The following is a 111,940-nucleotide window of genomic DNA, read 5'->3' as shown; positions in this document are numbered from 1 at the left end:
GGGTGCCCATGACCACCACGTCGGCATCGCTGGCCTGGGCCTCGAGTTCGATGCGCTCGGCGATTTCCTCGCTGGCGCGCTCCTGGCAGACGCGATCGAAGGTGGCGCCTTCGACGTTGCTCGCCTCGACCTTCTCGCGGGCCTTGGCCAGGACGTCATCGGCGGCTTTCAGCGCGGCTTCGCGCAGCGGCTCGGGGTTGTAGTACACCGCGTAGTCGGGAAGGTGGCGCAGCGGGCTGTCGACGATGGTGATGACGCGCAGCTTGCCGCCGCTGAGGCCGGCCAGCTTGATGGCCTCTTCCAGGGCGCGGTCGGAGACCGGGCTGCCGTCCACGGCTACCAGAATGCGATCGTACATAAGGTGTCCCTCCAGAGTGAGTGTCCGCCCGCCGGGCGTTCTTGAAACTTCAAGGACACTGTAGACCCTCGCGGGCGGCGGACCTTTGCCGGAGGTCAATAAGTCGCAGGGCGACCGTCGCGATTCCGCTGCGACGCCCGGCTCGCGGCCCGGCGGGGGCCGGGGAACGGGGAACGGGGAACGGGGCGAACGGTCGCCGCGCGGCCATCCGCCGTTGCGGCCTTCGCTGGAAATGAAATGAAAGAAGCCATGGGGAGGCCCATGGCTTCTCGTTTCGCGCAGCCGTTGCCGGGCGTCAGCCGGCGACCAGGATGCGGATCGCCTCGAGGCGCAGGGAGGCCTTGTTGAGCAGGGCCAGGCCTTCCTCGCGCTGGGTGCGCAGGCTGTCCAGCTCGCTGTCGCGGACGCTCGGGTTGACCGCCTTGAGCGCGGTCAGGCGCGCCAGTTCCTCGTCCATGGCGGCGGCGAACTGCTGCTTGGCCCTGGCCACGCGTTCCTCGTGGCGCGGGACGATCTTGCCCTCGGCCACGTCGAACTGCTTGGCCAGCACGTCGCGCTGGGCCTGGACGAACTTGTTGGCGCTGACCCGTGGCACGCTTTCCAGCTGGTCGTTGAGGGTTTCCAGGGACACCCGGCCGGCCAGGTCGTTGCCGTTGGCGTCGAGCAGGCAGCGCAGGGCCTGCGGCGGCAGCCAGCGGCCGAGCTGGAGGGCGCGCGGTGCCACGGCCTCGCTGACGAACAGGAGTTCGAGCAGCACGGTGCCAGGCTTCAGCGCCTTGTTCTTGATCAGCGCCACCGAGGTGTTGCCCATCGAGCCGGACAGCACCAGGTCCATGCCGCCCTGAACCATCGGATGTTCCCAGGTGAGGAACTGCATGTCCTCGCGGGCCAGCGCCTGGGCACGGTCGTAGGTGATGGTCACGCCTTCGTCGTCGCCGAGGGGGAAGCCGGCGTCGAGCATCTTCTCGCTTGGCTTGAGGATCAGGGCATTTTCCGAATGGTCTTCGCTGTGGATGCCGTAGGCGTCGAACAGGCGCTCCATGTAGATCGGCAGGGCGAAATCGTCGTCCTGCTCCTCGATGGCCTCCACCAGCGCCTCGCCTTCGCCGGCGCCGCCGGAGTTCAGCTCCAGCAGGCGGTCGCGACCGCTGTGCAGCTCCGCTTCGAGGGCTTCGCGACGGGCGCGGCCTTCGGCGAGCAGCGCGTCCCAGGCCTTGTCCTCGCCGCCGTCGAGCAGCGGCAGCAGGCGCGGGCCGAACTCGTGTTGCAGGGCGTTGCCGGTGGGGCAGGTATTGAGGAAGGCGTTCAGCGCCTGGTGGTACCACTGGAACAGGCGCTGCTGGGCGCTGTTCTCCAGGTGCGGTACGTGCAACTGGATGGTGTGTCGCTGGCCGATCCGGTCGAGGCGGCCGATGCGCTGCTCGAGCAGGTCCGGGTGGGCCGGCAGGTCGAACAGCACCAGATGGTGGGCGAACTGGAAGTTGCGGCCTTCGCTGCCGATTTCCGAGCAGATCAGCACCTGGGCGCCGAACTCTTCGTCGGCGAAGTAGGCGGCGGCGCGGTCGCGCTCGAGAATGCTCATGCCTTCGTGGAACACCGTGGCGGAGATGCCCGAACGCAGGCGCAGGGCGTCCTCCAGGTCGAGGGCGGTCTCGGCGTGGGCACAGATGACCAGGACCTTGAACTGCTTGAGCATCTTCAGGGTATCGATCAGCCACTCGACGCGCGGGTCGAAGCGCCACCAGCGGTTGTTGTCGTCGCCGTCTTCCCACTGCTGCTGGAAATTCACTTCCGGATACAGGTCCGGGTGTTCGCCGGCCGGCAATTCCTCGTACTGGCTTGGCATCGGCAACGGATAGGCGTGCAGTTCGCGCTGGGGGAAGCCCTGCACGGCGGCACGGGTGTTGCGGAACAGCACGCGGCCGGTGCCGTGGCGGTCGAGCAGTTCGCGGACCAGGCGCGAGCGGGCGTCTTCATCGCCGCCTTCGACGCTGGCCAGCAGCTCGTCGCCCTCGCTGCCGAGGAAGCCGTGGATGGCCGTGCGCGCGCCGGCGGAAAGATTGCCGTGGTCGAGCAGTTCCTGCACCGCTTCGGCGACCGGGCGGTATTGCTCGCTCTCCCGGCGGAACGCTTCGAGGTCGTGGAAGCGGTTCGGATCGAGCAGGCGCAGGCGCGCGAAGTGGCTGTCCTGGCCGAGTTGCTCCGGGGTCGCGGTGAGCAACAGGACGCCGGGAATGATCTCCGCCAGTTGCTCGACCAGCGCGTATTCGGCGCTGACCTGGTCCTGGTGCCAGACCAAGTGGTGGGCTTCGTCGACCACCAGCAGGTCCCAGCCGGCGGCGAACAGGGCGTCCTGGGCGCGTTCGTCTTCCTTCAGCCACTCCAGGGCGACCAGGGCCAACTGGGTGTCCTCGAAGGGATTGCTGGCATCGCTTTCGGCGAAGCGCTCCTTGTCGAACAGGGCCACCTGCAGGTTGAAGCGCCGGCGCATCTCCACCAGCCACTGGTGCTGGAGGTTTTCCGGAACCAGGATCAGCACTCGCCCGGCGCGGCCGGAGAGCAACTGGCGATGGATGATCAGGCCGGCCTCGATGGTCTTGCCCAGGCCCACTTCGTCGGCCAGCAGGACGCGCGGCGCCATGCGGTCGGCGACTTCGCGGGCGATGTGCAACTGGTGGGCGATCGGCTGGGCGCGGGCGCCGCCGAGGCCCCAGAGCGAGGACTGGAGCAGTTGGCTGCGGCGTTCGAGAGTGTGGTAGCGCAGGGAGAACCAGGGCAGGGGATCGATCTGTCCGGCGAACAGACGGTCGCTGGCGAGGCGGAACTGGATGAAGTTGGAGAGCTGGGTTTCCGGCAGGGTGCGCTGCTCGTTCTGCGCGGTGAGGCCGTGGTAGACCAATAGGCCTTCGCTTTCCTCGACCTCGCGGACGGTCATCTTCCAGCCTTCGAAGTGCGTCACTTCATCGCCGGGGGCGAAGCGCACGCGGGTCAGCGGCGCATTGCGCAAGGCGTACTGGCGGGTATCGCCGGTCGCCGGATAGAGCACGGTGAGCAGGCGGCCATCCTGGGCCAGGATGGTCCCCAGGCCCAATTCCGCTTCACTGTCGCTGATCCAGCGTTGCCCCGGTTGATACTGCGCCATGTCCACCTCCCAAAAAAGCCGGGTATGGTACCGCAACGCGTGGCGTTGAGCGAAGCTTGGCGATGGATTGCGTGTTGCGCCAGGGCTTCGTCGGAGAGCCGTCCGTCGGTACGGGAGCGACCGCCTGGCGGCTGGTTCTCAAGTCGAGCGGCGGGTCGACCGATAACCCTTGTAGAAGAACGCCGCAAACCGGCACGCTGCGAGAACCCATGACGCGGCACTACCCAGAGAGGTTGCCTGCATGCTTCCGCCGATCCCCCAGGGCCTGATCCCGGTCACCGTCCAGCAGGACCCGCCCAAGCCTCGTCCGGCCACGCCGCCGGTCGCGCCGACCCAGGCTGGCGCGGGCAGCGATGGCGTCGCCTTGCGCCAGGAGCGCGACGAGGAAAGCTGGCTGGAAGAGGAATACCGCCGTCGCCAGCGCCGCCAGGGCGGCGAGGCGCACGCGCGGAGCGACGAGGGGGACGAGGCGCCGGCTGACGAAGCGGGGGAGAGCGCCCAGGCGGACGAGCCGCCGCGCAAGGGACAATTGATCGACATCGAAGTGTAACCCTGGTTTTCCAGGCTTCAGCAGCGGCCTTGCGGCGTAGTAACCTGCGGCCCATGGACCTGTTCGCCGACGCACCCCTGACCCTGCCGGACGCCGACCTGCGCTATCTCCCGCATTGGCTGGATGCGCCGCTGGCGAGCGCCTGGCTGTTGCGCCTGGAACAGGAAACGCCCTGGGAACAGCCGATCCTGCGCATCCATGGCGAGGAGCGCCCGACCCCGCGCCTGGTGGCCTGGTACGGCGACCCGGAAGCCGCCTACCGTTATTCCGGCCAGGTCCACCGGCCGCTGCCATGGACCGCGTTGCTCGGCGAGATCCGCGAGCGCGTGGAGCGCGAGGTCGGCCAGCGGGTCAACGGCGTGCTGCTGAACTACTACCGCGACGGCCAGGACTCCATGGGCTGGCACAGCGACGACGAGCCAGAGCTGCGCCGCGATCCGCTGGTCGCCTCGCTCAGTCTCGGCGGCAGCCGCCGCTTCGACCTGCGGCGCAAGGGCCAGACCCGCATCGCCCATTCCCTGGAACTGACCCATGGCAGCCTGCTGGTCATGCGCGGCGCAACCCAGCATCATTGGCAACATCAGGTGGCGAAGACCCGCCGCTCCTGCATGCCCCGTTTGAACCTGACCTTCCGCCTGGTGTACCCCCAGCCATGAACGACGACGACAAGGTGATCGACCTCAGCGCCGAGCGCGACAAGCGCATCCACGACGTGCACGAGAAGCGCCTGCAGGAGGTCCGCAAGGCCTTCGAACAGGTGTTGCCGCTGGGCAAGCCGCGGAAGAAGCCGAAAGGCAAGCCGAAGAAGCGCTGAAGCCGCCGCCGCCGCGTTCGCCGGCGGCGCATTCCTGCGGGCAACGTGCGGCGATCGGGCAGGTTTCTCCCGGTTATCTGCGGCGTCCGGCCGCATTCTCCCTCCTGCGAAACTTGACCTGGGTCAGTGTCATGCACCTGGCCGAAAAAGCCCGTCCGGGCGATTGATCCAGGTCAATATTGCGCCGCCGTGCCTCGCTAATCTGAGCCCATCGAGCAACACCCAACCGGCAACTGGAGGCCATCAACATGTTCATCGACGAAGTGGTTCTCGCAGGGATTCTTACGGTAGGCCTCATGGTCGCTTTCTTCGGTGGGGTCGGTTACTTCATCTGGAAGGATTCCCATAGCCGCAAAGGCTGATCCTCCCGGATACACAGAGCACGCAAGGCACTTAGGGCGACTTCGGTCGCCCGTTTTTTTGCGCCTGGAAAAACACCGGCGCAGCGATCGGGATACTACGAATGTCGCTGGACGATATTGTTAGCAGCCTAATAATATAGGCTGCACATATCGCCTCGGCGTTCGCCGGCTATCTATGCTGATGTAGACCCCGTTTCGGAAGACCCTGTGCCCATTCACTGGAAGCCGTTCCTGGCACCCTCGACGCTGGCGCTCAAGTTCGCCATCAAGACGCTCCTGGCCGGCGGCCTGGCGTTGTGGTGCGCCTTTCGCTTCGACCTGGAGCAGCCGCAATGGGCGCTGATGACCGTGCTGATCGTGTCCCAGCCGTTGTCCGGCATGGTGGTGGCGAAGGGCTTGTTCCGCCTGCTCGGCACCCTGGTCGGCACCGCGATGTCGGTGCTGATGATCGCGCTGTTCGCCCAGGCGCCCTGGTTGTTCCTGCTGGCCATCTCGCTCTGGCTGGGGCTCTGCACGGCGGCCTCGACCTCCCTGCGCAACCACGTTTCCTATGCCTTCGTACTTTCCGGCTATACGGTGGCGATCATTGGCCTGCCGGCGGTGGACCAGCCGCTGCTGGTCTTCGAGCAGGCGGTGGCGCGTTGTACCGAGATCTGCCTGGGGATCATCTGCGCCTCGGCGGTCAGTGCGATCCTCTGGCCGCAGCGGGTCGAGCAGAACCTCGACAAGCAGGCCCACGCCACCTGGCTGCTGGGCATGCAGGCCGCGCGCGGCGAGATCGACCCGCGCCAGCGGCAGCCGCAGGGGCTGCTCAACGCGCTGAGCAAGATCGTCGAGGTCGATGCGCAGCGCGACCATGCCTGGTTCGAAGGCGAGCGCGGGCGGCGCCGGGCCGGCGCCCTGGCGTTGCTCTCGCGCGACCTGCTCAGCCTGTTGCGCACCGCGCGCGGCGTGGCCCGGCAACGGGCGCGGCTGAGCGAAGAGGAAGAGCGCCAGGTGGAGCGCTGGCTGGCCGCGCTGGCCAGCGCCCTGGAAGGAACCGATCCGGCGTCGATGCAGGCGCTGCGCGAGGAGTTGGCGCAGGTCGCGGTCGAGCCGCAGTGGAGCAACGACCAGCGTTACCTGCTGACCCGCTGCTCGGTGCTGCTGCTCAAGGCGGTGAATGCCGAGAAGGGTATGCGCGCGGTGGCCAGCGGCGAGGTCGAGGGGCGGGTGGGCAGCGCCGGCACCCTGTCCTGGCACCGCGACCTGCAGATGGCGCTGTTCTACGGCGCGCGTAGCGCCCTGGCGTTGCTCGGGCTGTCGATCTACTGGATCTATACCGCGTGGCCGGCGGCGTCCGGCGCGATGCTGCTGGCGGCGGTGGTGTGCAGCCTGTTCGCCAACCGCGACAACGCGGTGGCCATCGGCCTGAGCTTCCTGCGCGGCATCGTCTACGCGATCCCGGCGGCGATGCTGGTCAGCCAGTGGCTGCTGCCGCAGTGGAATGGCTTCCCGCTGCTCTGCCTGGCGATGGGCGTGCCGCTGTTCTTCGCCACCCTGGGCATGGCCGTACCGGTCACCGCCGGCACCGCCACCTCGTTCGCGATCCACTTCATCGTCCTGGTCGCGCCGCGCAACCAGATGGACTACGACCTCGCGACCCTGCTGAATTCCGCCCAAGGCGTGCTGATCGGAGTCGGCTTCGCGGTGGTGATCTTCCGCTTGCTGACCTTGCGTCCGGGCTGGCTGACCCGACGCCTGCTGGACGCCACCTGCGTCGATCTCGGCCGCCTCACCCGGCGCCCGCTGGCGCAGGCGGAGAACTGGTTCGGCGGGCGCATGGCCGACCGCCTGTTGCGCCTGGCGCGGCACGCCAACCTGTTGCCGGAGCAGGAGCGGCGGCGTTGGGACGATGGCCTCCTGGCGCTCGACCTGGGTAACGAACTGATCCACCTGCGGGCCTGCCTGGAAGGCGCCCGTGGCGTCCTGCGCAAGGCGCGCGACCGCTTCCTCGGGGAACTGGGCGAACTGCTTGAGGCCGGTCCCGCGGGTCCGCGCAGCGACCGCCTGGAACGGATCAGCCTGCCGTTGCGCGAAGCCCTGGAGCGTGACGCTCGCCACGACGACGAAGCCAGCCGCCTGGCGCGCGCGGCCCTGGCGCAACTGCTGTTCACCTGGCAGCAGTGGTGCCATCAGGAGGAAAGCCATGAGTCTGCATGAATCGGCCTGGGGCGGCGTCTACCTCAGCCCGCTGTTCGTCTATGCCCTGCTGGCGCTGGCGGCCACCGCCGCGCTGCGGGTGCTGATCCAGAAAACGCCGTTGCGTCGCTGGGTCTGGCACGAGGCGCTGTTCGACTGCGCCCTGTTCATTTTGATGTTGAGTGGCATTACCTGGGCGGCCACGACCTGAATCCGTCGCCCCGAGAAGGAGATTCGCATGCGTGCATCGCTTCGCGTCGTCGTCACCCTGCTGGTGGTCGCTGCCGCTGTCCTCGCCGGCATCTGGCTCTGGCGCTACTACATGCTCTCGCCCTGGACCCGCGATGCCCGGGTGCGGGCCGACGTGGTGGTGGTGGCGCCGGACGTGTCCGGCTGGGTGACCGACCTGGAGGTCAAGGACAACCAGGTGGTCAAGGTCGGCGACGTGCTGATGCGCATCGACCAGGAACGCTACCAGGCCAACCTGGAGCAGGCCCGCGCCGTCGCCGAGACCCGTCACCAGCAATACCTGTTGCGCCAGAACGAGGCGGCCCGGCGCAGCCGCCTGGGCATCGGCGCGATCAGCGCCGAGGACAAGGAAAACGCCCAGATCAATGCCGCCATCGCTCGCAGCGAGTACCAGGAAGCGCTGGCCCAGGTGAAGATCGCCGAACTCAACCTCAAGCGCAGCGAACTGCGCGCCGCGCGCAACGGCCAGGTGACCAACCTGCGCCTGGCCCAGGGCAACTACGCCACGGCGGGCCAGGCGGTGATGGCGTTGGTCGACCAGCAGTCCTTCTATGTGGTCGCCTACTTCGAGGAAACCAAGCTGCCCGGCATCCGCGTCGGCATGCGCGCCCAGGTCCGTCTGATGAGCGGCGATCAGCCGATCGACGGCACGGTGGAGAGCATCAGCAGCGGTATCACCGACCGCAACTCGACGCCGGACGGCCAGTTGCTGGCCAATGTCGAGCCGACCTTCAACTGGGTGCGCCTGGCGCAGCGCATTCCGGTGCGCATCCGCCTCGACCAGGTGCCGGCGGATGTCCACCTGAGCGCCGGGATGACCGCCAGCGTCACCGTGCAGGGGGACTGAGCGGCAGCGCTTGCGTGGCGCCATCCAGCGTGCTGGCGCCAAGCGCGCAGGCCAGCGCCGCCAGCACCAGGGCGAGGCCGACCCAGGGCGTCGCGGCGACTCCCAGTGCCGCCACCACCAGGCCGCCCAGCGCCGCGCCGAGGCCCACGCCCAGGTGCATGGCCGAGGTGTTCAGGGCGACGCCGGCGGAACCGCTGGCCGGATCGCTGCGCAGCAGGAAGCTCTGCACCACCGGCGAGATCATCCAGCTGATCGCGCTCCAGACCATCAGTACCGGCAGGAACCCGATGCTGCCCAGGCTCAGCGGCACCGCCGCCAGCGCCAGGGCGAAGGCCGCCGGCACCAGACGCAGGGCGCGCCGGTGGCCGAGGCGGTCGGCCAGCCAGCCGCCGATATAGCCGCCGCTCAGCGCTGCCAGGCCGATCAGCAGGAGGATCAGGCTGATCTCGCCGGGCGAGCGAATACCGGCCATGCTCGCCAGGTACGGGGTGAAATAGGCGAACAGGGTGAAGTGCCCGCCGAGCAACAGGATCGATACCAGTTGCGCGAGCCACAGCGCGGGCTGGCGCAACTGCCGCAGGTAGCCTTCGCGGCCGGGCAGGTCGCCGGCCTGGCGTTGCGGCAGGTAGCGCCAGAGCAGCAGGCACAAGGGCAGCGAATAGACCGCGATGCCGGCGAAGATCCAGCGCCAGCCGAACCAGTCGCTGATCTGTACGCCCAGTGGCACGCCGAACACCAGCGAACCGCTGATGCCCATGAAGATCAGGCCGATCGCCCGGCCGCGCTGGGCCGGGGCGGCCAGCTCGGCGGCGAGCAGGCTGGCGAGGACGATCAGCAGCCCGCAACAGGCCGACATTCCCAGGCGAGCCAGGAGCAGGCCGAGATAGCCCGGAGCGAGGGCGGCGAGCGCGTTGCTGAGGGCGAACAGCAGCAGGGTCGCCAGCAGCAGGCGGCGGCGTTCGATGCGCCGGGTCAGCCAGCCGAGCAGCGGTGCGGCGAGGGCGAAGCCGAGGGAGAACAGGGTGGTGAGCTGGCCGGCCAGGCTGATGGAGACCCGCAGGTCTTCGGCCAGGGGCGGCAGGATGCCGATCAGGATGCTTTCCGCCAGGCCGGCGGCGAAGGTGGTCAGGGATAGCAACAGCAAGCGAAGGTCCATGGCGGCTCCGATTCCCGGTAAGGGGTTTCGGGCGGTGGAATGCCTTCGGTTATCCCTGGTGATTGAGGTAAGACAGCGGACAGGGTAGAGCAGCGCGCGGCGGCCCGGCAAGTCCGCCGGGCCGGATGGCCCGACGGCAGGGAAGGCTGCTCAGCCGATGCTGATCGGCGGCAGTTCGGCCAGCTCGACGCTGAGCTTCTCTTCCGGCGCCATGATCTCCGCTTCGCCGTCGACCACCTGCTTGCCTGCCTGGTTGAACACCCGCGTGGCCATGCGCACGCGGTTCTTCGGCAGCTTCTCGAGGACTTCCAGTTCGACCTTCAGGTCGTCGCCGAGCTTGACCGGACGGGTGAAGCGCAGGGTCTGGCCGAGATAGATGGTGCCTGGACCGGGCAGCACGGTGGCGATCGCCGCGCTGATCAGGGCGCCGCTGAGCATGCCGTGGGCGATGCGTTCCTTGAACTGGGTGGTGGCCGCGTAGGCGGCGTCCAGATGCACCGGGTTGCGGTCGCCGGAGACTGCGGCGAACAACTGCAGGTCGCGCTCGGCGATGCTGCTGGTGTACTCGGCCTTTTGCCCGACCTCTAGCTCGGCGTAGGGAATGTTCTGGACCTGGCTCATGTTCTCTCCTTTGTCGAATGATCCCGGCGGTGGCGCAGGGCCTGTTCCAGCCAGTCGATCAGGTCTTGGGTGACCGCGTCGCGGTTGCTCTCGTTGAACAGCTCGTGACGGGCCTCGGGATAGGTCTTCAGGGTCACCTGGCGCAGCCCGGCGCCGCGCAGGGCGTCGGCCAGGTCGCCCAGGCGCCTGCCCTGGCTGACCGGGTCGCGTTCGCCGCCGATGACCAGCAGCGGCAGGCCGGCATCGATCTGCCGCAGGTGGGTGGGCGGGGTGATATCGGCCAGGCCGCCGAGCAGGTCCACCCACAACTGGTTGCTGCAGCGGAAGCCGCACAGCGGGTCGGCCACGTACCTGTCGACTTCCTGCGGATCGCGACTGAGCCAGTCGAAGGCCGTGCGATTGGGCTTGAACGCCTTGTTGAACGAGCCGAACGAGAGGAAGTCGATCAGCGCGCTCTTGCCCAGCGGCCCCTGGCGCCAGCGCTCGAAGCGGGCGATCAGGCGGGCGACCCGGTAGAGCGCTTGCGGCTGGTAGTTGGAGCCGGAAAGGATCGCCCCTTGCAGGCTGCAGCTGTGGTGCAGCAGGTAGGCCATGGAGATGTAGCTGCCCATGCTGTGGCCCAGCAGGAAGATCGGCAGTTCCGGGTGCTGCTGGCGGATATGGTGGTTCAGGCTGGCCAGGTCGCCGACCACCTTGCCCCAGCCGCCCTGGTCGGCGAAGTGGCCCAGCTCGTCGGCTTCGGCGGTCCGGCCGTGGCCGCGCTGGTCGATCGCATAGAAGTGGTAGCCGGCAGCGTTCAGCGCGGCGGCGAGACGCTCGTAGCGACCGGCGTGCTCGGCCATGCCGTGGGACAGCATCACCGCGCCGACGGCCGTTGCGCTCGGCCAGTGGCGGGTGTACAGCGGGGTTTCGTCGCTGGCGGGGAGCCAGTAGGCAGCGGCGGGCATGTTCGTTCCTTGTGCCGGGCGGACGCGTTCCGGCGCATTCTAGCAGCGTGCGCGGTTTCGTCCCGGAAAAGCGCCACCCTTGGGCACGGGCCGCTCTGGAATGGCGGGCGGCGAAGAGCGACAGGCTGGAGATTCACACTATCAATAAGGGCAGGAGGAGTATTTGCGCTGTCCGATGCAACTGCTAAGTTGCCCGATACCCCGCACACGCGGGCCAGACCCGCTCAGGTAAGAGGACAAGAATAAATGCAACCTGAATTCTGGAACGACAAACGCCCGGCCGGCGTACCCGACAGTCTCGACTTCGCCGCCTACCGTTCCGTGGTCGAGGTCTTCGAGCGCTCCTGCAAGAAATTCGCCGACCGCCCGGCCTTCAGCAATCTCGGCGTGACGCTCAGCTACGCCGAACTCGATCGTCTGTCCGCCGCCTTCGCCGCCTACCTGCAGAAACAGACCGATCTCCAGCCCGGCGACCGCATCGCGGTGCAGATGCCCAATGTCCTGCAATATCCCATCGCGGTGTTCGGCGCCTTGCGCGCGGGGCTGGTGGTGGTCAACACCAATCCGCTGTACACCGCCCGCGAAATGCGCCACCAGTTCAAGGACGCCGGCGTGCGTGCGCTGGTCTACCTGAACGTGTTCGGCAAGCTGGTCGAGGAAGTGCTCCCGGATACGCGGATCGAGTACCTGATCGAGGCGCGCATGGGCGACCTGTTGCCGGCGCTGAAGGGTTGGCTGGTGAACAGCGTGGTGAAGTCGGTGAAGAAGATGGTCCCCGATTATCGCTTGCCCCAGGCGCTGCCGTTCAGGCAGGCCTTGAAGCAAGGCCAGGGCCATGCCCTGCAGCCGGTCAGGGTCGGCCTGGAGGATGTCGCCGTGTTGCAGTACACCGGCGGCACCACCGGGGTCTCGAAGGGGGCGATGCTCACCCACGGCAACCTGGTGGCGAACATGCTGCAGGTCCACGCCCAGCTTTCCCAGCTCGGCAAAGATGGCCTGCCGCTGATGAAGGAGGCGCAGGAGGTGATGATCGCGCCGCTGCCGCTCTACCACATCTATGCCTTCACCGCGAACTGCATGTGCATGATGGTCAGCGGCAACCATAACGTGCTGATCACCAACCCGCGCGACATCCCCGGTTTCATCAAGGAACTGAAGAAGTGGCGTTTCTCCGCGCTGCTCGGCCTCAACACCCTGTTCGTCGCGTTGATGGAGCACCCCGGGTTCAAGGACGTCGATTTCTCCAACCTGAAGCTCACCAACTCCGGCGGCACTGCACTGGTCAGCGCCACCGCCGAGCGCTGGAAGGGCGTCACCGGCTGCACCGTGGTGGAAGGCTATGGCCTCACCGAATGCTCGCCGGTGGTGACCACCAACCCCTACGGCGAGCAGGCGCGCCTGGGCACGGTGGGGATTCCGGTCGTGGGCACGGCGCTCAAGGTGATCGACGAGCAGGGCAACGAGCTGCCTGTCGGCGAACGTGGCGAACTCTGTGTGAAAGGTCCGCAAGTGATGAAGGGGTACTGGCAGCGTCCCGAGGCCACCGAGGAGATTCTCGATGCCGAAGGCTGGCTGAAGACCGGCGACATCGCGGTGATCGACGAGGACGGCTTCGTGCGTATCGTCGATCGCAAGAAGGACCTGATCCTGGTCTCTGGCTTCAATGTCTACCCCAACGAGATCGAAGACGTGGTGATGGCCCATCCGAAGGTGGCCAGTTGCGCGGCGGTGGGCATTCCCGACGAGAAGTCCGGCGAGGCGGTGAAGCTGTTCGTGGTGGCCCGCGACCCCAGCCTGTCGGTCGAGGAGCTCAAGGCCTACTGCAAGGAAAACCTCACCGGATACAAAATTCCGCGACAGATTGTGCTCAAGGATGCATTACCGATGACGCCTGTGGGTAAAATCCTCCGTCGTGAGCTGCGCGAAATCGCCTGATAGCCTTACAAGGCTCTGAAACGGGCATTTGCCGGGGACAGGAAAGACCGTGACCGAGACTAATGTCTCGGTCATTTTTTTGACCGAATAGGTCATGTTTGGTGCTGGTCTGCCTCTGGCAAAGCTGATAATCTCGGCGCGCCTAATAGCCCTGGGTCCAGGGTTAGCGAGCAGATCACAACAAGATGCCGCCATGAGCGGTGAAGATTAGCTGTTGCTTAGGAGTGGGCTTCCATGATCGAAAACTTCTGGAAGGACAAGTACCCAGCGGGTATTGCTGCCGAGATCAATCCCGACCAGTACCCGAACATCCTGTCGGTACTGAAGGAGTCCTGCCAACGTTTTGCCACCAAGCCCGCGTTCACCAACCTGGGCAAGACCCTGACCTACGGCGAGCTGTACAAGCTGTCCGGCGACTTCGCCGCCTACCTGCAGCAGCACACCGATCTCAAGCCCGGCGACCGCATCGCCGTCCAGTTGCCCAACGTCCTGCAATACCCGATCGTGGTCTTCGGCGCCATGCGCGCCGGCCTCATCGTGGTCAACACCAACCCGCTGTACACCGCGCGCGAACTGGAACACCAGTTCAACGACTCCGGCGCCAAGGCGGTGGTCTGCCTGGCCAACATGGCCCACCTGGTCGAGGGCGTACTGCCGAAGACCGGCGTCAAGCAGGTGATCGTCACCGAAGTCGGCGACATCCTGCCGCCGCTGAAGCGCTTCATCGTCAACTTCGTGGTCAAGCACATCAAGAAGATGGTGCCGGCCTACAGCCTGCCGCAAGCCACCAAGCTGACCGACGCGCTGGCCAGGGGCGCCGGCAAGTCGTTCCAGGAAGCCGCGCCGCAGGCCGACGACGTCGCCGTGCTGCAATACACCGGCGGCACCACCGGCGTCGCCAAGGGCGCCATGCTGACCCACCGCAACCTGGTGGCCAACATGTTGCAGTGCAAGGCGCTGATGGGCGCCAACCTCAACGAGGGCTGCGAGATCCTCATCGCGCCGCTGCCGCTGTACCACATCTACGCCTTCACCTTCCATTGCATGGCGATGATGCTCACCGGCAACCACAACATCCTGATCACCAACCCGCGCGACCTGCCGTCGATGCTCAAGGACCTCGGCCAGTGGAAGTTCACCGGCTTCGTCGGCCTGAACACCCTGTTCGTCGCCCTGTGCAACAACGAGACCTTCCGCAAGCTGGACTTCTCCGCGCTGAAACTGACCCTCTCCGGCGGCATGGCACTGCAGCTGGCCACCGCGGAGCGCTGGAAGGAAGTCACCGGCTGCGCCATCTGCGAAGGCTACGGCATGACCGAGACCGCGCCGGTGGTATCGGTCAACCCGTTCCAGAACATCCAGGTCGGCACCATCGGTATTCCGGTGCCCTCGACCCTGTGCAAGGTGATCGGCGACGACGGCCAGGAAGTGCCCCTGGGCGAGCGCGGCGAACTCTGCGTGAAAGGCCCGCAGGTGATGAAGGGCTACTGGCAGCGCCAGGAAGCCACCGACGAGATCCTCGACGCCGATGGTTGGCTGAAGACCGGCGATATCGCGATCATCCAGGAAGACGGCTACATGCGCATCGTCGACCGGAAGAAGGACATGATCCTGGTCTCCGGCTTCAATGTTTACCCGAACGAGCTGGAAGACGTGCTGGCGACCCTGCCGGGCGTCCTGCAGTGCGCCGCGATCGGCATCCCCGACGAGAAGTCCGGCGAGTCGATCAAGGTCTTCGTGGTGGTCAAGCCGGGGGCGACCCTGACCAAGGAACAGGTCATGCAGCACATGCATGACAACCTGACCGGCTACAAGCGGCCGAAGGCCGTGGAGTTCCGCGACAGCCTGCCGACCACCAACGTCGGCAAGATCCTGCGCCGCGAACTGCGCGACGAAGAGCTGAAGAAAGCGGGCCAGAAGTAAGTCCGCCGTTGCCTGAAGAAGCCCCGCCGATGCGGGGCTTCTTCGTTGCTGGCAGTCGGTTGCGGGGTGAGCGGGCCTGTGCGGACGTGCCTGCAGCACATCACCTGCCGGAGGAAACCCCCATGGCCCGCCTCGATCCTGCCCTGGCCGAAGAAATACGCCGTCTGCCGATCAGCCGGCGTCTGGAACTGATCCAGGCATTGCTGGATCGCGCCGGCCCCGAGGTGGAGCGCCAATGGCTGCGAGTGGCCGAGGATCGCCTCGCCGACTGCCGGGCGGGCACCGCCGATGCGCTGCCGCTGGCCGAGATGCTCAAGCGACTGGGGCGCTGAGAGGGCCATTGCCCACCAGCAGCGTCGGCCGTATCGCGGCAGCGAGCGTTAACCTGGATTCGTCCTCTTCCGCTCAAATCTGCGACAATTCCGAATATTTTTCGCCTCGGCAGTGGCCGGAGCTTCTTCCCGTCCTCCGCGACTGCGGCACGCTCACAGCATTCGAAAAGCCTAGATGACCGACCAGACTCCTTCCCTCGACCAACTCGTCCGGCGCCTCGACCAGGCCCAGATCAGCGACCGCCACCGCTTGCGCCGGCAGCTCCACGAACTGCGCAAGCAGCCCGACGACGCGCGCCTGGCGCAGTGGGTCGAGCGCTTCCAGGCCTCCTGCGCCAAGGTCGAGGCGCGGCGCGCCAGCGTGCCGGCGATCCGCTACGACGACAGCCTGCCGATCGCCGCCAAGCGCGACGAGATCAAGGCCGCCATCGCCGCCCACCAGGTGGTGGTGATCGCCGGCGAGACCGGCTCGGGCAAGACCACCCAGTTGCCGAAGATCTGCCTGGAGCTGGGGCGCGGCATCCACGGCCTGATCGGCCATACCCAGCCGCGTCGGCTGGCGGCGCGCAGCGTGGCGACGCGGGTCGCGGAAGAGATCGGCACGCCGCTGGGCGCGCTGGTCGGCTACCAGGTGCGCTTCGAGGACCAGAGCGACGACAGCACCCTGGTCAAGCTGATGACCGACGGCATCCTCCTGGCCGAGACCCAGCACGACCGCTACCTGGAGCGCTACGACACGCTGATCGTCGACGAAGCCCACGAGCGCAGCCTGAACATCGACTTCCTCCTCGGCTACCTGAAGACCCTGTTGCACCGGCGTCCGGACCTGAAGCTGATCATCACCTCGGCGACCATCGACCTGGAGCGTTTCTCCCGGCATTTCGACGGCGCCCCGGTGATCGAGGTTTCCGGCCGCACCTATCCGGTGGAGACCTGGTACCGGCCGCTGGCGGCGGAAACCGACGAGGAGGGCAACCGGGTCGAGGACGACCTGTCGGTGGACCAGGGCATCCTCGCCGCCCTCGACGAGATCGCCGCCCACGAACGCGAGGTCGGCAAGCGGCCCGGCGACGTGCTGGTGTTCCTCCCCGGCGAGCGGGAGATCCGCGACGCCGCGGAGATGCTGCGCAAGGCCAACCTGCGCCACACCGAAGTGCTGCCGCTGTACGCGCGACTGACCCCGGCCGAGCAGCAGAAGATCTTCCAGCCGCGCCCGGGACGCAAGATCGTGCTGTCCACCAACGTCGCGGAAACCTCGCTGACGGTGCCGGGCATCCGTTACGTGATCGACAGCGGCACCGCGCGGATCAGCCGCTACAGCTACCGCGCCAAGGTCCAGCGGCTGCCCATCGAGGCGGTGTCGCAGGCCAGCGCCAACCAGCGCAAGGGCCGTTGCGGACGGGTCGAGCCGGGCATATGCGTGCGCCTCTACAGCGAGGAGGACTTCAACGCGCGTCCGGCCTTCACCGACCCGGAAATCCTCCGCACCAACCTGGCCGCGGTGATCCTGCAGATGCTGCACCTGCGCCTCGGCGACATCGAGGCGTTCCCCTTCATCGAGCCGCCGGACGGCAAGGCGATCAAGGACGGCTTCACCCTTCTGCAGGAACTGTCGGCGGTCAACCGCGAAGGCCAGCTGACCCCGCTGGGGCGCCAACTGGCGCGCCTGCCGATCGACCCGAGGCTGGGCCGCATGCTGCTGGAGGCGGCCCAGCAGGGTAGCCTCGAGGAAGTGTTGACGGTGGCCAGCGCGCTGTCCGTGCAGGACCCGCGCGAGCGTCCGGTGGAGCGGCAGCAGGCCGCCGACCAGGCACATGCGCAATGGAAGGACCCGGATTCCGACTTCGCCGCGCTGATCAATCTCTGGCGTGGCTTCGAGGAGCAGCGCCAGGTGCTGGGTTCCAATGCCCTGCGCAGCTGGTGCCGGAAGAACTTCCTCAACTACCTGCGCCTGCGTGAGTGGCGCGACGCCCACCGCCAACTGACCTTGATCTGCCGCGAACTGAAGCTGCCGTTCGGGCGTCCGGCCAAGGCCGAGGCGCGCAAGCCGGAGGCGAAGAAAGGCGCGTCGGCCGACAACGAACGCGAGGTACCGGGGATCGATTACGCGGCGGTCCACAAAGCGATCCTGTCCGGCCTGCTCAGCCAGATCGGGCAGAAGGCCGAGGAAGGCGACTACCTCGGCGCTCGCCAGCGACGTTTCTGGATCCATCCGTCCAGCGGCATCGCTCGCAAGCGCCCGCAATGGATCATGGCCGCGGAACTGGTGGAGACCACCAAGCTGTTCGCCCGAATGGTCGCGAAGATCGAGCCGGACTGGCTGGAGCCGCTGGCCGGGCACCTGATCAAGACCAACCACTTCGAGCCGCACTGGGAGAAGCGTCGCGGCCAGGTGGTGGCGTTCGAGCAGGTCACCCTCTACGGCCTCATCGTCATCGGTCGACGTCCGGTGCACTATGGTCCGATCGACCCGCCGGTGGCGCGCGAGCTGTTCATCCGCGAAGGCCTGGTGCGCGGCGAGATCAACAGCCGCGCCAGGTGCCTGAGCGCCAACCGGCAGTTGCTGGAAAAGCTCGACGAGCTGGAAGCCAAGGCACGCCGGCGCGACATCCTGGCCGACGAGGAAACCCTGTTCGCCTATTACGACGCGCGCCTGCCGGCGGATATCTACCAGACCGCCAGTTTCGAGAAATGGTACGCCCGCGAGCGGCAGAACCAGCCGGACCTGCTGCTGATGCGCGAGGAAGACGTGCTGGCCCGCGAAGCCAGCGAAGTCACTGCGGCGCAGTACCCGGATCGCCTGCGCCTGGGCGACCTGCACCTGTCGCTGAGCTACCAGTTCGAGCCCGGCACCGCGCGCGACGGCGTCACCGTGCGGGTACCGGCGCCGCTGCTGCCGCAATTGCCGGCCGAACGCATCGACTGGCTGGTGCCCGGCCTGCTCTACGACAAGGCGGTGGCGCTGGTGCGCAACCTGCCGAAGGCGATCCGCAAGAGCTTCGTGCCGGTACCGGACTTCGTCCGCGCCGCCCTGGAGCGCATCACCTTCGGCGAAGGTTCGCTGCCGCAGGCGCTGGGACGCGAGCTTCAGCGCATGACCGGCGTGCGGGTAGCCGATGAGGCCTGGGCCGAGGCGGCGACGCAGTTGGACGATCACCTGCGGATGAACATCGAGGTGGTCGACGCCCAGGGCAAGTTCCTCGGCGAGGGCCGCGACCTGGCCGAACTCACCGCGCGTTTCGCCGAAGCCAGCCAGGCGGCCCTGGCGATACCCCAGGCCGACAAGGAACAGCAGCGTCCGGTGGAGGCCAAGGCCTTCGCCAGCGTCGCCGAGAAGGCCCAGCAGAAGGTCGCCGGATTGTCGATGACGGTATACCCGGCGCTGGTGGAGGAGCAGGGCGAGGTCAAGGAAGGGCGCTTCCCGACCCAGGCCGAGGCCGACTACCAACACCGCCGCGCCCTGCAACGACTGCTGTTGCAGCAACTGGCCGAGCCGGCCAAGTACCTGCGCGCCAAGCTGCCGGGGCAGATCGAGATGGGTCTGCTGTACCGCGAGCTGGGACGGGTCGAGGCGCTGGTCGAGGACATCCTCCTGGCCAGCCTCGACAGTTGCGTGCTGCAGGGCGAAAGCCTGCCGCGCGACGGCGCCGCCCTGGCCGCGCTGGCCGAGCGCAAGCGCGCTGCCTGGAACGAGCACGCCGAGCGCCTGGCACGCCTGGTGCTGGATATCCTCAAGCTCTGGCACGGCCTGCAGAAGCGCTTCAAGGGCAAGGTCGAGCTGGCCATGACCGTGCCGCTGAACGACGTCAAGGGCCAACTGGCCAACCTGGTGTATCCGGGGTTCGTCCGCGCCACCCCGCTGGAGTGGTTGAAGGAGTATCCGCGTTACCTCAAGGCCATCGAGCAGCGCCTGGACAAGGTCGCCGGCCAGGTCCAGCGCGACCGGGTGTGGAGCGGCGAGCTGGGCGAACTCTGGGCGCAATACCAGGCGCGCCTCGCCAAGCACGCCCAGGAAGGCAAGCGCGACGCCGAGTTGCAGGTGTATCGCTGGATGCTGGAGGAGTACCGGGTCTCGTTGTTCGCCCAGCAACTGGGGACCCGGCTGCCGGTCTCGGACAAGCGCCTGGCCAAGCAGTGGAGCCAGGTCGAGGGCTAGTTCCAGGGATGCCGCGCGAAATGAAAAAGGCGCGCCGGTCGAAACCGGCGCGCCTTTTTCGTTCTGGTCCGATCAGTCGCGCAGGTTCAGTGCGCGACGGATGGTGAAGAACAGGTCGGTCTGGTCGGTCAGGCCGGTGACATTGGCGGCCTGCGGGCCGTAGGCGGCGATGCGCAACTGGGTGCCGGTGTGCTCCTGGGAGCCTTCCTCGGAGTTGCCGTAGCTGATCGCCAGCGGCGCGCCTTCCTTGGTCGTGAGCAGTTGGGTCAGCCCCGGCGCGGCGGTTTCCGGCGGGATGATCTGGCTGGAGTGGGCGTGGTCGGCGGTGACGATCACCAGGGTCTCGCCATCGGCCTTGGCGAAGGCCAGGGCCTTCTGCACGGCTTCGTCGAGGTCGACGGTCTCGCCGATCTGGCCGCACGGATTCGCGGCGTGGTCCTGCTTGTCGATGGACGCGCCCTCGACCTGCAGGAAGAAGCCGTTCGGATTGTCCTTCAGCAGCTCGATGGCCTTGCTGGTCATTTGCGCCAGGGTCGGGATGTCGGCGGTGCGCTTCGGGTTCGCCTCGCAGCTCACCGCCGGCTGGTTCAGGTTGCCGTGGTAGGTGGCGGTCGGACCGAGCCAGCGCACCGGCATGTTGCCCGGCGCGAACAGGCCGATCAGCGGCTGCTTCTGGTTGGCGCGGCGCACGGCTTTCAGCTCGTCGAGGTTCTCGACGATCCGGTAGCCGCGGGCTTCGGCCTGGGTGCGGAGGGTCTTGCCGGCATAGCGGCCAGCCTTGGCGGTTTCCGCGAAGGTCGCGGCGCCGCCGCCGAGGACCACGTCAGGGCGGGTCTTCAGCCATTGCTCGGTGATCGAGCCGGCGCCGCCGTTCTCCAGGGCATTGCTCGGGCACTGCTTGCTGGTGGCTTCGGGGCCGTAGCACTTGCGAGCGGTGACGTGGGCGAGCAGGGCGGCCGGGGTGGCGTCCTGCAGCTCGGCGGTGGAGACGTTGCCGGTGGCCTTGCCGTTGAGCTTGGCCAGCTCCAGCAGGTTGCGGTGCGGCTGTTCGTGGATATCCACGCCGATTGCGCCGTTGTACGACTTGACCCCGGTGGTCCAGGCGGTGGCGGAGGCGGCGGAATCGGTCACGTAGTCCGGCAGGCCGCTGTCCTTGTGCAGGGAGTAGTGGGTGTACTGGCCGGTCAGCGGCAGCGCATCGATACCCTTGAAGTAGCCGCCCGCGCCGCGCGCGTAGTTGCGCGCCACGGTGATCTCGGAGTCGCCCATGCCGTCGCCGATCAGCAGGATCACGTTCTTCGCCTTCTTCTTCGACAGCGACTGCTTCAGGGCCTGGGTCAGGTCCTGCTCGACGCGCCGTGCGCCGCCGTACTCGCTGAGTTCGCCACGGGCCTGGCGGTTGAACAGCGACGGATCGTCCTGGCGCGCCTGGGCCGGCAAGGCGCTGCCGAGCACGGCCATGGAGACGGCAAGAGAGAGGGCGAGGGGATAACCTGGGGTCATGACGCATTTCCCTATGTTGAGGAGGTGGCTGTGCGAGACGGCAGGGCCATCCGGCGAGTGCTACGAAAGTAGGGAAGGGTGATGACGGGCTTGTGACAATTTCTTTCGAAGTGTGTGGAGCGCGCGACGCATCACGTCGTGACGAGCGGGGAGCGAGCCGGTATGGTGCGCAGGTCTATTCCGGTTCGTTCAAGGAAAGCCTCCATGAGTTTGCACGGCGTTTACGATTCCCAGAACATCTTCGCCAAGATCATTCGCGGCGAAGCTCCCTGCTACAAGGTCTACGAAGACGAGGACGTGCTCGCCTTCCTCGATCTGTTCCCGCAGTCCTACGGGCATACCCTGGTGATTCCCAAGCACGCCGAGGCGCGCAACCTGCTCGAGATCGATGCGCAGAACCTGGCCAAGGTCATGGCCGTGGTCCAGCGCCTGACCCGCGCCCTGGTCGAGGAGGTGCAGCCGGACGGCGTGCAGGTCGCCCAGTTCAACGGCGCCCCTGCCGGGCAGACGGTCTTCCACATCCATTTCCACGTCATCCCGCGCTTCAGCGACGAGAATCTCGGCATCCATGCGGCGAAGCAGGGCGACCCGGAAGTGCTCGCACAACTTCAGGAGCGTTTGGCGCAGCGTCTGCAAGGCTGATTGCGCATGGGCCGGCCCGGTTCGGGGGCGGTCCTTCGCTCGTCGGATTTTTCTGAAATATTTTGTTACATACTGCCGAGGGTCAGGCGCGCCGCGGTTTTCCGGCGATGTGCGCAACAATTTGCACAGTTTTTTTGACGTAGCATCCGCGCGATCACGCACTTCGGATCGAGCACGGCGAACAGGGACGCCAGCCGTGCAGGTTTTTCGAGAAACAGGGGACAGCGGATGTTCAACCCGGCCAACCAGACCCACTTCAGCCTCAGCCTCGACGGCCTCCGCCATGACCTGCAGGTCCTCGCCTTCAACGGCCACGAAGGCATCAGTCGCCCCTACCGTTTCGAACTCGAACTGGTCGGAGAGCGTGCCGGCCTCGACCTCGAAGCGTTCCTGCACCGGCCCGCCTTCCTCGCCTTCACCCCGCAGGGCCAGGGTGTCCACGGCCTGGTCTACGGCGCCGCCCAGGCCGACGCGGGCAAGCGCCTGACCCGCTATCGCCTCACCCTCGTGCCGCAACTGGCCTACCTCGCGCAGCGCAGCAACCAGCGGATCTTCCAGCACCTCACGGTGCCGCAGATCGTCGCCCTGATCCTCGAGGAGCACGGCATCCTCGCCGACGCCTACCGCTTCCAGCTCGGCACCCGGTATCCCGAGCGCGAATACTGCGTGCAGTACGACGAAAGCGACCTGCATTTCGTCCAGCGCCTCTGTGCCGAAGAGGGCATCCATTTCCATTTCCGGCACAGCGCCGAGGCGCACCTGCTGGTGTTCGGCGACGACCAGACGGTGTTCCCCCGCCTGGGCCGTCCCACCGCCTACGTGCACGACAGCGGGCTGGTCGCCGACGAACCGGTGATCAAGCGCTTCAGCCTGCGCCTGGCCAGCCGCACCACGCGCACCACTCGCCGCGACTACGACTTCGAGAAGCCGCGGCTGCTGCTGGAGGCCGGCAATCGCCCCGCTGCCGACGCCCCGGCCGAGCCGGACCTGGAGGACTACGACTACCCCGGTCGCTTCGTCGATCGCCAGCGCGGCAAGCTGCTCAGCCAGCGCGCCCTGGAGCGGCACCGCGCCGACCGGCGCCTGGGCGAAGGGGTCAGCGACCAGCCGCTGCTGGTCAGCGGGCACTTCCTGGAGATCGCCGAGCACCCGCGCGCGGAGTGGAACGACCTGTGGCTGCTCAGCGAAGTCTTCCACGAAGGCAAGCAGCCGCAGGTGCTGGAAGAGAACGTTACCTCCGACACGTCGGCCAGCACGGACGACTTCCAGCAGGGCTACCGCAACCGCTTCCTCGCCACGCCCTGGGAGGTGTTCTTCCGCCCGCCGCTGGAGCACCCGAAGCCGCGCGTACTGGGCAGCCAGACCGCGGTGGTGACCGGCCCGCCAGGCGAGGAAATCCACTGCGACCGCTACGGCCGGGTCAGGGTGCAGTTCCACTGGGACCGCGAGGGCCAGGGCGACGACAAGAGCAGTTGCTGGCTGCGCGTAGCCAGCGGTTGGGCCGGCAACGGCTATGGCGGCATCGTCATTCCGCGGGTCGGCATGGAAGTGCTGGTGGACTTCCTCGAAGGCGATCCCGACCAGCCGCTGGTCAGCGGCTGCGTCTACCACGCCGCCCACCCGGTGCCCTACGAGTTGCCGGCGAACCAGACCCGCAGCGTCTTCAAGAGCCTCAGCAGCCCTGGCGGTGGTGGCTACAACGAGCTGCGCATCGAGGATCGCAAGGGCCAGGAACAGATCTTCGTCCATGCCCAGCGCGACTGGGACGAGAACATCGAGCATGACCAGAAGATCCGCGTCGGCCACGAACGCCACGACACCGTGGAGGCGAACAGCTACAGCGAGTTCAAGGCCGAGGAGCATCACACCGTGCACGGAGAGCGCAAGGTCGAGCTGAAGGCCGATGACCACCTGACGGTCGGCGACAGCCAGCACGTGAAGCTCGGTCGTGCCTACCTGGCCAAGGCCGGGCGCGAGATCCACCTGAAGGCCGGGCAGAAGATGGTGATCGAGGCCGACAGCGAACTGACGGTGAAGGCCGGCGGCAGCTTCATCCGGCTCGACGCAAGCGGCATCGCCATCAGCGGCCCGCTGGCACGGATCAATGCAGGCGGCGCGCCGGGAAGCGGCTCGGGGATCGCGATCAAGATGCCGCGGGTGCCGGGCATGGCCGACCAGGACAGCCCCGGCGCGCCACCCGAGGCGGTCGCGGCCAACCTGCCGCCGCGGCAACCGGTTTGCGAAGAGTGCCTGCTACAGGCGAAGAAAAGAGGCCAGGCGCTCGCCGAGCGTTGAGGAACCGCGATGACGCCGAACCCCCGCCATTGGGCCAGCGAGCTGTGGCAGCGCTCCCGCGATCGCGGCTTGCAGACCCACATCGATGTGCTGGTCGATGCCACCGGGCTGGACGACTATCCCTTGCTCGCCGAGCACGCGCGGCAAAGCGATCCTCCGGCGCTGTTCAAATTGCTGGAGCAAACCCCGGAGGCCGCCCTGGCCGACGAGGGCCCGCTGCTGCTGCGCCTGGAAGACGGCCACGCGGCCTGGCTGGACGAGCTGCTCGAGCGCATCGACTGCCGCCGCCACCTGATGCTCCTGTTCAGCCCCTGGCCGTTGCCGCGCCTGGGCGAGCACCTGCGCAGCTGCACCCAGGCCGAGTGGAACCAGGGCCGTTCCAGCGGCGTGCTGCGCTTCTACGAGCCGGGCCTGTTCATGGCCGTCAGCGACATGCTCGACCCCTGGCAGAGCCGCTACCTGCATGCCCCGGTTTCCAGCTGGCACTGGCTGGACCGCGACGGCCGGCCGAGGGAGCTGGCCGGTCATTACCAGGCCCACGAGACGCCGCCGCTGCAAGCGGCCCTCCGCCTGGAAGGGCACCAAGTCGCCGCCTTGCGCGCCTGGAGCGAGGCCGAAGCCTACCGCCGCGAATACTTCGTGCTGCCCCGCGAGCATGGCCTGGGCAGCCAGGAAAGCCTGCTCCAGCATCTGGTCCAGGCGCACCTGGCCGCCGACCGCCAGGGCTTGCAGGACTTCGACCAGCGCGATGCCTTCGTCGCCCAGTGGCTGCGCGAACAGACCCCCGGCCCCGGCTTTTCCCCGGCGGGAACGAGTCGCGCATGAACGCGCGTGGCATCGGCCTTCCCGCCCTGCTTCCGGGACCCCTGCTGGCCGCAGGCTGCCAGAGCGGGCCAGACATGCTGGCGGCGCCGGTGATGGGTTCCAACCATACGTCCGCGGCGATCAATTGGTTTTCGGCGAATGGGGCGGGTGGACCGCGTTTAGACCCTTATCAGGGGGATGGTAGCCAGGTTTGTTGCGGAGTGATTCCAAAGAAGTGGAATCCAAATTTGAAAGCTGTCGTGGAATGGGAGAAAGATCCCAAACCGCACGCCGCTATAAGGCGAGATAAATATGGACGGCTGGATAAAGATGATTACTTGAGACATGCCTCAAGCTACACCCGACACAAGATGATCGTGGATATACCTAGATATAGTGAAAAAATATGCCTGTTGCAGGTGCATTTCCTCCCGTGCGACCAGGTCGCGGTCTCAACAACCTATTACAGCCAGGGGCATCCAGAGTATCCAGATAGAAAGTATTTTCAGAAGAGAGAGCCTTCATGCAAAAGCTCTTGAATGCAAAGGGGTTAAGGACACCTGTTTGGCTGATTGCTTTACTGATAGGTTTTTTGTTTTTACAAGCGTGCCAGGCAGGCCCTGATATGGTGTCTACTCCTATCGGAGGATACAACCATACTTCGGCGGCTATTAACAGATTCAGTGTAAATGGTGCTGGCGGATTAAACCTTGGTCCATTTCAGGGGGGAGCAGGGCAGGTATGTTGTGGTGTCGTTCCTAGAGTTTGGAAGCCGGGCTTGAAGGCAACCGTAGAGTGGGAGGTAGATCCTGAGCCAGGGGCTTATAAAGACTGGCCGGAAAGATATTTTCAGATGGCTGGAGAAAACGTATGAGAGGGCATGGACTCTTGTATGTTCGTCATAAGGAAACTGTCGATATACCTTCTTGTGATAGTAAGGGGATTTGTTCGCTAAAAATACACTTTCTTCCATGTGATAAGGTTGCTACTTCAGTTGCCTGTTATACGCCGTTTCATCCTGAATATCCGAATAAAGGTTACTTTGATATGAGGGGTATGTCATGCAGAAGTTGATGAACTTGATCTGTGTGGGAAATAAAAAGTCCATTGGGCTGGTGGCTTTTCTCAGCACCTTCTTTGGGCTGGTGGCATGCCAAGCTGGGCCTGAAGTGCTGTCTGCACCTATCATGGGTTACAACCATACTCCGGCGGCGATTAACGAATTTACGGTGAATGGTGCTGGCGGACCGAACTTAGGTCCTTATCAGGGAGATGGTAGTCAAGTTTGTTGTGGGGTAATTCCCAAGAGATGGAATCCAAATTTGAAAGTTATTGTGGAATGGGAGAAGGATCCCAATCCCCGTGCCGTTATAAAACGAGATAAATATGGGCGGTTGGATGAGAGTGATTATTTGAGGCATGCCTCAAGTTACACCCGTCACAAGGCGACTGTGAATGTGCCTAGGTATGATGAAAAGGTGTGCTTGCTGCAGGTGCACTTCTTGCCGTGTGACGAGGTGGCTGTTTCTACGACTTGTTATGGGCCAAATCATCCAAAATATCCTGATAAGGCCTATTTCGAGATGAGAAAGTCAACGATATGTCCGGCTAACTGAAGGCAGGTGGGAAGATGCCTAATTTTGGATTTCATATAGCACCCACCCATCCTGTGGCAGGGCGCCTGATTTATGATTCTAAAAAATTATCAGAAAATATATTAAAGCAGCAGAGCGATGAACGGGTTTTTTCAAGGGTGCAAGAGCAAAAAAGGCTTTCTGAAGGTGACGTAGTCGGTGGTGCGCCTTGCTGTAAAGCTATCCATATTACACTTGGTTTTGATGGGACTAATAATAACGATAAGGCTGATGATTCATCGGTTTCTCCATCTTGCAGTAATGTCGCTAGGCTAGTTCATGCAAGTATTGGGAGCGGCGATGATATAAACAGTAGGGGGATTTTTAAGTACTATTGCCCAGGTGTGGGTACGGTGTTTCCGGATATTAAAGAATTTACGCCTTCAAACATGGGGTTAATTGGTGCTGAGGGAGGCGAAAATCGAATAAACTGGGGGCTGGTTCAGTTAGTTGATGCTCTTTTCTATACTTTATTAAAAAGTAGGCTTAAACTAAATGAGGTTCAGGGCCTAGTAGAAGAAATGTCCACTAACTGGACCGTCAGTACGCTCACTGGTGGTTTATTGGAAAACGGCGAGAAAAAACGCCGAGCTGCCTTGGAGCCAAAACTCAAGGAACTGGAAGAAAAGCTTCGACAGCGTCAGAACTCTGGACAGAAACCGCATATCCTGGCCATGCGCTTGTATGTCTACGGATTCTCCCGTGGGGCGGCAGAAGCACGAGCCTTTGCCAACTGGCTGCAGGAGCTAACCCGGGTCAGCGATGCCGATGGTCGGGTGGAATATCGCTTTGCCGGTCTGCCGATCTCGATCGAGTTCCTCGGCCTTTTCGATACCGTGGCGGCAGTTGGGCTGGCGGATAGTGCGCCGTTCGCTGCCGGGCATATGGATTGGGCCGATGACACCATGCGCCTGCCCGATGAGGCCCTCTCCCAGTGCCTGCCGACCATCCTGCCGGAAGACTGTTCTTTTCTGAAACGTTGCGTGCATCTGGTTTCCTGTCATGAGCAGCGTGCCAGTTTTCCACTCGATTCGATCCGCCGTCGTGACATGGATGCCAACGGACGTCGGACGGGGCCCTCCTGCTACCGGAAGTGGACGGTGGAATATGCTTATCCTGGTGTTCACTCGGATGTTGGTGGCGGTTATGGCGTCGGCAACCAGGGGAAAGCTGTGGGAGGTTCGGAATTTCTGCTATCCCAGATAGCGTTGCAGCATATGTATGCGGAGGCTTTCGAGGCAGGTGCTCCTTTGCAAGTTCCAGCACCTGCCGTCCATCCAGACTTTCATGAAGATTGGCGGGTAATGGTGCCCAAGATTGAAGCGGAGTTCAGCGTCTCCGAAGAACTCGCCACCCGTTTCAACGCCTGGCAGGCCCAGGCCAAGGCCGGCCCCCTGGAAGAGGTGATCCGTCGCGAGACCGCGTTGATCACCGCCTGGCGCATCGACCGCTATGCCGGCGGGCTGCGCAACAAGGCGTTCTTCGCCAATGTCCCGCCGGACATGCCGGAAGCCCAGCAGAAGGCCTGGGAGGCCCTGCACAAGCGGCGTAGCCGGGAGTACGCGGCCGCCCAGCAGGGCGAGCCGCTCCCGCCGATGAGCGCCGCCGAACAGGCGGAGTGGGATCGCAACGTGGCGCTGATCGGCGGCGAGGACCAACTGCGCGACCTGCGGGTGGAGAAGCAGTTCGACCCGCCGCTGGACCAGCGCCAACTGCTCGGCGCCGCCGCCGAATTCGCCCATGACTACAAGGGCGACTGGGGCGTGCTCGACGACGGCATGACGGTGGGGGGAGTGATCGACCTGCTGCTCGGCGGCACCGTATTCCTGATCAACGAGGAAGACGAAGCCGAGGAATACAGCCAGATCCACCGCGACGGCAGCGCGCGCTACCACCAGTTGTTCAGCGCTCCCGACCGGGTGGCGCCGGGCCAGGAAAAACTGGTGGCGCTGTTCGACGAACAGGTGCACGACTCCCGCGCCTGGTTCATGAACACTTCGGCGATAGGCCCGCGAGAACCTTTCACCGACTACTTCCGCTATCGCCTGGTGCATTTCGACAACGAGTCGAACAAGCGGCTCTCGGTACTGGCCACCGCCGGGCGGGTGGTAGGCGTCGGGGTGATGCTGGCCAGCGTCGGCCTCAGCGTCAAGCGTCGCGATCCGCGGATGCTGCTCGGGCTGTTCCTGCCATCGCTGGCGCGTCCGCTGCTGAGCGGCAAGGTCGGCTTGCCGGAGATCAGCGCCTTCGACCCGCTGACCGGGATCGCCTTGCCGATGGTCGGCGGGGCGGCGCTGGACAACCTGCGGGCCTTCACCCGCGAGCCTGGCGACAAGGTCGAGCAGATCGGCCAGTTGCCGCCACCGCCGCCGCTGGCGGTCGCGGCGGTGCAATCGCCCGCATTGCAGCAGGTGCTGCTGGCTCAGCAGACCGTGGAGGCGCTCAAGGCGCGCGACCTGGGCAGCCTGGCCGGGCTGGTGGCCAAGGCCGAACTCACCCAGGCGCCCGCGGCGGCGACGCCGGCCTGGCTCGCCGAGGCGAAGCAGGCCTTGCAGGACATGGGTACGGAGCAGGCGCAACCGCCGAGCCCCGGCTCGGCGCCGGGCTGGCTGCAGCGCGGCAAGGACCTGATGGAATCGCTTTGAACCTCGACCGGCGAACGCGGCCGACCTGTCGCCCCGGATCATTCGGCGCGGATGTCGAACCCGCTGCTGGCCTCGCTGACGATGCGGAAGCGCGCGTTGCCGTCCGCGGCGATCCGGGTTCTCAGCTCGCGGTTCAGCAGGCCCTTGCCGCAGAGAGTGTCGTCCTGGGTATCGATGCCGATACCGACCACATGCTCGCCCGCCGGCACCTGGAAGCTGGCTTCCTCGCCGACGCCGATGCGCGCGGCGACCTGGCGGTCGATAAGGAACGCCACGTAGCAGCCGCCGCCCAGGTAGCCATAGTCGCGGTGGACTTCCAGCCGGCCGCCACCGCTCACCGGTTGCTGGTAGCCGAGCAGGCGTTCGGCGGGGATCGCCCGGGTCTTCTCGGCGGGAACCGAGGAACAGCCAGCCAGGAGGAAAAGGATCGCTACGGCGTACATCGGGCGCATGAAGGCTCTCCGTCGAAAGGTTCCCTCAGGCTAGCCCAGTTTCGCTGGAGCGCGGAGCGACGGGGCGGAGTGGGCTAGAATGCCTGGCCTGTTCTCCGGGAGCGACTACCGATGCGCCAGGCCCTGCTGATCGTCGACGTGCAACCCTGTTTCGCCCCGCCGGACTGGCTGCTGGAAGGCATCGGCCAACTGCTCGGGCGGATGCCCTCGGTGGCCAGCGTCGAGCGCCATGACGAATCCCGTACGCCGTTCCAGCGCCAGCTCGGCTGGCGACCGCCGCTCGACGATGCCTGCCTGGTGGCGGCCGACCGGGTCTTCGTCAAGCATGGCTACCTGCCGACGGCGGAACTCGTCGACCATCTGCGTGCGCTGCGAGCGGAACGGGTGCTGGTCTGCGGCATCCAGGCCGACACCTGCGTGCTCGCCGCCGGCTTCGCCCTGTTCGACGCCGGCCTGCAACCGACCCTGGTCGGCGACCTGGTACTCGGCTCCTCGCTGGATCGCTCGGGGGAGCTGGGTGTGCGCCTGTGGAAGCATCATTTCGGCCAGGTCGTCAGCCTGGCCGAGGTGCTGGCGGATTGAGGCTCAGTGGGGCCGGCTGAGCAGCGCGACCGTGGCCTCGGCATTCATCATCCGCGCCGCCGCCAGCGGCGTCAGCCCGGCGGCGTCCTGGGCGTCACGACGGGCGCCGTGGGCCAGCAGGCTGGCGGCGACCTCGGCCTGGTTGAACATGGCCGCCATCATCAGTGCGGTCTTGCCGTCGGCCGAGGCGCCCTCGACGTCGGCGCCGCCGGCGAGGAGCAGTTCGACCATCGCCAGGTCGCCCTTGAACGCAGCGCCGGCCAGCGGTGTCTGCCCGGCCAGGTTGCGCAGGTCCGGGTCGGCCTTGTAGGCCAGCAGCAGGCGTACCGTGTCGGCGTGGCCATGGTAGCTGGCCAGCATCAGCAGGCTATCGCCCTTGTGGTTGCGCAGGTTCGGCGGCAGGCCCTGTTGCAGCAGTTGCTCGAGGCGCTGGCTGTTGCCCTGGCGGGCCAGGTCGAACAGCTGGTGGACGAACTCCTGGGTTTCCATATCCAGTTCTGGGCGAGGGCTATCGGTCATGGGGCTGCTTCCTTGTGAATACCGGGTTTGCCGAATGATAGGCGGCCTTGCCGAGGTGGGCTGTTGAGCATTGCCTATGGGGCGGGTTGGCAAATTCAATCGATGGTTGGGGTGGGAAGGTGCCAGCCTGCTGTGACCGGAAGCCGGCCTGGTTGCGTCGTCTTTACAGTTCGATACGGATATCGGTGGCGAAAACGGGGAAAATAAACCGATCGTGCGCCTATCGGCTGTGCCCGGCGCGCACTCTGGAATATCCTTGTCGCCTTCGATACCACTGAGCGGTGCGCGCGCTTGCCGAAGCGAGGCGGTGGCACACTGCGCAATGGCCGACCTTGCCCGGGCCCTGTACGAAAGCGCGCCGCCAACGTCTTTTCGTAGAGCGCCCGGCATCGCCGCGAGCGAACCCGTTTCCGGTGCCGGCCCCAGGCGGGCACCGCTATGCCTAATCGGCCCCGTTCGACGGCGGCCCAGCGAGAGAAGAGGAACAACTGTGCATAAAGCCGTCATCAGCGGAACCGGTCTTTATACTCCGCCCTACAGCATCTCCAACGACGAGCTGGTGGAGAGCTTCAATACCTTCGTGCGCCAGTACAACGACCAGCACGCCGAGGCCATCGCCAAGGGCGAACTGGAGGCGCTGGCCGAGTCCAGCTCGGCGTTCATCGAGAAGGCGTCCGGCATCAAGAGCCGCTTCGTGATGAACAAGGAAGGCATCCTCGACCCGCAGCGCATGGTTCCGTACCTTCCCGAGCGCAGCAACGACGAGTGGTCGATCCTCTGCGAGATGGCCGTGGCCGCCGCCAGGGAGGCGCTGCAGCGTGCCGGCCGCAGCGCCGCCGACATCGACGGGGTGATCGTCGCCTGCTCCAACCTGCAGCGCGCCTACCCGGCGATCGCGGTGGAGGTGCAGGCCGCGCTGGGCATCCAGGGCTACGGCTACGACATGAACGTGGCCTGCTCCTCGGCCACCTTCGGTATCCAGGCCGCCACCACTGCGATCCAGACCGGCCAGGCGCGGGCGATCCTGATGGTCAACCCGGAGATCTGCACCGGCCACCTGAACTTCCGCGACCGCGACAGCCACTTCATCTTCGGCGACGCCTGCACCGCGGTGATCGTCGAGCGCGCCGACCTGGCCGTGTCGAAGCACCAGTTCGACATCGTCAGCACCAGGCTGCTGACCCAGTTCTCCAACAACATCCGCAACAACTTCGGCTTCCTCAACCGCGCCGACGAGAGCGGTATCGGCAAGCGCGACAAGCTGTTCGTCCAGGAAGGCCGCAAGGTGTTCAAGGATGTCTGCCCGATGGTCGCCGAGCTGATCGGCGAGCACCTGGCGGCCAATGAAATCCAGGTCGCCGAGGTCAAGCGCTTCTGGCTGCACCAGGCCAACCTGAACATGAACCTGCTGATCACCCGCAAGCTGCTCGGCCGCGACGCCGAGGCGCACGAGGCGCCGGTGATCCTCGACAGCTACGCGAATACCAGTTCCGCCGGCTCGGTGATCGCCCTGCACAAGCACCAGGATGACCTGCCCAGCGGCGCCATCGGGGTGCTCAGCTCGTTCGGCGCCGGTTACTCGATCGGTAGCGTGATCCTGCGTAAACACTGATCGTGGCGGCGCCTACCGACGCCGAGCTGCTGCCGCGCCTGCTGGCCGGCGAGCAGCGAGCCTTCCGCGAGCTGGTTGGCGCCTACCAGGGCGCCATGCGGGCCGTGGCCTGGGCGATCATCGGCAGATCGCATACCGAGGAAGTGGTGCAGGACGCCTGGCTTGCGGCGGTTCGCGGGCTGGACGGGTTCCAGGGGCGTTCGAGCCTGAAGACCTGGCTGCTGACCATTACCGCCAATACCGCCAAGAGCCGCTTGCGCCAGGTTCGCCGGGAAGTTTTCCTCGACGACCTGCCGGGGCCCCATGGTACGGTGGATGACCAGCGCTTTGCCGCCGACGGTCACTGGAGCCAGCCGCCGCACGCCTGGCACGAGGATTCGCCGGAAGCCCTGCTCACCGAGGGCGAACTGCGCGATTGCCTGGACAAGACCCTCAACGGTCTGTCCGAACTGCAGCGCAGCGTGCTGACCCTGCGCGAACGCCAGGGCTTGGAGCTGGAGGAAATCCGTGATCTCCTGGATATCACGCTTTCCAATGTCCGGGTGCTGCTGCATCGCGCCCGCCTGAAGGTCTTCGCCACCCTGGAGCATTTCGAGGAGACCGGCCAATGCTGAGTTGCAAGGAACTGGTCGCCCGGTCCAGCGACTTTCTCGATGGGCAACTGGACTTCCGCGGACAACTGGCGGTGCGCAGCCACCTGCTCATGTGCCGGCATTGCCGGCGCTTCATCCGCCAGATGCGCCTGACCCAGGCGACCGTGCGCCATCTGCCGGAAGGGCAGGGGCCGGAACTCGACCGCCTGGCCGCGCATCTCTCCGAGTTGCGCAAGGACGCCGCGCGGCGCTGAGCCGGGGTACCCTCGACACCAAGCCGCCGCCCGCGATTCGTGGGCGGCGGCTTTTTCGTTTCCGCTATCCGGCGTGGGCGAACCGAACCCGGCCTGGCGTGGGCGGCTCTCTCTTCCGCGTGACGAGGTCGAGGAGTGTGGCTGGGCTTGGCGGATATCGCTGCGCGATATGCGCCCTACGGAGGGGCGGCAATCCGTTTCGCTGGGCGGGCATCCGAAGTCGAGGAGAACGCCTGGGACCTGGCGGATATCGCCGCCCGATATTTCTCCAGCAGGGGCAAACCCTGACGCCAGGCGAAGGGACGGGAAATTTTTTTCGACTCCGCTGTAACGCCGCCGGGGGTGCTCCGTCCATTGGAGCGAGGACGCCATACCGGCGCCCGCTACCAACTTCAGGAGTTACCCATGAAAAAGATTTCCCTCGCTTCCTCCGTCGTCGGCGCTGCTCTGCTCGGCGTAGCCAGTGTCGGCGCGCATGCCGCGCAGAATCCCTTCGCCGTGCAGGAGCTGAGCAGCGGCTACAGCGTGGCTGCCGCCGAGAAGGCCAAGGAAGGTTCCTGCGGCGAGGCCAAGTGCGGTGCCGACAAGGGCAAGCGCGAAGCCTCCAAGGCCGGCCATGAAGGCAGCTGCGGTGCGGATCGCAAGGCCAAGGAAGGTTCCTGCGGTGGCGAGAAGAAGGCCGGCGAAGGCAACTGCGGCGCCGACAAGAAGAAGTCGTAAGGCCTGAGGAGACGGACCATGCAACGGGAATTCGTCAGCGGCGCCGGGCTAGGCCTGCGTCGCGCGCTGCTGGAGCCGCTCGGCGCCGGCGATGAGGTCCGGGTCGACTTCCTCGAGGTCGCCCCGGAGAACTGGATCGGCATCGGCGGCCGTCTCGGCCGCCAGTTCCGCGAGCTGACCGAGCGCCTGCCGTTCCTCTGCCATGGTCTGTCTCTCAACCTCGGCGGCTACGCCCCGCTGGACATGTCGTTGCTGCGCGCGATCAAGGGTTTCATCGAGCAGCATGGCATCCGTGCCTACAGCGAGCACCTGTCGGCCTGCGCCGACGACGGCCAGCTCTACGACCTGATGCCGCTGCCGTTCAGCGACGAGTCGGTGCGCCGGGTCGCCGAACGGGTCAGGGTGGTACAGGACGTCCTCGAGCGGCCGTTGATCGTCGAGAACGTCTCGGCGTATGCGCGCTTGCCGGGCGAGCTGGAAGAGGTCGATTTCGTCCGCGCGGTACTGGAGGAAGCCGATTGCCAATTGCTGCTGGACGTCAACAACGTCTACGTCAACGCCTGCAACTTCGGTTTCGACGCCCACGCCTACATCGCCGCGATGCCCGGCCGGAGGATCGCCTACCTGCACATGGCCGGGCACGACGAACAGGGCGCCAGCCTGAAGATCGATACCCATGGCGCGCCGGTCTGCGATCCGGTCTGGGAACTGCTGGCACATGCCTATGCCTGCCATGGCGAACGCCCGACGCTGCTGGAGCGCGATTTCAACCTCCCGCCACTGAGCGAGCTGTATGCCGAAACCGATCGCATCCGCGAGCTGCAGCGGCGCAGCGGTGAAGCGCAACTGCGCAGCCTGGGGTACGGCACATGAACCACACGACCTTGCAACGGCGTTTCGCCGCACGTATCCGCGATCCGCAGCAGGCCTTGCCGCCCGGCATCGCGACGGAGCGCATGGCGATCTACGAGGAACTGTTCTTCAACAACCTGGACGGTTTCATCAGCAGCGGTTTCCCGGTCCTGCGCCGGTTGTTCGACGAGCCGCGCTGGCATCGCCTGGTGCGTGCCTTCATGCGCGAGCATCGCTGCCGCACACCGTACTTCAGCCAATTGGGCGAGGAGTTCATCGGCTGGCTGCAGGACGGCTACCGCGCGGAGGAGGGCGATCCGCCCTTCCTGCTGGAGCTGGCTCACTACGAGTGGGTCGAGCTGGCCCTGTCGCTGGCCGAGGCGCCTGTCGAGACGCTGCCGCAGGCCTGGTCGTGGTCGCCACTGGCCTGGCCGCTGGCCTATCGCTGGCCGGTCCATCGCCTGGGGCCGAGCCATCGGCCGGTGGAGCCGCCGGCCGAGCCGACCTGCCTGCTGGTCTGGCGCGATCCGGCGGAGCGGGTGCGCTTCCTGCACCTGTCGCCATTCGCCTATCGCCTCGCGCAGCGCCTGAGCGAGGAGGGGGAGGCGTCGGTGACGCTGCTGCCGTTGTTGCGCGAGTTGGCCGGAAGCTGCGGCCTGAGCGCCGACGCGGAGTATTTCGAAAATGCCTTCGCCTTGCTGGAGGACTGGCACGCCCAGGGCATCCTCATGGGCGAGGGCGCTCTGGAGTGATGATGAAGACTGTCTTCTTGCGTTTACAGCATGCCCTCGACGTCACCCGTCGAGCGGATTTCCTCGCCCCACTGGCGCTGCGCCTGTACCTGGCGCCGGTGTTCTGGATGGCCGGCAGCCAGAAGCTGGCGGACATGCCGGCCACCATCGAGTGGTTCGGCAATCCCGACTGGGGACTCGGCCTGCCGTTTCCCGAACTGCTAGCCTGGCTCGCCGCGCTGAGCGAGGCCGGTGGCGCCGTGCTGCTGTTGTGCGGCCTGGCCGTGCGCTGGATCAGCCTGCCGCTGATGGTGACCATGCTGGTAGCGATCTTCGCCGTGCACTGGCCGAACGGCTGGCAGGCGATCGCCGATCCGTCCGCGCCGTTCGCCAACGCCCAGGTGCTGGAGGCTGGCGAGAAGCTGGCGCGAGCCCGGGAAATCCTGCGCGAATACGGCAACTACGACTGGCTGACGTCGAGCGGAAGCTTCGCCATCGTCAACAACGGCATCGAGTTCGCCGCGACCTACCTGGTGATGTTGCTCGCGCTGTTCTTCGGCGGCGCTGGCAAGTGGCTTTCTGCTGACTTCTGGATTGCGCGAAAATTGCGCTGAGATTTCTACCCATATCGAATAACCCGAAAGGCCCGTAGTAGAGGGCTTTTCGCGTTATTCGCATTGGAGATAAAAAGTTCCTCTGTAATGAAACATTTATCTCCATGCAATTTGGCTGCAATCTGCCATCGCCAAGATTCCCCCCAACACAAAGGGGCCGCCTTACGGCCAGCGCGGAACAAGGGGCGCGCTGTAGCCAGGCACTCGCGTGTTGCCAATGCACACACCATTAAGGGGAAATCTTCGATGATCCGTAAGCACTCGCTCGGCTTCGTTGCCAGCGCTCTGGCTCTGGCCGTATCTGCCCAGGCGTTCGCCGGCACCGTGACCACCGACGGCGCCGATATCGTGATCAAGACCAAGGGCGGCCTCGAAGTCGCCACCACCGACAAGGAATTCAGCTTCAAGCTGGGCGGTCGCCTGCAGGCCGACTACAGCCGTTTCGACGGTTTCTATACCAAGAATGGCAACACCGCCGACGCCGCCTACTTCCGCCGCGCCTTCATCGAACTCGGCGGCACCGCGTACAAGGACTGGAAATACCAGATCAACTTCGACCTGTCGCACAACACCGGCAGCTCCGACAACGGCTATTTCGACGAAGCTTCGGTCACCTACACCGGCTTCAATCCGGTCAACCTGAAGTTCGGTCGCTTCGACCCCGACTTCGGCCTGGAAAAGGCCACCAGCTCCAAGTGGGTGACCGCTCCCGAGCGTAACGCCGCCTACGAACTGGCCGACTGGATCAACACCCACCAGGACGGCATGGGCGCCCAGGTCAACTCGACCCTCGCCGACATGGCCTACCTGTCCGCCGGCGTATCCGCCAAGGACGCCGACGACAGCGACGGCGACAGCGTCAAGCAGTTCAACTTCCGCGGCGTGTTCGCGCCGATGCACGAAGCCGGCAATGTTCTGCATGTCGGCGTGAACTATGCCTACCGCGACCTCGACGACACCGCCTTCGACTCGCGCATCCGTCCGCGCCTGGGCATGCGCGGCATCGCCACCAGCGGCGGCAACGACGCCGGTGACAACGGCAACCGCGCGACCTTCGGCGGCGTCTCCAACTCGCCGGCCGGTTCCTACAAGGACGACAGCGTCTGGGGCCTGGAAGGCGCCTGGGCGATGGGCCCGTTCTCGGCCCAGGCCGAATACCTGGCACGCAAGCTGAAGGCCGATGACAACGCCTACAAGGACATCAAGGCCAAGGGTTACTACGCGCAACTGGCCTACACCCTGACCGGCGAGTCCCGCCAGTACAAGCTGGAGGGCGCCAAGTTCGACTCCGTCAAGCCGGAAAACAAGGAAATCGGCGCCTGGGAAGTGTTCTACCGCTACGACAACATCAAGGTGGAAGACGACAACGTGGTCGCCGATACCGCCACTCGCGAAGTCGGCGACACCAAGGCCAAGGCCCACAACCTGGGCGTGAACTGGTACGTCAACGATGCGGTGAAGATCAGCGCGGCCTACGTCAAGGCGAAGACCGACAAGATCACCAACAACAATGGCGACGATGACGGCGACGGCTTCGTGACCCGCTTGCAGTACGTGTTCTAAGAAGCGACAACGATCTGCTCCTGTTTTCGGCCTCGCTCCGGCGAGGTCTTTTTAATCGCTTCCTTACCCGGTTGTGGCGATGTTGGCAGCCTGCAACCGGGTCTTTCTTTCGTTACAGGTCCACCCGCAGGTACTGGCAGGAATATCCGAAAGCCAGACGGTTATCGGCAGAAACTCTTGAGTTTCATTGCAGTCATGCAATCTTCGCAAGGTTGCCGCAATATATGAAACAAGCTGTTACATCTGTCGCCCGGACCTGATGCCTCTAGGCCTGCGCCCTTATCCGACGGCCTCATCCAGGCGCTATCCGGCTGCCTGTCACAAAAGCTTTCGCGCTTTGCAGTCTCGCTGTCACAACCCATCCAGATGATCCCCCTCCAGCAGCGCCGGCCGGCGACAGAACCGGCCGTTTCCGCGCTGCTCAAGACCATTCGAAATCCGAACAGGGGACTTACCTGATGATTCGCAGACACTCGTGCAAAGGGGTGGGGAGCAGTGTTGCCTGGAGTTTGCTGGGCCTGGCGATTTCCGCGCAGAGCCTGGCCGGGACCGTGACCACCGACGGTGCCGACATCGTGATCAAGACCAAGGGCGGCCTCGAAGTCGCCACCACCGACAAGGAATTCAGCTTCAAGCTCGGCGGCCGCCTGCAGGCCGACTACGGCCGCTTCGACGGCTACTACACGAACAACGGCAATACCGCCGATGCCGCCTACTTCCGCCGCGCCTACCTGGAATTCGGCGGCACCGCCTACCGGGACTGGAAGTACCAGATCAACTACGACCTGTCGCGCAACGTCGGCAACGACAGCGCCGGCTACTTCGACGAAGCCTCGGTCACCTATACCGGCTTCAATCCGGTCAACCTGAAGTTCGGCCGCTTCTACACCGACTTCGGCCTGGAAAAGGCCACCAGCTCCAAATGGGTCACCGCGCTGGAGCGCAACCTCACCTACGACATCGCCGACTGGGTCAACGACAACGTCGGTACCGGTATCCAGGCCAGCTCGGTGGTGGGCGGCATGGCTTTCCTCTCGGGCAGCGTGTTCAGCGAGAACAACAACGATACCGACGGCGACAGCGTCAAGCGCTACAACCTGCGCGGCGTGTTCGCGCCGCTGCACGAGCCGGGCAACGTGGTGCACCTGGGCCTGCAATACGCCTATCGCGACCTGGAGGACAGCGCGGTGGATACCCGGATCCGCCCGCGCATGGGCATGCGCGGCGTCTCCACCAATGGCGGCAACGATGCCGGCAGCAATGGCAACCGTGGCCTGTTCGGCGGCAGTTCGGCAGTCGAGGGGCTGTGGAAGGACGACTCGGTCTGGGGCCTGGAAGGCGCCTGGGCGCTGGGTGCCTTCTCGGCCCAGGCCGAGTACCTGCGGCGCACGGTCAAGGCCGAGCGCGACCGCGAGGATCTCAAGGCCTCCGGCTATTACGCGCAACTGGCCTACACCCTCACCGGCGAGCCGCGCCTCTACAAGCTGGACGGCGCCAAGTTCGACACCATCAAGCCGGAGAACAAGGAAATCGGCGCCTGGGAGCTGTTCTACCGCTACGACTCGATCAAGGTCGAGGATGACAACATCGTCGTCGACAGCGCCACCCGCGAGGTCGGCGACGCCAAGGGCAAGACCCATACCCTGGGCGTCAACTGGTACGCCAACGAGGCGGTGAAGGTTTCCGCCAACTACGTCAAGGCGAAGACCGACAAGATCAGCAATGCCAACGGCGACGATAGCGGCGATGGCCTGGTGATGCGCCTGCAGTACGTGTTCTGAGGCGGTCGGGCCCCGTCCGGCGGGCGGGGCTCGTTTCCGCAGGATGTTACCCGCGTCATGAAATTGCCTGGTGGATGTCCGGGCGGGCCGCCCAGCTTGACCCAGGGCACAGATCGCATGGCGGCATCTGGCTATGCTGGTCCCTCGGAAACGCTCTGGGAGGGACTGATGATCGGCTGGGGACGTGCCTGTATTGGCGTCGGGGGGCTGCTGTTGCTGGGCCAGTTGCTGGGGGGCGCCCTGCTGCTCGCGGACGACGGCGAAGCGACGCTGGCGGTCGAACACTTCTGGCAATTCGTCTTCCTGATCCCGGCGATCCTGGTGGCACTGGGAATGTTCGTCCTGCAGCATCACGTGGGTTCCTTCGCCCAGTTGTACCGCCGGCGTCTCGATGGCGCCTCCTACCTGCTGGTTTCCTGCGGCATCGCCCTGGTCCTGGGCAAGCTCTGCGTCCTGCTGCTCGCCTGAGCCCCTCGCGCGGCCCGGCATGTCCGGGTTTGCCCGAGGCATTCAGCTTCCTGATTTAGCCGGAGGCCGCTGAAACCCTTGGTTACACTGGCCTTCATCACACGAACAGGAAGGCAGGACCCCTATGCAAAACCGCATGATGATCACTGGTGCCGGCTCCGGGCTGGGGCGCGAAATCGCCCTGCGCTGGGCGCGTGACGGCTGGCGCCTGGCGCTGGCCGACGTCAACGAAGCCGGCCTGGCGGAAAGCCTGAAACTGGTGCGCGAGGCGGGTGGCGATGGCTTCACCCAGCGTTGCGACGTACGCGACTACAGTCAACTGACCGCGCTGGCGCAGAGCTGCGAGGAGAAGTTCGGCGGCATCGACGTCATCGTCAACAACGCCGGGGTCGCCTCCGGCGGTTTCTTCGGCGAGCTGTCCCTGGAGGACTGGGACTGGCAGATCGCGATCAACCTGATGGGCGTGGTCAAGGGCTGCAAGGCCTTCCTGCCGCTGCTGGAGCGAAGCAAGGGCAAGATCGTCAACATCGCCTCGATGGCGGCGTTGATGCAGGGCCCGGCGATGAGCAACTACAACGTGGCCAAGGCCGGGGTGGTGGCGCTTTCGGAAAGCCTGCTGGTAGAGCTGGCGCTGGTCGAGGTCGGCGTCCATGTGGTCTGCCCTTCGTTCTTCCAGACCAACCTGCTGGACTCTTTCCGCGGCCCGAGCCCCGAGATGAAGCACCAGGTCGGCAAGTTGCTGGAGAGTTCGCCGATCAGCGCCGCCGAGATCGCCGACTACATCCACGCCGAAGTGGCCAAGGGCAGTTTCCTGATCCTGCCCCACGAGCAGGCGCGGATGGCCTGGAGGATCAAGCAGCAGAACCCCCAGGCGATCTATGACGAGATGACCGCGATGGCCGGCAAGATGCAGGCCAAGCGTCAGCGCCAGGCCTGAGTGGAAATGGCTGCAGGCCAGCAGGGGCGCGGCTTTGCACCATTGCGGTGCGGCGCAGATAGTGCTTGCCCAAGGCGGTGCGATCGAGTAGCTTGAGTCACCGGCCTGCCTGCCGAAGTACGTTGGACCCCACAAGAAGCCTCGCTCATTTGCGAGGCTTTTTGCTTTTCCGGCCTCGCGCCCTGTGCTAGAAGGCTGCCTCTGCGAGTCCGTTCTGTTCTGGAGTACCCCTGTGGAGTCTGAATCCATCGTCTATGGCTGCATCCGCGACTGGCCGGGCGATTCGATGGAACGGCGCATGCGCCGTGCCGCCAACCGCCGCGTGCTGGACAGCCTGCCGGGCGGCGAGGCCTGGCCGTTCCTTGGCCGCGAGATGTTCAGCCGCTGCGAGCAGTCCGGGGCCGGGCTCTACCAGACCCAGATCATCCACTTCGGTGCCAGCTACCAGGCCATCGAATACGAGTGGAGCCTGTGGGTCGAGCAGTTCGAGGCGTTGCTCAGGCGCCTCTACTGGGCCAGCGCGGTGGTCCACCTGGAGACCGAAGTGAACGGCAGCCATACCTTTCGCTGGGAGTCCGAGCGTGGCTTCCATACCCCCCAGGAGAGCGACCTGCAGGTCCGCTGCGCCTGGGAGCGGGAGGGCGGGCGGCGGTGATCAACTACCTCTGGTTCGTCCTCGCGGCATTCTGCGAGATCGCCGGCTGCTACGCCTTCTATCTCTGGCTGCGGCTGGGCAAGAGCGCCCTCTGGGTGCTGCCCGGCCTGCTCAGCCTGACCCTGTTCGCCTTGCTGCTGACCCGCGTGGAGGCCAGCTACGCCGGCCGCGCCTATGCCGCCTATGGCGGCATCTACGTCGCCGCGTCGCTGTTCTGGCTGGCTTTCGTCGAGCGCTCGCGGCCGCTATGGAGCGACTGGCTGGGCGTGGCCTTGTGCGTGGTCGGTGCCAGCGTCGTGCTGTTCGGCCCGCGCCTGTCGCAGTGACTCAGGCGGGGTCCGGCGCCCGTCACGGGCGCCGGACCCCGCCGTCCCGGGCCGCCGCACCCCGAACCGGCGGATCACTGCGAAGTATTGCGCTGCACGTCGCCTTTTTCCTGATCCAGTTCCTTGAGCATCTGCGCGTAGGCATCGCAATCGCTCGGCCGGTTCTGTTCCGAGCGGGCTTCCTGGCGCTGGCGCAACTGCTCGTTGAGTTCCCTGGCCCGTTGCGGGTTCTTCTGGGTGATCGAGGCGACCTTGGTGGCGACTTCCTTGCCCATCTTTTCCGCCTCCGCTTCGGAACAGGCGAAGACCGGCGTGGCGACCAGCAGGGCGCAGGCGCTGGCGAGGGCGAAAAGCGGTTTCATGGCGTACTCCTGTGGGGTGGTCCTGAGCGGTGGAGCCCGGTCGAGCCGACAAAGTTCAGCCGCAACGCCGGACGGCGACCGATTCGAACCCTCGCGGCAGGTTGCGGGTCGCACGCATAGAGAGGGTGCGAAGGACCCTCGTCGCTTATGCCGCAGGAGGTATGCCATGACTCACGATTGGGATCTGGTCGAACGGTTGCTGCTGGAGGTCCGGCAGTCCGCCCATGAGAACTTCGCCCCGCGCGCCCATGCCGAACGCCTGGCCGAGGAACGCTCCCAGGCCGGGCAGCGGGTCGGCGACATGGATGCGTTGAAGCAGAAGGCCGCCGACTACGAGGCGATCCTGCTGGAGGGCGGCTTCATCGAGCCGCGTCCGGAAGAGCAGGGCGGCAATGGCGAGAACTTCGTCCTCACGCCGCGCGGCGAGCGCCTGCTCGGCCTGATCGGCGGCGAGACGCCGAAGGCCGCCGAGGCTCGCCGGCTGCTCGAGGAGAACGGCAGCGAAGCGCTGCACGCCGAGCGCTTCGACCGTTTCGTCGCCGGGCTCTGAAACTGCGCCCGACGGGCGATCGGCGGGGCTTGTGAGTCGCCCGCGGCGCCACCATAGTGCGGAGCATGATGCCTATTTCATCCTCTTCCGCCCGCCGCGCCGAGCCGGCTCCGCGGCCCCTGGCGGAGTTCCATCCCGCCGTCCGCCAGTGGTTCGAACGCCACTTCGCCGCGCCCACGCCGGCCCAGGTCGAGGCCTGGCCGGCGATCCGCGAGGGGCTTTCGACCCTGGTCGCCGCGCCCACCGGTTCGGGCAAGACCCTGACCGCCTTCCTCGCCGCCATCGATGCCCTGGTGGTGGAGGGGCTGGCCGCCGGCGGCGAGCTGGCGGATGCCACCCAGGTGGTCTATGTCTCGCCGCTGAAAGCGCTGTCCAACGACATCCGCATCAACCTGGAGCAACCGCTGGCCGGCATCCGCGAGGAACTGGCGCGTCTCGGCCTGCCCGACGTCGATATCCGTAGCGCGGTGCGCACCGGCGATACGCCGCAGGTCGAACGCGGAGCGATGCGCAAGCGCCCGCCGCACATCCTGGTCACCACGCCCGAATCGCTGTACATCCTGCTCGGCTCGGAGTCGGGCCGGCAGATGCTCGCCGGGGTGCGCAGCGTGATCGTCGACGAGATCCATGCCCTGGCCGGCAGCAAGCGCGGCAGCCACCTGGCGCTGTCGCTGGAGCGCCTGCAGGCGCTGAGTCCGCGACCGCTGCTGCGGATCGGGCTGTCCGCCACGCAGAAGCCGATCGAGAAGGTCGCGCGCTTCCTCGTCGGCGCCAGCGGCAATCCGCGCGATCCGGCCTGCCGGATCGTCGACATCGGCTATACGCGCCCCCGCGACCTGGGCATCGAGGTACCGCCGGTGGCGCTGGAAGCGGTGATGTCCAACGACACCTGGGAGCTGGTCTACGACCGCCTGGCGCACCTGGCCGGCGAGCACCGCACCACCCTGGTGTTCGTCAACACCCGGCGCATGGCCGAGCGGGTCACCCGCTTCCTCGCCGAACGCCTCGGCAGCCGCCAGGTGGCGGCCCACCACGGCAGCCTGGCCAAGGAGCTGCGCCTGGATGCCGAGCAGCGCCTCAAGGCCGGGCAATTGAAGGTACTGGTGGCGACCGCCTCGCTGGAGCTGGGCATCGATATCGGCGACGTCGAGCTGGTCTGCCAGTTGTCGTCGCCGCGCTCCATCGCCGCCTTCCTGCAACGGGCCGGGCGTTCCGGGCACAGCGTCGGCGGCACCCCCAAGGGCCGGTTGTTCCCGACCTCCCGCGACGACCTGGTGGAATGCGCGGCGCTGCTCGACAGCGTGCGCCGTGGCGAGCTGGACAGCCTGGTGCTGCCGCGCCAGCCGCTGGACGTGCTGGCGCAGCAGATCGTCGCCGAAGTGGCCTGCCAGGAGTGGCGCGAGGACGACCTCTATCGCCTGGTGATCCGCGCCGAGCCCTACGCCGGGCTGGAGCGCGAGCGCTTCGACGAAGTCCTGCGGATGCTTGCCGAGGGCTACCACTCACGCCTCGGCGTGCGCGGCGCCTATCTCCATCGCGATGCGCTCAACGGCCTGCTCCGTGGCCGCCGTGGCGCGCGGCTGACCGCGCTGACCTCGGGCGGGACCATTCCCGATACCGGCGACTACAGCGTGCTGCTGGAGCCGCAGGGCCTGCTGGTGGGGACGGTCAACGAGGATTTCGCGGTGGAGAGCCTGGCCGGCGACGTGTTCCAACTGGGCAACACCTCGTACCGGATCATCCGCATCGAGCCGGGACGGGTGCGGGTCGAGGACGCCCAGGGCCAGCCGCCGAACATTCCGTTCTGGCTGGGCGAGGCGCCGGGGCGCAGCGACGAGCTGTCGGCCAGCGTGGCGCGCCTGCGCGACACCCTCGACGAGCTGCTCGGCGAAGGCCAGGCATTGCCGGAAGGGCAGCGGCTGGAGCCAGCCATCGCCTGGCTCGGCGCCACCCTCGGGCTGGACGATGGCGCCGCGCGGCAGATCGTCGAGTACCTGGCCCGCGCACGCCAGGCCCTGGGTGGCCTGCCCGGGAGCCGGCGGCTGGTGATGGAACGCTTCTTCGACGAATCCGGCGGCATGCAACTGATCATCCACAGTCCTCACGGCAGCCGCCTCAACCGCGCCTGGGGCCTGGCGCTGCGCAAGCGTTTCTGCCGCAGCTTCAACTTCGAGCTGCAGGCAGCGGCCACCGAGGACGCGATCATCCTCTCGCTGTCCACCAGCCACAGCTTTCCCCTCGACGAGGTCTGGCGCTACCTGCATTCGGCGAGCGCCGAGCACCTGTTGGTACAGGCCGTGCTCGACGCGCCGCTGTTCGGCGTGCGCTGGCGCTGGAACCTGACCACCTCGCTCGGTTTGCCGCGCTACACCGGCGGTCGCAAGGTGCCGCCGCAACTGCTGCGGATGAAGAGCGAGGATCTGCTGGCCAGCGTGTTCCCCGATCAGGTGGCGTGCCTGGAGAATATCGTCGGCGAGCGCGAGGTGCCCGATCACCCGCTGGTGGCGCAGACCCTCGACGACTGCCTGCACGAGGCGATGGATTGCGACGGCTGGCTGGCCCTGCTGCGCGACATGGAGAGCGGCGCGGTGGACTTGCTGGCGCGCGACCTGCCGGCGCCTTCGGCGTTGGCGGCGGAGATACTCACCGCGCGTCCCTACGCCTATCTCGACGATGCGCCGCTGGAGGAGCGGCGTACCCAGGCGGTACAGAATCGCCGCTGGAGCGATCCCGAGTCCGCCGACGATCTCGGCGCCCTGGACCTTGAGGCGATCGAGGCGGTGCGTGGCGAGGCCTGGCCGGAAGCGCGCAACGCCGACGAGATGCATGAGGCGCTGAACAGCCTGGGCTACCTCACCTCGGGCGAGGCCGAGGCCAATCCGGGCTGGGGGGAATGGCTTGCGCAACTGTCGGAGCAACGCCGCGCCGGACGCCTGGACTGCGCAGGCAGCATTCTCTGGCTGGCGGCGGAGCGCCTACCGGCGATGCGCCTGGTGCATCCCGCGGCGAAGGTGCCCGACGCTTTCCAGGCGCCTCGCGGCTATCCGCCGCCGGACTCGGCGGAAGCGGCGACCGTGGAGCTGACCCGCGCCCGCCTGGGTGGCTTCGGGCCGCGCACGGCCGGGCAGTTGGCGACCGACCTGGGCATCGGCCTGGCCGACCAGCAGTACGCGTTGGCCGCCCTGGAGCGCGAAGGCTATGTGCTGCGTGGCCGCTTCAGTCCTGGCGCGACGGAAGAGGAGTGGTGCGAACGCCATCTGCTGGCGCGCATCCATCGCTATACGGTGAAGCGCCTGCGCCGGGAAATCGAGCCGGTGCAGCGCGCCGATTTCATGCGTTTCCTGTTCGACTGGCAGCGCCTGGCGCCGGGCACCCGTGGCCGGGGAGCGGAGTCCCTGGCTACGGTGGTCGAGCAACTGGAAGGCTTCCAGGCCGCGGCGGCCGCCTGGGAAAGCGAACTGCTGGCAGCGCGGGTGGCCGACTACGCCAGCCATTGGCTGGACCAGCTGTGCCGTTCCGGACGCATCGTCTGGGCGCGCCTGGCCGGACGCAGCAAGGCCGCCGGCGGTCCGCTGCGCAGCGCGCCGATCGTGCTCCTGCCGCGCCGCGAGCTGGGGCTCTGGAGCGTCCTGCAGCGCGACGCGCCGGAGCCGGAACTGTCGCCGCGCGCGGCCAGGGTACTGGAGGTGCTGCGCGAGCAGGGTGCATCGTTCTTCGACGAACTGAGCCAGGACGCCCACCTGCTGCGCAGCGAGCTGGAGAACGCCCTCGGCGAGCTGGTCTCGGTCGGCCGGGTCAACGCCGACAGCTTCGCCGGGCTGCGCACCCTGCTGATGCCGGCGGACAAGCGCAGCCGCCAGGAGCGCCGCTCGCGCGGCCTGCCGGGCGGCATGCAGGACGCCGGGCGCTGGGCGCCGCTGCGCCGGGCGAAGGCGGAAGAGGCGGGGCAGCGTTTGCCGGCGGAGGTTCTCGAACATGTCGCCCGGACCTTGCTGCGGCGCTATGGGGTGGTCGCCTGGCGCCTGCTGGAGCGCGAAGCCGACTGGCTGCCGCCGTGGCGCGAGCTGCTGCGCGTCTACCATCGCCTGGAAGCGCGCGGCGAGATTCGCGGCGGGCGCTTCATCGCCGGCCTGGCCGGCGAGCAGTTCGCCTTGGCGGAAGCGGTCGGCCTGTTGCGCGAGGTGCGCAAGCGGCCGCCGGATGGGGCGATGCTGGTGGTGTCGGCAGTCGATCCGTTGAACCTGGTCGGCGGCCTGCTACCCGGCGGACGGGTGCCGGCGGTGACCGGCAACCGCCTGCTCTATCGAGACGGAGCGCCGCTGGCGGCGCTGGTAGCCGGCAAGGTGCGGATGCTCGCGGAAGTCGACGGCGAGACCGCGCAGCAGATCCGTGCGCTGCTGATCCGCCGTCACTGAGGCCCGCTCAGCGCAGGCTCAGATGGCGGCTGAGCAGGGCCCGCAACGCGGCCGGCTTGACCGGCTTGGACAGGTAGTCGAGGCCGGCGGCGTGGATCTCCGCCACCAGTTCCGGCCGCGCGTCGGCGCTGATCACCACGCCCGGCACCGGCTCGCCCAGGCGCGTGCGCAGCCAGGCCATCAATTGCGTACCGGTCTCGCCGTCGTCCAGGTGATAGTCGATCAACGCCAGTTGCGGGCGCATCTCGCTGTCCAGCAGCGTGGCGCATTCCTCGCGGCTGCGCGCGGTCCAGACCTGGCAGCCCCAGCGGCTGAGCAGGCTGTTCATGCCGGCGAGGATGCTGTCTTCGTTGTCCACGCAGAGCACCTGGGCGCCGTTCAGCGCTTGCGCCGGTTCGGCCTTGTGGCCGTTGGCCAGGGCCGGCGGCGCCTGCCGCGCCAGCGGTACGCGGACGCTGAAGACGCTGCCCTTGCCCGGCCAGGAACGTACCTCCAGCGGATGGCCGAGGACCTTGCAGAGCCGGTCGGCGATCGCCAGGCCGAGACCGAGGCCTTTCTCCGCGCGGGTCTGGTGGCTGTCCAGGCGCTTGAACTCTTCGAAGATGACTTTCTGCTTGTCCGGGGGGATGCCCGGCCCCTGATCCCAGACTTCCAGGCGCAGGTAGCCGTCCTCGCGGCGCACGCCGAGCAGCACGTGGCCCTTGGCGTAGCGGAAAGCGTTGGTCAGGAAGTTCTGTAGGATGCGCCGCAGCAGCTTGATGTCGCTGTCCACCCGCAGCTGGCTGCCGCGCAGGCGGAAATGCAGGCCCTGTTCCTGGGCCAGCGCCTTGAACTCGACGCCGAGGGCATCGTAGAGGTTGTTCAGCGGGAACGGGTTGCGTTCGGCGCTGACCCGGCCGCTTTCCAGGCGCGAGATGTCCAGCAGGTCGGTGATCAGGTCCTCGGCGGAACGCAGCGACGAGTCGAGGTGCTGCACCAGGTCGCGGACCTCACCGGGCAGCGCGTCCTGGTGGGCGAGGGCGGCGGAGAACAGCCGCGCGGCGTTCAGCGGCTGCATCAGGTCGTGGCTGACGGCGGCGAGGAAGCGGGTCTTCGACTGGTTGGCGGCCTCGGCGTTGCTCTTCGCCTCGCTGAGTTCCTGGTTCAACTGCGAGAGTTCCTGGGTACGCTCCTGGACCCGCTGTTCCAGCGACTCGTTGGCGCCCTTGAGGCCCTGTTCGGCCTCGCGGTAGGCGGTGATATCGGTGAAGCTCATGACGAAGCCGCCGCCGGGCATCGGGTTGCCGATCAGCTCGATGACCCGGCCGTTGGGGAACAGCCGCTCGGAGGTGTGCGGAGTGCCCTGGCGCATCCAGTACAGGCGCTTGGCCACGTGCATGTCCGGATCGCCGGGCCCGCACAGGCCGCGATCGGCGTTGTAGCGGATGATGTCGGCGATCGGTCGGCCGACGTAGATCAGTCCGTCCGGGTACTCGAACAGTTCCAGGTAGCGGTGGTTCCAGGCCACCAGGCGCAGCGACTGGTCGACCACGCTGATGCCCTGGGTGATGTTCTCGATCGCGCCCTGCAGCAGGGCGCGGTTGAATTGCAGCACCTCGGAGGCTTCGTCGGCGATCCGCACCACGTCCTCCACCTGCATCTCGCGCCCTTCGATGGCGGCCTTCACCACCGCCCGCGCCGAGGACGCGCCGAGGACCCCGGCGAGCAGGCGCTCGGTGTGCGCGATCCACTCGTTGTTGGCGGTCTGGTTCGGGGTGAAGCCCTTGCCCTGGCGGTAGGCGAAGCGGATGAAGCTTTGCCGCGCGCGTTCCTCTCCGACGAAACGCGCGGCGAGCATCAGCAGGTCTTCCACCTGCACCGCGAGCATGAAGCGCGAGTTCTGCCGCTGGGAGATCTCCTGGCCGATGAAGCGGCTGGCCTGCCAGTGCTCGGACACGCGGGTGCGCGAGAGCACCGAGACCAGGCCGAACAGGGCGAAGTTGCCGACCAGCGAGATCAGCACGCCCTGGGTCAGCGGCTCGATCGGCAGGCCGAAGGGATTGCTTGCCAGCCAGGTCAGGCCGGGGATGCGCTCCAGCGGCCAGCCAAGGCCCTTGGCCACCACAGGCAGGACCAGCGTATAGGCCCACAGCAGCGAGCCGGCGGCGAGGCCGGCGAAGACCCCGCGGCGGTTGGCCTGTTTCCAGTACAGCGCGCCGATCATCGCCGGGCCGAGCTGGGCGATGGCGGCGAAGGCGATCTGGCCGATGGTCGCCAGGCTGGCGCTGGAGCCGAGCAGGCGGTAGGCCACGTAGGCGAGCAGCAGGATCACCGCGATGCTCACCCGGCGCACGGTCAGCAGCCAGTGACGGAAGGCCTCGAAGGGCCGTTCGGTGTCCTTTTCCCGGCGTCGCAGCAGCCACGGCAGGAGCATGTCGTTGGAGACCATGGTCGACAGCGCGACGCTGGCGACGATGACCATTCCGGTGGCGGCCGAGGCGCCGCCGATGAATGCCAGCAGGGCCAGCGCCGGGTGTGCCTCGGCCAGCGGCAGGCTGATGACGAAGGAGTCCGGCATTACCCCGGCGGGCAGGTGCAACTGGCCGGCGAGGGCGATCGGCACCACGAACAACGCGGCCAGCACCAGGTAGATGGGGAACACCCAGCGCGCCAGGTTGAGGTCGCGCGGCTCGATGTTCTCCACCACGGTGACGTGGAATTGCCGCGGCAGGCACATGATCGCGGTCATCGCCACGCCGGTCTGCAGCAGCATCGCCGGCCAGTGCACGGTCTCTTCCCAGTAGTCGGCCAACTGCGGCGCGGCGCGGGCCTGGGAGAAGAGATCGGCGAAGCCGTCGTAGAGGCCGAAGGTGACGAAGATGCCCACGGCGAGGAAGGCGGTGAGCTTGACCAGCGACTCGAAGGCGATGGCCAGGACCATGCCGCGGTGGTGTTCGGTGACATCCAGGCTGCGGGTACCGAAGACGATGGTGAACAGCGCCAGCACCAGCGACACGATCAGCGCCGTGTCCTGGGCGCGGGTACCGGTGGAGTCGGCGCCGGAGCCGATCAGCAGATTCACCCCGAGGACGATGCCTTTCAGTTGCAGGGCGATGTAGGGCAGCACGCCGACCATGCAGATCAGCGCCACCACCACCGCCAGCGCCTGCGACTTGCCGTAGCGGGCGGCGATGAAGTCGGCGATGGAGGTGATGTTCTCCTGCTTGCTGATCATGATCATCTTCTGCAGCACCCAGGGCGCGAACAGCATCAGCAGCACCGGTCCGAGGTAGATCGGCAGGAACGACCAGAGCTGGTCGGTGGCTTGGCCGACCGCGCCGAAGAAGGTCCAGCTGGTGCAGTACACTGCCAGGGAGAGGCTGTAGACCCAGGCGCGCAGGCGGGGTGAGAGCGGGGTGCGGCGACGGTCGCCATAGAAGGCGATGGCGAACAGGATGGCCATGTAGACCAGGGCGACCACGGCGATCAGCCCGATGGACAGCGACATGCGAACTCCGATGATGTCCCCGCGTGAAGCTGGCGTGAGGCGGGGGTCTTGCTTTCGCGCCAGTTTCGCACTTGTCGGCCCGCGCGTCAGGCCGCCTGCGACCAAGGTCGCACGCATGCTTGAGCCGGACGCGCGGAGTTGGTAGCGTGCCGGGCTGCGTGAGCGCGGACGGCCCCGGCGGCCGGCTGTCCGTTCATCGTAGCCGGTTTCGGCTGCGGCACTAAACGCGGCCGCTACGCTCTGATGGGAGCGGAGTTTTGCGTCGATGTCGAGGAGGGCGCCCATGTTCAAGCCGCTACCGATCACCCTGCAGCGCGGAGCCTTGCGTCTCGAGCCGCTGGTGGAAGCGGACATTCCCGAGCTGGTGAGCCTCGCCGAAGCCAACCGCGAGGCGCTGCAGTACATGGACGGACCGACGCGGCCGGACTGGTACCGCCAGAGCCTCGCCGAGCAGCGCGAGGGCAGGGCGTTGCCGCTCGCCGTCCGCCTCGGCGTGCAACTGGTCGGGACCACGCGCTTCGCCGAATTCCTTCCCGCCTTGCCGGCCTGCGAGATCGGCTGGACCTGGCTCGACCAGGCCCAGCACGGCAGCGGCCTGAACCGCATGATCAAGTACCTGATGCTCAAGCATGCCTTCGACAACCTGCGCATGGTCCGCGTGCAGCTCAGCACGGCGGCGAGCAACCTGCGCGCCCAGGGCGCCATCGACAAGCTCGGCGCGCAGCGCGAGGGCGTGCTGCGCAACCACCGGCGGCTGGCCGGCGGGCGGCTAGACGACACCTTCGTCTACAGCATCACCGACCACGAATGGCCGCAGGTCAAGGCGGCGCTGGAAGCCAGCTTCACCGGCTGAAGCCGGTTCCGTCGCTCCTGCGGTATGCTGGGCGGCCCGTCCGGACGGGCGAACGAGGAGACGGCAGTGCCGGACGAGACGAGCGGAGAACACACGCATTTCTGGCGCGCCGCCGAACTGGGCGGCGTCGAACTTCTGCACGCGCGCTATGTGGAGCAGCGCTTCGCGCCGCACGTGCACAGCAGCTTCGCCCTGGTCATCATCGAGCAGGGCGCGCAGCGCTTCCGCCATCGTGGCGGCGAGCACCTGGCCCCGCTGGGCAGCATGGTGCTGATCAACCCCGACGAAGTGCACACCGGCTCCAAGGCCCATGATGCCGGTTGGCTCTATCGCGGCTACTACCCGGAAATGGAGCAGATCGACGGGATTCTCGACGAGCTGGAAATCCATCATGGCGGCGTGCCGCGTTTCGCCGACAGCGTGATCCACGACCAGCCCCTGGCACGCGCCTTCGTCCACTTGCACCGCCTGCTGGCCGAGCATGCCGGCAGCCTGGAAACCCAGACCCGCTGGCGCGAGACGATGCTCGCCCTGTTCCGTCGCCACGCCCGCCTGCCAGAAGCGCCGAAGGCCGGGCAGGAGCCGTTGGCGGTGGCCCGCGCCCGCGAACTGCTGGCGGCGCGGTTGCTCGATCCGCCTTCGCTGGAGGAACTGGCGGCGGCGGTCAATCTGTCCCCGTTCCATTTTGCCCGGGTCTTCCGTCGCGCCACCGGCATGCCGCCCCACGCCTGGCTCAGGCAGCGCCGCCTGGAGCAGGCCAGGGCACTGCTCAAGAGCGGCCGGGCGCCGCTGGAGGTGGCCCTGGAGCTGGGCTTCGCCGACCAGAGCCACCTCGGTCGCCAGTTCAAGCAGGCCTACGGGGTGGCACCGGGTGAATACCGCTCGGCCTGCGCGCGCTCGTCCTTGACGACATACGAATAAGTCAAGCTCACATTTGCAAATCATTTGTATTTACGTTCTTTACGATTTGCCGTAATTTTGCGCCCCACTTTTTCCTGCGTCCCTGGGGGAGCCTCGATGTCGTCCGTGAGTTCGTTGTCGCGCCTGGCCGTCGCCATCGCGCTGGGTGTGTCCATGCAGGCGGCGCAGGCCGAAGAGGAAGCCAAGGAGCTGGGCACGGTCACCGTGGTCGGCGACTGGCTGGGCGAAGCCGACCAGGCGGTGGTGCAGAACCATCCCGGCGCGCGCAGCGTGGTGCGTCGTCGGGAAATGCTCGAGAGCGGTGCGCAGAACGTCCGCGACGTGCTGCGCAAGGTGCCCGGCGTGCAAGTGCAGGACAACAACGGTACCGGCGGCAGCGACATCTCCCTGAACGTCGGGGTGCGTGGCCTGACTTCACGCCTGTCGCCGCGCTCGACGGTGATGATCGACGGCGTGCCGGCGGCGGTGGCGCCCTACGGCCAGCCGCAGCTGTCGATGATGCCGTTGTCCATCGGCAACCTGGAGAGCATCGACGTCGTGCGCGGCGCCGGCTCGGTGCGCTACGGCCCGCAGAACGTCGGCGGGGTGATCAACTTCGTGACCCGGGCGATTCCGGAGAAGTTCTCCGGCGAAATCGGCACCACCATCGAGCATGCCGGCCACGGCGGCTGGAAGAAGCTCAACCAGGCGTTCCTCGGCGGGACCGCCGACAACGGCCTGGGCGTGGCGCTGCTGTATTCCGGGGTGAAGGGCGCCGACTACCGCGACGGCAACAACGACAACGATATCGACGACGTGCTGCTCAAGACCCATTGGCAGCTCACCGACAGCGACCAGTTGGCGGCCAACTTCCACTACTACGACGCCTACGCCGATATGCCGGGCGGCCTGACCCAGGCGCAGTACGACGACGATCCCTTCCAGTCGGTGCGCGACTGGGACAACTTCCGTGGTCGGCGCAAGGACTTCTCGCTGAAGTACACCCGCCAGGTCGACGACCTCACCCAGTTCGAGGTGCTCACCTACTACAGCGACAGTTTCCGCGGCAGCAGCATCGCCGCGCGCAACCTCAGGACCATCACCTCGTACCCGCGCGACTACCATGTGTTCGCGGTGGAGCCGCGGGTCTCGCGGATCTTCTTCGCCGGCCCGACCACCCAGGAGATCGGCATCGGCTACCGCTACCTGAAGGAAGCGATGAACGAGCGTGCCAGCCAACTGGCACTGGTCGACAATGTGCCGACCGTGCGTCCCGGCTCGGACGGCCATACCTACCAGGACCGTACCGGCGGTACCGAGGCCAGCGCCTTCTACATCGACGACAAGATCGATGTCGGCAACTGGACCATCACCCCCGGCATCCGCTTCGAGAAGATCGACAGCGACTGGCGCGACCGCCCGGTGCTCGGCCTGAACGGCAAGCCGGTGCAGGAGAAGAAGCGCAGCAAGGACTACAACGAACCGCTGCCGGCGCTGAGCCTGATGTATCACTTGAGCGACGAGTGGAAGCTGTTCGCCAACTACTCCGAATCGTTCGGCAGCCTGCAGTATTTCCAGCTCGGCCAGGGCGGCAGCGGCAACGATACCGCCGCCGGCCTGGAGCCGGAGAAGGCCAAGACCTACGAACTGGGCACGCGCTACGACAACGGCAGCTGGGGCGGCGAGATCACGCTGTTCTACATCGACTTCGACGACGAGCTGCAGTACGTCAGCAACGACGTCGGCTGGACCAACCTCGGCGCCACCAAGCACCAGGGCATCGAGACTTCCGGCCACTATGACTTCGCCGCTCTCGATCCGCGCCTGGACGGCCTGTCGGTCTACGGCAGCCTCACCTATACCCGCGCCACCTACGAAGGCGACATTCCCTCCTTCAAGGGGCGCGACCTGCCGCTCTACTCGCGCCAGGTGGCCACCGCCGGGGTGCGCTACGAGGTCGACCGCTGGACCTACAACCTCGACGCCTTCGCCCAGTCCATGCAGCGCGCGCCAGGGCTGAGCACCGACAGCCAGGGCAACTTCACCCACAACTACATCACCGAGCCCAGCGCCGACGGCCAGTACGGCGACATTCCCGGCTACGTGACCTGGAATGCCCGCGTCGGCTACGACTTCGGCCCGCAGGCGTCGAACCTGAAGCTCGGCCTCGGGGTGAAGAACCTGTTCGACAAGCAGTATTTCACCCGCTCCAGCGACAACAATTCGGGAATCTACGTGGGTCAGCCGCGAACGCTGTTCATGCAGGCCAGCGTCGGTTTCTGAATATTCGGATGCGACTTGGCGCATCGTCCGACGACAGGCGTCCTGCGGCAACGCGGACGCCTGTTCTATGATGGGCGCGGAATTTCCATCGGAACGCTGTGGCCTGATCCGCGGTCCATGCAGTCCAATCGATGACGGGCTTCCTTTCGGCAGCCACGCAAGGTAACAAGGACGATGACCCAACATTCGCAATTCGCCCTGCTGGGCAAGCGGCGTTTCCTGCCGTTCTTCATCACCCAGCTGCTCGGCGCCTTCAACGACAACATCTTCAAGCAGTCGCTGATCCTCGCCATCCTCTATCACCTCAGCGTCAGCGGCGACCGCAGTCTGCTGGTCAACCTCTGCGCGCTGCTGTTCATCCTGCCGTTCTTCCTGTTCTCGGCACTGGGCGGACAGTTCGGCGAGAAGTACAACAAGGACGCGCTGATGCGCGCGCTGAAGCTGGCCGAGGTGGGCATCATGCTGGTCGGCGCTGCCGGCTTCGTCTTCGGCAGCCTGCCGCTGATGTTCGTCGCGCTGTTCGCCATGGGCACCCACTCGGCGCTATTTGGCCCGGTGAAGTATTCGATCCTGCCCCAGCACCTGCACGAGGACGAACTGGTCGGCGGCAACGCGCTGGTGGAGATGGGCACCTTCCTGGCGATCCTGGCCGGCACCATCGGCGCCGGCGTGCTGATGTCCCATGCGCATTACGCGGCGGCGGTGGCCACCGCGGTGGTGCTGGTGGCCGCCTGCGGCTACCTGGCCAGCCGCGGCATTCCGCGAGCGGCGGCGGCGCTGCCGGGGTTGAAGCTCGACTGGAACATCTTCGCCCAGTCCTGGAGCATCCTCCGCCTGGGGCTCGGCCAGCGCCCGGCGGTCTCGCGCTCGCTGGTGGGCAACTCCTGGTTCTGGTTCCTCGGCGCGGTCTACCTGACGCAGATCCCGACCTTCGCCAAGGAATGGCTGCACGGCGACGAAAGCGTGGTGACCCTGATCCTCACCGTGTTCTCGGTGGGCATCGCGCTGGGCTCGATGCTGTGCGAGAAGCTTTCCGGTCGCAAGGTGGAGATCGGCCTGGTGCCGTTCGGCTCGATCGGCCTGACCGTCTTCGGCATCCTCCTCTGGTGGCACGCCGGCGGCATTCCCCCAGGCGAGGCGCCCTACGACTGGCTGGCGGTGCTGCGCCACCATGAGACCTGGGCGGTGCTGGCCGACATCCTGTTCATCGGCATTTTCGGCGGCTTCTACATCGTACCGCTGTACGCCCTGATCCAGGCGCGCACCGACGAGGACAAGCGGGCCCGGGTGATCGCCGCCAACAACATCCTCAACGCCTTGTTCATGGTCGCCGCGGCGCTGGTCTCGATCCTCTTCCTCAGCGTCGCCAAGCTGTCGATCCCGCAGCTGTTTCTCGCTCTGTCGCTGATGAACGTCGCGGTGAACGTGTACATCTTCAAGATCGTCCCGGAATTCACCATGCGCTTCCTGGTCTGGCTGCTCAGCCACACCATGTACCGGGTCCGGCATGTGAATCTGGAGGCGATCCCGGACGAGGGAGCGGCGGTGCTGGTGTGCAACCACGTCTCGTACGTGGACGCGCTGCTGATCGCCGGCTCGATCCGGCGGCCGGTGCGCTTCGTCATGTACTACAGGATCTTCTCGCTGCCGGTGCTCAACTTCGTCTTCCGCACCGCCGGCGCGGTGCCCATAGCGGCGCGCCACGAGGACGAAGGGATCTACGAACGCGCCTTCCAGCGCATCGCCGACTACCTGAGGGACGGGGAGCTGGTGTGCATCTTCCCTGAAGGCAAGCTGACCGCCGACGGCGAGATGAACGAGTTCCGCGCCGGGATCGAGCGGATCATCGAGGAAACCCCGGTTCCGGTGATCCCCATGGCGCTGCAGGGTCTGTGGGGCAGCTTCTTCAGCCGCGACCCGAACAAGGGCTTCTTCCGCCGCCTGTGGTCGCGGGTAAGCCTGGTGGCCGGCGAATCGGTGGCGCCGGAGGCGGTGGAGCGCCTCGACCTGCAGGCGCGGGTGACGAGCTTGCGCGGCGAAGCTCGCTGATCGATCCGCAGAAACGAAAAAGCCCCGGCGATGCCGGGGCTTTTTTTGGCGAACTACAAGTTAGATAACTTGTACTTCGTCGGCTTGCAGGCCTTTCTGGCCGTTGACGACCACGAAGGAAACCTTCTGGCCTTCCTGCAGGCTCTTGAAGCCGGTGCCCTGGATGGAACGGAAGTGAACGAACAGGTCGTTACCGCTTTCCGGGGTGATGAAGCCGAAGCCTTTGGCGTCGTTGAACCATTTTACGGTGCCGTTCTGACGATTCGACATGGTGTAACTCCTGAAACAAAGTTGATTGCGGCGACGGAAATATCCGAGCCGGTAGGTACTGAGTTGCAAAGAGTACGAGGAGCCGAGGCGATGAGCGGACCGAGATCTACCACACCAGGTCACGATTCACTGTGACCCAAGCAAGCACAGTGGTCGCAGAGTACGCGATAAAACTGCGGAAAGCGATACCCCTCGGAGCATATTCGATGGATGTCTAATGGCTCAGCTTGAGGCCGACCAGTCCGCAGACGATCAGCGCGACGCTGGCCAGGCGCAGCAATGCCATGGATTCGCCGAACAGGACGATCCCGGCGATTACCGTGCCGACCGCGCCGACCCCGGTCCAGACGGCATAGGCGGTGCCCAGCGGCAGGTGCTTCATGGCCAGGCCGAGCAGGCCCAGGCTGACCAGCATGGCGAGCGCCGTGAGGACCGTGGGAAGCGGCTTGCTGAAGCCTTCGGTGTATTTCAGACCAACGGCCCAGCCCACTTCGAACAGGCCGGCGAAAAACAGGATGATCCAGGACATGGCGATCTCCAGGGCAACGGGTGGCGGGGCCGTCCCCATTCGATCACCGGCCGGAGGCGGGTGGTGAGGTCGTCCTCACTGCGTGCGGTATTTTGCATGGTTCATCGGTCGGGACAAGGCTTCCCGACCGGGATCCAGCTCAACGCGGCGTATCTTCCATGCGCCGGAACAGGGCGGCCAGCAGCGAACCGGAGAGATTGTGCCAGACGCTGAACAGCGCGCTGGGCACCGCTGCCAGGGGCGAGAAGTGGGCGTTGGCCAGCGCCGCGCCGAGCCCCGAGTTCTGCATGCCGACTTCGATGGCCAGGGCCTTGCGCTGCGCCAGCGGCATGCCGGTCAGCTTGCCGGTGAGATAGCCGAGCGACAGGCCGAAGCCGTTGTGCAGCATCACCACGGCCATGATCAGCAGGCCGGACTCGGCGATCCGCGCCTGGCTGGCGGCCACCACCGCGGCGATGATCACCACGATGCTGAATACCGAGACCAGCGGCAGCACCTCCGCCACCTGCCGGGTGCGCTCGCCGAGCAGGCGCTGTGCCAGCAGGCCGAGGGCGATGGGCACCAGCACCACCTGGAGGATCGACAGGAACATCGCCGCGAACGACACCGGCAGCCAAGCCGAAGCCAGCAGCCAGACCAGCGCCGGCGTGACCAGCGGGGCGAGCAGGGTGGTCACCGAGGTGATCGCCACCGACAGGGCGACATCGCCACGGGACAGCCAGGTCATCACGTTGGAAGCGGTGCCGCCGGGGCAGCAGCCGACCAGGATCACGCCCACCGCGATCTCCGCCGGCAACTGCAACAGGCGGCAGAGCAGCCAGGCCAGGCCGGGCATGATGACGAACTGGGCCAGCACGCCGATCAGCACCCGTATGGGGTGCCGGGCGACCTCGCGGAAGTCTTCGCCCTTGAGCGTCAGGCCCATGCCGAACATCACCAGGCCGAGCAGCGGCGCGATGGCGACGGTGAGCGGGAGGAACCAGGCCGGCCGGAAGAAGGCGAGGATGGCGAACAGCAGGACCCAGAACGGGAAGCTGGCGCTGACGAAACGGCTCAGGGCGGTCAGGGCACGCATGGGCTTTCCTTGTTATTGGACGGCCGCCAGTCTGCCATGCCGGGCGCGACTCTCCCAGCGGCGGGCGCCGCCGGGAGAGCGGGGCGTCAGACGCCCTGGGGGATTTCTTCGCCGCCGAGGGCCTCGAAGAGCGCCGGAAGGAATTCGGCGAAGGTCAGCATCATCAGGGTGAAGCTGGCATCGAGCTGGCCGAGGGCGTCTTCGCCGCCGTCCTTTTCCGCCTGCTCCTGCAGCAGGTCTTCGAAGCGCAGGCGCTTGACCGCCAGCTTGTCGTCGAGGACGAAGGACAGCTTGTCCGACCAGGCCAGGGACAACTGGGTGACCAGCTTGCCGGCGGTGAGATGCAGCTGGATTTCCTCGCTGGTCAGGTCCTGGCGCTTGCAACGGACCACGCCGCCGTCCTCGTGGGTGTCGCGCAGCTCGCATTCGTCGAGCACGTGGAAGTCGCCGGCGGCTTCCTGGGTCTTGACCCAGTCGGTGAGGGTCGCGGTCGGCGCGACCTTCACGCTCAGCGGGCGTACCGGCAGGGAGCCGAGCGCTTCGCGCAGCGTCGAGAGCAGGTCTTCGGCCTTCTTCGCGCTGGCCGAGTCGACCAGGATCAGGCCGAGGCTCGGCGCGATCGCGGCGAAGGTGCTGGAGCGGCGGATGAAGGCGCGCGGCAGCAGGGTCTGGACGATCTCGTCCTTCAGCTGGTCGCGTTCCTTCTTGTAGACCTTGCGCATCTGCTGGGCTTCGATCTCGTCGACCTTTTCCTTCAGTGCGTCACGCACGACGCTGCCCGGCAGGATGCGCTCTTCCTTGCGTGCCGAGATCAGGAAGAAGTCTTGGCTGACGTGTACCAGCGGTGCGTCCGGGCCTTTGCCGAACGGCGCGGTGAAGCCGTAGGTGGTCAGCTCCTGGCTGGCGCAGGGGCGGGCGGGTTTTTCGCCGAGGGCTTTCTCGAGGGAATCGGCATCCAGTTGCAGATCCTGGGTGAGGCGGTAGACGAGCAGATTGCGGAACCACATGGGGTCGTTCTCTCCGGGCACAAAGGACCCATTATTCCGCCGCTGGCGGCTCAGGCCAACCCCGGTCCGTCGCTAACTCCTTGGAACGGCAGAAAATTTTTTTCATCGAGGGGCTTGCCAGGGATCGAATCGCTCCGTAGAATGCGCCCCACTTCGAGAGTGAAGGGTGATTAGCTCAGCTGGGAGAGCATCTGCCTTACAAGCAGAGGGTCGGCGGTTCGATCCCGTCATCACCCACCAATCTCGCAAGTTACGCGCAGCGGTAGTTCAGTCGGTTAGAATACCGGCCTGTCACGCCGGGGGTCGCGGGTTCGAGTCCCGTCCGCTGCGCCATTTCCTTCCTTCGCTGTATCTCTTGCGCTTCCTTCCCGCTTCATAATTCGACGTTTTTCGACGCTTCCTTTCCGCTGTTCTTCTGTCCTCGTTCCACGCGTTCGTTCTGCTATCTCCTTCATTTTTCGGAAAGTTCGGCCTTGAACTTATCCGCGCGCACCTGTTCCTATTGCCCATAGCCACTGGTCGCGACAGCCTGCTAAGCTCGCGGCTTCATCGAATATGCCCGAGCGGCGAACAGATTAAAGGACTCAGCATGAAACAACATCGGTTGGCAGCAGCGATCGCACTGGTCGGTCTGGTTCTCTCCGGCTGCGATTCGCAGACCAACGTTGAGTTGAAGACCCCGGCGCAGAAAGCTTCCTATGGTATCGGCCTGAACATGGGCAAGAGCCTGTCCCAGGAAGGCATGGACGACCTGGATTCGAAAGCCGTCGCCAAGGGCATCGAAGACGCCCTCGGCAAGAAGAAGCAGCAGCTCACCGATGAAGAGCTGACCGAAGCCTTCGCCTTCCTGCAGAAACGTGCCGAGGAGCGCATGGCGGCCATCGGCGACGAAAACGCCAAGGCCGGCAAGAAGTTCCTCGAGGAAAACGGCAAGCGCGACGGCGTGACCACCACCGCTTCCGGCCTCCAGTACGAAATCGTGAAGAAGGCCGATGGCCCGCAACCGAAGGCCACCGACGTGGTGACCGTCCACTACGAAGGCCGCCTGACCGATGGCACCGTCTTCGACAGCTCCATCGAGCGCGGCAGCCCGATCGACCTGCCGGTCAGCGGCGTGATCCCGGGTTGGGTCGAAGCCCTGCAACTGATGCACGTCGGCGAGAAGATCAAGCTGTACATCCCCAGCGAGCTGGCCTACGGCGCGCAGAGCCCGAGCCCGGCGATCCCGGCCAACTCGGTACTGGTCTTCGACATGGAACTGCTCGGCATCAAGGATCCGTCCAAGCCGGACGCGGAGCCCGAGGCCGGTGCCGCAGCGCAGCCCGAAGCCAAGGCGGACGCGAAGAAGTAATTTTTCCGCCGCGATGCATGAAACGCCCCGTCCATGACGGGGCGTTTTCATTTGCGGATTCGGCTGAACCCAGGCGCTGCCGCGAGGGTCTGAAAAACAGGTCGAGGGCACGGCCGGTGTTACCCTTATGCACACATTTGTCGCACGTCGACCCGACCTACGGTATTGACCTCGGGTTGTCCGTTGCGCTAGGTCAAACCCTTGATTTTCAATGCTTTTAGAACACTGTCTAAAAAGTGTCCGATCTGTCGGAAAGCCTGTAGCGACGGGCTTCTCGCCGACGGAAGGGGGGGCTGTTCACAAGGTTATCCACAGTATGCGTGGATAACCCGGAGAGCCTCGGCGGCAAGCGCTTGAGCGAGGTGGAAGGATGGATGCACCACGAGGATTCAGTCGTTACCTGGGGATCGCGGAACGTTTCCTGGCCCGTGGCCGGGTGCCCGCCTTGTTGATTGCGGTAGCACGCAAGCGCTCGCGCCTGAAGCTGGTGAAGAGCGACCTGCGCCTGCTGCAGGAACTGCTGGTGGCCTGGGTTCGCGGCGAATACCGCGGACTCAGCCGCCAGGCGTTGCTCTCGGTGATCGCGGCGCTGGCCTATTTCCTTTCGCCGGTGGATATCGTCCCCGACTTCATCTTCGGTGTCGGCCTGCTCGACGATCTCGCCGTCCTGGCCTGGGTAGTGCGTCGCTGGCAGTCCGAGCTGGATGCCTTCAAGGTCTGGCGCGACGCCCAGGGCGTCGAGACGCAGCAGGCGCTGCGAGAGCTGCCGGCTCCCAGGGCGGAGCGCGTTCAGGGTTCCTGAGGGGTTCGCAGGCTGTTTTCCAGCAGGCGCTCGATGCTGCCGTCCCTGACCATCTCGTCGAGCACCCGGTCCATACTTTCGACGGGGACCGGCAGTTGTCCGCCATAGATGCAGTGCATCCGATAGCTCTGCAGTACCAGCGGACTGACGCTCAGGCCCAGCTCGGGATGCTGGCGCGTCAGGTAGAGCAGCGGGCGGCGCATGTCCACCGCGGCGTCCAGGCGCGAACGCTTGAGCATCTGCACGCGACTGGCCAGGTCGCGGGTATCTTCGCGGCGAATTTCCCCGGCAGCGAAGGCCTGCATGAGATCGTCCGCGTAGACATAGCCTAGACTTGTACCCAGGGTCTTGCCGCGCAGCTCGGCGAAGTCGCGGATCGCCGGACGGTCGTCGCGCTGCAGCAGGACGTCCTGCTCTTCGAAGAGGGCGGGAGACCAATGGTAGCGTTCGGGTTTGCTATCCCATCCGGGGTTGGAGTTGCAGATCACGTGAATATGTCCGCTGGCCATGAAGCCGTCGATCCTTCGGTTCGGCGTTTCCACGAAACGCAGCGACAATCCCAGCCGCTGCGCGACCCGCTCCCCCAACTGGCGGGTGAAGCCGCCTTGCAGCTGGTGATCGACGATGTCCACGTAGGGCATGCCGTCGGCGGGGCTGAAGCCCCAGCGCAGCTCGCCGGCGAAGGCCTGTCCGACTCCCAGCAGGATGCACAAACCAAGACTTCTCCGGCGCACCCGTGGGCTCCTCCACCAGGCAGACTGTGTGACCAGGGCAGCAGTATAGCCAGTCCGCAGCGGCGCGGTGCCTGATAAGATGGCGGCTTGCAAGGAGACCGACATGAATGTCCAAGTGATCACGCGAGACGGCGAGGCGGAATACGCGGTGTTGCCCTGGGCCGAATACCAGGCGTTGCTGGCCGCCGCCGGTCGCCCGGCCGCCAGTGTCGCGGTGGAGACGACCGCGCCGGCGGTGCCATCCGCGAGCCTGCTGGAGCGCCGCGAGGCGCGCGGCCTGAGCCTGGAACAGGTGGCCCGGGAGGTCGGTATCAGTCCTTCCTACATGGCGATGATCGAACGCGGCGAACGCGAGGCCAGCGAGGCCATCCTGTTCGCCCTGGAGCGTGTGCTGGGCAAAGCGACGGGGGCCTGACCTTGAGTGTGCTGATCAGCCGTAAACACTGGGATAGCCTGCTGCTGGAAATCGAGGATGCGCGTCGCCAGCGTCATCTGCTCACCTACCGGGCGCTGATCGAGCGCCTGCAATTGCCGACTCCGGCGATGACCACCCTCACCGCGGCTCTCGAACACCTGGCATCGCTGGATGCGCGCTCGGGGCGTCCGTTGCGCAGTTCGCTGGTCATCAGCCAGGGCGCAAGCCGTTTGCCGCGCACCGGTTTCTTCGAGTGCGTGGAGCGCCTCGGGCGTTTTTCCGGTCCGCCAGACGGCCCGGCCGCGGCTGGCTGGCATGCGGCGGAAGTGGTCCGTGTCTTCGAATTCGAGTATCCCGATGAACTCTGAATGGATCTGGCGCCTGCGCGCCCGCCTCGGTTACGGCGTGGCCCGGCAGTTGCTGGGCTGGCCCTGGCTGGTCAAGCAGCCGCGAGCCTGGCAGTGGATGCAGGGGCAGTTCTCGCGCATGGCCAACCTCGGACACCGCGACGCCCAGGCGTTCTACGGTCACCTGCTGCTGTTCCGTGGACAGGGCTTCGGCGCGCGCGAGGAGGGCCTGCGCCTGCTGCGCCTGGCTGCCAGCGCGGGCGATGGGAAAGCGGCCTACCAGCTCGGCGTGCAGGCGCTCAAGGGCGACAGCCGGCAAGCGCCCGACGCGCTGGCAGCCAGCCGCCACTGGGCACTAGCGGCAGAGGCGGGCCACCCGCTGGCGGCGCGCAAGCTGGCGGAACTCTACCGCGATGGAGGCCCGGGCCTGGCGCCGGACAGCGAGCGCGCCGAGCACTATGCGCAACGGGCGTCCGCGCTCGGTCTCTAGCTGAACGAACGGTTCAGGCGGCCTCGATCAGGTGCAGGCTGTAGCCTGGCACCGCCTTGGCCTGGCGCTTGGCCTCGGAGGCCAGCGTCGCCAGGTGCGCGGCATCCATTCCCTGGCAGGCTTCGGCCGGTAGATGCACCACGCCGACGGACAATGACAGCAGCGGGTACTCCTCGCGCTGGCCATGGCGGTTGTGCGCAACGAAACAGCCGGCTTCCAGGTGCTCGCGGCTGTAGAAGCGCCGGCATTGGCTCTGGAAGGTTTCCAGCAACCGGTCGATCCGTGTGCGCCAGTCCTCGGGGCCGAGCACCAGCATGAAGTCGTCACCGCCGATATGGCCGACGAAGTCGCTGCCCGGGTCGATCCGTTCGCTCAGGCACTGTGCCAGGCACAGCAGGACCTCGTCGCCGCGGGCGTAGCCGTAGAGATCGTTGAAGGGTTTGAAGCTGTCGATGTCGATGTAGCAGATCACCGCCTCGCGCCTTTGTTGCAGCAGGCGTTCGAGGCATTGCTGGATCGGCACGTTGCCGGGAAGCAAGGTGAGCGGATTGGCGTGCCGCGCCTGCTGGAGCTTTTCCTCGGTGATCAGCCTGAGCACGTCGATCACCCGGCCCATGCCCGCATAGTGCCCGCCGCGGGTGACGATGAAATCTTCCTCGATACGCTGGCGTGCGCGGCTGGTCAGCAGGCGGCTGACCTGCTGCAGGGTCTGGCCGAGTTCCACGGCGAGAAAATCGTCGCTCATCAGGCGGCTGATCGGCTTGCGCAGGAACAGGTCGCAGGCGAAGGGCCGGAGCAAGGCGTCGGTGAGCGCGTGGCGATGGACGATGCCGATGGGACGCCCCTCTTCGTCGAGGATCGCCAGGGAGTTCAGGTTGGCCTGGCGGCGGAAGATTTCCACCACTTCCTGGGTCGAGGTGCGAACGTCGACCGCGCGCTGTTCCAGCAGCAGCGCACGCAGGTCGCCGTGCTCGTCGCTGGAAGACTGGCTGGGGGCGCCAGCGCTGGGCAGCATCTGTTGTACGTCGCTCGCCGGGTGTTCCTGCGGGCGGCCGAACAGATAGCCTTGCACCAGGTCGACCCCCATCTCGCTAAGCACCGCCAGTTCCTCGGGCAGTTCGATGCCTTCGGCGATGACCTGGGCGCGAGAGGCTCGGGCCATCTTCAGGATGGAGCCGACGAACTCGCGTTTCACGGTGTCCAGGTGGATGCCGTCGACGAAATGGCGGTCGATCTTCACGTAGTCCGGACGCAGTTCCGACCACAGGCGCAGGCTGGAGTAGCCAGCGCCGAGGTCGTCGAGGGCGATGGAGAAGCCCATGGCGCGATAGTGGTGCAGCGCGGTGTCGAGCAGGTCGAAGTCGTCGATGGGGGTCTGTTCGGTCAGTTCGATCACCACCCGGTTTGGCGAGATCCCCAGCTGTTGCAGCAATTGCAGGGTGCGGCCGGGCGGATGGCCGGCTTCGAGGAGGGACTCCGGGGAGACGTTGAGGAACAGCATGGCGTCGCCCTGGATGTCACGGAAGCGGCTGAAGGCGCGTTGTCGGCAGAGCAGTTCCAGTTCGCTCAGCCGTCCGCATTGGCGGGCCACGGCGAACAACGCCAGGGGCGAGTGCAGCGGGCTGTTGGACGGACCGCGGGTTAGCGCTTCGTAGCCGACCAGACGCCGTTCGGAAAGCGAGAGGATGGGTTGGAACAGGCAGTGCAGGTCGCCGTGGGCCAGGATGCTGTCCAGGGCGCTCAACTGCTCGGTGACGGTCATGGAACGCTCTCGTCGCAATGAAAAAGGGCCGGTTGTGCAACCGGCCCCGTATTTCACGACAGTCCCATGACTGTTTTATGACGCTCCCGCTGAACTCAGTGCTTGGCCACCGCCGAGTTGAGGTTCAGGTAGTCCAGCAGGATGTGCCCGGACTCGGTGAGGTAGGCGTCGTCCTGCGGCTTGGTCTTGTCGTCCTCTTCCGGCAGGGCGTTCTCGTCCTCGCGCTTGAGTTCCTTCAGCGGCTCCTGGCCCTTGGACTTGCGCAGGGCGTTCTCCATGGCCAACTGGCGGTTCTCGATGCTGGTCTGCTGGGCGCGGCGCTTGGCCTCGTTCAGGCTGACGGTCTTCTCCTTCATCAGCTCCTGTGCCAGCGCCAGGCGCTCGCGGGCGTAGACGAAGTCGGCGTTGTTCTCGGTGCGCGCGTCGTGCTGGGCCTTGAGTTGCGCGAGGAACGGCTTGAACGGGTTGGCCTCGTCCTTCACCACCGGGCGGATGGTGTCCCAGGGCATCGAGTCGGGCAGGGCGCTTTCGCCGATTTCCTTGTCGTCGACGATGGACGGGTAGCTGATGTCCGGGATCACGCCCTGGTGCTGGGTGCTCTGCCCGGAGACACGGTAGAACTTCGCCAGGGTCAGCTTCAGTTCGCCGTGGTTGAGCGGCTGGATGGTCTGCACGGTGCCCTTGCCGAAGGTCTGTCCACCGAGGATCAGCGCGCGGTGGTAGTCCTGCATGGCGCCGGCGAAGATCTCCGAGGCGGAGGCCGAGAGACGGTTGACCAGCACCGCCAGCGGGCCGGTATAGAAGGCCTTGCCTTCGTCGTCGTTGAGCACGTCGACGCGGCCGTCGCTGTTGCGCACCAGCACGGTCGGGCCCTGGTCGATGAACAGGCCGGTCAGCTCGGTGGCTTCCTGCAGGGAGCCGCCGCCGTTGTTGCGCAGGTCGAGGACGATGCCGTCGACCTTGTCCTTCTGCAACTCGGCGACCAGCTTCTTCACGTCGCGGGTGGTGCTCTTGTAGTTCGGGTCGCCGGCGCGGTAGGCCTTGAAGTCCAGGTAGAAGGCCGGCAGGTCGATCACGCCGAGCTTGTAGCTGCGGCCTTCGTGGTCGACCTTGATGATGGATTTCTTCGCCGCCTGGTCCTCCAGCTTCACCGCCTCGCGGGTGATGGCGACGATCTTGCTGGTCTGGTCGTTCGGCGCGTTACTCGCCGGAATCACTTCCAGGCGTACCTGGGAGCCTTTCGGCCCACGGATCAGCTTGACCACTTCATCCAGGCGCCAGCCGACCACGTCGACCATTTCGCCCTTGCCCTGGGCGACGCCGATGATCTTGTCGGAGGTGGCGATCTGCTTGCTCTTCGCCGCCGGGCCGGCCGGCACCAGGCGTACGACCTTGACGTAGTCGTTGTCGCTCTGCAGCACCGCGCCGATGCCTTCCAGCGAGAGGCTCATGTTGATGTCGAAGTTTTCCGCGTTGTCCGGCGACAGGTACTGGGTGTGCGGATCGTAGGACTGGGCGAAGGCGTTGATGTAGGCCTGGAAGATGTCTTCGCTGCGGGTCTGCTTCAGGCGCGACAGCTGGTTCTTGTAGCGCTTGGTGAGCTGTTCCTGGATCGCCTTGTCGTCCTTGCCGGTGATCTTCAGGCGCAGGACCTCGTCCTTCACCTTCTTGCGCCAGAGGTCGTCGAGCTCTGCGGTGTCCTTCGCCCAGGGGGCCTTCTCGCGGTCGATCAGCAGGCTCTCGTCGACGCTGAAGTCGATCTTGTCGACGCCCTTGTCGAGCATCGCCAGGGCGTAGTCGAGACGGCCTTTCAGGCGGTCGAGGTGACGCTTGTAGATGACGAAGCCGGGATCGAGATCGCCGCTCTTGAGGAAGTCGTCGAACCTGTTGCGCCAGCGATCGAACTCGGCGATGTCGCCGGCGGTGAAGTACATCCGCGCCGGATCGAGCATCTTCAGGTAGCTGTCGTAGATCTTGGCCGAGCGTTCATCGTTCAGCGGCGGCTTGTTGTAGTGGTGCCGCTTGAGCAGCTCCACCACGTTGAGGCTGGCGATGACCTGCTCGCGGTCCGGCTGCAGGCTGTCCCAGGAATTCTGGGCGCTGCCGACGGAGACGGCGGTCGAGGCGAACAGCGGCAGCGAACTGGCGCCGAGGAGGAGCAACAGGGCGGTACGGGGCAGAAAACGCTTCATGCTGATTCGACTGATCGCGGAGTAATGACGCATATTAGGCCTTATTAGCCGGCGCCGGGTTCCCTTGGCGCAATGCAAAAAGCCCGACTCTGGGTGATCGGGCCGTGACAACCTCACTATGGAGGCAGCGTGAACGCATTGCAAGGTATCGAAGGTCGTGTCGAGTGGTCGGAAATCGCCGCCCCGTCCTGCGGTCAGGGCGAAATCCGCATCCGCGTGGCGGCCGCCGGACTCAACCGCGCCGACCTGTTGCAGAAGGCCGGGCTCTACCCGCCGCCACCCGGCGCCAGCCCGGCGCTGGGGCTCGAGTGTGCGGGTGTGGTCAGCGAGGTGGGCGCGGGCAGCACCTGGCAGGTCGGCGATCGGGTCTGCGCGCTGCTCGCCGGCGGCGGCATGGCCGAGGAAGTGGTGGTGGACGCGCGCCACGTACTGCCGGTCCCGGCAGGGCTGAGCCTGGCGGAGGCGGCGGGGATTCCGGAGGTCTACGCCACGGCCTGGCTGAACCTGTTCCAACTGGCGGCGTTGCAGCCCGGCGAGAAAGTGCTGCTGCACGCCGGCGCCAGCGGCGTCGGTTCGGCCGGCATCCAACTGTGCAAGGCGTTCGGCAACCCCTGCTGGGTCAGCGTCGGTTCTGCCGAACGCCTGGCCTACTGCGAATCCCTGGGCGCCGCCGGTGGCGCGCTGCGCAAGCAGAGCCTGGAATCGCTGCGCGATTTTGCCCCGTTCGACGTGATCCTCGACCCGGTCGGTGCCCGCTATGCCGGGTTGAACCTGGAGCTGCTGCGGAGCGACGGGCGCTGGGTGATCATCGGCCTGATGGGCGGCCGCGAGGCGCAACTGGACCTGGCACAACTGCTAGGCAAGCGTATCCAGTTGACCGGCTCGACCCTGCGTACCCGCGATACCGAGTTCAAGGCGCAGTTGATCGCCGAGCTGGGGTTGAAGGTCTGGCCATTGTTCTCCGCCGGGAAACTCCGTGCGCAGCTGGAGCGAACCTTCCCGATCGGCGACGCCGAGGCGGCGTTCGAGGCGCTGGCGAGCAACCAGGTGCAGGGCAAGGTCGTGCTGGTGGTGGACCCATCGCTGGCCTGAGGAGCCGCTTCGGCACCGTCGAGGCGATGGAAAGCGCGATCCGCTCGCGCTTTCGCGGCGAGCCTGTCAGCGCCAGGCGTTGACCGGCCAGCCCATTTCCTTGGCGTAGGCGAGCAGGGTCGGGTCCGGATTGACCGTGTTCGGATGGCCGACCAGCTTCAGCAGCGGCAGGTCGTTGCGCGAGTCCGAATAGAACCAGGCGTCGGCCAGTTGGCGATCGTCTCCTTCCAGCAGGTCGAGCAGACGCAATACCTTGCCTTCGCGATAGGTGAGGGTGCCGAGGGTGCGGCCGGTGTAGTGTCCGTCGAGCACTTCGAGATCGATGGCGAGGACTTCGTCGACGCCGATCCGCGCCGCGATCGGCTTGACCAGGTGCACCCCGGATGCGGAGACGATCAGCACCCGGTCGTTGGCGCTGCGGTGGCGCGCCAGGCAGGCGCAGGCGTCGCTGTAGATCAGCGGCTCGATGACCTCCTCGACGTAGGCCTCCACTTCCCGCTCGACTTCCTCGACGCTGCGACCGATCAGCGGTTGCAGGGTGTAGTCCATGTACAGGTCCATGGACAGCTTGCCTTCGGCGTACTGCTCCATCAGTTCGGCGTCGCGGCGGACGAAGGATTCGTCGACCCAGCCGAGACTCGCCATGCGCTGGCTCCACAGGCTGGAGCAGTCGCCGTGGATCATGGTCTCGTCCAGGTCGAAGATCACCAGGCTCATCAAGCTACCTCTCGAATACTGTTGCGATCGATGACCAGCGTCAGCTGACTGCCGGCCGGATACAGGCGGTCTGCGCTGCGGTTGAGGACGTCGACGGTGAGTTCCACCCCGGCGGCCTCGACGCGGTAACGGATCACGTTGCCGAGCAGACTGTGCGAGCGTACCAGCGCCGGCACGCCTTCGCTCGGTTCGTTGCCCAGGCGCAGGGATTCCGGGCGGATCGCCACCTGGTGCGCGCAGGGCTGGCCGAGCAGGCGGCTGGCCTGTTCGGCGTCGAGCAGGTTGTAGTTGCCGATGAAGCCGGCGGCGAAGGCGTTTTCCGGCGCGGTGTAGAGGGTCTCCGCGTCGCCGCTCTGGACGATGCGTCCGGCGTTCATCAGGACGATGCGGTCGGACAGGGTCAGCGCTTCTTCCTGATCATGGGTGACGAACACCGTGGTCAGCCCCAGCTCCTGCTGGATGCGGCGGATCTGTTCGCGCAGGTGCTTGCGGATGCGCGCGTCGAGGGCCGACAGCGGCTCGTCGAGCAGCAGCAGGCGCGGGCGCGTCACCAGCGAGCGGGCCAGCGCCACCCGCTGGCACTGGCCGCCGGAGAGCTGGTGCGGGTAGCGTGCGGCGTACTCGCCCAGTTCCACCAGTTCGATGGCTTCGGCGACCCGCTGCTTCAGTTCCGCCGCCGGCACCTTCTGCATGCGCAGGCCGAAGGCGACGTTCTGTTGCACGGTCATGTTGGGGAACAGCGCGTAGCTCTGGAACACCATGGCGATCCCGCGCTTCTGCGGCGGCAAAGGCACCACATCCTCGCCGTCGATGAGGATGCGCCCGCTGTCGACCTCGGTCAGCCCGGCGATGCAGCGCAGCAGGGTGGACTTGCCGCAGCCGCTGGGGCCGAGCAGGGTGACGAACTCGCCGCGGGCGGCGGCGAAGTCGATATCGCGGAAGATGCTGGTGGCACCGTAGCTCTTGTCGAGCTGTTCGACGCTGACGAACGACATGATCAGGCCTTGTCCTTGTTCAGTCGGTTGGCCGCCCAGGTCAGGACCAGGACGAACACGAAGTAGGAGACCACCACTGCGCTGGTGTAGTGGCCGCTGCTGTTGCGCATGTTGTTGAGGAACACCTGCAGGGTCTCGTAGCGGGTACCGACCAGCAGGTTGGCGAAGACGAATTCGCCGATGAGGAAGGAGAACGACAGCAGCAGGGCCACCATCACGCCCTTGCGCAGGTTCGGCAGCACGACCAGCAGCGCCGCCTTCCAGGTGCTGGCGCCGAGCAGGTGGGCGGCGTCCATCAGGTCGCGCAGGTTGATCGCCTGCAGGTTGTTGGTGATCGCCCGGTACATGAACGGCAGGGCGATGGTGAAGTAGCAGCCGACCAGCACCCAGGGCGTGCCGATCATTTCCAGCGGCCCGCTGGCATAGAGTTGCAGCAGGCCCACCGAGGAGACGATCGGCGGCACCGCGAAGGGCAGCAGGATGAGCACGTTCATCACGCCGTCCAGGCGCGGGAAGTGGTAGTGGATGACGAACATCAGCGGCAGGATCAGCAACACGCTGAACGCCAGGGCGCCGAAGCAGACCAGCAGCGAGCGGGCGAAGGCCAGCAGGAAGCGCTGGTCGCTCCACAGCGTCAGGTACCACTTCAGGGTCAGGCCGTCCGGCAGCAGGGTCGCCGACCACTGGGTGGCCAGCGAGTAGAGCAGGGTCGCCGCCAGCGGCAGGACCAGGATCAGGAACAGCGCGCAGACCACCAGGCGATGGTAGAGCGCGGCAGGACGTCGATCAGCGCGCGACATGGTAGCTCCTGCGCAGCAGCCATTGGTGGACCAGGGTGATCAGGGTCATCAGGCCGACCAGCACCATGGCCAGGGCGCTGGCCATGTTCGGGTCGGGGAACACGTCGCCGGCGACCAGCGCGCCGATGCGGATCGGGATCACGTTGAAGTTGCCGGTGGTCAGCGAGTACACCGTGGCGTAGGCGCCGAGGGCGTTGGCCAGGAGGATGACGAAGGTGCCCAGCAGCGCCGGGGTCAGCACCGGGATGCCGATGTGTCGCCAGTACTGCCAGCCGTTGGCGCCGAGCAGCGCGGCGGACTCGCGCCAGTCCTCGCGCAGGGCGTCGAAGGCCGGGTAGAGCAGCATCACCCCGAGGGGGATCTGGAAATAGGTGTAGAGGATTATCAGGCCGGTCTTCGAGTAGAGATTGAAGTCGTCGATCCAGCCGGCCTGCTTGAGCAACAGGGTCAGCGCGCCGTTGAAGCCGAGCAGGATGATGAAGGCGAACGCCAGCGGTACCCCGGCGAAGTTGCTGGTCATGTTGGAGAAGGCCATGACGAAGTCGCGCAGGCGGCTGTCGACGTGGCGCAGCGAATGGCTGCCGAGCACCGCGATGAGCAGACCGAGCAGGCTCGACCAGCCGGCGATCTCCAGGCTATGGCGGATCGCCTGGCGGTAGAAGGGCGAGCCGAACAGCTCGAGGTAGTTGGCCAGGCTCCAGGCATCGCTGGCCTTCAGGCTGTTCAGCGCGACCCAGGCCAGCGGCGCTATCTGGAAAATCACGAAGAACGCCGCGAAGGGCAGCAGGAACAGCAGCGCCAGCCATTTGCCGGAGAGTCGTTTCATGGGGCGAGCAGCTCCCGGCAGACGGGTTTGTCGTGGGCGGCGCCGAGGATTTCGCAGAGCGTGCCGCAGAGGTCGGTCTGCAGCGGTTGCGCCAGGTCGTCGCGGCTGAAGGCGTCGCCGAAGACGAACAGCGGCACCTCGCGCTCCTCCTCGAGGATGCCGCCGTGGCTGCGGTCCTCGTTCATTCCGTGATCGGCGGTGATCGCCACCTGGTAGCCGGCCGCCAGCCACTGGTGCAGGTATTCCGACAGCAGCGCGTCGGCGCGCCGCGCGGCGTTGCGGTAGGCGGGGCTGGCGAGGCCGTGCCTGTGCCCGGCGTCGTCGATGTTCATCGAGTGGACCAGCATGAAGTTCGGTGCGTGCCGGCGGCGCAGGCTTTCCGCATCGGCGAACAGGTGCGAGTCCGGATAGTGGTCGTTCCAGTAGAAGTGTCCGCGCTGGATCGGCAGTGCGCTGTCGTCGGTGTGGCGGTCGCGGGCCGGGTCGAACGGCGTGCGGTTGTACAGTTCGCTGACCCAGTGGTAGGCCGCTGCCGCGGTACTCAGGCCGGCCGCGCGGGCGTAGTGGAACAGGCTCTGTTCCTGGCTCAGGCGGACCACGTCGTTGTGCAGGATGCCGCTATCGATCGGCGGCACTCCGGTGAGGATGCATTCGTAGAGCGGTCGGGACAGCGAAGGCAACTCGCATTCCAGGCGGTACGACTGGCCGCGGCCGGCGCCGCAGAGGGCCTGGAGATGCCCCATGCAGTCGCGGGCGACGCTGTGGTTGAGGCCGTCCAACAGGACGAGGATGACGTCGTGGCGCATTCGGGGTATCCGTCGATGCGGGGCGGCCGCCGGCTAGGGCGGCCGCGCTCCGCGTCACTGCATGTTGATGATCACCGCTTCCTGCCACTGCCGCGGCAGGCGCTTGGAGGTTTCCTCCCAGGCCTTGGCGTCCTTGATCGGCTGGGCCTTGGCGTACTGCTCGTTGGGCAGCAGTTGGGCCTTCACGTCGTCCGGCAGGGTCAGGCTCTCGGCGCGGATCGGGCGCGCGTTGCCCTTGGCCAGGTTGATCTGTCCGGCGTCGCTGAAGATGTACTCGCGGGCGAGCTTGGCGGCGTTCGGGTGCTTGGCGTACTTGTTGATGATGGTGGTGTAGCCGGAGATCACCGAGCCGTCCGAGGGGATCAGCACCTCGAAGCGCTCCGGGTCGATCTGCTGGCGGTAGCTGAGGCCGTTGAAGTCCCAGACGATGCCGACTTCGACCTCACCCTTTTCCAGGGTGGCGATCACCGGGTTGGTCAGCGACAGGCGGCCCTGCTTGGCGATCTTGCCGAAGAACTCCAGGCCCGGCTTGATGTTCTTCTCGTCGCCGCCGTTGGCGATGGCCGCGGCGAGCACCCCATTGACCGCCTGGGCGGCAGCGCTGACGTCGCCGATGGTGACCTTGTACTTGCCTTGCAGCAGGTCGGCCCAGCTGTGCGGTACGTCCTTCACCAGTTGTTTGTTGACGATGAAGGCGATGGTCCCGGTGTAGGCGAGCGCCCAGTGGCCGTCCTGGTCCTTGGCCCAGGCCGGGATCTGTTCCCAGGTGCTCGGCTTGTACGGCTGGCTGACGCCCTGCTGCACGGCGATGGGGCCGAAGGCGGCGCCGACGTCGCCGATGTCGGCGCTGGCGTTGTCCTTCTCGGCCTTGAACTTGGCCAGCTCCTGGGCCGAACTCATGTCGGTATCCATGTGCTTGAGCCCATACTTGCTCTCAAGGTCCTTCCAGGTGTCCTTCCAGTTCGCCCAGCTGTCGGGCATGCCGACGCTGTTGACCTGGCCTTCCTTGCGCGCGGCCTGTTCCAGCGCCTGCAGGTCCGCTTCAGCGGCCAACGCCAGGCCGCTGCCGAGGGCGATGGCGGTTCCCAGCAATGAAGCAAGCATGCGTTTCATTCGGTGCTCCTTCGTTCGAGAGGTTCGGTCGGGCAGCCTCGGGAGTTCTCGACGCTCCTTCGGGCGGGACTGCCGCGGGTGTGGTCTAGATCAGCAAGACCCAGGCCAATCTAGAGCCGCTGGATGACGGTTTCATGTCAGCTAGCCGCGCCTGGCATCGCCGCGGCTTGCATCCGCAGAAGCGTAGACCATGCTTAAGCCCTCGATTCCATGGGCGTCGGGCGCTTCCGGGAAGACCGCTGTCTTGTGCCTGTCACGTCCACGTCATCTGGGTTTCCTAGCATCGGACGAGCCGGAGGCGCAGGGCGGGCCGGTGGAAGTGCCCCTGATTGGGGCTGGACTAGACCAATAAGGAAGCAGTCGATGCGTGACGAAGCGCTACCCACCGTAACGGCGATCTGCCGGGCGCTCAGCGAGCAGATCGGCCATGGTCTGCTGCCGGCGGGTGGCAAGCTGCCGGCCGAGCGCAAGCTCAGCGAGCTGTTCGCGACGACCCGGATCACCCTGCGCGAGGCGCTGATCCAGCTGGAGTCGCAGGGCCTGATCTACCGCGAGGAGCGCCGCGGCTGGTTCGTCTCCCCCGAGCGGCTGGCCTACAACCCGCTGGTCCGCAGCCACTTCCATGCGATGGTCAGCGAACAGGGCCGGGTGCCGGCGACCGAGGTTCTGTCGGCCCGGCAGATGCCGGCGAGCGCGGCGGTCTGCGAGCTGCTGGAGCTGCCGGCGCTGTCCAGCGTCTACCAGATCCGCCGGGCGCGGCGGGTGGACGGGCGGCTGGTGCTGTATGTCGAGCACTACCTGAACGCGCAGTACTTCCCCGGAATCCTCGGCCACGACCTGACCCGCTCGCTGACCGAACTCTATGCCAGCGAGTACGGCATCCACTATGGGCGGGTGCGTTTCGACATGGTGCCCACTGCACTGCATGCCGAGGCTGCGGCGCCGCTGAAGGTGGCGGTGGGCAGCCCGGCTCTGCGCATCAGCCGGATCAACCGCGACCAGCGTGGTCGGCTGATCGACTGCGACCTGGAGTTCTGGCGCCACGACGCCATCCATATCAGCGTCGAGGTACCGCAGTAACGCCACGCGTCGACGACCTGCGGCACCTTCTGCGAGGATGGGCTCCCGGGAAAAGGAGCCCTCGCGTGTTCATACTGCCGATTTCGTCCGACCTGCACCTGGAGCTGCTCGACCAGCCGCGCGCCGAGGAACTGTTCCGCCTGGTGCGTGCCAACAGCGAGCACCTGGCGCCCTGGATGCCGTGGGTGCCACTGACGCAGAGCGCGGACGATACCCGCCGTTTCATTGGCGAAGGCCAGCGGTTGTGGGCGGAGCGCAGGAGTTGCCGCTGCGGGATCGTCGAATCCGGATGCCTGGTCGGCGTCATCGACCTGCACGATTTCACCGAGGACAGCCGCAGCGCCAGCATCGGCTACTGGCTGGCGGCGTCCGCGCAAGGGCGCGGGCTGCTCGCCAGGGCGCTGGGGAAGACGATCGAGCTGGGTTTCCTTGGCTACGACCTGCAGCGCCTGGTGATCCGCTGTTCCACCGAGAACCTGCGCAGCCAGCGCGCCGCCGAGCGCCAGGGCTTCCGGCGCGACGGAGTGATCCGGGCCAACGAGATCATCGCCGGGCGTGCCCACGACCATGCGATCTACACGCTGTTGCGCAGCGAATGGCACGCTGCGCACGCCTGAGTGGCCCCGGGCGAATGCCCGGGGCGTGAGCGCGGCTGGCGCTCAGGGCAGCTCGCTGCTGGCGTAGAAGGCGCCGAGCACCTTGACCAGGTGCGCCAGGTCATGGCTGCCGGCCAGCTCGCGAATCGAGTGCATGGCGAAGGTCGGCAGGCCTATGTCGACGGTGCGCACGCCGACCTGGCTGGCGGTGATCGGGCCGATGGTCGAGCCGCATCCCATGTCGCTGCGGGTCACGAAGCTCTGCACCGGCACTTCGCTGTCCTGACAGAGGTGGCGGAAGAAGCCGGCGGTTTCGCTGTTGGTGGCATAGCGCTGGTTGCTGTTGATCTTGATCACCGGACCGCCGTTCAGCGCCGGGCCATGGTTGGCGTCGTGCTTGTCGGCGTAGTTCGGGTGTACGCCATGGGCGTTGTCGGCCGAGACCAGCAGCGAGCGCTGGATCGCCCGGCTGAAGGCGTCGCCTTCCGGCAGCAGGCGGCGCAGTACCTGTTCGAGGAACGGACCGTCGGCGCCGCAATGCGAACAGGAACCGACTTCCTCGTGGTCGGTGCAGACCAGGATGCAGTTCTCGTCGCCTTCGGCGTTGAGCAGAGCTTCCAGGCCGGCGTGGCAGGACAGCAGGTTGTCCAGGCGCGCCCCGGCGATGAACTCGTCGTTGAGGCCTACCACCGCGGCGGACTGGGTGTCGTAGAACGACAGCTCGTAGTCCAGTACCACGTCGGCGGTGATGCCGTGCTCGCGCAGCAGCTGTTCGTCGAGCAGCAGGCGGAAGTCGGCGGCCTCGCCCGGCGCCAGTTGGGCGATGATCGGCGGCAGTTCGTTCTGCGCGTTGATCGGCCAACCCTCGTTGGCGGCGCGGTTGAGATGGATGGCCAGGTTGGGGATTACCGCGATGGCCTTGCGGAAGTCGACCAGGCGGCTTTCCAGCTTGCCATTGGCGCGGAAGGTGACGCGCCCGGCCAGTGACAGGTCGCGGTCGAACCAAGGGGCGAAGAGGGCGCCGCCATAGACTTCGACGCCGAGCTGGAGGAAGCCGTTGCGAGCGATCTCCGGGTTCGGCTTGACCCGCAGGCAGGGGCTGTCGGTGTGCGCGCCGACCAGGCGGAAGCCGCTTTCCAGGGGCGAGCGACGGCCCAGGCGGATGGCGATCAGCGACGAGTCGTTACGGGTCACGTAGTAGCGGCCGCCGGCTTCGGTGTGCCAGGCGTCGCGCTCGTCGAGGCGGCGGTAGCCGGCGGCTTCCAGGCGGCGGGCGAGGCTGGCGGTAGCATGGAAAGGCGTGGGCGAGGCCTTGAGGAAATCGATCAGGCCCTGGTTGAGTTCTGCGCGCATAGTGGCTCCGGACGGCAATCCATGCAGTCTATCGTATTGTCCGACGGGGTTCAGGTCGTTGGCGGCGGGGCCGGCCAGAAAAAGCGGAAGCTGGTCGTTGTATGGCAAGACGGGGTACCGGAAATCGGCGGGCGGCGTCCCGGCGGGGAAGGCTCAGAACGGCGCCGGCGACTCGAAGCGCAGGCGTTCGCCGCTCTGCGGATGGGTCAGGCACAGCAGGCTGGCGTGCAGGCACAGGCGTTCGTGGGCGGCGAGGGCTTCGGGGTTGGCGTAGAGGCGGTCGCCGAGCAGCGGATGGCCGATGGAGAGCATGTGCACGCGCAACTGGTGCGAACGGCCGGTGATCGGCGTCAGCTCGACCCTGCTCCAGCGCTCATGACGCTCGACCACACGCCAGAAGGTCAGGGCGTGGCGGCCGTGCTCGAAGTCCACCACGTGACGCGGCTTGGTCGGCGGGTCGTAGCGCAGCGGCAGTTCGATGCGCCCGCTGTCCAGTTCCGGCAGGCCCCAGCAAAGGGCGGTATAGGCTTTCTCGGTCTCGCGGTCGTGGAACTGGCGGGACAGCTCGCGGTGGCTGTCGGCGTCGCGGGCGAGCACCATCAGGCCGGAGGTTTCCCAGTCCAGGCGGTGGACGATGCGGGCCTCGGGATAGCCGTTTTCCTGCAGGCGGGTGACCAGGCAGTCCTTGTTGTCATCGGCGCGGCCGGGCACCGACAGCAGCAGGGTGGGCTTGTCGACCACCAGCAGGGCGTCATCCTGGTGAACGATTCGAATCTGGGACAGCGGCATAGCGAACGGGCTCATCGCCGGGAGGCGGCAGGGAGCCTGGCGGGCAGGCTCGGTGAAACGACTGCGGCGGCCAATGGCCGCCGCAGTATGGACCCTGGGCGAATCAACGATCCGGCAGGGTGATGTTGAGTTCCAGGATCGAGCAGTTGCCCTGGTTCTCCAGTTCCACCTGGATCTGCTCCTGGTCGATCGGTACGTACTTGCGGATCACTTCCAGCAGGTCTTTCTGCAACTGGGGCAGATAATCCGGCTGTGCGCGCTGGCCACGTTCGTGGGCAACGATGATCTGCAGTCGTTCTTTCGCGATGGAAGCGCTGTTCTGCGATTTCCGACTGCGAAAGAAGTCTAAAAGGCTCATTCACGTCCTCCGAACAGTCTTTGCAGGAATCCTTTCTTCTGCACATCGAGGAATCGATGCGGTATTTCCTTGCCGAGCAGGCGGTCGACCGCATCGCTGTACGCCTGGCCGGCGTCGCTCTGCTCGTCGAGGATCACCGGCACGCCCTGGTTCGACGCCTTGAGCACGGCCTGGGATTCCGGGATCACCCCGAGCAGGCGGATGGCGAGGATCTCCTCGACGTCGTCGACGCCGAGCATCTCGCCCTTGGTGACGCGCTCCGGGTTGTAGCGGGTCAGCAGCAGGTGTTCCTTGATCGGCTCCTCGCCTTTCTCGGCGCGCTGCGACTTGCTTGCCAGCAGGCCGAGCATGCGGTCGGAGTCGCGTACCGAGGAAACCTCGGGGTTGGTCACGACGATCGCTTCGTCGGCGAAGTACATGGCCAGGTGGGCGCCTTTCTCGATGCCCGCCGGGGAGTCGCAGATGATGTATTCGAAGTCCTTGCGCAGCTCGGCCATGACTTTCTCGACGCCTTCCTTGGTCAGGGCGTCCTTGTCGCGGGTCTGGCTGGCGGCCAGGACATGCAGGTTCTCGAGGCGCTTGTCCTTGATCAGGGCCTGGGTGAGGGTAGCCTCGCCGTTGACGACGTTGACGAAGTCGTACACCACGCGGCGTTCGCAGCCCATGATCAGGTCGAGGTTACGCAGGCCGACGTCGAAGTCGACGATGACGGTCTTGAAACCGCGCAAGGCCAGGCCGGTGCCGATAGCTGCGCTGGTGGTGGTTTTACCGACGCCACCCTTACCGGAAGTGACTACGAGAATTTTGGCCAAGGTGATTCACCCCAATGAAAAACGTAAGAATTCTGGTCCCTGAAAGTGGCGGCAGTATCCGTTAAAGGCGGGTGATGTTCAACACGTCACCCGACAGGCTGACGTGCACTGCCTTGCCCCACTGCGGGCTGCGTCGCAGGTCCTCCGCGACCTTGTAGTTACCGGCGATGGAGACCAGTTCGGCGGCCAGCTGCTGGCAGAAGATTCGCGCCGTGGCGTCGCCTTTCACGCCGGCCAGTGCGCGTCCGCGCATCGGGCCGTACACATGGATGTTTCCGTCGGCGAGAAGTTCCGCGCCGGGACTGACCGCGGCCAGCACGATCAGGTCGCCGCCGGCGGCGTAGATCTGCATGCCGCCGCGCACCGGAGTCTTCACCACCTTGGTCGGGCGGCTGACGGGCTCGGCGGGCTTCTCTTCCGCCTTGGCCGGCTCGGGCCTGGCTTCACCGGCGCTCGGGCTGGGCTCTTCGGCAGGCTTGCGCGGGGCGCTGTCCTTGATGTCCAGCGGTCGTTCGCGGGCGCCCGAGGGCGGCAGCACCGGCAGGTCCAGGGCCTGGGCGGCGGCGATGTCCTCCTCGCGCCCGGCGCGGATCGCCAGGGTGCGCAGGCCGTGGCGGCGACAGACCTCGAGGAGCGCCGGCAGGTCGAGGCGGCCTTCGCCTTCGGGCAGCTTGTCGAGGGCCATGACCAGGGGGGTGTCGCGGAAGAAGTTGGGCGCTTGCGCCACCTTGTCGGCGAGTTGCCGTTCGAGCCTCGCCAGGTCGTTGTGCGCCAGTTCGAGGATGGTCACCGCGAGCATGCTGCCCTTGAGCTGGAATACGGGGTCTTGATCGAGGAGGTCGGCTTGGCTCATGGGGCTTGTCGGTCGTTGAATTGCAGGGACTTATAACGAGAACGCCGGATGCCCGCAAGCGTGGCAGATAGCCGGGGCGGCATCGATCGGCAACGCGGCGTCCCGCCGGGACGGCGGGCAGGGTAGAATGGCGGGCTTTGATCGTCGTCGGAACCGTCCATGGATCGCCCCCGTTTCTCCAGCGCTTTCCTCCATCCCCGCTACTGGCCGCTCTGGTTCGGCCTGGGGCTGCTCTGGCTGGTGGTGCAGTTGCCTTATCCCGTCCTGCTGATGCTCGGCCGTGGCCTGGGGGCGCTGATGTACCGCTTGGTCGGCTCGCGCCGCGAGATTGCCGCGCGCAACCTCGAACTGTGCTTTCCGGAAAAGTCGCCCGCCGAACGCGAGCGTCTGCTGAAGGAGAACTTCGCCTCCAGCGGCATCGCCTTCTTCGAGATGGCCATGAGCTGGTGGTGGCCGAAGGCGCGCCTGGCCCGTCTTGCCCATATAGAAGGCCTGGAGCATCTGCGCGAGGCCCAGGCCAAGGGCGAGGGGGTGATCCTCATGGCCCTGCATTTCACCACCCTGGAGATCGGCGCGGCGCTGCTCGGCCAGGTGCACACCATCGACGGCATGTACCGTGAGCACGACAACCCGGTGTTCGACTACATCCAGCGCCGTGGCCGCGAGCGGCACAACCTCGATGCCACCGCCATCGAGCGCGAGGACGTGCGCTCGATGCTCAAGGTGCTGCGTGGCGGCCGCGCCATCTGGTACGCACCGGACCAGGACTACGGCGCCAAGCAGAGCCTGTTCGTGCCGCTGTTCGGCATCCCGGCGGCCACCGTCACCGCCACTACCAAGTTCGCCCGCCTGGGCCGGGCGCGGGTGTTGCCGTTCACCCAGAGCCGCCTGGCCGATGGCAGCGGTTATCGCCTGACCATCCACCCGCCGCTGGAGGACTTCCCCGGCGAGAGCGAGGAAGCCGATTGCCTGCGGATCAACCAGTGGGTCGAGCGTTGCGTGCGCCAGCAGCCCGAGCAGTACCTATGGGCGCACCGGCGTTTCAAGACCCGCCCGCCAGGCGAAGCCAAGCTCTATCCGAAACGGCGCAAGCGCTGAGGACGGGCATTCCGGACGCGCGCGGGGTCTGGCTATACTCGCCGCAGTTCATGACGGAAGCCCCGCTGTGTCCGATCCCCTTGCCCCACGTCCGCCGCTCACCGGCCTGATCCTTTCCGGGGGCGGCGCCCGCGCGGCCTACCAGGTCGGCGTCCTGGCCGCCATCGCCGACCTGCTGCCGGACAGCGCCGGCAATCCTTTCCCGGTCATCGTCGGTACCTCCGCCGGCGCCATCAACGCCGTTGGCCTGGCTTGCGGCGCCCTGCAATTCCGCCAGGCGATCCAGCGCCTGACCGCGGTCTGGCAGGGATTCCGCACCGAATATGTCTATCGCAGCGACTGGCCGGGCGTGACCCGCCAGGCCTCGCGCTTCCTCGGCCATAGCCTGCTCGGCCTGGGGCGGCGGGTGCCGGTGGCGTTGCTGGACAACCGGCCGTTGCATGAACTGCTGGCACGTGAGCTGGATTTTTCCGGGATTCACGCGGCGGTGCGCCAGCGCCAGTTGCGCGCGGTGGCGGTGACCGCGTTCGGCTACGAGTCGGGGCAGGCGGTGACCTTCTACCAGGGGCGCGCGACCATCGATCCCTGGGTACGCCATCGGCGCCTGGGCATTCCCACCCGCCTGGAGCTTCGGCACCTGCTGGCCAGCGCGGCGATCCCGCTGCTGTTCCCGCCGGTGCGGATCAACCGCGAATACTTCGGCGACGGCGCGGTGCGTTCCCAGGCGCCCATCAGCCCGGCGTTGCACCTGGGCGCCACGCGGGTGCTGGTGATCGGCGTCAGCGGCAACCCGGCCACCGGTGGCGACAGTGCCATGACCGGCCTGCCGCCGTCCGACCGACCGCCGAGCCTGGCGCAGATCGGCGCCCACCTGTTGAACAGCACCTTCATCGACAGCCTGGAAGGCGACATCGAGCAGTTGCAGCGGATGAACCAGATCGGCCAGTTGGTGGCGCCGGAGGTACGCCGCCAGGCGGGTGGGCTGGAGCCGGTGGAGGTATTGCTGGTGTCGCCTAGCCGGCCGCTGGACGAGATCGCCGCGCGGCACTACCGGGAGCTGTCGCGGGTACTGCGGCTTTTCCTGCGCGGTCCCGGAGCGACCCGCGCCAGCGGGGCGGGGGTATTGAGCTACCTGTTGTTCGAGCGCGGCTATTGCAGCGAACTGATCGAACTGGGCTACCACGATGCGATGGGCAAGCGGGCGGAACTGGAGCGCTTCCTGCGGATCGAGCGGTAAACCTTGTTCAAACCTTATTCAGGACGGGGCAGGCGGAAGGAAAAAGCCGCCCCGAAGGGCGGCTCGCGCACGGCTCAGACGGCCAGGACACCGTCGCGATAGTCGCGTAGCGCCTGCTCGATTTCCTCGCGGCTGTTCATCACGAACGGGCCGTACTGGACGATCGGCTCGCGCAACGGCTTGCCGGCGAGAACCAGTACCCGGGCGCCGGCTTCGCTGCGCAGGCTCAGTTCCCCTTCTTCGGACAGCCGAGCCAGGCGATTGGTGGCGATTTCCACCGGGCGTTCGCCTTCCACCGTCAGGCTGCCTTCGTAGACGTACAGCAGCACGCGATGGCCGTCCGGCAGGCGCGGGGCGATGCGGCCGCCGGCAGGCAGTTGCAGGTCGTAGTAGTGCGGCTCGGTGTCCGGCCTTTCCACGGCGCCGATCTGCTGCGCCTGGCCGTCGTCGAAGCGACCGGCGATCACCGTGACCTTCACGCCTCCGGCGGTTTCCAGGCGCGGCACGTCTTCCGGCTCGATATCGCGATAGCCGGCTGGGGCCAGCTTGTTCTTCGCCGGCAGGTTGACCCACAGCTGGAAGCCACGCATCGCGCCTTCCACCTGTTCCGGCATCTCGCTGTGGATGATGCCGTGGGCGGCGGTCATCCACTGTACGCCGCCGGGCTTGAGCAGGCCGCGATTGCCGAGGTGGTCTTCGTGGCGCATGCGTCCTTCGAGCATGTAGGTCACGGTCTCGAAGCCGCGGTGCGGGTGCGAAGGGAAGCCGGCGACATAGTCGTCCGGGTTCTGGGTATCGAACTGGTCGAGCATCAGGAACGGATCGAAGCGTTCCGGGGACGGGCCGCCGATCACGCGGGTCAGGCGGACGCCGGCGCCATCGGAGGCGGGGTGGCCGGTATGCAGTTCGAGGACATCACGGTAGCGGGTCATGGGAACCTCCTGGTTCGTGTATGGCTCGATGATAGTCCTCTCTGGTCGATATATGGTTGCGAGTTTTATGTGATTCCTATCGATTTATTGAATTGTTTTGAGGAAAAGAAACCGCCGCACAGGGCGACGGTTCTTCGTCTCACTCGGCGATCTGCAGCTTGCGCGCCTCGGTATAGATGTAGCGCAGTTTCTCGTACTCGAACGGCGAGTTCATCTGGCCGTAGCGGAAGCTGGTGTTGTAGCGCCTGTCCACCACGCGCAGGGCGGTGATCTCCGGGTGGTCGCCGCTGGCCTGGGGAACGTTGAGGTAGTTCACCTGGTATTCGCCGACGTAGTCCACCACCAGTCCGCCGGTGTCGCGCAGGTTGGACGGGCCGAGGATCGGCAGCATCAGGTAGGGGCCGCCGCCCACGCCGTAGAAGCCGAGGGTCTGGCCGAAATCCTCGCTGCGCTTGTGCAGGCCCATCTTGGTCGCCGGGTCCCACAGGCCGAGCACGCCGAAGGTGGTGTTGAACAGCAGCCGCGCGGTGGTTTCCATCGCCGCCTTGCCCTTCAACTGGGCGAGGTTGTTCAGCAGGTTGGGCACGTCGCCGAGGTTGTCGAAGAAATTGCTCACGCCGCTGCGGACGAAGTGCGGGGTGACGTACTCGTAGCCTCGTACCACGGGCAGGAACACCCACTCGTCGAAGCGATAGTTGAAGTGGTAGACCCGGCGGTTCCAGGATTCCCAGGGATCGTACATGTTCAGTGCGTCGAGGGTGGCGCGCTCGAATTCGCGTTGATCCAGGCCGGGATTGAACTTGAGTTGGTCCAGCGGACGGCTGAAACCGTCGCCGTCGAGCTGGCGTGGCGGCAGTTCGACCGGCGCGGCGGCCTCGTCGGCCTGGGCGCTGGCGGCTGCGCTCAGCAGAAGGGCGAACATCCAGTGTGCGGTTCGGCTCATCGATCAGTTTCCTGCCTGCTGGGTGAGGGCCGCGCTGGCGACCTGGGTCTGTCCGGCGGCGGGCGTGGCGAAGAAGTCCAGCATGTCCTGCGCGTTGACCTTGTAGTTGAGGTTGCCGCAGTGACCGCCATAGGGATAGACGGTCAGGCGTTCGCCGAAGGTCCGGCGAAGGAAACCGAGGTCGCCCGGGCCGAGGATGACGTCGTCGGCGTTGTGCATCACGGCGATCTTCGGGCTGTCGTGCAGATAGTCCTGCAGCTTGTAGAGGCTGACCTGGTTGACCAACTGGGTCAGGCTGCCGCCGTCGTAACGGGCTCGCCACATCGGGATCAGTTGCTCGGTCATGTAGCACTCGAAGTCGCACTGCAGCGCGCGCTTGAAGAAGGGCTCCAGGCTGGTGCCTTCGTTGATCGGGTAGTTCGGCGGGGTGATCAGGCCGCGACGGTTGACCAGGTCCGAGGTGAAGGCGATGTCGGCGGCGGAGAAACGGAACGAGGTGCCGATCAGCATGGCCATTTCCTCGTTGCTCAGGCGCTGCTTCGACTGCTGGAAGTCGTAGAGCATGGCGTCGTTGATGTCGACGTAGCCTTTCTGCCGGAAGTAGCGGGTCAGCTTGCTCAGCACCACCTCGTAGAAGGTGCGCGAGTCGGTGATGCCCTTGACCTGGGTTTCCACCAGTTTGTCGAGGTTGCTCACCGAGGTGTAGAGGTTCACCGGTGGATTGAGCAGCAGCACCTTCTTGAAGTTGAAGCTCTGGCGGCTTTCGTCGAGGTGGCTGACGAACGCGGCGTTCAGCGCCCCCAGGCTATAGCCGGTGAGGTAATAGTCGGTCACCGGCAGGTCGCGCTGCTGCGCGCGCACCGCCTGCATCACCCGGTACAGGTCATCGGCGTCGTCGCTGGAAAAGCCCGGTGTGGCGAAGCGCGAGGCGCTGGCCATGAAGTCCCAACTGGTCGGCGAGGACAACTGCACCACGTGGTAGCCGGCCTGGTAGAAGAGCTTCTTCAGGTATTCCGGGTAGCTGCTGGCATAGTGCGCGCCAGTCCCGGCGATGATGAAGATCAGCGGCGCCGCATGATCCTGGCGGGCCAGGCGGTAGCGCAGCTTCTTCACCGGCCAGAAGTTGTCCGGCAGGGCGAACTCGCGCTCCGGGCGCAATTTCAGGCTGTAGTCCTTCTGGTCGATGTCCTCGCTGTGCGGAAGCTCGGGACGCAGTTCCGGCGGCGTGGTGGCGATGGTCGCCTCGAACGGGTTGGTCAGTGGATAGCCGTAGCTCGCGGCGTCCACGTCCCGGGCCTGCGCCAGATTGGCACAACCGAGGGCGAGGCCGCCGAGCAGGGCAGCGAAACGGAGGAAGTGGGGCATCGGGGGAATCCCTTCGAGGGAAAAGTACTGAGTGAATATACTGCCGCTATGACAACTGCAAGCCTCAGTAGTGCAGTGGGTTATTGCAGCCAGCGTTCCAATCGGTCTTTCCCGCCTCTTGCCGTGCCTCGCGAATATCCCTTCAGGCGTGGCGGTGCAGCCAGCCGTGGGCGCTAGCCGGGCGCGGCGCGCCGTCTTTCTCGAAGCGTTTCCAGATCTTCTCGTGGAAGTAGAAACCGACCGAGTTGCACAGCGGCTCGACCGCCGCCACCAGCCCGCCGACCGCTATGCTGCCGGTCAGCGCATAGGCCACGCTGAAGGCGATGATGAAGTGCATGACGGTGAAAGTCAGGGTCTTGAGCATGGTGGCTCTCCTTTAACGAGAATCGTTCCTCTTTGTAGGGAGCCTATCCAGGCGGCCGGCCAAGCGGAAATCGGCCTGTCCAATCGAGGGCATAGAGCGCTTCGATCGCACCGTCGCGGAGCACATCCGTTGCGGGCCGCAGCGCAGTTCGGGACATGTCGTTATCGGGTGCGATGGGTGTCGTTCTCAGAGCAGTCCGCCGTCCGGGCGCGCCGATGATGGACGGCGGCACCGCAGAGTGCCGCGACCGCCGGGGAGCGTCCCCGGCGGCATAGAACAAGGGGTACGTCTGATGCGAATGATGCGACGACTGTTGTGCTGGAGTGCGGGCCTGGCAATGTCGGCGGCGGTGGGGATGGCGGCCGCGGCGGACAAGCCGGTGATCACCATCGGTTACGTGGACGGCTGGTCGGACAGCGTGGCGACCACCCATGTGGCCGCCGAGGTGATCCGCGAGAAGCTCGGCTACGAGGTGAAGCTGATGCCGGTGGCGGCGGGGATCATGTGGCAGGGCGTGGCGCGCGGCAAGCTCGATGCCATGCTCTCGGCCTGGCTGCCGGGCACCCACGGCGCCTACTACGAGAAGATGAAGGACAAGGTGGTCAACCTTGCCATCAACTACCCGGACGCACGCATCGGCCTGATCGTCCCCGAATACGTGAGCGCCAACAGCATCGCCGACCTCCAGGCGCAGAAGGACGCTTTCGGCGGCCGCGTGGTGGGCATCGATGCCGGCGCCGGGGTGATGATCAAGACCGACGAGGCGATCAAGCAATATGGCCTCGACTACAAGCTGGTGGCCAGTTCCGGCAGCGGCATGATCGCCGAGCTGACCCGTGCCGAGAACGAGAAGAAGCCGGTGGTGGTGACCGGCTGGATTCCGCACTGGATGTTCGCCAAGTGGAAGCTGAAGTTCCTCGACGATCCGAAGAAGGTCTATGGCGATACCGAGCATGTCGACACCGTCGCCAACCCGGCGCTGGAGGCCAAGGCCAAGCCGGTCTGGGAATTCCTGAAGAAGTTCGGCTGGAAGGATGGCAACGAGGTTGGCCAGGTGATGCTGGCGATCCAGGAGGGCGCCAAACCCGAGGATGCGGCGAAGCAGTGGGTGGCGGCCAACCCGGGACGGGTCAAGGACTGGGTGCAGTAGCACGGCTGGTTCGATTGGGGAACGCCGTGCCCGGGCAACCGGGCACGGCGTTTTTCCTTGCCGAAGGCTGGCTCCGGAATCTGCCGGAAGGCCCGGGAATGCCGGTCTAGAGCGGCTGGCGAAACGCTACGACTAAAGTCGTCTGGAGCGCTTGCACCAGCGTCCTACAGTGGATATCGACGACATTCCGCGTCACCCCGCTGTGAGGATAAAAACAATGAACGACAGCATCTACCAGCGGATTGATACCAATCCGCGCTTCAAGGAGTTGGTGGCCAAGCGAGAGCGTTTCGCCTGGATACTTTCTTCGATCATGCTTGGCCTCTACGTGATATTCATCCTGCTGATCGCTTTCCAGCCGCAGCTGCTGGGCGCGCGTATCAGTCCCGATTCGTCCGTGACCTGGGGCATCCCGATGGGGGTCGGACTGATCCTTGCCGCGTTCATCCTGACCGGCCTGTACGTGCGTCGCGCCAACGGCGAGTTCGACAGCCTGAACCAGGAAATCCTCAAGGAGGCGCAGCAATGATCGCTCGTCTCCTTGCCGCGCTCGGCCTTGCGGCCTTCGCTCCAGCCCTCTGGGCCGACGCGCTGACCGGCGACGTGCAGCGCCAGCCGCTGAACGTCTCGGCCATCGTCATGTTCGTCGCCTTCGTCGGCGCGACCCTCTGCATCACCTACTGGGCATCCAAGCGCAACCGCTCGGCGGCCGACTACTATGCCGCAGGCGGCCGCATCACCGGCTTCCAGAATGGCCTGGCGATCGCCGGCGACTACATGTCGGCGGCATCCTTCCTGGGTATTTCGGCGCTGGTCTTCACTTCCGGCTACGACGGCCTGATCTACTCGATCGGCTTCCTGGTCGGCTGGCCGATCATCCTCTTCCTCATCGCCGAGCGCCTGCGCAACCTGGGCAAATACACCTTCGCCGACGTCGCCTCCTACCGTCTCAAGCAGAAGCAGATCCGCACCCTCTCGGCCTGCGGCTCGCTGGTGGTGGTGGCGTTCTACCTGATCGCGCAGATGGTCGGCGCCGGCAAGCTGATCGAGCTGCTGTTCGGCCTCAACTATCATGTCGCGGTGGTCCTGGTGGGCATCCTGATGGTGCTCTACGTGCTGTTCGGCGGCATGCTGGCGACCACCTGGGTGCAGATCATCAAGGCCGTGCTGCTGCTCTCCGGCGCCTCGTTCATGGCGATCATGGTGCTCAAGCACGTCAACTTCGACGTCAGCACGCTGTTCTCCGAAGCCATCAAGGTGCATCCGAAGGGCGAGGCGATCATGAGTCCGGGCGGCCTGGTCAAGGATCCGATCTCGGCATTCTCCCTGGGCTTCGCGCTGATGTTCGGCACCGCCGGGCTGCCGCACATCCTGATGCGCTTCTTCACCGTCAGCGACGCCAAGGAAGCGCGCAAGAGCGTGTTCTACGCCACCGGTTTCATCGGCTACTTCTACATCCTGACCTTCATCATCGGTTTCGGCGCGATCCTGCTGGTCAGCACCAACCCGGACTTCAAGGACGCCACCGGCGCCCTGATCGGCGGCAACAACATGGCGGCGGTGCACCTGGCCGACGCGGTGGGCGGCAGCCTGTTCCTCGGCTTCATCTCGGCGGTGGCCTTCGCCACCATCCTCGCGGTGGTCGCCGGGCTGACCCTGGCCGGGGCCTCGGCCGTCTCCCATGACCTGTACGCCAGCGTGTTCAAGGGCGGCAAGGCCAACGAGAAGGACGAGCTGCGGGTCTCGAAGATGACCACCGTGGCCCTGGGCGTGGTCGCCATCGTGCTCGGCATCCTCTTCGAGAAGCAGAACATCGCCTTCATGGTCGGCCTGGCCTTCTCCATCGCCGCCAGCTGCAACTTCCCGGTGCTGCTGCTCTCCATGTACTGGAAGAAGCTGACCACCCGCGGCGCCATGATCGGTGGCTGGATGGGCCTGATCACCGCGGTGGGCCTGATGGTCCTCGGCCCGACCATCTGGGTGCAGATCCTCGGCCACGAGAAAGCCATCTACCCGTACGAGTACCCGGCGCTGTTCTCGATGATCGTCGCCTTCGTCGGTATCTGGTTCTTCTCCATCACCGACAAGTCGGCGGCGGCCGACGAGGAGCGGGCGCGCTTCTTCCCGCAGTTCATCCGTTCCCAGACCGGCCTGGGCGCCTCTGGCGCGGTGGCCCACTAAGCGCTACGTGAAGGCGTAGCCCGAGGCGGCGGCCGGGTTTCCGGTCCGCCGCCTTTCGTTTCAGCGTCCCGGCCACAGCGAGATGAGCCATGCCTGACAGTTTCAACTTCGCCTCGCCACCCTTCGACCAGTTGCGCCCCCATCAACGCGAGACCTTCAAGCAGGCTCTCAGCGTCGGCTACTATGCGCCGGGGGAAACCTTGCTGGAGGCCGGCTCGGCGGTCCCCGGGCTGTTCGTCCTGCTCAAGGGCGTGGTCGAGGAGCGCGGCGACGACGGGCGGGTATTCGCCCAATACGCCGCGGACGACCTGTTCGACGTCCGCGGGCTGTTCTCCGGCAGCAGCAAGCACCGCTACCTGGCGATCGAGGAAAGCATCGTCTACGAACTGCCGGCCAGTTGCTTCCACCAGTTGTGCGGGGAGAACCCGGGTTTCGCCCGGTTCTTCCAGGCCGACCTGGCGGCCAAGCGCCAGTTGGCCCAGCGCGACGGGCAGAACCTTGCCGAGTTCATCCTTACCCGCATCGCCCGCGAGCACTTGCTGCCGGCGCTGGAGGTGGAGGCCTCGCTGTCCCTCGGCGACGCCGCGCGCCTGCAATTGAGCCACGGCGCCGATGCCCTGCTGGTGCGGCTGGAGAGGGACGGGTCCGAACTCGGCATCGTCACCCGCACCGACCTCATGAGCGCGCACTTCCGCGACGGGCGCAGCGAGCTGGAGGCGATCGGGCCGTTGGCCCATGGTCCGCTGGCCAGCGTCGAACTGGGCGATTTCCTGTTCGACGCGATGATCCTCATGACGCGCCAGCGTATCGAGCGGGTCGCGGTCACCGAGGACGGCCAGGTGATCGGCCTGTTGCACCTGACCCAGGTGCTCAGCCTGTTCTCCACCCATTCCCACGTCCTGGCGCTGCGCATCGCCCGCGCCGACGACCTCGGCGACCTGCGCCGCTGCGCGGAAACCCTGGACACCCTGATCGCTACCCTGGCCGGCAACGGTATCCGCCTGCGCTTCATCATGCAGCTGGTCAGCGCGCTCAACGAGCAATTGCTCGAACGGCTTTTCGAACTGTTGCTGCCGCCAACCCTGCGCGGGCGCTGCTGCTTGCTGGTGATGGGCAGCGAAGGACGCGGCGAGCAGTTGCTGAAGACCGACCAGGACAATGCCCTGGTCCTGGCCGACGATCTGCCGCAGGAACAGGCCCTGGCGATGATGCAGCGCTTCAGCGCGGCCTTGCTGGAGTTCGGTTATCCGCCCTGTCCCGGAGGGGTGATGGCCAGTCGGCCGGAATGGTGCAAGCCGCTGGCGGCCTGGCAGGCGGAGCTGCGCGGGACGCTGCTGGAGGGCAAGCCGGAGCAGCTGTTGCGCCTGTCGATCCTGGCCGATGCCTGGCCGGTGGCCGGTAACCTGCAACTGTTCGAGCCGTTGCGTCGGCAACTGCGCGGTTTCGCCGACGGCGGTGAGCGCTGGCTGGCGGATATCGCGGCAGCGGCCCTGCAATTCGATACGCCGCTGACCTTCCTCGGCCAACTGAAGACCCAGGACGCCCGCCTCGATCTCAAGCGCGGCGGGATCTTCCCCATCGTCCACGGCATCCGCACCCTGGCCCTGCGCGAAGGCCTGGAAACCCGCGGGACCCTGGCACGGATCGAGGCGCTGAAGCGACACAAGGTCCTCGAAGCGCGCCTGGCGGACGACCTGAGCGAGTCTTTCGAGCTGTTCCTGCAACTGCGCCTGACCCGCCAGTTGGCCGGCCAACGCGACGGTCGCCAGCAGGGCCTGGACGTCAGCGGCATGAGCCGCCACGATCGCGACATGCTGCGCTACGGCCTGCATGTGGTGAAGAAGTTCAAGCAGAGCGTGGCCCGTCAATTCCACCTGGAGACCCGATGAACACCATGGTCAAGTTGCCCGACAGCCGCTGGCCGGGCTGGCGCCGCCGGCTGTATTGGTGGATGCACGAGGCGGTCGAGGCGGAGGAAGTGATCTCCCTCGATCTCGAGACCACCAGCCTCGACCCGCGTCGTGCCGACGTCCTCAGCATCGGCGCGGTGCTGGTGCGGCGCGGCAAACTGGTCATGGGCGAGCGCCTGGAACTCTACGTCGAGCCGCCGCCGAGCTTGGACGCGGAGTCGATCCGCATCCACAAGCTGCGCCGCGCCGACCTGGAGGGACAGTTGCAGCTGGAGCAGGCCCTGCGCCAGTTGCTGGCGTTCATCGGCGACCGGCCGCTGCTCGGCTACTACCTGTCGTTCGATGTCGCCGTGCTGAACCGGCACCTGCGCCAGCTCTTCGACCGACAGTTGCACAACCCTTCCATCGAGATTTCGTCGCTGTACCACCGGAAGGTCAGCCGGCATTTTCCCGACGCACACATCGACCTGCGCTTCGACACCCTGGCGCGGGCCCTGGATGTGCCGGTCAGCGGTCGCCATACCGCCCTCGGCGACGCCCAGGCGGTGGCGCTGATGTTCATGCGCCTGCTCAAGGGGCCGGCGCCCAAGGTCATCCACTGAGGCTGGAGGGCGCGGATTTATTGAATCTTCGTTGCTCGGCGGGGGTCGAGAACTACAAGGGCGGAATCTGCCGCCCTTTGCCCCATGAGCCGAACAGGAGCGACGCCCATGAGTCTCGGTACGATTCTTCTGATCATCCTGATCCTGCTGCTGATCGGCGGCCTGCCGGTCTTTCCTCATTCGCGCAACTGGGGCTACGGGCCCTCGGGGATCGTCGGCGCATTGCTGGTGGTGCTGTTGGTCCTGTTGCTGCTGGGCATGATCTAGGGCCCGATCGGGAATGCCGTCGTGGTTGTCCGCCGTCGCGACGGGTATCGGCGGATAACGCCTCCGGCGTTATTTGCCATACGCGGAGGGTTCCCAGCTTTCGCTCCGCCGTTGCGGCGGGATATCGGCGGATAACGCCGTTGGCGTCATGCGCTCTACGTAGGATGGTTCGAAGCCTTCGCTTGGTGAAGGGCGGTTTCATCGCGGGGTCCGCCGGGCGCTTTTTTTCCATCGACCGGCTTCACTTGCCTTGCGTCTCGCGCCAGACTGGCGCGCATGCCGATCCAGACGCTCGCCACCCTTGCCGATATCGACGCCGCCGAGTGGGACGCCTTGTTGCCTCCCGCCCAGCCATTCCTGCGTCATGCTTTCCTGTCCGCGCTGGAAGACAGCCGCAGCGTGACGCCCGCCACCGGCTGGCGCCCGGCCCATCGCGTGCTGCGCGATCCGCAAGGGCGGCTGTGCGCGGCGCTGCCGGCCTATGTGAAGGCGCACTCGTACGGCGAGTACGTGTTCGACTGGAGCTGGGCCGACGCCTGCCAGCGGGCCGGTATCCGCTACTACCCGAAGCTGCTGGTGGGGGTGCCCTTCACCCCGGTCGCCGGTGCGCGCCTGCTGGGCGAGGACGAAGGGTTGCAGGGGCTGCTCGCGTCCCTTGGCGAGGAGGCCGAGGCGAGCGGTCTATCGAGCATCCATGTGAATTTCACCGACGCCCGGGCGGACACCTTGCTTGCCGCGCGTGACGGTTGGCTCGAACGCCTGGGTTGCCAGTACCACTGGCACAACCGCGGCTATCGGGACTTCCAGGACTTCCTCGAGGCCCTCAGTTCGCGCAAGCGCAAGCAACTGCGCAAGGAGCGCGAGCAGGTCGGCGGACAGGGCATCGAGTTCGAATGGCGGGAAGGCGGCCAGTTGTCCGAGCTGGAGTGGGATTTCGTCTATCTCTGCTACGCCAACACCTACCTGGTGCGCGACCGCGATCCCTACCTGAGCCGCGAGTTCTTCGGCCTGCTGGCCGAGCGCATGCCGGAGGCGATCCGCGTGGTCTTCGCCCACCAGCGCGGCAAGCCGGTGGCGATGGCGTTCAGCCTGGTCGCTGGAGATACCCTGTACGGGCGCTACTGGGGATGCCTGGCCGAGTTCGACCGGCTGCACTTCGAGACCTGCTTCTACCAGGGCCTGGAATTCGCCATCGGCGCCGGCCTGGCGCGCTTCGACGCCGGCGCCCAGGGCGAACACAAGCTGATCCGCGGTTTCGAGCCGGTGCTGACGCGCTCCTGGCACTACCTGGCGCATCCCGGTCTGCGCGATGCCGTGGCGCAGTTCCTCGAACAGGAGCGGGCGGGAGTGCGCGCCTACGCCGAGGAGGCCCACGGCCTGTTGCCCTACCGCCAGGCCTGAAGGGAGCCGGAACGATAGGGCGTGGCGTCAGCTCAGCCGTTGCTGGTGCTGCCGCCCCATTCGAGGAAGCGGATCTTGTGCAGCTCGCCGCTATGGTCCTCGTAGACCACGGTCACCGGCACTACGCCGGTCCTGGTCGAATTGTCGGTACGGTGCAGGACATTCTTCACGTCCAGTTGCATGCCGTAGTGGTATTCCTCGACCGGCAGGCCGCGGCCCGGGTCCTTGTCCACGTCCTGGGCGAAGGCCATGGGGGCGAGGCTGGTGATGACGGCGGACACGACAGAGGCAAGTTTCATTCTGTGATTCTCCGTAGCGATGGGGCGAAACCCCCGGTACCGAGCACTGGCATCCTTGGTCGTCCGTGGCCGACGCCAGGTGGACGGGGACGATGCGGCAGGCGTCGGGATCGAGCCGGGGCACGGGTTCGATAAGAACACCGTTTCGCTGGCGGAAAAAATCGAAGCGCGTGCTAGTCGAGATCGACGGCGGTGATGATTGCCGCGCAAAGGCCCGTTGCAGAGCCTTTGACAAGGTCACCCAAGCCGGGCGGCGCGAGCCGCCGCCCGGTGCCGAGGCTTCAGTCGACGCCGACGAAGCCGCCGGTCTGGTGTTGCCAGAGGCGCGCATAGAGGCCGCCATGGGCGAGCAACTCGGCATGCGTGCCGCTTTCGGCGATGTGGCCCTTGTCCAGCACCACCAGACGGTCCATGCGCGCAATGGTCGACAGGCGGTGGGCGATGGCGATCACCGTCTTGCCCTGCATCAGGGTCTCCAGGCTTTCCTGGATCGCCGATTCGACTTCCGAGTCCAGCGCCGAGGTTGCTTCGTCGAGGATCAGGATCGGCGCGTCCTTGAGCAGCACCCGGGCGATGGCGATACGCTGGCGCTGGCCGCCGGAGAGCTTCACCCCGCGTTCGCCGACGTGGGCGTCGAAGCCGCGGCGGCCCTCGGCGTCGCTGAGCAGCGGGATGAACTCGTCGGCGCGGGCCTTGCGCACCGCTTCCATGAGTTCCGCGTCGCTGGCGCCGGGGCGGCCGTAGAGCAGGTTGTCGCGGATCGAGCGGTGCAGCAGCGAGGTGTCCTGGGTGACCATGCCGATCTGCGCGCGCAGGCTTTCCTGGGTCACCCCGGCGATGTCCTGGCCATCGACCAGGATGCGTCCGCTCTCCAGGTCGTACAGGCGCAGCAGCAGGTTGACCAGGGTCGACTTGCCGGCGCCGGAAGGTCCGACCAGGCCGATCTTCTCGCCGGGCCGGACCTTCAGGTCGAGACCCTGGATCACGCCGCTGCCCTTGCCGTAGTGGAAGGCGATGTGCTCGAACTCCACCTCGCCGCGCTCTACCCGCAGCGGCTGGGCGTCCTCGCGGTCGACCACCTTGCGCGGCAGGGCGATGGTCTGCATGCCATCCTGGACCTGGCCGATGTTCTCGAAGATGCCGCCGACCACCCACATGATCCAGCCGGACATGTTGTTGATGCGGATCACCAGCCCGGTGGCCAGGGCGATGGCGCCCACCGAGATCAGCTCCTGGCTCCACAGCCACAGGGCCAGGCCGGTGGTGCCGGTGATCAGCACGCCGTTCATCACCGTGATGGTCACGTCCATGGAGGTCACTACGCGCCCGGCGCGTTGCGACTTGAGGGTCTGGTCGCCGATCGCTTCGCGGGCGTAGTCCTCTTCCTGGCGGGTGTGGGCGAACAGCTTCAGCGTGGTGATGTTGGTGTAGCCGTCGACGATCCGCCCCATCAGCTTCGAGCGCGAATCCGAGGCCTCCACCGAGCGGCGCTTGACCTGGGGAACGAAGTAGGCGAGGGCGCCGACGTAGGCGAACACCCACAGCACCAGAGGGATCATCAGGCGCCAGTCGGCCTCGGCGAACAGCACCAGGGCGCTGACGGTATAGATCAGCACGTGCCAGAGGGCGTCCACCACCTGCACCGCCGAATCGCGCAACGAGTTGCCGGTCTGCATGATGCGCTGGGCGATGCGCCCGGCGAAATCGTTCTGGAAGAAGCCGAGGCTCTGCTTGAGCACGTAGCGGTGGTTCTGCCAGCGGATCAGGTTGGTCATGCTCGGGTTGATGCTCTGGTGCACCAGCATGTCGTGCAGGGCGTTGAACAGCGGGCGCAGGACCAGCGCCACCACCGCCATCCAGATCAGTTCGTTGGCGTGCACGCGGAAGAATTCCGCGCTGGGCGTGCTCTGGGCGAGATCGACGATGCGGCCGAGGTAGCTGAACAGCGCCACCTCGATCAGCGCGACGATCAGGCCGACCGCCAGCAGGGCCAGGAACACCGGCCAGACCTGGCGCAGGAAGTAGACATAGAAACGCAGCACTTCGCTGGGCGGCATGCGTTCGGAAGCGCTGCGGAACGGGTCGATCAGACGTTCGAAACGACGATAAAGCATGATGGCTCTCTTCTGGAGCGGGCCCGTCCTGGGCCCGCCGGATCAAGCCCCTGCGGCTGGACTCAGAGGCGTTTGGCGGACAGGATCACCACGTCGTCGCTCGGCACGTCGGCGAAGCCGTTGCGGCGGGTGGTGGGAACCTTGGCGATCTGGTCGACCACGCCCATGCCACGCACCACCTTGCCGAACACGGCATAGCCGAAGTCGCGGGCACCATGGTTGAGGAAGTCGTTGTCGGTCAGGTTGATGAAGAACTGGCTGGTGGCCGAATCGACCACGCCGGTGCGGGCCATGGCGAGGGTGCCGCGCTCGTTGAGCAGGCCGTTGTCGGCCTCGTTCTTGATCGGTGCGCGGGTCTTCTTCTCCTGCATGCCGGCGCTGAAGCCGCCGGTCTGCACCATGAAGCCCGGGATCACGCGGTGGAACAGGGTGCCGTCGTAGTAGCCGCTGTCGACGTACTCGAGGAAGTTCTTCACGCTGATCGGCGCCTTGGTCGGATCGAGTTCTACCTCGATCTCGCCGAGGCTGGTGGCGATCAGGACGTGCGGCTTGGCGGCAGGCGTGGCGGCCAGCAGGGAACCGGCGAAGAGCAGGGTGCAGGTGGCGATCAGGAGACGTTTGAGCATGGTTGTTCCTTGGTTTTATCGATATCGGCGAGGAAGCCGAGCAGGGTGGTGTTGAAAATCTCGGGTTGGTCCATCGGCGTGGCGTGGCGGGAGTCCTCCACCACCACCAGGCGGGCGTCGGCGATCCGCTCGCAATAGGCCTGCTTCAGCGATACCGGCGTGTAGTCGCGATCCGCGCTGATCACCAGGGTCGGACAGGCGATCTCGGCCAATCGTTCCTGCACGCCCCAGCCGATGATCGCGTCGAGGCTGGCCAGGTAGGCGCGCTTGTCGTTCTCCGCCCAGCGTGCCTCGATCTTTTCTCGCAGCCCGGCCTGTTCCGCCTTGGGAAACAACAGCCGGCCGAGGGCGCGGCCGATGGTCCGCAGGCTGAGCAGGCGCGAGAGGAGCCTGCGCTTGGCCACTTCCAGGTGTTCGCGGGGCTTGCGCGGGATGACTTCCGGAGTGCTGTTGACGATGGTCAGGCTGCGCAGCAGGTCGGGGCGGTCGCAGGCCAACTGGAAGCCGATCATCCCGCCCATGCTGATGCCGACCAGGTGCACCGGGCCGCAGCCGAGCCGGTCGAGCAGCGCCGCGCAGTCATCGGCGAAGCCGGCCATGCTGTAGCCGCCGCGCGGCTTGCCGGAGCGGCCGTGGCCACGCAGGTCCGGGACCAGCAGGCGGTAGCGGCCCAGCAGGGCCGGCAGCTGGTATTCCCAGTCGCGGGCGCTCGAACCCAGACCGTGCAACAGCAGGACCGGCGCGCGCTCGGCGGGTCCGGGATGGTCGTCGTAGACGAGGGTGCAGTCGCGGTGCTGGAAGTCAGGCATCTGCGTTCACTCGGCGGCCGGTTCGGGCGCCGCGAAGGGCGCGTTGAGCGGTACGTTGGCGAACGACTTGAGCATTTCCATGAGGATCTGGCTGGCCGGGCCGAGCGGCTTCTCCTTGTTGGTGTAGAGGTAGAAGCGGCTCTGCCGCACGCCGCCCTGGCTCAGCGGCAGCGGCTTGAGTTGGCCGCTCTGCAGTTCGCGCTCGATGATGTGTCGCGGCAGCCAGGCGAAGCCCAGGCCGTTGCCGACGAAGGTCGCCGCGGTAGCCAGGCTGCCCACCGTCCAGCGCTGTTCGGCGCCGAGCCAGCCGTGGTCGCGCGGCTGTAGCCGGCCGCTGTCGCGGATCACCACCTGCATCTGGGTTTCCAGGTCCTGGTGGGTCAGCTCGCGTTGCAGGCGGTGCAGCGGATGGTCGGGGTGGGCCACGGCGACGAACTCGACCACGCTGAGGTCGGCGCCGAGGTGGCCGGGAATGATCAGGCCGCTGATCGCCAGGTCGGCGGCGCCCTGGATCAGCGCTTCCTCGACGCCGGAGAGCACTTCCTCGCGCAGCAGCACGCGACAGCCGCGGCTCTGCGGCATGAAGGCGGACAGCGAGCGGACGATCCGCGCGGTGGGGTAGGCGGCGTCCACCACCAGACGCACCTCGGGCTCCCAGCCCTGTTCCATGTGGTGGGCCAGTTCCTCCAGTTGCCCGGCCTGCTTGACCAGTTGCCGCGAGCGGCGCAGCAGCACTTCGCCGGCCTCGGTCAGCACCGCCTTGCGTCCGTCGATGCGCAGCAGCGGCACGCCGAGCTGTTCCTGCATGCGCGCCACGGTATAGCTGATCGACGATTGCGAGCGGTGCAGGGCTTCCGCGGCCTGGGCGAAGCCGCCGTGGTCGACCACCGCCTGCAGGGTCCGCCATTGGTCCAGGGTTACGCGTGGCGCTTTCATTTCCGCCTCCTCGAATGCAGGGATGCCTCGCCGGCGTTTCCGCGGCCGGCAGGCGATGACGAGTGCGCCGGAGGGGCGACTTCGCTTATCGTGTCGTCGGCATCCTGTACGGGATGGCTGTCCATTCTCTTGACGTACGGGATGCCGTGGTTTTCAGGGTGTTGCCATTTTTCCATCTGTCGCTACCGGGAGTCCGGCCATGAAAAGGCTTTGCTGTTTCGCACTATCGCTGCTGCCCCTGTCCGCTTTCGCCTATCCGATCGAGGTCGACCCGCAACTCAACGGCACCGAGGTCTCCTACAGCACCCAGGACATCGGTCGCGACATGGGCGCCATCCTCCTCACCAACCTGGGTGGCCAGGCGGCAGAGTGCACGGCGGTGTTCCGCAACGGCCCGGAGACCCCGAAAGTGCGCAAGGGCGTGATCCAGCCCGGGCAGAACAGCAACTTCACCGCGCAGTTCGGCCGCGACATCATCAAGTTGCGAATCAAGCTGACCTGCAAGATCGCGAAATAGAGCGTTCTCTCACCGAAAGACTAGGTGTTGCCTGTTTATAAATCAATATGGTCGATATTTAACAGCGGTTTTTTCAACTTTTTAATCGATTAATCATTCTCTACCCTCACCTCCATCGTTGTATCGCAGTGGGTGGAGGTCGAGTCATGTCCCGTGTCCTGGTTATCGAGAGCAGTGCCCGCCAACGGGGCTCGGTTTCCCGCCTGCTGACGGCGGAATTCATCTCCCACTGGAAAGCCGCGCATCCCGCTGATCGCTTCCAGGTCCGCGACCTGGCGCGCGAGCCGCTGCCGCACCTCGATGAATTATTGCTGGGAGCCTGGACCACTCCCTGCGATGGCCATAGCGCTGCGGAAAGGCGCGCCCTCGAGCGTTCCAATCGCCTGACCGAGGAGTTGCGGATAGCGGACGTGCTGGTGCTGGCGGCGCCGATGTACAACTTCGCCATTCCCAGCAGCCTGAAGAGCTGGTTCGACCATGTGCTGCGCGCCGGCCTGACCTTCCGTTACGCCGAGCAGGGGCCGGAAGGCCTGCTACAGGGCAAGCGCGCCTTCGTTCTCACCGCCCGCGGCGGAATCTACGCCGGCGGCGGTCTCGACCACCAGGAACCCTATCTGCGCCAGGTGCTGGGCTTCGTCGGCATCCACGACGTCACCTTCATCCACGCGGAGGGCATGAACATGGGCCCGGAGTTCCGTGAGAAAGGCCTGGCGCGAGCCCGCGAGCGGATGCTGCAGGCGCTGGAAACGAACACTTCCCTTTGCGTCCCTCTGCCAACGCTCCGGTGATTGGACGCAGCACCCGGTCGAACCCCTTCCCCCCGCGTGTTCGACCGGGTTTTTTTATTTCGCGATGGTTCCAGGCCCCGGATTCCGGAGCGCAGACAGTCTGGCAGGGGCTTTCGCGCTGGCGTTGTCGCATCGACACGGGTGAACGGCGCCAGGGGGCCGCGGGGACTGTTGCAAGGAGGACGGTGGACCCTGCCCGCAGAATGCTGTTGGCGGGCCGTGCATTGCGCCACCCGCCTCGCCGGCCCGGATGTTCAGTCGGTGCGCGCGCCCAGCAGATGTTCGATCCGTTCGATCACGCTTGCCGCTGTGGTGGCGCCTGAACTCAGTTGCTTCAGATCACCAGCCAGGTCAAGCAGAAGGGTGGGGAATGCGCGTACGCCCCACTCTCCACACTGGGCGAATTGCCGATAGACGGCTTGCCGTGCAGCGGCAGTGGCGAAATGCGCGCGGAAGTCTTCGAACGATAGCGAAGCGTCTTCGCAAATGGATCTATAAAAGTCCACGTTCTTGGGGTCCTCGCCTTCGACATAGAACTTGCGCTGCACGGCAGAGAAAAATGCCAGGGTCGCGGAGGCGACAGGCCGCTTCTGGTCGAGCATTTGCTCGGCGACCACAACGGCTCGGCAGGCAGGCTCCGTGTCATAGTCGAAATGCTTTGCCGACAGCAGGGAAAAACCGAATGGTTGACCGGTGACCTTGGCGATATGGGTCCATTCCCGGCGTAGAAACTCCCGGAACTCCGGCCCCCATGCGTCGCCCCCGCCCGCGCGCAGGCCGCCCATGGTGAGGGTGAAGCCGATACCCTTCTGTTCGCAGTACCGTGCGAGTTCTTCGAGCGTGGAGGAAATACCCCAGCACCAGGAGCACATGGGGTCGCCGATGTACCTGAGCGTGACTTCGCCGCCAGGGGCCTGCTTCGCCCCCTGGGGGAGGATGGGAGCAGCGTCGGGAATCCGGCAACTGCCGGTGGCCGGATCGCAGTTCATGAGTGTCATGGTTGGAGTCCACAGGTTGAGGCTGTATGGAGGTCTGCCGCGGCTATCGCGCCGCCAGCGCAGTGCCGGCCAGCCAATCGGTCGTCACGGGGCCCAGAACAGTTCGGCATAAGCCTTCTCGTCGAGCAGCGCATCCAGTTGCCCCGGGTTGCTGAGTTTGACCCTGAAGAACCAGCCGGCGCCCAACGGGTCGGTGTTGGCAAGCGTCGGGGTGTCGCGCAAGGCCGTGTTGACGGCGATGATTTCGCCGGAGACGGGGGTGTACAGGTTCGTCACCGCTTTGTCCGACTCGATCTCGGCCGCGGCGGCTCCCTGCGCCAACGTCTCGCCGACGTTGGGCAGGATCACCGAAATCAGGTTGCCCAGGCCGGCCAGCGCCCGTGGGGTGACACCGACGACAACGCTGTCGATAGCGTGGCCATCGAGGGTGTCGGCGAGGCGAACCCAGTAATGGTCTTTGGAAAATTGCATGGACACGGTCGTCTCCCGTTCAACCTGGAAAAACAGAGGTTATGCTGGTGCCCCCAGGCGTTTCTGGTCGGCGCCACCGACTTTCGAGGCCCAAGGCGTCGCAGCCTGGCCCTAGGCCGTCAGGGCGGCGACCTTGTCTTGTGCGTATTCCCGCAGTGTCCGCGGTCTCTTGCCGGTGAGCTTCATGACATCGTCGGTCACTACGCTCATCCAGCCTTGGCGCACCGGGTGGAAGATCGAGGCCATGTGCGCCGCATTGGCGGCGGGCACACCGTTGTTCTCCAGCATGTCGATGAACGCCTTGTCCGATGTCGCGGCGTATCGCACGGGCTTGCCGGTCACTTCGGACAGGATCGCCGCGGCATCGGCATAACTGAGCGCTTCGGGACCGGTGAGGTTGAATGCTTTGCCGTCGAAAGCGGTTGAGGTGAGCGCGGCGATGGCGCTGGCCGCAATATCGCGCACATCGATGAAACTGGTCCTGCTATCACCGGCTGGCAAGGCGATCTGCCCCTGGTCGAGGCCGGCTTTCCAGAAGTGATGGAAATTGTCGGAGAACCAGTTCGGCCGCAAGATCACATGGGGCGTGCCGGATTTCTCCAGCAGGATTTCCATTTGGCGCATGGGGTTGGCGTCATTCGCATCCACGCCAAAGGCGCTCTGGAAGACTATTTTCACCTTGCGGCTTGCGGCGGCTTCGACGAACGGCAGGAGCAGATCGCGTAAGTTCAGGTAGCCGGCGGGCAGGAGCATGTAAGTGCGATCCACACCCTCCAGGGCGGTGGCGATGGTTTCCGGTTTGCCGAAATCGAAGGGCGTACTCTCGACTCCATCCATTTTCCGATTTGCGCGGGAAGCGGCCTTGACGGCCTCTCCCTTGGCCAGCAGGCCTTCGACTAACGGCTTGCCGACTGTTCCCGTCGCACCTAGAACAAGAATTTTCTTCGACATATCGATCTCCAGGATGTCCGCCTCGAGCAGCGGGACGCGTTCAGGAAAGTCCAGGGGGGCTGACGTCGGCTGCGAAACCCAGCCACGGGTCTCGTCTGCGCTAGCGCTGGCGTCAGTCCGCGTAGAACCGGTACCTAGCGAGAGCTCAGCACTGGTCGGGGTGTTCCTCCAGTCCTTCGGCCTGTAGCGCGGCCCTGACTGCCGGACGGGCTGCAATCCTGGCCATGAAATCCATCAATGCTGGGAATGGGGCCAGCGAAATGCCGAATTGGGGGCACCAGCGCGTAAGGGCGAAGAGATGTGCGTCCGCGACGGTGAACTCGTCACCCAGGATGTATGGGCGGCCGTCCGCGAGGAGGTTGTTCAGGTAGGCCACTTTGGCTAGCACTGGGCGCTGCGCGGCCGTGGGGTCGTCCGAAGGGGACAGGTAGAACAGCGGGGTGAAGGACTTGTGGTAATCCGAAGAGAGGTAATTCAGTATCTCGTGCAAACGGCTGCGTTCCAGCGTTCCGTTGGCTGGCACCAACGTTGGGGCGTAGCGATCCGCGAGGTATTGGCTGATGGCGGCGCCTTCGGTCAGCAAGCCGCCTTCGAACTCGAGGGCGGGCGCCGTGCCCTTCGGGTTTATCTGGAAGTAATCGCCGCCCGAGGCGGTCTTGTGCTGCCACAGGTCGACCTTGGCCAGTTCGTGAGGCACGTTGGCCTCGCGAAGCACGATGTGGATGGCCAGCGAGCAAGAGCCGGGGGAGTAGTACAGTTTCATGATCGATATCCTTCGAGGTAGTTGCAGGTTCAAGCGACGCGCGCAGGGTGCGCCGGTGATTCATCGGCGCCTGGCTCAGGCATGCAGCTGTTGTCCGATCCTGGCGACGCGAGCGGCGTAGAGCTTCACGGTCTCGAGATCGCCGCTGGGAATGGCCTGGGCATCCGCGTCGGACGGCGACTGCACCAGCGCGCCGACCGAGGCGCCGAGGTTGTTGATATCCGCGCGGCTCGAGGCCGAGGTGTTGGCGGGAGCCAGGCCCAGGCTGACCCAGATGCCGCCGTGCTGGGACGCCAGCGTGTGCATGAGGATCAGGGAAACCTGCTTGTCGCCGTTCAGGCTTGCGCTGTTGGTGAAGCCGCCGAAGACCTTGTCCTGCCACTGCCGAACAAACCACTTCCTGGAAGTGGCGTCCGCGAACTTCTTGAATTGCCAAGGCACCGAGCCCATGTACGTGGGCGCGCCGAAGAGGATGGATTGCGCCTGGTCGAGCAGGTCCCAGGCTGCCTCGGGAATGTTGCCCTCGCTATCGATCTCGATCAGCGAAGCCTGTGCGCCTTCCGCCGCCGCTTGTGCTACGCGCTTGGTATGGCCATATCCGGAGAAATAAACAACGACTGCTTTTGACATGATGGTTCCCTGGTGGGTGGACGGAAGGAACCATAATTGGGATTGAGAATAAGAAAAATATTATCCAAAGTTACTCTTGGTTCAATAATCGCGAACAATCTATGGACAAACTCACCGCCATGGCCACCTTCGTGAAGGTGGTGGACGCCGGCAGCTTCACACGCGCGGCCGATGCCCTGGGCCTGCCGAAAGCTCGCGTTTCGCAGCGCGTCAGCGATCTTGAAAAGCATCTAGGCGTGCGCTTGCTCAATCGTACGACCCGTGCCCTGAGCCTTACGCACGATGGCAGCGCGTACTTCGACAAATGCCAGGTCCTGCTGCAGCAGATAGACGAACTGGAGGCCACGCTCAGGGGCGGGACGGCGACGCCCATCGGCCGGCTCAGAGTGGACTCCCTGATCACCATCGCCCGATGGGTGATCGCTCCAAGGCTGCACGACTTCCAGGCGCGCTACCCGAGGATCCAGCTGCGGCTGAGTAGTTCGGACCGGATCAGCAATCTGCTGGAGGACGGCATCGATTGCACGATCCGGGGAGGTGCGCTCAAGGACTCCAGCATGATCGCCAGGCATCTTTGCGACATCCAGATGGGCTTGTATGCCTCGCCCGAGTACCTGGCCTCCATAGGCGGCGTAGACAGTCCGGACGATCTATCGCAGTTCAGGCGGTTGAGCTGGTTCAGCGGCAGGGAGCGCAACCCGTTCATGTGGGAGCTGGAGTCCGGCCCGGAGCGTTTCGTGGTGCAGTCCGGCGATGGAATGCAGTTCGACGAACCCGACGTGGCTATTTCGGCCTGCGTGGCGGGCAGCGGCATCTGCCCTGGCGCCCCATTCGCGGTGGCTGGATTCGTACGCGCAGGGAAACTTGTTCCGGTACTGCCGCAATGGCACTTTTCTGCGGCGCCGGTGCATGTCATCTACCCGGGCTCCAGGCACCTGTCGGTTCGTGTGCGCTGCTTTGTGAACTGGGTCATGGAGCTGTTCGCGGAGAACCCCGAGATACAGCTCACGCCCATCGCGCTGGCGCTCGAGTCCGGCCTCGCGCAACGAACCTGAGGCCCGCCGCCGCCATTCCGGGGCAGCTCGTACCTTCCGCTATCCGGTGTGCGTGACCCGGATGCAAGGCTCGGCGGGTTCAGCCCCGGTTAGCGGACAAGCCGTTGTCCGGGACCGGCCGGTTCCTGGCGCCGAGTCGCGCCGACAGCACGATGGCGAGGACGATCAGGGCGCCGCCGAGGAACATCCGCGGCCCCGGTGTCTCATGGAACAACAGCCAGGCGAAGGCGATCCCGTAGACCGGCTCCAGGGCGAATACCAGCGCCGCGGTGCGGGCCTTGACCACCGCCAGGCTGGCCACGAACAGGCTGTGCGCCAGGCCGGTGCAGAACACGCCCAGCAGGGCCAGCCAGAGCCAGTCGAGAGCGGGTAGCGCCGGTAGTTCGCCGACCGCGAACGGCAGCAGGCACAGGGCGACTACCAGGTTCTGCCAGAGCGCCGCCTGCACCGGGCCGACCTGCCCGCTGTTGCTGCGGTTGGCCAGCGACAGCAGGGCGAACAGCAGGCCGGAAAGGATCGCCCAGAGCAGGCCGAGGGTGGCGCCGCTGGCGAGGTCGAAGTTCGGCGTGACCAGCACCAGGCCAAGGCTGACCAGGACTACCAGCAGTCCTTCCGCGAGATGAATGCGCTCGCGGAAGAGCAGCCCTTCGAGGATTACCGTGAAGGCCGGGAAGCTGGCGAAGCCGAGGGTGGCGATGGCCACGCCGGCGGTCTTCACGGCGATGAAGAAACTCACCCAGTGCCCGGCCAGGAGCAGGCCGCAGAGCGCCAGGCGCAGCCATTGCGCGGATCCCAGGGCGCGCCAGGCCTGGCCCGCGAGGCGGGCGAAGAGGCCGAGGGCGAGCACCGCGAACAGCGCGCGACCGAACACGATCACCCCGGGGGAGGCGCTGGCCAGCTTGCCGAATACCCCGGTCAGGCCGAAGAGGAGGGCGCCGCCGTGCAGGGCGGCGAGGGCGGAACGTCGATTCATGGGGATCCTTCAGGCCAGGCGCGCACCGTTGGGCAGGGGCTTGTCGAAGCCGGCCAGGACCACCTTGTCCTCGCTATCGTAGACCCCGGTGACCAGGACCTCCGAGCGCACTCCGGCGATCTGCTTCGGAGCGAAGTTGCAGACGCAGAGAACCTGACGGCCGACCAGTTCCTCGGCCTGGTAGTGCGCGGTCAGTTGCGCACTGGAGGTGCGCAGGCCGAGCGGACCGAGGTCGACCTCGAGGATGTAGGCGGGTTTGCGTGCCTTGGGGTTGGGCGCGGCGCCGAGGATGGTGCCGACGCGCAGTTCGACGCGTTCGAAATCCTGCCATTCGATGATGTCCATGCTGACTCCTGGTCTGTCGATGGGCAGAGAGTAAGGAGTCGCGACGGATTTGTCTGTCGTGCGGCTAGCCGGTTTTGTCGCGGGACTCGCGACGCAATTGCCGCGGGGTGACGCCGAACTCGCGGACCAGCGCCGCGGTGAAGGCGCTCTGCGAGGCGTAGCCGACCCGGGCGGCGATCTCGCCCACCGCCAGGCTGCTCTCCAGCAGCAGTTCGTGGGCCTGGTGCAGGCGCCGGCTGCGCGCGTAGTCCATGGGCGTCTGCCCGGTCTCGGCGAGGAACAGGCTGTGGAAGCGCGCCACCGAAAGACCGGCCAGCCGTGCCAGGTCGGCGACCTGCAACGGATGGGCGGCATGGCGGTCGAGGTAGGCGTCCAGGCTGGCCAGCGGCAGGCGGGGCTGCTGGCGCGGCGGCTGGCGCTCGCTGGCCAGGCTGGCGAGGAGCAGGCCGGCGCCCTGGTGGGCGATCACCGGGTCGTTGATCGGGCCGCTGGCCAGCCAGTTCACCAGTTGGCCCTGGGCGGGCGTCAGCGACAGCGCCTGCGGTCGCTCGAACAGCCGCCGACCGGCTTCGGCGTGTTCGCCCAGGCCCAGCAGCAGGCTGCCGTCGCAGGGCAGGTCGAGGACCAGGCAGCGGCTGCCGGCGGGACTCGAGCAGGCATGCCGGGCTTGCGCCGGCACCACCGCGAAGGTCTGCCGCAACACGCGGCTGCCGCGCCCCTCGACCTCGAACTCGAGGCAGCCGCTGAGGCCCAGGACCAATTGGGCATGGTCATGGCTGTGGACGATCTGGTCGTGGCTGTAGTGGCGCAGGGAAAGGATCGAACCCATGGCGAAGCTCCCGGAGGCAGGCGCCCAGTCTACCCGCTGGCGCCGGCGACAGACAGTCGCGCCCTGTCACGCAACGGTCGCCGGCCTGTCACAGTCGTTTCACCGGCGCCGTCCAAGATCGGAAAAACACCGTCGGAGACCCGCCGATGAGCACCGCGCAACGCTTCACCTCGAACCGCAAGCAGCGGGTTCGGACCCTGTGGATCTCGGATGTCCACCTGGGGACGCGGGATTGCCAGGCCGAACACCTGGCGGCGTTCCTCAAGCGCTACCACGCCGATCGCATCTACCTGGTGGGCGACATCATCGACGGCTGGAAGCTGCGCGGCGGCATCTACTGGCCGCAGGCGCACACCAACGTGATCCGCCGCCTGCTCACCCTGAGCAAGCGCGGCACCGAGGTGATCTACGTCACCGGCAACCATGACGAATTCCTGCGCCGCTATTCGAGCCTGATCCTCGGCAACATCCGCCTGGTCGACGAGGCGGTGCACAGTACCGCCGACGGCCGCAAGCTGCTGGTGATACACGGCGACCAGTTCGACGTGATCACCCGCTACCACCGCTGGCTGGCGTTCCTCGGCGACTCCGCCTACGAGTTCACCCTGCTCCTCAACCGTTGGCTGAACCACTGGCGGCGGCGCTGGGGCTACGGCTACTGGTCGCTGTCGGCGTACCTCAAGCACAAGGTCAAGACCGCGGTGAACTTCATCAGCGACTTCGAGGAAGCCATCGCCCACGAGTGCCACAAGCGCGGGCTCGACGGGGTGGTCTGCGGGCACATCCACCATGCCGAGATCCGCCGCATCGAGGGCGTCGACTACCTCAACTGCGGCGACTGGGTAGAATCCTGCACGGCGCTGATCGAACATTGGGACGGCAGCATCCAGCTCTACCGCCTGGCCGAGGAGCAGGCGCGGCTGGCGGCGCAGGCCGCGGCGGTCGAGCCGGCGGCATGAGGCTATTGATCGTCAGCGACGCCTGGTTACCGCAAGTCAACGGAGTCGTCACCAGCCTGCTGGCCCTGCAGCGCGAGCTGGAACTGCTGGGCCACCAGGTACGGGTGCTGTCGCCCGCCGACTTCCGCTGCCTGCCCTGTCCCAGCTATCCGGAAATCCCCCTGGCCTGGAATCTCTGGCGCCTCGGCGGGCTGATCGAGGCCTTCGCCCCGGATGCCGTGCACCTGGCCACCGAGGGGCCGCTCGGCTGGGCCGCGCGGCGCTGGCTGGGCAAGCGCGGCCTGGACTTCACCTCGGCGATCCATACGCGCTTTCCCGAATACCTGCGTGACCGCTGTCCGTGGCTGCCGCTGTCCTGGGGCTATGCCTTCCTGCGCGCCTTCCATCGGCCGAGCCGGGCGGTGCTGGTGAGCACCCCGCGCCTGCGCGACGAGTTCTGCGCCTGGCGCTTCCAGCACCTGCAGCTGTGGCGCAAGGGCGTCGATACCGAACTGTTCCATCCCGCCGAGACACCCGCGGCGGAAGAGCGGCCGCCGGTGTTCCTGTATGTCGGGCGGCTGGCGACGGAAAAGAACCTGGAGGCGTTCCTCGATCTCGAACTGCCGGGCGAAAAATGGCTGGTGGGCGACGGCCCGCAGCGGGCGGCGCTGGAGCAGCGCTATCCACAGGCGCGTTTTCTCGGCTACCGCCATGGCCGCGCGCTGGCCGACGCCTACCGGGCGGCCTCGGTGCTGGTGTTTCCCTCGCTGACCGATACCTATGGCCTGGTGATGCTCGAAGCACTGGCCTGCGGCGTGCCGGTGGCGGCCTTCGCCGTGCCGGGGCCGCTGGATGTATTGCAGCAGGGCGTGACCGGGGTCATGCACGAGGATCTTGGCGAAGCCTGCCGCCAGGCGCTGGCGCTGGATCGCCAGGCCTGCGGGCGCTGGGCGCGGGAGCAGTCCTGGCGGGTTTCGGCGGAGGAGTTCCTGGCGCTGCAGGCGAGCGGTCCGCGGACTGCGCCGGAATGGCGCGACGAACTGCCGGCGGCGCTCGACGAACTCAGAGGATGACCTTGTCGCGTAGGCGCTCGGCGGCCTGTTGCAGGGCCTGGATGACCCGTTCCTTGTCGTAGTTCTGGATGTTGTTGGTGTCCAGGTACATGGAGAAGCCGGGCAATTCGTGTTCGACGTAGCTGGGCGCGGCGCCGAGGTCGCGGCGCGAGTCCACCACCTGGTAGATCTGCACCGGGCGGCTGAAGCCCTTGACCGCGATCTGGCCCTTGTCGCGGCACATGATCACGTCCTTGATCAGCGAGTAGGTCTCGTGGGAAATGAGGATTTCGCCGGCTTCCGAGGCGCTTTCCAGGCGGCTGGCGAGGTTCACCTCGCGGCCGATGATGGTGTAGTCCATGCGCGTGTCGGCGCCGAAGTTACCCACCGTGCAATAGCCGGTGTTGATGCCCATGCGGATTTCCAGCGGCTTGGTGATGCCCTGGGCCCGCCACTGCTGGCGCAGCACCTTCATGTGCTTGCGCATGGCGATGCCCATCGATACCGCAGCCACCGCGTCCTTCTTCGCGCCCTGGGTGCTGGGGTCGCCGAAGAACACCATGACGCAGTCGCCGACGAACTTGTCGATGGTACCGCCGTACTTGAGGGCGATCTTCGACATTTCGTTGAGGTAGTTGTTGAGCAGGTCGGTCAGGGCCTCGGCTTCCAGTTCCTCGGATAGCTCGGTGAAGCCGCGGATGTCGGAGAAGAACACGGTGAGCTTCTTGCGCTGGGTTTCCAGGCGCACGCTCTTCTTGCCGCTGAAGATCATTTCCCAGACCTGCGGCGACAGGTACTTGGCCAGGTTGCGCGCGAGCCGCGCGGCCTTTTCCTGCTCGCGGGCGATCTCCTGGCGCACCTGGGCCAGTCGCAGGCCCTGCTGGTGGCCGAAGAAGGCGGTGATGCAGATGTACAGTCCGCAGAACAGGATGCTGACCGCGGCCACCTCGACCGGGGTATTGCCCAGCAGCGGCGGGGCGACGAGCACGGCGACCAGCAGGGCGCTGCTGGCCGATACCAGCAGGGCCATGCCGAGCAGGCGCAGGCCGCCGATGACCAGCGCGGTGAAGCTCAGAACCAGCAGGAACATCAGGCTGGGCACCACGGAGAAGCCGAGCAGCGCCATGCCCAGGCCGCAGTGCACGGCGTCCACCGCGAGCAGGACGCGGGTCACCTTGCGCGGGTCGTGCTGGCGGAAGCGCTGGCCGAGGTGGTACGCCAGGTGCGGGTAGAGCAGCGCATAGGGCACCATCCAGAGGATGCCGTAGCTGAAATACTGGGTGTAGGTTCCCGCCGCGATGCTGGCGCCACAGGCGATATAGGCCAGCACGCGCGAATAGTATTCACGCATGGACGCGACGGACCGGCTCGTCGGCGAGCGGTCGGGGAGGGTAGGCTTCATGCGCTGGAGAGGATCCCTGTGTATTTTCGTCCTGGCTCGGCTTCGTGAGCTTTCCGCCTGAGGAATGGCGGTTGGCCAGGTTGCTGGCGGAATCTTAACCAAGCGTTTGCGCGGCGGCCAGTGACAGCTGAGCGATAGTTCAGGAAAGCGCACCGATCCGGGACCGACGGTCGTCCCGGCGGAGCGACCGGCCCGGGCGGCCGGCCGCGCGGGACGGGTCAGAAGCGGATGCGACCGGTGAAAGCGTCCTTGAGCATCACCCAGTCGCCCATGAACGACCACAGCGGGTACTTGAAGGTGGCCGGGCGGTTCTTCTCGAAGACGAAGTGGCCGACCCAGGCGAAGCCGTAGCCCACCAGCGGCAGCGCCAGCAGCCATAGCCACTGCTGGCTGGCCACGGCGAGGAACAGCACCGCCAGCACCAGCAGGCTGCCGACGTAGTGTAGGCGGCGGCACACCGCATTGCTGTGTTCCTGCAGGTAGTAGGGGTAGAACTCGGCGAAACTGTGGAAACGCTCGTCGTCAGGGCTGCTCATGGAATGCCTCCTCTCGTTGTGTCCGCGCAGTGTAGTGCGAGCCGCTCGATGTCGCGGATGACATACAGGGCCAGTTTAGTATCCTTGGGCCGCCAGGCCGGTCGACGGTCGGCGTGCCTCCCGCCAGAACAAGAAGAGACCGATGCCGGAACGTACAACCTTGTCCAGCTGGGTCCAGGGCATCGTCCTCGCCCTGGAGCTGGAAGGCCTCGACGGACGCCAGCTGTTCGCCGAGCTGGGCCTCGACTACCAGGCCCTGCAGGACCCCGACGCGCGCTTCCCGCAGGATGCGATGAGCCGTCTGTGGCTGCGTGCGGTGGCGCTCAGCGGCAACCCGGCGATCGCCCTGAACATCGCCCGGGTCCGGCGCCCGGCTTTCCACGTCGTCGGCTATGCGCTGATGTCGAGCCGCAACCTGGCGGAAGGCTTCGCGCGCCTGGAACGCTACCAGCGGATCATCGCGGAAGCCTCCGACCTGACTTTCCGCCGCACGCCGCAGGGCTATCGACTCGGCGTCACGGTGCATGGCGATCGCCTGCCGGCGCCGCCGCAGAGTGCCGAATGCTCGCTGGCCTACCTGGTGGACATGGTCCGCTGGATCACCGGCCGGCCGCTGGACCCGCTGGCGGTGGAACTGCCCGGCGCGCCCCGCGAGCCGCTGGCACCCTATGCCGAGCTGTTCCGCGCGCCGCTGCGCTTTCACGCCGAGGAGTTCGCGCTGGTGTTTTCCCGCGTCGACCTCGAGACGCCGCTACCCTCGGCCAACGAGGCGCTGGCCCAGTTGCACGATCGCTTCGCCGGCGAATACCTGGCGCGTTTCAGCACCAGCCGCATCACCCATCTGGCCCGGCAGACCCTGTGCCGGCTGTTGCCGCAGGGAGAACCCAAGCGCGAACGAGTGGCCCAGGCGCTGCACCTGTCGCAGCGCACCTTGCAACGACGCCTCCAGGAGGAGGGCACCAGCTACCAGCAACTGCTCGACGACACACGTCGGGATATGGCCGATCAGTATCTCCAGCAGCCCGGCCTGACCTTGCTGGAGGTCGCCTACCTGCTGGGTTTCGCCGATCCGAGCAATTTCTTCCGGGCATTCCGCCGCTGGTTCGGCTGCACGCCCAACGAATACCGGGCGCGCCGCCAGGAGCGCCCGGGCTAGTCGCCAGGCCAGGCGGTACGCTTCAGGGCTGCCCGGCGGGTTGCGCCGAGGCCTGGCGCAGGGTCCAGTCGAGGACCTGGGCCGACAGCGTGTCGCCGGCCTTGCCGAAGGCGCTGACCACCGCCGCGACCTTCTTGCCGTCCACCGGCTGGCTGACCTCGAAACGCCGGCTGGCGACCACGCGCTTGTCGTCGGTACGCACCAGGCGCGCGTCGTAGCGGATCAGCGCGCTGGCCTGGCCGTTCGGGTACTCGGTCTGGAAGGCGCGAAGGTCGCCGCCCAGTTCGAAATCGGCCTGCAGGTTGCTGTCGTCGCTGCTCAGGCCGCGGACCCGGCCGTCGGCCTGGAACGCCTGCATCAGACGGTCACGCAGCAGCGACGGTGCCGGATCGCTCCAGCGCGCGCCCTGGTACACGCTGATTTCGTCGCCGTGCGGGCGCACTGCGATGCGCGGGCTCTCCAGCACCAGGCTGGTACGCGGCCG

Annotated in this window: 108 protein-coding genes, 2 tRNA genes and 1 pseudogene (2 of these 111 running past the window's edge); 63 read left to right on the top strand and 48 right to left on the bottom strand. The window is 66.0% G+C overall.

Translation table 11 applies throughout. From position 1 onward, the window contains the following. Together FOC67_RS17725 and rapA are read right to left on the bottom strand one after the other, a co-directional pair. Nucleotides 1-358, bottom strand: partial view of a universal stress protein gene (locus FOC67_RS17725; protein WP_003091672.1) — the 5' portion only. 98 nt of this gene lie to the left of the window's left edge; the window shows 358 of its 456 coding nt (coding positions 1-358); its start codon is at nt 356-358; its stop codon lies off the left edge, out of view. Nucleotides 359-653: 295 nt separating this feature from the next. Next, a complete protein-coding gene (gene rapA, locus FOC67_RS17720) occupies nt 654-3,506 on the bottom strand; it encodes an RNA polymerase-associated protein RapA (protein ID WP_372242494.1) in 2,853 nt (950 codons plus the stop codon). Between the two features lie 235 nt (nt 3,507-3,741). Here rapA and FOC67_RS17715 point away from each other — a divergent pair, with 235 nt between their 5' ends. The 7 genes from FOC67_RS17715 (at nt 3,742) to FOC67_RS17690 (ending at nt 8,503) form a co-directional block, all read left to right on the top strand. Continuing rightward, a complete protein-coding gene (locus FOC67_RS17715; protein ID WP_003122428.1) occupies nt 3,742-4,050 on the top strand; it encodes a hypothetical protein in 309 nt (102 codons plus the stop codon). A gap of 53 nt (nt 4,051-4,103) precedes the next feature. Continuing rightward, entirely contained in the window at nt 4,104-4,706 is a 603-nt protein-coding gene (locus tag FOC67_RS17710) for an alpha-ketoglutarate-dependent dioxygenase AlkB (protein WP_009313707.1), read from the top strand. Continuing rightward, nucleotides 4,703-4,864 (top strand): hypothetical protein, encoded by a 162-nt coding sequence (locus FOC67_RS17705; protein ID WP_003091659.1) that lies wholly within the window; start codon nt 4,703-4,705, stop codon nt 4,862-4,864. The genes FOC67_RS17710 and FOC67_RS17705 overlap by 4 nt, the downstream gene beginning before the upstream one ends. Before the next feature lie 248 nt (nt 4,865-5,112). Beyond that, nucleotides 5,113-5,226: a cytochrome c oxidase subunit CcoM gene (gene ccoM, locus FOC67_RS29850; protein WP_003091657.1), complete on the top strand. Its 114-nt coding sequence runs from the start codon at nt 5,113-5,115 to the stop codon at nt 5,224-5,226. 207 nt (nt 5,227-5,433) lie between these two features. Beyond that, the gene (locus FOC67_RS17700) at nt 5,434-7,428 is read left to right on the top strand and encodes an FUSC family protein (RefSeq protein WP_003112019.1); all 1,995 of its coding nucleotides are present in this window, start codon (nt 5,434-5,436) and stop codon (nt 7,426-7,428) included. After that, nucleotides 7,415-7,618, top strand: coding sequence for a DUF1656 domain-containing protein (locus tag FOC67_RS17695; protein WP_003091655.1), 204 nt, complete (start codon nt 7,415-7,417; stop codon nt 7,616-7,618). Before FOC67_RS17700 ends, FOC67_RS17695 begins: the two co-directional genes overlap by 14 nt. Before the next feature lie 27 nt (nt 7,619-7,645). Then, complete coding sequence (locus FOC67_RS17690; RefSeq protein ID WP_003091654.1) at nt 7,646-8,503, top strand: HlyD family secretion protein; 858 nt, start codon at nt 7,646-7,648, stop codon at nt 8,501-8,503. On the opposite strand, the gene FOC67_RS17685 is transcribed toward FOC67_RS17690, so the two are convergent. The 3 genes from FOC67_RS17685 to FOC67_RS17675 all read right to left on the bottom strand — a co-directional run bounded on the left by FOC67_RS17685 (nt 8,484) and on the right by FOC67_RS17675 (nt 11,227). Further along, nucleotides 8,484-9,659 (bottom strand): MFS transporter, encoded by a 1,176-nt coding sequence (locus tag FOC67_RS17685; protein ID WP_003130346.1) that lies wholly within the window; start codon nt 9,657-9,659, stop codon nt 8,484-8,486. The two genes, FOC67_RS17690 and FOC67_RS17685, sit on opposite strands and share 20 nt — an antisense overlap. A gap of 150 nt (nt 9,660-9,809) precedes the next feature. Then, on the bottom strand, nt 9,810-10,280 hold the full coding sequence (locus tag FOC67_RS17680) for a MaoC family dehydratase (protein ID WP_003091647.1): 471 nt from the start codon (nt 10,278-10,280) through the stop codon (nt 9,810-9,812). Beyond that, nucleotides 10,277-11,227: an alpha/beta hydrolase gene (locus tag FOC67_RS17675; protein ID WP_003138291.1), complete on the bottom strand. Its 951-nt coding sequence runs from the start codon at nt 11,225-11,227 to the stop codon at nt 10,277-10,279. The genes FOC67_RS17680 and FOC67_RS17675 overlap by 4 nt, the downstream gene beginning before the upstream one ends. Nucleotides 11,228-11,473: 246 nt before the next feature. On the opposite strand from FOC67_RS17675, the gene fadD2 reads away from it, so the two are divergent. The 4 genes from fadD2 to hrpA all read left to right on the top strand — a co-directional run bounded on the left by fadD2 (nt 11,474) and on the right by hrpA (nt 19,573). After that, entirely contained in the window at nt 11,474-13,162 is a 1,689-nt protein-coding gene (fadD2, locus tag FOC67_RS17670) for a long-chain-fatty-acid--CoA ligase FadD2 (protein WP_003130348.1), read from the top strand. Between the two features lie 234 nt (nt 13,163-13,396). Then, a complete protein-coding gene (fadD1, locus tag FOC67_RS17665; RefSeq protein WP_003091643.1) occupies nt 13,397-15,085 on the top strand; it encodes a long-chain-fatty-acid--CoA ligase FadD1 in 1,689 nt (562 codons plus the stop codon). Between the two features lie 122 nt (nt 15,086-15,207). Further along, on the top strand, nt 15,208-15,417 hold the full coding sequence (locus tag FOC67_RS17660) for an addiction module protein (protein ID WP_009313711.1): 210 nt from the start codon (nt 15,208-15,210) through the stop codon (nt 15,415-15,417). A 175-nt stretch (nt 15,418-15,592) separates the two neighbouring features. Then, a complete protein-coding gene (gene hrpA, locus FOC67_RS17655) occupies nt 15,593-19,573 on the top strand; it encodes an ATP-dependent RNA helicase HrpA (protein ID WP_009313712.1) in 3,981 nt (1,326 codons plus the stop codon). A gap of 72 nt (nt 19,574-19,645) precedes the next feature. Here the strand turns inward: hrpA and phoA are convergent, their stop codons facing one another. Further along, nucleotides 19,646-21,076 carry an alkaline phosphatase gene (gene phoA / locus FOC67_RS17650; RefSeq protein ID WP_009313713.1) on the bottom strand — a complete coding sequence of 477 codons (1,431 nt, stop codon included), beginning with the start codon at nt 21,074-21,076 and terminating at the stop codon, nt 19,646-19,648. Nucleotides 21,077-21,280: 204 nt separating this feature from the next. On the opposite strand from phoA, the gene FOC67_RS17645 reads away from it, so the two are divergent. The 7 genes from FOC67_RS17645 to FOC67_RS17615 all read left to right on the top strand — a co-directional run bounded on the left by FOC67_RS17645 (nt 21,281) and on the right by FOC67_RS17615 (nt 29,096). After that, complete coding sequence (locus FOC67_RS17645) at nt 21,281-21,718, top strand: HIT family protein (protein ID WP_009313714.1); 438 nt, start codon at nt 21,281-21,283, stop codon at nt 21,716-21,718. Between the two features lie 228 nt (nt 21,719-21,946). Beyond that, entirely contained in the window at nt 21,947-24,013 is a 2,067-nt protein-coding gene (tssI, locus tag FOC67_RS17640) for a type VI secretion system tip protein TssI/VgrG (protein ID WP_009313715.1), read from the top strand. 9 nt (nt 24,014-24,022) lie between these two features. Continuing rightward, entirely contained in the window at nt 24,023-24,838 is an 816-nt protein-coding gene (locus FOC67_RS17635) for a DUF4123 domain-containing protein (protein ID WP_009313716.1), read from the top strand. Then, complete coding sequence (locus FOC67_RS17630; protein ID WP_174707745.1) at nt 24,835-25,356, top strand: DUF3304 domain-containing protein; 522 nt, start codon at nt 24,835-24,837, stop codon at nt 25,354-25,356. The genes FOC67_RS17635 and FOC67_RS17630 overlap by 4 nt, the downstream gene beginning before the upstream one ends. Next, nucleotides 25,341-25,691, top strand: coding sequence for a DUF3304 domain-containing protein (locus FOC67_RS29775; RefSeq protein WP_079380431.1), 351 nt, complete (start codon nt 25,341-25,343; stop codon nt 25,689-25,691). Before FOC67_RS17630 ends, FOC67_RS29775 begins: the two co-directional genes overlap by 16 nt. 187 nt (nt 25,692-25,878) lie before the next feature. Next, entirely contained in the window at nt 25,879-26,433 is a 555-nt protein-coding gene (locus FOC67_RS17620) for a DUF3304 domain-containing protein (RefSeq protein WP_003138323.1), read from the top strand. 14 nt (nt 26,434-26,447) lie between these two features. Continuing rightward, nucleotides 26,448-29,096, top strand: coding sequence for a DUF2235 domain-containing protein (locus FOC67_RS17615; RefSeq protein ID WP_174707744.1), 2,649 nt, complete (start codon nt 26,448-26,450; stop codon nt 29,094-29,096). 38 nt (nt 29,097-29,134) lie between these two features. On the opposite strand, the gene FOC67_RS17610 is transcribed toward FOC67_RS17615, so the two are convergent. Further along, nucleotides 29,135-29,548, bottom strand: coding sequence for a hypothetical protein (locus FOC67_RS17610; protein WP_003091632.1), 414 nt, complete (start codon nt 29,546-29,548; stop codon nt 29,135-29,137). A 79-nt stretch (nt 29,549-29,627) separates the two neighbouring features. On the opposite strand from FOC67_RS17610, the pseudogene FOC67_RS17605 reads away from it, so the two are divergent. Beyond that, nucleotides 29,628-30,130, top strand: a pseudogene (locus FOC67_RS17605) (cysteine hydrolase family protein). Between the two features lie 3 nt (nt 30,131-30,133). Here the strand turns inward: FOC67_RS17605 and FOC67_RS17600 are convergent. Beyond that, nucleotides 30,134-30,649: an ankyrin repeat domain-containing protein gene (locus FOC67_RS17600; RefSeq protein ID WP_003091630.1), complete on the bottom strand. Its 516-nt coding sequence runs from the start codon at nt 30,647-30,649 to the stop codon at nt 30,134-30,136. A 490-nt stretch (nt 30,650-31,139) separates the two neighbouring features. On the opposite strand from FOC67_RS17600, the gene FOC67_RS17595 reads away from it, so the two are divergent. The 13 genes from FOC67_RS17595 to FOC67_RS17535 all read left to right on the top strand — a co-directional run bounded on the left by FOC67_RS17595 (nt 31,140) and on the right by FOC67_RS17535 (nt 41,755). After that, nucleotides 31,140-32,261 carry a beta-ketoacyl-ACP synthase III gene (locus FOC67_RS17595; RefSeq protein WP_003104436.1) on the top strand — a complete coding sequence of 374 codons (1,122 nt, stop codon included), beginning with the start codon at nt 31,140-31,142 and terminating at the stop codon, nt 32,259-32,261. A gap of 2 nt (nt 32,262-32,263) precedes the next feature. After that, nucleotides 32,264-32,875, top strand: a complete 612-nt coding sequence (locus tag FOC67_RS17590) for an RNA polymerase sigma factor (RefSeq protein WP_003091628.1) — start codon at nt 32,264-32,266, stop codon at nt 32,873-32,875. Next, entirely contained in the window at nt 32,869-33,108 is a 240-nt protein-coding gene (locus tag FOC67_RS17585) for an anti-sigma factor (protein WP_003091627.1), read from the top strand. The genes FOC67_RS17590 and FOC67_RS17585 overlap by 7 nt, the downstream gene beginning before the upstream one ends. A 405-nt stretch (nt 33,109-33,513) precedes the next feature. Continuing rightward, on the top strand, nt 33,514-33,828 hold the full coding sequence (locus FOC67_RS17580; protein WP_003091625.1) for a hypothetical protein: 315 nt from the start codon (nt 33,514-33,516) through the stop codon (nt 33,826-33,828). A gap of 18 nt (nt 33,829-33,846) precedes the next feature. Further along, nucleotides 33,847-34,701 (top strand): DUF692 domain-containing protein, encoded by an 855-nt coding sequence (locus FOC67_RS17575; protein WP_009313719.1) that lies wholly within the window; start codon nt 33,847-33,849, stop codon nt 34,699-34,701. After that, nucleotides 34,698-35,432 carry a DUF2063 domain-containing protein gene (locus FOC67_RS17570; RefSeq protein ID WP_003138335.1) on the top strand — a complete coding sequence of 245 codons (735 nt, stop codon included), beginning with the start codon at nt 34,698-34,700 and terminating at the stop codon, nt 35,430-35,432. The genes FOC67_RS17575 and FOC67_RS17570 overlap by 4 nt, the downstream gene beginning before the upstream one ends. A gap of 2 nt (nt 35,433-35,434) precedes the next feature. Further along, entirely contained in the window at nt 35,435-36,025 is a 591-nt protein-coding gene (locus FOC67_RS17565; protein ID WP_003117603.1) for a DoxX family protein, read from the top strand. 246 nt (nt 36,026-36,271) lie between these two features. After that, complete coding sequence (oprO, locus tag FOC67_RS17560) at nt 36,272-37,588, top strand: outer membrane porin OprO (RefSeq protein WP_003104423.1); 1,317 nt, start codon at nt 36,272-36,274, stop codon at nt 37,586-37,588. A 458-nt stretch (nt 37,589-38,046) separates the two neighbouring features. Next, nucleotides 38,047-39,369 carry an outer membrane porin OprP gene (gene oprP, locus FOC67_RS17555; protein ID WP_003119678.1) on the top strand — a complete coding sequence of 441 codons (1,323 nt, stop codon included), beginning with the start codon at nt 38,047-38,049 and terminating at the stop codon, nt 39,367-39,369. A gap of 168 nt (nt 39,370-39,537) precedes the next feature. Further along, entirely contained in the window at nt 39,538-39,837 is a 300-nt protein-coding gene (locus FOC67_RS17550; RefSeq protein ID WP_003091621.1) for a hypothetical protein, read from the top strand. Between the two features lie 124 nt (nt 39,838-39,961). Next, the gene (locus FOC67_RS17545) at nt 39,962-40,774 is read left to right on the top strand and encodes an SDR family oxidoreductase (RefSeq protein WP_003143475.1); all 813 of its coding nucleotides are present in this window, start codon (nt 39,962-39,964) and stop codon (nt 40,772-40,774) included. Nucleotides 40,775-41,006: 232 nt separating this feature from the next. Continuing rightward, complete coding sequence (locus tag FOC67_RS17540) at nt 41,007-41,429, top strand: hypothetical protein (RefSeq protein ID WP_003091617.1); 423 nt, start codon at nt 41,007-41,009, stop codon at nt 41,427-41,429. Further along, the gene (locus FOC67_RS17535; protein WP_003091616.1) at nt 41,426-41,755 is read left to right on the top strand and encodes a YnfA family protein; all 330 of its coding nucleotides are present in this window, start codon (nt 41,426-41,428) and stop codon (nt 41,753-41,755) included. Before FOC67_RS17540 ends, FOC67_RS17535 begins: the two co-directional genes overlap by 4 nt. 74 nt (nt 41,756-41,829) lie before the next feature. On the opposite strand, the gene FOC67_RS17530 is transcribed toward FOC67_RS17535, so the two are convergent. Beyond that, a complete protein-coding gene (locus tag FOC67_RS17530) occupies nt 41,830-42,117 on the bottom strand; it encodes a hypothetical protein (protein ID WP_003091615.1) in 288 nt (95 codons plus the stop codon). A 166-nt stretch (nt 42,118-42,283) separates the two neighbouring features. Here FOC67_RS17530 and FOC67_RS17525 point away from each other — a divergent pair, with 166 nt between their 5' ends. Continuing rightward, entirely contained in the window at nt 42,284-42,667 is a 384-nt protein-coding gene (locus FOC67_RS17525; RefSeq protein ID WP_003091614.1) for a hypothetical protein, read from the top strand. A gap of 68 nt (nt 42,668-42,735) precedes the next feature. Continuing rightward, a complete protein-coding gene (locus tag FOC67_RS17520) occupies nt 42,736-47,082 on the top strand; it encodes a DEAD/DEAH box helicase (protein WP_009313720.1) in 4,347 nt (1,448 codons plus the stop codon). Between the two features lie 7 nt (nt 47,083-47,089). On the opposite strand, the gene FOC67_RS17515 is transcribed toward FOC67_RS17520, so the two are convergent. Beyond that, nucleotides 47,090-50,569 (bottom strand): PAS domain-containing hybrid sensor histidine kinase/response regulator, encoded by a 3,480-nt coding sequence (locus FOC67_RS17515; protein WP_003117605.1) that lies wholly within the window; start codon nt 50,567-50,569, stop codon nt 47,090-47,092. Between the two features lie 265 nt (nt 50,570-50,834). Here FOC67_RS17515 and FOC67_RS17510 point away from each other — a divergent pair, with 265 nt between their 5' ends. The 4 genes from FOC67_RS17510 (at nt 50,835) to FOC67_RS17495 (ending at nt 56,654) form a co-directional block, all read left to right on the top strand. Beyond that, entirely contained in the window at nt 50,835-51,422 is a 588-nt protein-coding gene (locus tag FOC67_RS17510) for a GNAT family N-acetyltransferase (protein WP_003119682.1), read from the top strand. 66 nt (nt 51,423-51,488) lie between these two features. Continuing rightward, nucleotides 51,489-52,343: an AraC family transcriptional regulator gene (locus tag FOC67_RS17505; protein WP_003091607.1), complete on the top strand. Its 855-nt coding sequence runs from the start codon at nt 51,489-51,491 to the stop codon at nt 52,341-52,343. 96 nt (nt 52,344-52,439) lie between these two features. Beyond that, complete coding sequence (locus FOC67_RS17500) at nt 52,440-54,605, top strand: TonB-dependent receptor family protein (protein ID WP_003091606.1); 2,166 nt, start codon at nt 52,440-52,442, stop codon at nt 54,603-54,605. Nucleotides 54,606-54,779: 174 nt separating this feature from the next. After that, nucleotides 54,780-56,654, top strand: coding sequence for an MFS transporter (locus tag FOC67_RS17495; protein ID WP_003117607.1), 1,875 nt, complete (start codon nt 54,780-54,782; stop codon nt 56,652-56,654). Between the two features lie 60 nt (nt 56,655-56,714). Here the strand turns inward: FOC67_RS17495 and FOC67_RS17490 are convergent, their stop codons facing one another. From FOC67_RS17490 to rdgC, 4 genes are all read right to left on the bottom strand, one after another. Beyond that, the gene (locus FOC67_RS17490) at nt 56,715-56,924 is read right to left on the bottom strand and encodes a cold-shock protein (protein ID WP_003091604.1); all 210 of its coding nucleotides are present in this window, start codon (nt 56,922-56,924) and stop codon (nt 56,715-56,717) included. A 214-nt stretch (nt 56,925-57,138) separates the two neighbouring features. Further along, on the bottom strand, nt 57,139-57,453 hold the full coding sequence (sugE, locus tag FOC67_RS17485; protein WP_003091603.1) for a quaternary ammonium compound efflux SMR transporter SugE: 315 nt from the start codon (nt 57,451-57,453) through the stop codon (nt 57,139-57,141). 139 nt (nt 57,454-57,592) lie between these two features. Beyond that, nucleotides 57,593-58,528, bottom strand: a complete 936-nt coding sequence (locus FOC67_RS17480; protein ID WP_003452887.1) for a bile acid:sodium symporter family protein — start codon at nt 58,526-58,528, stop codon at nt 57,593-57,595. Nucleotides 58,529-58,614: 86 nt separating this feature from the next. Beyond that, nucleotides 58,615-59,535 (bottom strand): recombination-associated protein RdgC, encoded by a 921-nt coding sequence (gene rdgC, locus FOC67_RS17475; protein WP_003091601.1) that lies wholly within the window; start codon nt 59,533-59,535, stop codon nt 58,615-58,617. Nucleotides 59,536-59,699: 164 nt separating this feature from the next. Between rdgC and FOC67_RS17470 the strand changes: the two genes are divergently transcribed. The 4 genes from FOC67_RS17470 to FOC67_RS17455 all read left to right on the top strand — a co-directional run bounded on the left by FOC67_RS17470 (nt 59,700) and on the right by FOC67_RS17455 (nt 61,688). Then, a tRNA-Val gene (locus tag FOC67_RS17470) sits at nt 59,700-59,775 on the top strand. Between the two features lie 16 nt (nt 59,776-59,791). Continuing rightward, nucleotides 59,792-59,868, top strand: a tRNA-Asp gene (locus tag FOC67_RS17465). Between the two features lie 256 nt (nt 59,869-60,124). Continuing rightward, nucleotides 60,125-60,886: an FKBP-type peptidyl-prolyl cis-trans isomerase gene (locus FOC67_RS17460; RefSeq protein ID WP_003091600.1), complete on the top strand. Its 762-nt coding sequence runs from the start codon at nt 60,125-60,127 to the stop codon at nt 60,884-60,886. 370 nt (nt 60,887-61,256) lie between these two features. Further along, complete coding sequence (locus FOC67_RS17455; RefSeq protein WP_003109163.1) at nt 61,257-61,688, top strand: YkvA family protein; 432 nt, start codon at nt 61,257-61,259, stop codon at nt 61,686-61,688. Here FOC67_RS17455 and FOC67_RS17450 read toward each other — a convergent pair. Further along, a complete protein-coding gene (locus FOC67_RS17450; protein ID WP_003091598.1) occupies nt 61,676-62,422 on the bottom strand; it encodes an ABC transporter substrate-binding protein in 747 nt (248 codons plus the stop codon). The two genes, FOC67_RS17455 and FOC67_RS17450, sit on opposite strands and share 13 nt — an antisense overlap. A gap of 103 nt (nt 62,423-62,525) precedes the next feature. Here FOC67_RS17450 and FOC67_RS17445 point away from each other — a divergent pair, with 103 nt between their 5' ends. From FOC67_RS17445 to FOC67_RS17435, 3 genes are read left to right on the top strand one after another with little or no spacing between them, the layout of a single operon-like run. Then, nucleotides 62,526-62,837 (top strand): helix-turn-helix transcriptional regulator, encoded by a 312-nt coding sequence (locus tag FOC67_RS17445; RefSeq protein WP_003091597.1) that lies wholly within the window; start codon nt 62,526-62,528, stop codon nt 62,835-62,837. A gap of 2 nt (nt 62,838-62,839) precedes the next feature. Next, a complete protein-coding gene (locus tag FOC67_RS17440) occupies nt 62,840-63,205 on the top strand; it encodes a hypothetical protein (protein ID WP_003114793.1) in 366 nt (121 codons plus the stop codon). Further along, nucleotides 63,195-63,674 carry a sel1 repeat family protein gene (locus FOC67_RS17435; RefSeq protein WP_003109166.1) on the top strand — a complete coding sequence of 160 codons (480 nt, stop codon included), beginning with the start codon at nt 63,195-63,197 and terminating at the stop codon, nt 63,672-63,674. The genes FOC67_RS17440 and FOC67_RS17435 overlap by 11 nt, the downstream gene beginning before the upstream one ends. Nucleotides 63,675-63,687: 13 nt before the next feature. Here the strand turns inward: FOC67_RS17435 and FOC67_RS17430 are convergent, their stop codons facing one another. Both FOC67_RS17430 and FOC67_RS17425 read right to left on the bottom strand, forming a co-directional pair. Beyond that, complete coding sequence (locus tag FOC67_RS17430) at nt 63,688-65,436, bottom strand: bifunctional diguanylate cyclase/phosphodiesterase (RefSeq protein ID WP_003109167.1); 1,749 nt, start codon at nt 65,434-65,436, stop codon at nt 63,688-63,690. A 95-nt stretch (nt 65,437-65,531) separates the two neighbouring features. Beyond that, nucleotides 65,532-67,628: a carboxy terminal-processing peptidase gene (locus tag FOC67_RS17425; RefSeq protein WP_003091593.1), complete on the bottom strand. Its 2,097-nt coding sequence runs from the start codon at nt 67,626-67,628 to the stop codon at nt 65,532-65,534. Between the two features lie 129 nt (nt 67,629-67,757). Here FOC67_RS17425 and FOC67_RS17420 point away from each other — a divergent pair, with 129 nt between their 5' ends. Beyond that, nucleotides 67,758-68,720: an NAD(P)H-quinone oxidoreductase gene (locus FOC67_RS17420; protein WP_003091592.1), complete on the top strand. Its 963-nt coding sequence runs from the start codon at nt 67,758-67,760 to the stop codon at nt 68,718-68,720. Between the two features lie 66 nt (nt 68,721-68,786). On the opposite strand, the gene FOC67_RS17415 is transcribed toward FOC67_RS17420, so the two are convergent. Genes FOC67_RS17415 through FOC67_RS17390 form a run of 6 tightly spaced genes read right to left on the bottom strand, consistent with a single transcriptional unit; the run spans nt 68,787 to nt 73,977 of the window. Then, nucleotides 68,787-69,404: an HAD family phosphatase gene (locus FOC67_RS17415; protein ID WP_134568645.1), complete on the bottom strand. Its 618-nt coding sequence runs from the start codon at nt 69,402-69,404 to the stop codon at nt 68,787-68,789. 32 nt (nt 69,405-69,436) lie between these two features. Then, nucleotides 69,437-70,432, bottom strand: a complete 996-nt coding sequence (locus tag FOC67_RS17410) for an ABC transporter ATP-binding protein (RefSeq protein ID WP_003091590.1) — start codon at nt 70,430-70,432, stop codon at nt 69,437-69,439. A gap of 2 nt (nt 70,433-70,434) precedes the next feature. Further along, on the bottom strand, nt 70,435-71,232 hold the full coding sequence (locus FOC67_RS17405) for an ABC transporter permease (protein ID WP_003091589.1): 798 nt from the start codon (nt 71,230-71,232) through the stop codon (nt 70,435-70,437). Continuing rightward, on the bottom strand, nt 71,219-72,058 hold the full coding sequence (locus FOC67_RS17400) for an ABC transporter permease subunit (RefSeq protein ID WP_003091588.1): 840 nt from the start codon (nt 72,056-72,058) through the stop codon (nt 71,219-71,221). Before FOC67_RS17400 ends, FOC67_RS17405 begins: the two co-directional genes overlap by 14 nt. Beyond that, entirely contained in the window at nt 72,055-72,864 is an 810-nt protein-coding gene (locus tag FOC67_RS17395; RefSeq protein ID WP_003138363.1) for an alkaline phosphatase family protein, read from the bottom strand. The genes FOC67_RS17400 and FOC67_RS17395 overlap by 4 nt, the downstream gene beginning before the upstream one ends. A gap of 54 nt (nt 72,865-72,918) precedes the next feature. After that, nucleotides 72,919-73,977, bottom strand: coding sequence for an ABC transporter substrate-binding protein (locus tag FOC67_RS17390; protein WP_003091586.1), 1,059 nt, complete (start codon nt 73,975-73,977; stop codon nt 72,919-72,921). Nucleotides 73,978-74,340: 363 nt separating this feature from the next. On the opposite strand from FOC67_RS17390, the gene FOC67_RS17385 reads away from it, so the two are divergent. Further along, nucleotides 74,341-75,057 carry a UTRA domain-containing protein gene (locus FOC67_RS17385; RefSeq protein ID WP_003091585.1) on the top strand — a complete coding sequence of 239 codons (717 nt, stop codon included), beginning with the start codon at nt 74,341-74,343 and terminating at the stop codon, nt 75,055-75,057. A gap of 65 nt (nt 75,058-75,122) precedes the next feature. After that, nucleotides 75,123-75,674, top strand: a complete 552-nt coding sequence (locus tag FOC67_RS17380) for a GNAT family N-acetyltransferase (protein ID WP_009313721.1) — start codon at nt 75,123-75,125, stop codon at nt 75,672-75,674. Between the two features lie 42 nt (nt 75,675-75,716). On the opposite strand, the gene FOC67_RS17375 is transcribed toward FOC67_RS17380, so the two are convergent. From FOC67_RS17375 to minC, 5 genes are all read right to left on the bottom strand, one after another. Then, a complete protein-coding gene (locus FOC67_RS17375) occupies nt 75,717-77,006 on the bottom strand; it encodes a M18 family aminopeptidase (protein WP_003091583.1) in 1,290 nt (429 codons plus the stop codon). A 153-nt stretch (nt 77,007-77,159) separates the two neighbouring features. Continuing rightward, entirely contained in the window at nt 77,160-77,795 is a 636-nt protein-coding gene (locus FOC67_RS17370; RefSeq protein ID WP_003091582.1) for an RluA family pseudouridine synthase, read from the bottom strand. Between the two features lie 103 nt (nt 77,796-77,898). Further along, on the bottom strand, nt 77,899-78,153 hold the full coding sequence (minE, locus tag FOC67_RS17365; RefSeq protein ID WP_003091581.1) for a cell division topological specificity factor MinE: 255 nt from the start codon (nt 78,151-78,153) through the stop codon (nt 77,899-77,901). Next, nucleotides 78,150-78,965 (bottom strand): septum site-determining protein MinD, encoded by an 816-nt coding sequence (gene minD / locus FOC67_RS17360; protein ID WP_003091579.1) that lies wholly within the window; start codon nt 78,963-78,965, stop codon nt 78,150-78,152. The genes minE and minD overlap by 4 nt, the downstream gene beginning before the upstream one ends. Nucleotides 78,966-79,026: 61 nt before the next feature. Then, a complete protein-coding gene (gene minC / locus FOC67_RS17355; protein WP_003114802.1) occupies nt 79,027-79,818 on the bottom strand; it encodes a septum site-determining protein MinC in 792 nt (263 codons plus the stop codon). A gap of 159 nt (nt 79,819-79,977) precedes the next feature. Here minC and FOC67_RS17350 point away from each other — a divergent pair, with 159 nt between their 5' ends. After that, a complete protein-coding gene (locus FOC67_RS17350) occupies nt 79,978-80,916 on the top strand; it encodes a lipid A biosynthesis lauroyl acyltransferase (RefSeq protein WP_003091577.1) in 939 nt (312 codons plus the stop codon). 67 nt (nt 80,917-80,983) lie between these two features. Next, the gene (locus tag FOC67_RS17345; RefSeq protein WP_009313722.1) at nt 80,984-82,153 is read left to right on the top strand and encodes a patatin-like phospholipase family protein; all 1,170 of its coding nucleotides are present in this window, start codon (nt 80,984-80,986) and stop codon (nt 82,151-82,153) included. A gap of 74 nt (nt 82,154-82,227) precedes the next feature. On the opposite strand, the gene FOC67_RS17340 is transcribed toward FOC67_RS17345, so the two are convergent. The 4 genes from FOC67_RS17340 to FOC67_RS17325 all read right to left on the bottom strand — a co-directional run bounded on the left by FOC67_RS17340 (nt 82,228) and on the right by FOC67_RS17325 (nt 85,757). Beyond that, complete coding sequence (locus tag FOC67_RS17340; protein WP_003116397.1) at nt 82,228-83,085, bottom strand: pirin family protein; 858 nt, start codon at nt 83,083-83,085, stop codon at nt 82,228-82,230. A 139-nt stretch (nt 83,086-83,224) separates the two neighbouring features. After that, nucleotides 83,225-84,028 carry a VacJ family lipoprotein gene (locus FOC67_RS17335; RefSeq protein WP_003130440.1) on the bottom strand — a complete coding sequence of 268 codons (804 nt, stop codon included), beginning with the start codon at nt 84,026-84,028 and terminating at the stop codon, nt 83,225-83,227. Between the two features lie 3 nt (nt 84,029-84,031). Continuing rightward, nucleotides 84,032-85,393 carry an alpha/beta fold hydrolase gene (locus tag FOC67_RS17330; protein ID WP_003091553.1) on the bottom strand — a complete coding sequence of 454 codons (1,362 nt, stop codon included), beginning with the start codon at nt 85,391-85,393 and terminating at the stop codon, nt 84,032-84,034. Nucleotides 85,394-85,535: 142 nt separating this feature from the next. Next, the gene (locus tag FOC67_RS17325; protein ID WP_003091551.1) at nt 85,536-85,757 is read right to left on the bottom strand and encodes a DUF2061 domain-containing protein; all 222 of its coding nucleotides are present in this window, start codon (nt 85,755-85,757) and stop codon (nt 85,536-85,538) included. A 292-nt stretch (nt 85,758-86,049) separates the two neighbouring features. Between FOC67_RS17325 and FOC67_RS17320 the strand changes: the two genes are divergently transcribed. The 7 genes from FOC67_RS17320 (at nt 86,050) to FOC67_RS17290 (ending at nt 93,268) form a co-directional block, all read left to right on the top strand. Next, nucleotides 86,050-86,907: a glycine betaine ABC transporter substrate-binding protein gene (locus FOC67_RS17320; RefSeq protein ID WP_003114808.1), complete on the top strand. Its 858-nt coding sequence runs from the start codon at nt 86,050-86,052 to the stop codon at nt 86,905-86,907. A gap of 217 nt (nt 86,908-87,124) precedes the next feature. Beyond that, nucleotides 87,125-87,436, top strand: coding sequence for a DUF485 domain-containing protein (locus tag FOC67_RS17315; RefSeq protein WP_003091547.1), 312 nt, complete (start codon nt 87,125-87,127; stop codon nt 87,434-87,436). After that, nucleotides 87,433-89,088 (top strand): cation acetate symporter, encoded by a 1,656-nt coding sequence (locus FOC67_RS17310; RefSeq protein WP_003091546.1) that lies wholly within the window; start codon nt 87,433-87,435, stop codon nt 89,086-89,088. The genes FOC67_RS17315 and FOC67_RS17310 overlap by 4 nt, the downstream gene beginning before the upstream one ends. 89 nt (nt 89,089-89,177) lie before the next feature. Next, entirely contained in the window at nt 89,178-90,977 is a 1,800-nt protein-coding gene (locus FOC67_RS17305) for a cyclic nucleotide-binding/CBS domain-containing protein (RefSeq protein WP_003091544.1), read from the top strand. Then, nucleotides 90,974-91,600, top strand: a complete 627-nt coding sequence (locus FOC67_RS17300; RefSeq protein ID WP_003109180.1) for a 3'-5' exonuclease — start codon at nt 90,974-90,976, stop codon at nt 91,598-91,600. Before FOC67_RS17305 ends, FOC67_RS17300 begins: the two co-directional genes overlap by 4 nt. Before the next feature lie 108 nt (nt 91,601-91,708). After that, nucleotides 91,709-91,867 (top strand): DUF3309 family protein, encoded by a 159-nt coding sequence (locus FOC67_RS17295; RefSeq protein WP_003091542.1) that lies wholly within the window; start codon nt 91,709-91,711, stop codon nt 91,865-91,867. Between the two features lie 276 nt (nt 91,868-92,143). Further along, entirely contained in the window at nt 92,144-93,268 is a 1,125-nt protein-coding gene (locus FOC67_RS17290) for a GNAT family N-acetyltransferase (protein ID WP_003109183.1), read from the top strand. Between the two features lie 32 nt (nt 93,269-93,300). Here the strand turns inward: FOC67_RS17290 and FOC67_RS17285 are convergent, their stop codons facing one another. From FOC67_RS17285 to FOC67_RS17265, 5 genes are all read right to left on the bottom strand, one after another. After that, nucleotides 93,301-93,567 carry a DUF2790 domain-containing protein gene (locus tag FOC67_RS17285; RefSeq protein WP_003091540.1) on the bottom strand — a complete coding sequence of 89 codons (267 nt, stop codon included), beginning with the start codon at nt 93,565-93,567 and terminating at the stop codon, nt 93,301-93,303. Nucleotides 93,568-93,848: 281 nt separating this feature from the next. Further along, nucleotides 93,849-95,681, bottom strand: coding sequence for an ABC transporter ATP-binding protein (locus tag FOC67_RS17280; RefSeq protein ID WP_003091539.1), 1,833 nt, complete (start codon nt 95,679-95,681; stop codon nt 93,849-93,851). Between the two features lie 62 nt (nt 95,682-95,743). Beyond that, nucleotides 95,744-96,307 (bottom strand): peptidylprolyl isomerase PpiA, encoded by a 564-nt coding sequence (gene ppiA, locus FOC67_RS17275; protein WP_003109185.1) that lies wholly within the window; start codon nt 96,305-96,307, stop codon nt 95,744-95,746. After that, nucleotides 96,289-97,116: an alpha/beta fold hydrolase gene (locus FOC67_RS17270; protein WP_003091537.1), complete on the bottom strand. Its 828-nt coding sequence runs from the start codon at nt 97,114-97,116 to the stop codon at nt 96,289-96,291. The genes ppiA and FOC67_RS17270 overlap by 19 nt, the downstream gene beginning before the upstream one ends. A 6-nt stretch (nt 97,117-97,122) precedes the next feature. Beyond that, nucleotides 97,123-98,052, bottom strand: a complete 930-nt coding sequence (locus tag FOC67_RS17265) for a LysR family transcriptional regulator (protein WP_003091534.1) — start codon at nt 98,050-98,052, stop codon at nt 97,123-97,125. A gap of 199 nt (nt 98,053-98,251) precedes the next feature. Between FOC67_RS17265 and FOC67_RS17260 the strand changes: the two genes are divergently transcribed. Next, complete coding sequence (locus tag FOC67_RS17260) at nt 98,252-98,569, top strand: hypothetical protein (RefSeq protein ID WP_003091533.1); 318 nt, start codon at nt 98,252-98,254, stop codon at nt 98,567-98,569. A gap of 146 nt (nt 98,570-98,715) precedes the next feature. After that, nucleotides 98,716-99,357, top strand: coding sequence for an FMN-dependent NADH-azoreductase AzoR3 (gene azoR3, locus FOC67_RS17255; protein WP_003091530.1), 642 nt, complete (start codon nt 98,716-98,718; stop codon nt 99,355-99,357). A gap of 254 nt (nt 99,358-99,611) precedes the next feature. Here the strand turns inward: azoR3 and FOC67_RS17250 are convergent, their stop codons facing one another. From FOC67_RS17250 to FOC67_RS17230, 5 genes are all read right to left on the bottom strand, one after another. Then, nucleotides 99,612-100,355, bottom strand: a complete 744-nt coding sequence (locus FOC67_RS17250; protein ID WP_003109186.1) for a DsbA family protein — start codon at nt 100,353-100,355, stop codon at nt 99,612-99,614. An 84-nt stretch (nt 100,356-100,439) separates the two neighbouring features. Continuing rightward, on the bottom strand, nt 100,440-100,826 hold the full coding sequence (locus tag FOC67_RS17245) for a glycine cleavage system protein H (RefSeq protein ID WP_009313725.1): 387 nt from the start codon (nt 100,824-100,826) through the stop codon (nt 100,440-100,442). Nucleotides 100,827-100,937: 111 nt separating this feature from the next. Next, the gene (locus tag FOC67_RS17240; RefSeq protein WP_009313726.1) at nt 100,938-101,777 is read right to left on the bottom strand and encodes an SDR family oxidoreductase; all 840 of its coding nucleotides are present in this window, start codon (nt 101,775-101,777) and stop codon (nt 100,938-100,940) included. Nucleotides 101,778-101,922: 145 nt separating this feature from the next. Further along, entirely contained in the window at nt 101,923-102,540 is a 618-nt protein-coding gene (locus FOC67_RS17235; protein WP_009313727.1) for a glutathione binding-like protein, read from the bottom strand. A gap of 75 nt (nt 102,541-102,615) precedes the next feature. Continuing rightward, the gene (locus tag FOC67_RS17230; protein ID WP_003109189.1) at nt 102,616-103,170 is read right to left on the bottom strand and encodes an NAD(P)H-dependent oxidoreductase; all 555 of its coding nucleotides are present in this window, start codon (nt 103,168-103,170) and stop codon (nt 102,616-102,618) included. 101 nt (nt 103,171-103,271) lie between these two features. On the opposite strand from FOC67_RS17230, the gene FOC67_RS17225 reads away from it, so the two are divergent. Beyond that, nucleotides 103,272-104,225 (top strand): LysR family transcriptional regulator, encoded by a 954-nt coding sequence (locus FOC67_RS17225; protein WP_009313729.1) that lies wholly within the window; start codon nt 103,272-103,274, stop codon nt 104,223-104,225. Between the two features lie 79 nt (nt 104,226-104,304). Here FOC67_RS17225 and FOC67_RS17220 read toward each other — a convergent pair whose 3' ends face one another. The 3 genes from FOC67_RS17220 to FOC67_RS17210 all read right to left on the bottom strand — a co-directional run bounded on the left by FOC67_RS17220 (nt 104,305) and on the right by FOC67_RS17210 (nt 106,372). Continuing rightward, nucleotides 104,305-105,198, bottom strand: coding sequence for a DMT family transporter (locus tag FOC67_RS17220; protein ID WP_003130462.1), 894 nt, complete (start codon nt 105,196-105,198; stop codon nt 104,305-104,307). 9 nt (nt 105,199-105,207) lie between these two features. Continuing rightward, a complete protein-coding gene (locus FOC67_RS17215) occupies nt 105,208-105,543 on the bottom strand; it encodes a tRNA-binding protein (protein ID WP_003091512.1) in 336 nt (111 codons plus the stop codon). A 64-nt stretch (nt 105,544-105,607) separates the two neighbouring features. After that, nucleotides 105,608-106,372, bottom strand: a complete 765-nt coding sequence (locus tag FOC67_RS17210; protein WP_003091511.1) for a helix-turn-helix domain-containing protein — start codon at nt 106,370-106,372, stop codon at nt 105,608-105,610. Between the two features lie 146 nt (nt 106,373-106,518). Here FOC67_RS17210 and FOC67_RS17205 point away from each other — a divergent pair, with 146 nt between their 5' ends. Then, on the top strand, nt 106,519-107,331 hold the full coding sequence (locus FOC67_RS17205) for a UDP-2,3-diacylglucosamine diphosphatase (RefSeq protein ID WP_003091510.1): 813 nt from the start codon (nt 106,519-106,521) through the stop codon (nt 107,329-107,331). Continuing rightward, on the top strand, nt 107,328-108,383 hold the full coding sequence (locus tag FOC67_RS17200; protein WP_023097370.1) for a glycosyltransferase family 1 protein: 1,056 nt from the start codon (nt 107,328-107,330) through the stop codon (nt 108,381-108,383). Before FOC67_RS17205 ends, FOC67_RS17200 begins: the two co-directional genes overlap by 4 nt. Here the strand turns inward: FOC67_RS17200 and FOC67_RS17195 are convergent. Together FOC67_RS17195 and FOC67_RS17190 are read right to left on the bottom strand one after the other, a co-directional pair. Further along, complete coding sequence (locus FOC67_RS17195; protein WP_019485235.1) at nt 108,373-109,764, bottom strand: adenylate/guanylate cyclase domain-containing protein; 1,392 nt, start codon at nt 109,762-109,764, stop codon at nt 108,373-108,375. The two genes, FOC67_RS17200 and FOC67_RS17195, sit on opposite strands and share 11 nt — an antisense overlap. Nucleotides 109,765-109,982: 218 nt before the next feature. After that, on the bottom strand, nt 109,983-110,300 hold the full coding sequence (locus FOC67_RS17190; RefSeq protein ID WP_003091504.1) for an Mpo1-like protein: 318 nt from the start codon (nt 110,298-110,300) through the stop codon (nt 109,983-109,985). 142 nt (nt 110,301-110,442) lie between these two features. Here FOC67_RS17190 and FOC67_RS17185 point away from each other — a divergent pair, with 142 nt between their 5' ends. Next, nucleotides 110,443-111,456 carry an AraC family transcriptional regulator gene (locus FOC67_RS17185; RefSeq protein ID WP_031627542.1) on the top strand — a complete coding sequence of 338 codons (1,014 nt, stop codon included), beginning with the start codon at nt 110,443-110,445 and terminating at the stop codon, nt 111,454-111,456. Nucleotides 111,457-111,478: 22 nt separating this feature from the next. Here the strand turns inward: FOC67_RS17185 and FOC67_RS17180 are convergent, their stop codons facing one another. Next, nucleotides 111,479-111,940, bottom strand: partial view of an ABC-type transport auxiliary lipoprotein family protein gene (locus FOC67_RS17180; RefSeq protein WP_003130465.1) — the 3' portion only. Its footprint extends 183 nt past the window's final position; only the last 462 of its 645 coding nucleotides appear in the window; its start codon lies off the right edge, out of view; its stop codon occupies nt 111,479-111,481.

The sequence above is a fragment of the Pseudomonas sp. FDAARGOS_761 genome, assembly GCF_013343155.1.
GTDB classification, from domain to species: Bacteria; Pseudomonadota; Gammaproteobacteria; order Pseudomonadales; family Pseudomonadaceae; genus Pseudomonas; species Pseudomonas aeruginosa.
The sequence above is the reverse complement of the archived record's forward strand: the minus strand, read 5'-3'. Positions and strand labels throughout refer to the sequence as shown.

Coding starts and splice junctions, on each gene's coding strand:
- FOC67_RS17715 (WP_003122428.1), top strand. CDS start 3,742: ATGCTTCCGCCGATCCCCCAGGGCCTGATCCCGGTCACCGTCCAGCAG.
- FOC67_RS17710 (WP_009313707.1), top strand. CDS start 4,104: ATGGACCTGTTCGCCGACGCACCCCTGACCCTGCCGGACGCCGACCTG.
- FOC67_RS17705 (WP_003091659.1), top strand. CDS start 4,703: ATGAACGACGACGACAAGGTGATCGACCTCAGCGCCGAGCGCGACAAG.
- ccoM (WP_003091657.1), top strand. CDS start 5,113: ATGTTCATCGACGAAGTGGTTCTCGCAGGGATTCTTACGGTAGGCCTC.
- FOC67_RS17695 (WP_003091655.1), top strand. CDS start 7,415: ATGAGTCTGCATGAATCGGCCTGGGGCGGCGTCTACCTCAGCCCGCTG.
- FOC67_RS17690 (WP_003091654.1), top strand. CDS start 7,646: ATGCGTGCATCGCTTCGCGTCGTCGTCACCCTGCTGGTGGTCGCTGCC.
- FOC67_RS17685 (WP_003130346.1), bottom strand. CDS start 9,659: ATGGACCTTCGCTTGCTGTTGCTATCCCTGACCACCTTCGCCGCCGGC.
- FOC67_RS17680 (WP_003091647.1), bottom strand. CDS start 10,280: ATGAGCCAGGTCCAGAACATTCCCTACGCCGAGCTAGAGGTCGGGCAA.
- FOC67_RS17675 (WP_003138291.1), bottom strand. CDS start 11,227: ATGCCCGCCGCTGCCTACTGGCTCCCCGCCAGCGACGAAACCCCGCTG.
- fadD2 (WP_003130348.1), top strand. CDS start 11,474: ATGCAACCTGAATTCTGGAACGACAAACGCCCGGCCGGCGTACCCGAC.
- fadD1 (WP_003091643.1), top strand. CDS start 13,397: ATGATCGAAAACTTCTGGAAGGACAAGTACCCAGCGGGTATTGCTGCC.
- FOC67_RS17660 (WP_009313711.1), top strand. CDS start 15,208: ATGGCCCGCCTCGATCCTGCCCTGGCCGAAGAAATACGCCGTCTGCCG.
- hrpA (WP_009313712.1), top strand. CDS start 15,593: ATGACCGACCAGACTCCTTCCCTCGACCAACTCGTCCGGCGCCTCGAC.
- phoA (WP_009313713.1), bottom strand. CDS start 21,076: ATGACCCCAGGTTATCCCCTCGCCCTCTCTCTTGCCGTCTCCATGGCC.
- FOC67_RS17645 (WP_009313714.1), top strand. CDS start 21,281: ATGAGTTTGCACGGCGTTTACGATTCCCAGAACATCTTCGCCAAGATC.
- tssI (WP_009313715.1), top strand. CDS start 21,947: ATGTTCAACCCGGCCAACCAGACCCACTTCAGCCTCAGCCTCGACGGC.
- FOC67_RS17635 (WP_009313716.1), top strand. CDS start 24,023: ATGACGCCGAACCCCCGCCATTGGGCCAGCGAGCTGTGGCAGCGCTCC.
- FOC67_RS17630 (WP_174707745.1), top strand. CDS start 24,835: ATGAACGCGCGTGGCATCGGCCTTCCCGCCCTGCTTCCGGGACCCCTG.
- FOC67_RS29775 (WP_079380431.1), top strand. CDS start 25,341: ATGCAAAAGCTCTTGAATGCAAAGGGGTTAAGGACACCTGTTTGGCTG.
- FOC67_RS17620 (WP_003138323.1), top strand. CDS start 25,879: ATGCAGAAGTTGATGAACTTGATCTGTGTGGGAAATAAAAAGTCCATT.
- FOC67_RS17615 (WP_174707744.1), top strand. CDS start 26,448: ATGCCTAATTTTGGATTTCATATAGCACCCACCCATCCTGTGGCAGGG.
- FOC67_RS17610 (WP_003091632.1), bottom strand. CDS start 29,548: ATGCGCCCGATGTACGCCGTAGCGATCCTTTTCCTCCTGGCTGGCTGT.
- FOC67_RS17600 (WP_003091630.1), bottom strand. CDS start 30,649: ATGACCGATAGCCCTCGCCCAGAACTGGATATGGAAACCCAGGAGTTC.
- FOC67_RS17585 (WP_003091627.1), top strand. CDS start 32,869: ATGCTGAGTTGCAAGGAACTGGTCGCCCGGTCCAGCGACTTTCTCGAT.
- FOC67_RS17580 (WP_003091625.1), top strand. CDS start 33,514: ATGAAAAAGATTTCCCTCGCTTCCTCCGTCGTCGGCGCTGCTCTGCTC.
- FOC67_RS17575 (WP_009313719.1), top strand. CDS start 33,847: ATGCAACGGGAATTCGTCAGCGGCGCCGGGCTAGGCCTGCGTCGCGCG.
- FOC67_RS17570 (WP_003138335.1), top strand. CDS start 34,698: ATGAACCACACGACCTTGCAACGGCGTTTCGCCGCACGTATCCGCGAT.
- FOC67_RS17565 (WP_003117603.1), top strand. CDS start 35,435: ATGAAGACTGTCTTCTTGCGTTTACAGCATGCCCTCGACGTCACCCGT.
- oprO (WP_003104423.1), top strand. CDS start 36,272: ATGATCCGTAAGCACTCGCTCGGCTTCGTTGCCAGCGCTCTGGCTCTG.
- oprP (WP_003119678.1), top strand. CDS start 38,047: ATGATTCGCAGACACTCGTGCAAAGGGGTGGGGAGCAGTGTTGCCTGG.
- FOC67_RS17550 (WP_003091621.1), top strand. CDS start 39,538: ATGATCGGCTGGGGACGTGCCTGTATTGGCGTCGGGGGGCTGCTGTTG.
- FOC67_RS17545 (WP_003143475.1), top strand. CDS start 39,962: ATGCAAAACCGCATGATGATCACTGGTGCCGGCTCCGGGCTGGGGCGC.
- FOC67_RS17530 (WP_003091615.1), bottom strand. CDS start 42,117: ATGAAACCGCTTTTCGCCCTCGCCAGCGCCTGCGCCCTGCTGGTCGCC.
- FOC67_RS17525 (WP_003091614.1), top strand. CDS start 42,284: ATGACTCACGATTGGGATCTGGTCGAACGGTTGCTGCTGGAGGTCCGG.
- FOC67_RS17520 (WP_009313720.1), top strand. CDS start 42,736: ATGCCTATTTCATCCTCTTCCGCCCGCCGCGCCGAGCCGGCTCCGCGG.
- FOC67_RS17515 (WP_003117605.1), bottom strand. CDS start 50,569: ATGTCGCTGTCCATCGGGCTGATCGCCGTGGTCGCCCTGGTCTACATG.
- FOC67_RS17510 (WP_003119682.1), top strand. CDS start 50,835: ATGTCGAGGAGGGCGCCCATGTTCAAGCCGCTACCGATCACCCTGCAG.
- FOC67_RS17500 (WP_003091606.1), top strand. CDS start 52,440: ATGTCGTCCGTGAGTTCGTTGTCGCGCCTGGCCGTCGCCATCGCGCTG.
- FOC67_RS17495 (WP_003117607.1), top strand. CDS start 54,780: ATGACCCAACATTCGCAATTCGCCCTGCTGGGCAAGCGGCGTTTCCTG.
- FOC67_RS17490 (WP_003091604.1), bottom strand. CDS start 56,924: ATGTCGAATCGTCAGAACGGCACCGTAAAATGGTTCAACGACGCCAAA.
- sugE (WP_003091603.1), bottom strand. CDS start 57,453: ATGTCCTGGATCATCCTGTTTTTCGCCGGCCTGTTCGAAGTGGGCTGG.
- FOC67_RS17480 (WP_003452887.1), bottom strand. CDS start 58,528: ATGCGTGCCCTGACCGCCCTGAGCCGTTTCGTCAGCGCCAGCTTCCCG.
- rdgC (WP_003091601.1), bottom strand. CDS start 59,535: ATGTGGTTCCGCAATCTGCTCGTCTACCGCCTCACCCAGGATCTGCAA.
- FOC67_RS17460 (WP_003091600.1), top strand. CDS start 60,125: ATGAAACAACATCGGTTGGCAGCAGCGATCGCACTGGTCGGTCTGGTT.
- FOC67_RS17455 (WP_003109163.1), top strand. CDS start 61,257: ATGGATGCACCACGAGGATTCAGTCGTTACCTGGGGATCGCGGAACGT.
- FOC67_RS17445 (WP_003091597.1), top strand. CDS start 62,526: ATGAATGTCCAAGTGATCACGCGAGACGGCGAGGCGGAATACGCGGTG.
- FOC67_RS17435 (WP_003109166.1), top strand. CDS start 63,195: ATGAACTCTGAATGGATCTGGCGCCTGCGCGCCCGCCTCGGTTACGGC.
- FOC67_RS17430 (WP_003109167.1), bottom strand. CDS start 65,436: ATGACCGTCACCGAGCAGTTGAGCGCCCTGGACAGCATCCTGGCCCAC.
- FOC67_RS17425 (WP_003091593.1), bottom strand. CDS start 67,628: ATGAAGCGTTTTCTGCCCCGTACCGCCCTGTTGCTCCTCCTCGGCGCC.
- FOC67_RS17415 (WP_134568645.1), bottom strand. CDS start 69,404: ATGATCCACGGCGACTGCTCCAGCCTGTGGAGCCAGCGCATGGCGAGT.
- FOC67_RS17410 (WP_003091590.1), bottom strand. CDS start 70,432: ATGTCGTTCGTCAGCGTCGAACAGCTCGACAAGAGCTACGGTGCCACC.
- FOC67_RS17405 (WP_003091589.1), bottom strand. CDS start 71,232: ATGTCGCGCGCTGATCGACGTCCTGCCGCGCTCTACCATCGCCTGGTG.
- FOC67_RS17400 (WP_003091588.1), bottom strand. CDS start 72,058: ATGAAACGACTCTCCGGCAAATGGCTGGCGCTGCTGTTCCTGCTGCCC.
- FOC67_RS17395 (WP_003138363.1), bottom strand. CDS start 72,864: ATGCGCCACGACGTCATCCTCGTCCTGTTGGACGGCCTCAACCACAGC.
- FOC67_RS17390 (WP_003091586.1), bottom strand. CDS start 73,977: ATGAAACGCATGCTTGCTTCATTGCTGGGAACCGCCATCGCCCTCGGC.
- FOC67_RS17385 (WP_003091585.1), top strand. CDS start 74,341: ATGCGTGACGAAGCGCTACCCACCGTAACGGCGATCTGCCGGGCGCTC.
- FOC67_RS17375 (WP_003091583.1), bottom strand. CDS start 77,006: ATGCGCGCAGAACTCAACCAGGGCCTGATCGATTTCCTCAAGGCCTCG.
- FOC67_RS17370 (WP_003091582.1), bottom strand. CDS start 77,795: ATGCCGCTGTCCCAGATTCGAATCGTTCACCAGGATGACGCCCTGCTG.
- minE (WP_003091581.1), bottom strand. CDS start 78,153: ATGAGCCTTTTAGACTTCTTTCGCAGTCGGAAATCGCAGAACAGCGCT.
- minC (WP_003114802.1), bottom strand. CDS start 79,818: ATGAGCCAAGCCGACCTCCTCGATCAAGACCCCGTATTCCAGCTCAAG.
- FOC67_RS17350 (WP_003091577.1), top strand. CDS start 79,978: ATGGATCGCCCCCGTTTCTCCAGCGCTTTCCTCCATCCCCGCTACTGG.
- FOC67_RS17340 (WP_003116397.1), bottom strand. CDS start 83,085: ATGACCCGCTACCGTGATGTCCTCGAACTGCATACCGGCCACCCCGCC.
- FOC67_RS17335 (WP_003130440.1), bottom strand. CDS start 84,028: ATGAGCCGAACCGCACACTGGATGTTCGCCCTTCTGCTGAGCGCAGCC.
- FOC67_RS17330 (WP_003091553.1), bottom strand. CDS start 85,393: ATGCCCCACTTCCTCCGTTTCGCTGCCCTGCTCGGCGGCCTCGCCCTC.
- FOC67_RS17325 (WP_003091551.1), bottom strand. CDS start 85,757: ATGCTCAAGACCCTGACTTTCACCGTCATGCACTTCATCATCGCCTTC.
- FOC67_RS17320 (WP_003114808.1), top strand. CDS start 86,050: ATGCGAATGATGCGACGACTGTTGTGCTGGAGTGCGGGCCTGGCAATG.
- FOC67_RS17315 (WP_003091547.1), top strand. CDS start 87,125: ATGAACGACAGCATCTACCAGCGGATTGATACCAATCCGCGCTTCAAG.
- FOC67_RS17310 (WP_003091546.1), top strand. CDS start 87,433: ATGATCGCTCGTCTCCTTGCCGCGCTCGGCCTTGCGGCCTTCGCTCCA.
- FOC67_RS17305 (WP_003091544.1), top strand. CDS start 89,178: ATGCCTGACAGTTTCAACTTCGCCTCGCCACCCTTCGACCAGTTGCGC.
- FOC67_RS17300 (WP_003109180.1), top strand. CDS start 90,974: ATGAACACCATGGTCAAGTTGCCCGACAGCCGCTGGCCGGGCTGGCGC.
- FOC67_RS17295 (WP_003091542.1), top strand. CDS start 91,709: ATGAGTCTCGGTACGATTCTTCTGATCATCCTGATCCTGCTGCTGATC.
- FOC67_RS17290 (WP_003109183.1), top strand. CDS start 92,144: ATGCCGATCCAGACGCTCGCCACCCTTGCCGATATCGACGCCGCCGAG.
- FOC67_RS17285 (WP_003091540.1), bottom strand. CDS start 93,567: ATGAAACTTGCCTCTGTCGTGTCCGCCGTCATCACCAGCCTCGCCCCC.
- FOC67_RS17280 (WP_003091539.1), bottom strand. CDS start 95,681: ATGCTTTATCGTCGTTTCGAACGTCTGATCGACCCGTTCCGCAGCGCT.
- ppiA (WP_003109185.1), bottom strand. CDS start 96,307: ATGCTCAAACGTCTCCTGATCGCCACCTGCACCCTGCTCTTCGCCGGT.
- FOC67_RS17270 (WP_003091537.1), bottom strand. CDS start 97,116: ATGCCTGACTTCCAGCACCGCGACTGCACCCTCGTCTACGACGACCAT.
- FOC67_RS17265 (WP_003091534.1), bottom strand. CDS start 98,052: ATGAAAGCGCCACGCGTAACCCTGGACCAATGGCGGACCCTGCAGGCG.
- FOC67_RS17260 (WP_003091533.1), top strand. CDS start 98,252: ATGAAAAGGCTTTGCTGTTTCGCACTATCGCTGCTGCCCCTGTCCGCT.
- azoR3 (WP_003091530.1), top strand. CDS start 98,716: ATGTCCCGTGTCCTGGTTATCGAGAGCAGTGCCCGCCAACGGGGCTCG.
- FOC67_RS17250 (WP_003109186.1), bottom strand. CDS start 100,355: ATGACACTCATGAACTGCGATCCGGCCACCGGCAGTTGCCGGATTCCC.
- FOC67_RS17245 (WP_009313725.1), bottom strand. CDS start 100,826: ATGCAATTTTCCAAAGACCATTACTGGGTTCGCCTCGCCGACACCCTC.
- FOC67_RS17240 (WP_009313726.1), bottom strand. CDS start 101,777: ATGTCGAAGAAAATTCTTGTTCTAGGTGCGACGGGAACAGTCGGCAAG.
- FOC67_RS17235 (WP_009313727.1), bottom strand. CDS start 102,540: ATGAAACTGTACTACTCCCCCGGCTCTTGCTCGCTGGCCATCCACATC.
- FOC67_RS17230 (WP_003109189.1), bottom strand. CDS start 103,170: ATGTCAAAAGCAGTCGTTGTTTATTTCTCCGGATATGGCCATACCAAG.
- FOC67_RS17225 (WP_009313729.1), top strand. CDS start 103,272: ATGGACAAACTCACCGCCATGGCCACCTTCGTGAAGGTGGTGGACGCC.
- FOC67_RS17220 (WP_003130462.1), bottom strand. CDS start 105,198: ATGAATCGACGTTCCGCCCTCGCCGCCCTGCACGGCGGCGCCCTCCTC.
- FOC67_RS17215 (WP_003091512.1), bottom strand. CDS start 105,543: ATGGACATCATCGAATGGCAGGATTTCGAACGCGTCGAACTGCGCGTC.
- FOC67_RS17210 (WP_003091511.1), bottom strand. CDS start 106,372: ATGGGTTCGATCCTTTCCCTGCGCCACTACAGCCACGACCAGATCGTC.
- FOC67_RS17205 (WP_003091510.1), top strand. CDS start 106,519: ATGAGCACCGCGCAACGCTTCACCTCGAACCGCAAGCAGCGGGTTCGG.
- FOC67_RS17200 (WP_023097370.1), top strand. CDS start 107,328: ATGAGGCTATTGATCGTCAGCGACGCCTGGTTACCGCAAGTCAACGGA.
- FOC67_RS17195 (WP_019485235.1), bottom strand. CDS start 109,764: ATGAAGCCTACCCTCCCCGACCGCTCGCCGACGAGCCGGTCCGTCGCG.
- FOC67_RS17190 (WP_003091504.1), bottom strand. CDS start 110,300: ATGAGCAGCCCTGACGACGAGCGTTTCCACAGTTTCGCCGAGTTCTAC.
- FOC67_RS17185 (WP_031627542.1), top strand. CDS start 110,443: ATGCCGGAACGTACAACCTTGTCCAGCTGGGTCCAGGGCATCGTCCTC.